We start from the raw sequence: 107737 nt of genomic DNA on the forward strand, positions 1-107737 counted from the left end.
TGCTTAGGGATTTGGAGAAGTCTGCACCCACCGCGTCGGGCTGACCTAGTCCCTTCACACGCGGCCAGCTAAATGAGCGTTCACGGCAATCGCGAACGCAGTAATGCGTTCCGCGAAGCGAGAGAATGACGGGGTGGCGGCGCAGATCCTCGTGTAATCCATCTCTTGCCGGGCTTTAGAATCAAAGATCGAGTACCGGATAGTTTCGGGCTCTTGGCTTCCCCAAACGGTGCCATGGGCGAGGACGTTCCGCCGGGCGTAAAGCACACTGGCCTTGTTCTTGATCCGATTCCACTCCGCGAGAAGGGCCGGTTCTTTTAAAACAAGACGACCAACCATGTGATCCATAATTTCCATTCGCCCACGAAAATTGGTCGACGAATAGAACACGTTGCCGAGAATGAAGTACCCTTCGCCTGTCGGGTTCCCTGTGCCTTTGCCGGAGATTGCGCAGAGAACGAGACGGCAAAAAACATCACAGAAGGCATCCTCAACCCGGCTCCATTGCGTTACGGCGAGGCCGATCGCTTCATAGAACTCGGATGGCGTGTTTGGTTTGCTCATGTGCATCTCCCCCTAGAATCGAAATCGGTGCACGATAGGGCGCGTACTGATCACAGGGAACCCGTGGGCGCGTTCGGTGACTTCGACGCGCATAACATACCCCCGCACCGCGAAACCCCCACGCCGACCGCAATGGCGTGGGGGTTCGCAACACCTGCGGCGTATGAACCCGCCACAGGATAGATTCGGGAACCGCAATCTTTCAATCGGCCGCCCCCTTCATCGCATCGCCTTGGCAGCGGTGCGACGATTCCTTATCTCGATCCTATGCCGCCCCCGCCATCGCCCTCGATGCCTTGGTGCCCAACATTCGGCCCTGCACCTGGTTGGCGTACGTTGACGGATATGTTTGCTGCTGCGTTGGCAATACGCGCGGCGGCCGCGTCACCGAACCTGCCACCTGCTGCGGCGAGAATGCCCGCTGCGACATCACCGAACCCTGTGCCCGCGCCGAGGATCGAGGCCGCTGCCTGTGTGCCCCCTGCGGCAACGCTCGTTTCGAGATTGGTGCCGACGGTGCCAAGGGCCGACTGAATGGTCGATGCGCGTGTGGACCGATCTTCAAGCGACGGGTTGGCGTTGAGGGCGCGCGCTGCCGAAAGCTCGCGGTCGGATTTCTCGACCTTCATTATGCGGCCCATCTCGGCAGTCGCTGCGTTGACCTGCACAGTTTGGGTGTTCAGTTTGAGCGGTTGATTTGCCATTCAACGCTTGCTCCTGCGCGTTTTGGCATGCCGCACCGAACGCTCGCAATTCGGCGTCGTCGGATCGCATTTGAACTGGCGCGGTTCGAGCGTTGCGATTTCGAGCGCAACTTGATCCGGCCCCCTGTGGCACACGTAGCATCGAAGCTCCGCAGGCGGGGGCCGTGTCGCCACGACGTTGGTCATTCCTTCGCCGTGCGACCAGCGCATACTCATGCTGCAATCACCTTGCCATCGGGGCCGCGTACCGTCGCGGGTTGCACCGTGTCGAGCAGGGGCGTTGACGGGTTCGAGCATTTGCGCGGATCACATTGCAGCGTCATGGCATCATCTCCGACCGAAGGTGCCGCGTACCAACCACCGAAACTGGGTGGACGACATGCGGCGCGGATACGGCAGGAACCCGGTGCTCGGGCCGCTGGTCCACAGTTCACTCACGAGGAAGGTTCTTGGGTGGCGGATCATTTCAAATCGCCTTTCGAGAAGGCGCGAAAGAACCTGGCCGCCGTCGTATCGTTCGATTGCACCTCGGGCCTGTCGTGCGAATGCCCGCGACCGACGTATGTCGCGCTGCGTTTCGACAGCGTGCGCTGCACCTTCGCTTCCTCGTCACGTTCGTCCTGCTGTTGACGGTGCAGGATGTCGCGCATGTGCTGGCCCGCTTTGCTCATTGCTTGCCCCCTTGCGCGGGCATGAGGTTCAGCACGATTGAACGTATGGCGCAGTTGTATGCCTCGTCGCCGATATCAACATTCGGGTGCATGAACTTGACGCGCTCGACCATGAGGCGCGCCAAATCATCGGCCGAGTTCTGTATCCAGTTGTCGTAATCTTCGACCGTCGCACGACGGTTGCCGACCATGAAATTGCTGACGGGTTTGAACGGGTTGTCTGCCATGGTCGCTTCCTGTGCCACAGGGGCGTGTTAGGCCGCCTTCGCCTTCTTCACGATTTGCTCGCCGGCGATCACCTTGTCCGCCTGAATGTTCTTGCCGACCCCCGTCACATCGCCGTGCCGAAGCTTCGCGAGGTTCGCGAGCGTCACGTCTTCATCCGTGACCGTCAGCGTCGGGAGCGGGGCGTTGTCCGCGTACCATGGGCCACACGGCAGGGTGCGAGCATCGGGGGCGATGATTGTGCCCATTGGGATCGCCGGGCCGGGGTAGCGTGTGAAGGTCTGCTTCCCTGTGCTTGTTGTCCCCGTGTGAATGGCGGCCCAGGTGTCGAGACGCGCCATATCGCCCGCCGCGATGTCGCGGGTGCCTTCGAGAAAATTGATGGCGACGTTCTCGGGAATCTTCGCGCCCTTGGCGATTGCCGCAGCAGGCCAACCGGACTCGATAAGCGCCTTCCGAAGATCGTGTGACGTGAACATTATTTGCGTCCCTGTTTCTTGTTCGGTTTCATGTTGGTGGCGGGTGCGTCGGCCGTGATCGCGAACCCTGATGCCGTCTGGTCGGGTGCCGATGGGTGGTGATTGGCGATGGTCGGCGCGCCCGTCGTCGCGGTGACGGGTTCTTGATCTGGTAGACCGTTCGCCATCCAGTCGAGTTGCGACCTGTCAAGCTCGTCCGCGTTGGTGCCCCTGTGCATCACGTCGGAGCGTTCCCATTTCGGCATGACGGACATACTTTCGTCCGCTGGGCGAATGGGGTTGCGCATTGGGGGTGCGACGTTGATCTTCATGCGCCTGCCCTCATTTCGGCGAGCAGCAGGTTCAACGCGACCTTGCGCTGCGCGCTGCGTTCGGCGAAGTCGTTCCAGTCCTTGACGGCCTCGACCTCAGCGGGTTTGATCTTCTCGCAGGACGTCACAAGCGCCCCCTGACAGGCGGGCCGCGACACGAGCGAGACCTCCCGCAATACGGCGCGCTTCACGAGCGCATATGCCGACGCGCCAAGGCCGATGATTTCATGCTCGCGAACGGCGAAGCGCACGCTGAACGCTGGTTGGTTCGCGTACTTGTTTTCAGCCTCGCAGGTGATCAGCAGGCCAGCATCGCTCCACGCCAGATCGAGAATGCGGCCTGCGACTTGTTTCTCATCGTGATCGTACAGCAGGGGAACAAGGCCCTTGGTCCAAACCAACGACTTCAGCGCGACGAGATGACTCTCGGTGTCGACCGTTGGCGTTGACGCGAGGCCCTTGATTAGGAACATGTCAGCGGTTCCAGTCGGCGTTCTTGTAGGCGCGCTCGCGGGCATCATCGAAAGCGTAATCCCCCGTCGAACTCGCTGCCTGAGCGGCCGCCAGATCGGCCTTCATCTTCAGACTCTTCTGAATCTGATCGAGCGAACCTGCGAGGGGATCGGGTTGCGGCGGGCCGCCTGCGCCCTCGCGCTTGATGCGTGCCAACTCGATGCGGGCCTGCTCGTCGGTGATCCTCATTTCAGTCTCCGAATGTCTCTGCCGAGTTGCTCAATGCTTCGAGCGAGTTCCTTGAACCGGTCCAAAAAATCCTCGCGGTCCTCATGGGACGGGGAGCGTGACAGGCGCAGGAACTCGTCCGCGTCGTCGTCATTCTCTTCGAAGTTGGATGCGTCTTTGGCGAATAGCTGCGGGCACGACGCGACGAGATCGAGCACGCCTTCCACATTCGCTTTGGTGACAGGGCCGTCTTCAAGCAACGCCCGTCGAAGGTGAGCACGTGCGCCTGATTTGAAGATGAGTTTGGCCATTGTTCGGCATCCGATTGGGAAAGGATGCCGCGCCGCCTGGGCTTGGACTTCGGCGTCGATATTGGACACCACCAGGGTGTGAGCACGACGTTACTGCGCATCATTCACGCGCAGCGTAAAAATGTCAATATAGATTCGCACAGAACCCCTGTTCAACTGTACAGTTTCGCGTTATTCATGACGAATACACGTTGCCACAGGGGCATTCTCGATGTCACCCACCCGAGCCCAGATCGAACGTTGGCGCAAACTAGCGCGTACTGCTGCCGGCATTCCCGAGGAGAAAACGCTAGGCGAGCTTGCTCGTGAACACCTGAAAAAGGCCGTCACACAGCTTGCTGAACTGTCGAATGAATGCCCGCTGCCAGACATACGATTGAAGGCGAGCACGGCCCTTGTCGAACTGGCGCGCCTTGACGCCGACGACGCGTTTCAGGGCGACCCCGAGGCGGTCGAAGCGTTGCTGGAGCAACCTGTCGAGGGGCGCAGGGCGGCGGCCCTTCAACTGTTCGCCAATGGCAGCATCACCAAAAAGGATCTCGACGTTGTGCTCGGCGTCATCAATGGGGATCAGGCGGCACAGATCAATTTGTTGCTGACGCAGAACCAGCGCCTCGAAAAGGCGCTCACCGATCAAGCGGGCAAGATCATCGATGGGCGGGTGTCAGGCCCGAAGCGTGAGCTAACAGGCCTTAGCGTCGCAACCCGCGATGGCGAGGCCGCATGAGGATCGCCGACGTACAAGCTCGGATAGATGCGCAAGAGCGCCGCCTTGAAAAGCAGTTTGTTCCGATGGGTGACGACGAAGGCGCGCCCGACGACTTCAGCGTTGAGCTTCACGACGGCACGCTGCTCGTACCGACCCTTAGCAAGCACTTCATTCGCATGATCGCCATCCCCTGCGGCAAGTTCCTCAAGGCAGGCGTTGAACCTGACACCATCGAGCTACAGCGCGAAGTGCTTGCCACAGGGGAGCGGTACCTTGTCGAGATCGACGGCGAGTCGCTTGAGGTTGGCGCTGTTCGGGTTCGTGAAGACGTTGCCGTTCTGGTCGATGCGCCAGAGGCACCCATTGTGGTTCAGCGTGTGTTCGAGGCGCAGGCGCAATCTATTACGGTGCATGAGGTGCCGTATGCGGCGGGGGCAGAAAATACGGGAGCTGCCCCCGTCGTACCCCATACGCCAGCAGACGTGCTTGAGGCCGAACTTGCGGTGGTCGAGGCACACATGGCGAAGCTGCGCGGCGGGCCTCGCGAGGCAACTGCGCAGTTCAGGGGGCCGCGTTCATGGGCGAACGAGACAAGCAAATCGTGGAGGGGTTTATGAGCGGCATACGTATTGGCGAGGTTCATTCGAACATCCCGCTAGGAATGACAGCATGGGAAGCGCACACCCGCGCCCTTGCGGCCCGTGCCATTCGATTGCAGGTCGAAAAGGAAGCGCGGCAAGCTGAGGTGAGACTCACCGAGGAAGAGTTGCAGCGTCGCTGTGCGATCAAGGCCGCCGACGTTTCGCCCTTCCTCGGCCTCGTGAAAGCGCGCCCGAAGAAGCAGGGCGTGTTAGCGCGACTGATCGCCTTCTGGTGAGGGCCGCCTAAGCGTCAGGTTCAGCAGGCATAATCCCAGCGGCATCCTCTGCCGCGTCATATGGGTCGAACTTCGGTTCAAGTATGAAACCTTGCCCTTTATCAGGTGAGGCCTTAGCGGCCCTCATGGCAAGACGGTACGGTTCCTGTCTTTTATGTCTCGCAAGCAGGTCACGCGCGGCCTCAAGTTCGCGCCTATACGCGTCTGCCAGGTACTCATTCAATTTCTGGTCGCGCAACTCGTCCTGACTTCGCCTGTCGTCAATCGGTTCTAGCTTCTCGACAACATTGATGATCTCCATCCAACCCTTCATACCGAGAACAGACGCGTGTAAGTCGAGACCCTTCTCCTTCACCGCGACGATCATGGAACCGTAGTGTTCCCATGCTTTCAGATACTCGCCCAACATTTCGGCAAACTTCTCAAGCTCCTTGCGCGTCATGATGTGTTTGGTCGACGGTTCCTTCTTCTTGTCGGGTTCTGGCGGTTTGGGGATACCGTCCTTGAGCGCCTGTTGAACTGTTTTGTGCTGCACCTTCTCACTGCGCGCACGCTGAATGATCCTTTGCACCATAGAATCGTTCTTGCCCCGAGCACCGAGCAGGTAGAGCGACGACGGGGTCAGATTCGCAAAGTTTGTGAATTGGAACGCCTCGCAAATGTCCGCCGCCTTTCGGAGGTTGATGATCTGCGAGTGCGAGTCATCCGGCCGCTTCACGACGCACCACGCCATGAACCCTTTTTCGGCCTTGAGCTTGCTCGCTGCGAGGTTCAGTGTCTTGCCTGTTTCGACGGCATTTCTGCTGTCGTTCCCGCCCAAGGCACGAAGTCGTTCCCCTATCGGTTCAAGCTCCTCCCGCACATGGGCAGGTATGTCCTGCTCGACTTTTCTGAGGGCAGCGGCGATGCGGTTGGCCTGCTTAACGTCGTGGTCTGCTGTCATGTGATGCTGATCCCCTCAAGAGGGCGATCATACGAACGGGCATGATATGCCGCAAGGTTGCCACACGGGGCGCGATTAGACAGGCCACCCGCCTTCCGGTTCCCCTGTCGTCAGCATCGTCTCGCTGGGCGTCGTGAAGATGGTTGGTGCGGTGCCCGCCTTCTTCGCCAGGTAGCGCTCGACCTCGGCCCGATCATAGTAGTTGCGGCCCTTGTCAACGATGGGCGTCAACTCGCCTGATTTGATACGCGAGCGCAGTGAGTTGCGATGCCCTAGGCCGAGCATCAGATAAGTCTGCTCCGTCGATAAACGTTCCATGGCGATGCCCTGTTAGGTTGTGCGACATCGTGGGGTCGACGCGGTATTTCCGTCAAGGTGTCGATTGACCGCCTGCAAGCGTCAGTTCGCGTCTTATGAAAAATCTTATGAAATGCGCTGGGGGAGGGTGCACAAATCCGCACAGACCATGACCTCTGCATGTTTTCCATGAACAAGGCGACCGCCAGAATGAGCGGAATGATGCGGTTCAACGAACGCGTCCGAACTGGTCTAAATGTGCCTGCCGGCCAATCCAAACAATGAAAAGGCGGGCAAGCCGATACAAACGGGCGGTTATCACGCCTCAGGCGCGATGTCGCATTAATTTGCTGTCACTTTTGTGCGACCATGGGCGGACAAGAGGCGTCGCTGCGTTTCGCCACATTGAATGAACTTGCGAAAATTGACCGGGTTCACTATGCTGTAGTGAATATAACTACTATATGGACAATGCCATGGAAGAAGCCGTTTCCGCAGCCGACGCCAACCGCAAATTCTCGCTCCTCCTGCGCGGTGTCCGCGAAGGACAGAGCTATGTCGTGACCAGCCATGGGCGCCCCGTGGCGCGGATCGTGCCTGCAGGGCAGCCCGACCCTGCGGCGTCTCGTTCGCGCACAGCGCTGCTGTCGCGCCTCGAACGCCAGCCTGTTGTAGAAGCCGGGCGCTGGAGCCGCGACGAGCTTTACGAGGACGAGCGGTGAAGGTCGCGCTCGATACCAACATCCTTGTTTATGCCGAGGGGATCAACGGAGCCGAGAAGCGCGACATCGTTTTCGGCCTGCTGCACGACATTGCGCAAGAGGCAGCCGTCATTCCAGTCCAAGTGCTCGGCGAATTGTTCACCGTTCTCACACGCAAGGCCGGACGATCACGTGCACAAGCGCGCGACGCCCTGTTGAGCTGGCGCGACGCGTTTCCGGTTGTCGGCACGACGCCGGAGGTGATGACGGTCGCGGCTGATCTTGCGACCGATCACCATTTCGGCATCTGGGATGCGACCATCCTGTCTGTTGCCTCGCAAACCGGTTGCCGGCTGCTGCTGTCGGAAGATCTGCAGGACGGCTTCACCTGGGGCGGCGTAACGGTCGTCAATCCTTTCGGGTCACCGCGCCATGTCTTGCTCGATGCCCTGTTGGGCAAGTCCGCCGAATAGGCCACGACCGGCTTTTCAACCACGCCGCGACGTGTTACCAGCCAGCGCCAATCCTGAAAGGGAAGAAACGAGTCGGCGCTGTCCATTTCGGTCCAGCGCTTTTTTGTATTCTCCCGGCGCTTTTCGTATCCGAGGACTGGCCATGGCAAAAATCATCGAAACGTCCACCGGCGCGCTGGCGCTGACCTTTGACGACGTGCTGTTGCAGCCCGGTCATTCCGAGGTCATGCCCGGTGAGACCGACATCCGCACCCGCATCGCCACCGACATCGACCTCAACGTGCCGATCCTGTCGGCCGCCATGGACACCGTCACCGAGGCGAGGCTTGCCATCGCCATGGCGCAGGCCGGCGGCATCGGCGTCATCCACCGCAATTTCTCGCCGGCCGAACAGGCCGAGCAGGTGCGTCAGGTCAAGAAGTTCGAATCGGGCATGGTCATCAATCCGGTCACCATCGGCCCCGACGCCACCCTGGCCGACGCGCTGGCGCTGATGCGCACCTATTCCATCTCGGGCATTCCGGTGGTCGAGAATGGCGGCACCGGCGGCCAGAAGATCGGCCGCCTCGTCGGCATCCTGACCAACCGCGACGTGCGCTTCGCCTCCGATCCGGGGCAGAAAGTCTACGAATTGATGACCCGTGAGAACCTGATCACGGTCAAGGAGAATGTCGACCAGGACGAGGCCAAGCGGCTGCTGCATCAGCACCGCATCGAAAAGCTCGTCGTCGTGGACAAGTCCGGCAATTGCGTCGGCCTGATCACCGTCAAGGACATCGAGAAGTCGCAGCTCAACCCGCACGCCACCAAGGATGCGCAGGGGCGCCTGCGGGCGGCGGCAGCCACCAGCGTCGGCGATGACGGCTTCGAGCGCGCCGAGCGGTTGATCGATGCCGGTGTCGACCTCCTGGTCATCGACACCGCGCATGGCCATTCGCAGCGCGTGCTCGATGCGGTGACGCGGGCCAAGAAGCTTTCCAATTCCGTCCGCATCCTGGCCGGCAACGTCGCCACCGCCGAAGGCACGCAGGCGCTGATCGACGCCGGCGCCGATGCCGTCAAGGTCGGCATCGGCCCGGGCTCGATCTGCACCACGCGCATCGTCGCCGGCGTCGGCGTGCCGCAGCTTTCGGCGATCATGTCGGCGGTCGAGACGGCGCATAGATCAGGCGTGTCGGTCGTCGCCGACGGCGGCATCAAATATTCGGGTGACCTGGCCAAGGCGCTTGCCGCCGGCGCCGGTGCGGCCATGATCGGTTCGCTGCTGGCCGGCACCGACGAAAGCCCGGGCGAGGTCTATCTGCATCAGGGCCGCTCCTTCAAGGCCTATCGCGGCATGGGCTCTGTCGGCGCCATGGCGCGCGGCTCGGCCGATCGCTACTTCCAGGCCGAGGTTCGCGACACGCTGAAACTGGTCCCGGAAGGCATTGAAGGGCAGGTGCCCTACAAGGGACCTGCGTCTGGCGTGCTGCACCAGCTTGCGGGCGGGCTAAAAGCCGCTATGGGTTATGTCGGTGGCCGCGACCTTGCCGATTTTCGCGAACGCGCCACCTTTGTGCGCATATCCAACGCCGGACTTCGTGAAAGCCACGCCCATGACGTCACGATTACCCGCGAAAGCCCGAACTATCCTGGCGGAGCCTGACCGGCAGCCAGAGCGGTACATGCTCTGGCGCCACCAGGCGACGATCGTGCTGCGGCTGGCGCGCCATGCCGGCGCGCTGTGCTTTGCCGCCGCGGCGGTTTTCATCATCATGACGCTGCTGGAATTCTTCTATTTCCGCCGGCTGAGCGGTGGCCTGCCGTCGCTCGACGTGCGCCTTGGCGGGTTCACGCCCGACGAGGGCATGGCCTGGCTGACGGCACTCGGCCGGCGCGGCAGCGAGATCATCCTGGTCTGGCACTATTTGACTTTCGACCTTCTCTTCCCGGCGCTGCTGTCGCTGACCATGGTCAGCCTGATCCTGGCAACCGGGCGGCGGCTGAAGAGTTTTCGTGCCATGCCGGTGCAGCTTCAGGCACTGTTCGCGCTGGTCATCGTGCTGCCCTACACGTGCGCCGACTACGCCCAGAACATTGCGGTGGCGCGGCTTCTGTCCGATGCGCTGTCGGCCAACCCGGATTCTCTGTCTTTCGCCTCGTCGCTGATCGTCACCAAATTCGCGCTGCTGGCGATCCCCGTCATCGTCATCGCGTTTTTGATCCTTGCCGCCCAGCGGCGTCCACAGGCATGAACGACAGAGCAGGGGCAACGCCATGAGCCAGACCGCGATTTTCTGGCCGATGCTGGCGCAGGTGTTCCTCGTCTATATCGTCTATGTCGTGATGGGCCGGCGCCGCTACGGCGCGGTCAAATCGGGCGAGGCCAAGGTCGGTCAATACAAGGTGCGCACGACCGAGCCCGGGTCGAGCGTCACGGTTGCCAACAATCTCATCAACCAGTTCGAACTGCCGGTGCTGTTCTATGTGCTGTGCCTGGCGCTGCGCGCGACCAATGGCGTCAATTATCTGACCCTGGCCTTGATGTGGATTTTCGTGATTTCCCGCTATGGCCACGCCTGGGTCCACCTCACCAGCAACAATCTGCGGTTTCGCAGCCGCGCCTTCTACGTCGGCGCGATCATTCTCTTGCTGGCATGGATATGGTTCGCGCTGCACCTGCTCGGAGCGGTGTAGGGCAGTTGTTTACCCTCCCCCTTGTGGGGAGGGTCGCTCCGCGCAGCGGAGCGGGGTGGGGGTCTACAAATCGAACACCGCGATCTTGCGCTTGTCGAACTTGATGCCGATTTCGCCGCGCACCAGCTTCAGTGCGGCTTCGCCGAACACGGCGCGTCGCCAGCCCTGCAGGGCCGGCACGTCGGCATCCTCGCCCTCGGCGGCGATGCGGTCGATGTCGTCGCTGGACGCCAGCACTTTCGAGGCGACGCCTTCCTTCTCGGCGACGATCCGCAACAGCACTTTCAACAGCTCGGAGGCGGCATTGGAGCCCTCGGGCGGCTGAAAGCTCTTGGGCAGCTTCGGCATTTCTTCGCGGGGCAAAGCGAGCGCCGTGTTGACCGCGCCGAGCAGCGCCGTTGCCGTCGATGACCGTTCCCAGCCTTTCGGCGTGGTGCGCAGCTTGCCAAGGGCTGCCGCATCGCGCGGCGCCTGCTGGGCGACCTCGTATATGGCGTCGTCCTTGAGCACCCGGCCGCGCGGCACGTCACGCTCGCGCGCCTCGCGTTCGCGCCATGCCGCCACCGTCTGCACGATCGCCAGCTCCTGCGGCTTGCGCAGCCGCATCTTCAGCCGCTTCCAGGCGTCTTCGGGGTGCGGATCGTAGGTCTCGCGCGAAGTCAGCACCTCCATTTCCTCGTTCAGCCAATGGGCGCGGTTTTCCCGCTGCAGTTCGGCGCTGAGGTGCTTGTAGACGTCGATCAGATGGGTGACGTCGGCCAGCGCATAGTCGAGCTGCTTGTCCGACAGCGGCCGGTGGCGCCAGTCGGTGAAACGCGAGGATTTGTCGAGCCGTGCGCCGGTGATGCGCTGCACCAGCTGATCGTAGGAGACGCTGTCGCCGAAGCCGCAGACCATGGCCGCGACCTGGGTGTCGAACACCGGATGCGGCACCAGGTCGCCGAGATGGACGATGATTTCAATGTCCTGGCGCGCGGCATGGAAAACCTTGACCACCGCCTCATTGGCCATCAGCCGGAAGAACGGGGCGAGGTTGATGTCGGGCGCCAGCGGGTCGATCAGCGCGGTCACGCCGGGCGCCGCCATCTGGATCAGGCACAGAATCGGCCAGAATGTCGTTTCGCGGATGAATTCGGTGTCAACGGTGACGAAATCCGACTTTTCAAAAGCGGCGAGAACGGACTCGAGCTCATTTTGGGTGGTGATGACGTGCATCAAATCGCTTTTTAGTAACGGGTAAGGTTCTCTTTCAATTTCAGCCATGGGCGCTTTCGTCAAGCCGCCCTTCGGTCAAGTATCGGCCGATCCGTCGGAATCGCCATTTCTGCGCGCCAGCCGCGCGAAGACGGTCGATGTGCGCAGCAGGGCCGTGAAGCGGCTGCGCTTGCCCGCCGGCACGCTGCCGCGCACCTGCATGCGGTAGAGAATGATGGCGATGAGGGTGGCGTAGACGACTGCGCTGAAGACAAACAGGGCGCCCGGTCCGAAATATTGCATGGCCGTCGAGGCCGCGAAGGGGCCACCGATGGCGCCGAAGGAATAGAACAGCATCAAGGCGGCATTGATCAGCACGAACTCGCCCTTGTCGGCGCGGTCGTTGGAATGCGCCGCCGACAGCGAATAGAGCGGCATGGCGAAGCTGCCGAAGATGAAGACGATGATCAAATTGAGGGTCGGATCGGCGCCGGCGACGAAGACCAGCGCCAGCGCCGCGAACATGGCGCCGCATGTCGTGGCCAGAAGCACCGCGCGCCGATCCCAGCGGTCGGAGAGGTAGCCCAGCGGATACTGGATAAGGGCGCCGCCGAAAATGCCGACGCTGACGAAGGTGACGACATCGGCCACCGACATGCCGATCTGCTCGGCATAGACCGGCGACAGCGTGCGGAACGCGCTGTTGGTGACGCCGACGCAGATGCAGCCGAAGCAGCCGAGCGGCGAAATCCGCCAGACGCGGGCGAGATCGAGCTTGACGTCTTCCGGCGGCGTCGGGTTGGAGCGGTCGCCGAGCGACACCGGAACCAGCGACAGCGTGATCATCATCGACATGATGGCGAAGATGGCAAAGCCGCCGGGGCCGAAGATCGGGATCAGGAACTGCGCGCCGGTTACCGAGCCGATATCGACCATGCGGTAGACGGCGAGCACCCGCGCACGATCCTTGTTTTCGACGCCGGAGTTCAGCCACGCTTCCATGACGGTGAACAGGCCGGCAAAGCAGAAACCGCCGGCAAAGCGCACCGCGCACCACATCACCGGGTCGATCACCAGCACCAGGAGCAGCGTACTGGCAGCGGCGATGGCGGCGAGCGCTGAAAACGTCCGGACATGGCCGACTGCCTTGAGGATGCGGGTGACTGCGAGGCAACCAAGCAGGAAGCCGGCGAAATAGAACGTGCCCATCAGGCCGATGTCGGAGGCCGAAAACCCTTCCTGCGCGCCGCGCAACGCGATCAGCGTGCCCTGCAGCCCGTTGCCGCCAAGCAGGATGCCGGCGGCGATGAGGAGCGGGATCAGCGGGCGGATGGAGGACATACGGAACCGTTGCTTGGGTGGCTCCACAGTTCTGAACCATCGGTGTGGCCAATGCCAGTGGCTTGTCCCGCCGCCAACAGGTGTGTGGCTTCAGGTGCGGCCGTTCAAGCTCCGTCGGCCCTCGCCAAAGCTTCGCTCGCCGGCGCAGGCTTGCCCCGGGCAGCCCTTCGGCCAAGCGAGCCGGCGGTCAGCAGGCTGAGCATGATGAACGGGATGCCGATACCGAAGGCCGAGCGGATGCCCCAATGGTCGGAGACGAAACCGAGCAGCGGCGGGCCGAGCAGGAAGGCGACGAAGGAAATCTGCGACAGCGCCGCGACATTGATCGTCGCGGAGCGGTCCGTCCGCTGGGCTGCCGCCGAGATCGCCAGCGGAAAGAGCACGCTGCTGCCGATGCCAAGTAGCGCAAAGCCCAGCATCGATACGAGCGGGGCAGGCGAGAAGAAGACGAGCAGCACGCCCACCGCCATCGTCGCCAGCAGCACCCGCGCCACGACGCTCGGCGAGTGGCGGTCGACAAAGGAGTCGGCAAAGAAGCGCGTGCTCGCTTGCGAGAATGCAAACAGCGCCACTGTGAAGCCGGCGACGAAAGGGCCCGCATCGAACACGGTGCGCATGTAGATTGCCGACCAGTCGATGCTGGCGCCTTCCATCAGCATCGCCGACAGTGTCACCGCGACGAGGACGAGGATCGGCAGCGTCGGCCGCGCCAGCGTTGGCGCCGTCTCGTCATTGCCGGCGAAGCGGCTCGGCGCCGGTTCGTAACCGCCGAGAAACAGCGCGATTCCTGTCGCCACCATCGGTACGACAATGGCCAGGTGCAGTTGCGGCGATATGCCGAGATGCGCAAGCGCGGCGCCGAACAGGCCAGCGCCGAAAAAGCCAATGCTCCAGAACGAATGCGCCCGGTTCATGATCCGGCGCTTGAGCAGGAATTCGGTTCTGTCGGCCTCGACGTTGAGAATGATCTCGACGCTGCCGATCATCAGGCCGACCGGAAACAGCATCAGGAACAGCGCAAGCGGCCCAGGCGCATGCACGGCAATGGCAAAGACAACCGACAAAAGCGGCACCAGCCCGAGCAGCGCGCGGCGGAAGCCGATGCGCTCCAGGATCGGCGCCGCCAGCGTTAGCGCGGTCAAGGTGCCGATTGGCGTCCCGATCAGGCTTAGCCCGAGCGTGCCGTCCCCGATGCCCATGGCGTGCTTGATGTCGGGCAGCCGCGGGAAGATTTGACCCATGGCGAACGAATAGATCGCAAAGCCGGCGTAGACCCGGTGTTGCGGAGCGAGGCGGAGGCCAAAGGTCATGAAGATGCTTTCAAGGCAAGAGAGTCGACGGTTGTCACTGTTTGACATGCCGACATCTTGCACAAACATGCAAATCGTGCAAGAACGTGCATGGAAAAAAACAGGATCATGCAATGCTGACCGATGAGCGGCATCAAATTATTCGCGATCGCCTGGCCGTCGAGGGAAGGGTGCTGGCCGGCGAGCTGGCAGGCCGCTTCGGCGTTTCGGAAGACACGGTTCGCCGCGACCTCAGGGAGTTGGCCAAGGCCGGGCAGTGCCGCCGCGTCTATGGCGGCGCGGTCGCGGCCGCACCCTTCGCGGCCACGCCGGTCGGCCTGCGCGCCGGCCATGCGGTCGAAGAAAAGACGCGGCTGGCCCGCGCGACCGTGGCACTGCTTTCGCGCGGACAGACCCTGTTCATCGACAGCGGCTCGACCAATGCCGCGATCGCCAGGGCCATCCCGCGCGACATCGATCTGACCGTCGCCACCAATTCGCTCGAAATCGCCTCGGTGCTGTCAGACCACGCCCTGATCGAGCTGATTGTGCTGGGAGGCCGGTTCGACCGCCATCTCGGCGCCTGCGTCGGCGCCGACACGCTTGCCGCCGTCGCGCAGCTTGGCGCGGACTTGTTTGTTCTCGGATCCTGCGGCCTCGATGCGTCGCGCGGCGTCACGGCCTTCGATTCGGCTGAGGCCGAGGTAAAGCGGGCGATGGCCAAGAACAGCGCAGGCATCGTCATCGCTGTAACCAACGACAAACTAGCCACAGCCGCACCCTACCGGGTCGCCAGGCCAGAGGCGATCCGCCACCTCGTGGTCGAAAAGACCGCGCCGGCCGCGATCCTCGCCGACTTCGAACGCCAGGTCGCTGAAATCCACTTCGCTTGAAGTAGCGCCGTGCGCGGGCTGTTCACGCAAGAGGCTGACCGTCACAGGCCGAATCTTCTGGTGGCTCCCGATGCGATTGCTATTCCAGTCAGCACCGCCACGAGCCCGACAAGCAGGTTCGCGCCGACCTGTTCGCCCAGGACGACGACGGCGAAGATCGACGCCGTCACCGGATTGACCGCGACCGAGACGGCAACCAGTGTCGGCGCGGCGCGCCCGAGCGCGAACCCCCACAGGAAGAAAATGAAGGCACCGCAGACGATGGCGAGATATCCGCTCGCGATCCATTGCGGTGCATTGAGCGTCGCAAGCCGCGCCAGGCCGCCGTTCGAGGCGGCAATCACCGACAGGCAGGTGGCCCCCACGCCCATGCCGAACGCCACGAACGGGATCGGCGTGGTGCGCGACAGGAATGGTCGTGACCAGACGCTGTAGAGCGCCATGCAGAACGCCGCCGCGACCATGATGAGGTCGCCGCGCCATGCGCCTGCGGGAGCAGTCGCCAGGCTGGTGCCGAGCGCGACGGCCACCCCCGCCATGGCGATCAGGACGCCGACGATCTTGCGCATGGTAGGCGGCTCGATCCGCAGAACCGCGCCGGCAAGCATGGTGAGCAGCGGCAGTGTCGAAAGCGCCAGCGCACCGCGCGCCGCCGTGGTGTAGACAAGGGCGCCATTGAAGAGCACCGGAAACAGGCCGAAGAACAGCAGGCCCAGGGCGCCGGCGCCAAGCCAGTCGCTCTTCGCAGGCCATTTGTCCCGCCGCCAGAGCGCCACTGCGGCCAGAACCAGAAAGCCGCCGCTGAACCGCACCGCGCCGATGGTAATCGGATCGAGCGTACCGGCGAGATATCGGGTTGCGCCGACAGCGGTGCCGCCAAGAGCGCTAGAAAGAATCGCCGCCAGCACGCCCAGAATTTCCATTCTTGTCCCAACCTGGCCAGTTCGGCGCCAGCGATATCGGGCAGGCGGGTCGAAAGGAATCGAATAAGTGCAATGAGTTTGATAATGCTTGGCTATGAACACCCTGGATCCCGAACTGCTGCGCGCTTTCATCGTCGTTGCCGACCGGCTCTCGTTCACGCGCGCCGCCGAACAGCTCAATCGAACGCAGGCAGCCGTCAGCCTGCAGGTGAAGCGCCTTGAGGAACGCCTCGACGCCGCGCTGTTTCGCCGCTCGACCGCTCGGGTTGAACTAACCGCGGCCGGGGAGGGGTTTTTGACCGATGCCCGCCGTATCCTTGCCCTCAACGAGCAGGCGATAGCACGCGTTTCCAATCAGCGTGTGGCCGGGCACGTTCGCATCGGGGTGATGGAAGACTATGGCACCAAAATCCTGCCAAGCCTGCTTGCCGATATTGCCCAGCGATTTCCGCTCGTGCAGGTCGACATGGAGATCGGTCTCACCGCCTTGCTGCTCAAACGCCTCGGCTCATCTTTCGACGCCGTCATCGCCATGCACCCGGAAGGTACCTCCGAGGGCGATCTGATATGCCGCGAGCGTGCGATCTGGGCGGCCGCCTCCACCCGTGCCGTCGAAGAGCTCGATCCGCTGCCCGTCGCGCTGTCCTATCCCGATTGCCTGTTTCGCGCCTGGGCCATCGAGGCGCTCGACAAAGCCGGCCGTCCCTGGCGGTTGGCCTATGTCAGCCCGAGCCTGGCTGCTACGGAAGCAATCGTCGGGCAGGGCCTCGCGATCACCGTGGTCAAAGGCAGCATGCTGGCGCCGGGCCTGCGCGGTATCAATCCCGGCCGTTATGTGCCGCCATTGCCGGGGGCGGAGATACGCCTTCATCGCGCCGCAACGTCCTCCGCCGGCGCTTCATTGGTCATCAATCATCTTGCGCAGCGCCTCCGCCAATCTGCCCTGGGCTCCTAGCCCGGAACGGTTGAAAGCCGAAAGAGGGCCAAGATCTCAACCAAACCCGGCTTGCCTTGACAAATCCGGCCTCCCATGCGCTTTTCGCGCAAATTTTGGACCGGGCTTTGATGCTCGGGCCACAACTCAGCACCCCGGAATTTTGACATGACAATGCATCGTTACCGCAGCCACACCTGTGCCCAGTTGAGAAAGAGCGATGTCGGCTCTTCGGTTCGCCTGTCGGGCTGGGTGCATCGCGTGCGCGACCACGGCGGCCTGCTGTTCATCGATCTGCGTGACCATTACGGCTTGACCCAGATCGTCGCCGATCCGGATTCGCCCGCCTTCAAGGTCGCCGAGACGCTGCGTGGCGAATGGGTCATCCGCGTCGACGGCGAGGTCAAGGCGCGTCTGCCGGACACCACCAACGCCAACCTGCCGACCGGCGAGATCGAGATCTTTGCCCGCGAGATCGAAGTGCTGTCGGCGGCCAAGGAACTGCCGCTGCCCGTGTTCGGCGAGCCGGACTATCCCGAGGACATCCGCCTGAAGTATCGCTTCCTCGACCTGCGCCGCGAGACGCTGCACAGGAACATCGTGGCGCGCACCAAGATCATCGCCGAGATGCGCAAGCGCATGACCGATGTCGGCTTCACCGAATTCTCGACGCCGATCCTGACGGCCTCGTCGCCGGAAGGCGCGCGCGACTTCCTGGTGCCCTCGCGCATCCATCCCGGCACCTTCTACGCGCTGCCGCAGGCGCCGCAGCAGTACAAGCAGCTGATCATGGTCTCCGGCTTCGACCGCTATTTCCAGATCGCGCCCTGCTTCCGCGACGAAGACCCGCGCGCCGACCGTCTGCCCGGCGAATTCTACCAGCTCGACCTCGAAATGAGCTTCGTCGAGCAGGACGACGTGCTGTCGACCATGGAACCGGTGATGCGGGGCGTCTTCGAGACCTTCGCCAACGGCAAGCCGGTGACGCAGACATTCCAGCGCATCCCTTACGATGTCGCGATGCGCAAATACGGCTCCGACAAGCCGGACCTGCGCAACCCGATCGAGATGCAAGCCGTGTCCGATCATTTCCGCGATTCCGGCTTCAAGGTGTTCGCCAACATCCTGGCCAACGATCCCAAGGCCGAAGTGTGGGGCATTCCCGCCAAGACCGGCGGCAGCCGCGCCTTCTGCGACCGAATGAACTCGTGGGCGCAAGGCGAGGGCCAGCCGGGCCTGGGTTACATCTTCTGGCGTGGCCAACCGTCTCTCGAAGACCTCGGATACGAGCAGTTTGATGACAAGGGGGATGCCGTTGAGAATGCCAAATTTGCTCAGGCGGCCGCGAAAATTGAGCAATGGCGTAAGGATAATCCGTCTGGCTTTGAAGGTGCCGGGCCGCTAGCAAAAAATATTGGGCAAGAGCGAACGGAGGCAATTCGTAAGCAGTTGGGACTCGGAGCGGGTGACGCCGCCTTCTTCGTCGCCGGCGATCCGAAGAAGTTCGTCACCTTCGCCGGTGCCGCGCGTACGCGTGCCGGCGAAGAACTGAACCTTGTCGACCGCGAGCGCTTCGAATTGTGCTGGATCGTCGACTTCCCGTTCTTCGAATGGAGCGAGGAGGAAAAGAAGATCGACTTCGCCCACAACCCGTTCTCGATGCCGCAAGGCGGCATCGACGCGCTCAACGGCGACGACCTGCTCGGCATCAAGGCCTTCCAGTACGACATGGTCTGCAACGGCTTCGAGATCGCCTCTGGCGGTATCCGCAACCATTTGCCCGAGACCATGGTCAAGGCGTTTGAGACGGTCGGGCTGGACCGCGCCACGGTCGAGGAGCGCTTCGGCGGCCTCTATCGCGCCTTCCAGTATGGCGCGCCGCCGCATGGCGGCATGGCGGCCGGTGTCGACCGCGTGGTCATGCTGCTGGTCGGGGCCAAGAACCTGCGCGAGATCACCATGTTCCCGATGAACCAGCAGGCCTACGATTTGTTGATGAACGCGCCTTCGGAAGCCTCGCCGCAGCAGTTGCGTGATCTGTCGCTGCGTGTCGCGGCAGTGAAGAAGGACTGACGGCAGCGTTGCAGCTGCCCTTTCTCCCCGTCTCTATACGGGGAGAAATGTCCGGCAGGACAATGAGGGGCAGCACGCATGCAGGCGATTGGCGAACGGCCTTAGCAGTTGGCGCCTTCTGACAATCGGTTCAGCATCGAACTACAATTTGCAGGCGTTGGCGCCGCCCCTCATCTGCCTGCCAGCACCTTCTCCCCGTATAGTGACGGGGAGAAGGGAGCGAACTTCGATCAGTCTTCGTTGGCCTTGACGTGGACGCCCAGCGTCTTGGTCAGGTCGGCCGGGTTGGACATGGCGCCGGCCATGATCAGCGCGAACGGCACCGCTGCCGGCGGCTCGGCCGAAATCTCGAGGCTCTTCGGATCGTCGAGGTACTTGCTCACCGCGGCCGTCACTTCGGCGGTCAGTTCGGGATTGTTGAGCTGCGCCATGCCGAACGGCACGATCGCCTTGGCCTGGTTGGCGATGTCCTTGCCCGACATGCCCTGCTGCTTGCCGACATACTCAAGCACTTTGCCGGTGAGCGAATCGTCATCGAAGCGGATCGATGCGCTGTTGAAGGAGAGCTGCTGCAACAGGCCGAGCAGGGCCATGCCTTGCGCCGAATTGTCAGCCCCTTCGGGCTGCGCCGCCATCTTCTTCTGCATCTCCTGCAGCGACTTGACGAAGTCGACCGTGTAGCCGCCGAGGCCGAAGGTCATGCCGAGCGTGCCGGCATTCTCGACCGAGATGTCGTATTTCGACAGGTCCATCTTGCCGTCGCTCGGCTGCCAGGTGCCGCCGATTTCGATATTGCCCGAGATGTTCTGGTAGCCGAGGGCCTCGATGGCTTCCTTGGATTTCGCATCGTCGACCAGGGTCAGGTCGGCGTTGAACTTTTCCGTGGTGGCGGAAAACTCCATCGCCTTGCCGTCGGCCGGCGGCGTGATCTGGACAGCAAGCCCATCCACCGAGAAGGCGGTCTTGTCGGCAACCTTGACCGTCAGGTTTTCGAGTTCGGCCGACTTGTAGATCATCATCGAGCCGAGCGGGCCTGTAGCGCCCTCAGCCGGGATGTTGGCGTCGTGGATGACGAAGGGGGTGAGGTTGAGCGTGACGCCGTCCTTGCTGTGCTCGAAGGCCGAAGTCGTGATGGTCGCGACATCGAAGCCGCCATTGGCTTCGGTCACGCCCTCGAGCTTGACGTCGCCGATCGGCAGCGCCTCCTTTTCGGCCGCCGGTTTGACCGACACGCCCTGTAGCACCATGCTGGAATTGTCGCCGGTAACGCCGGTCCAGGTGATATCGACGCCCTGGACGGCAAGTGCGGCCTTCAGTCGGTCGGCAACCGCCGTGTCTTGCGCAAAGGCGGCATTCAGCGGCAGCGTCAGCAAAAAGGTCGAAAAAGCAAGTTTCTTGAGTGTCGAACGTTGGATTGTCATCGCGAGTTCCCTGAGAGAGTCCTGAAAAAGTGTTTTCTCAATTCTACGCCATCACCATTCCGTGACGAACTGGACGGGAAAAAGGCGCTTTCCCGCAGAGTTGTCGAAAATCACGGCGAAAGGCAAATCGGAGCGGGAGCCTTCGCCCGACGCGGTGAATATGTCATGAAGGTCGGGCTCCCCTGCGTACCGTCTCCTGCCTTAGAGAGGGCGTGTAACAGATTGATGTTGGTTGGCAACAGCACTGCTACCGTTGCTGTTGCACAGGGACGGCAAGGGGGAACATGAAGTCCGTCACATCCATTGTCGGACCTTGAGCCGCCCTCGTAAGCCCAAAGGCTGCAAAGTGCGGATTTCCGCAGCCCCGCCTTGCCGCGAATCACCCGCTCGGCTAGTTCAGCCGCATGGGAAAAAGGATTTTGCCGCCTGAAAATGGCGGCGGTGACCACATCGAACCGGTCGATCTGAAGAAGGCGCTGGAAGAGCGCTATCTTGCCTATGCGCTCTCGACCATCATGCACCGGGCGCTGCCTGACGTGCGCGACGGGCTGAAGCCTGTGCATCGCCGCATCATGCATGCGATGCGGCTGCTCAGGCTCAACCCCGACCAGGGCTTTGCCAAATGCGCCCGCATCGTCGGCGACGTGATGGGCAAGTTCCATCCGCATGGCGACCAGTCGATCTACGACGCGCTGGTGCGCCTGGCGCAGGATTTCTCCATGCGCTATCCCCTCGTCGACGGGCAGGGCAATTTCGGCAATATCGACGGCGATAACGCCGCCGCCATGCGCTATACCGAGGCGCGCATGACCGAGGTGGCGAGCGATTTGCTTGCCGGCATCACCGAGGACGCCGTCGATTTCCGGCCAACCTACAATGAGGAGGACGAGGAGCCCGTAGTGCTTCCCGGCGCCTTCCCGAATCTGCTCGCCAACGGTTCCTCCGGCATTGCGGTCGGCATGGCCACGTCCATCCCGCCGCACAATGCCGCCGAGCTTTGCAACGCAGCGCTGCAGTTGATCGAGCAGCCGGACGCGCCGGTGACAAAGCTGATGGAGTTCGTCCAGGGGCCGGATTTTCCGACCGGCGGCATCATCGTCGACAGCCGCGCTTCCATCCTGGAGGCCTATGAGACCGGCCGCGGCGGTTTTCGCGTGCGCGCCAAATGGGGCCAGGAGGATCAGGGCAGGGGCACCTGGAGCATCGTCGTCACCGAAATCCCCTACGGCATCCAGAAGGCCAGGCTGATCGAAAAGATCGCCGAGCTTTTGATCGCGCGCAAATTACCGCTGCTCGAGGATGTCAGAGATGAAAGCGCCGAGGACGTCCGCATCGTGCTCGTACCGAAGAGCCGTTCGGTTGATCCCGGCATTCTGATGGAATCGCTGTTCAAGCTGACCGAGCTCGAAAGCCGATTTCCCCTCAACATGAACGTTTTGTCGCGGGGCAAGGTGCCTAACGTCCTGTCGCTGAAGGGAGTGCTGAAGGAGTGGCTCGACCATCGGCGCGATGTGCTGATCCGCCGCTCGAAGCATCGGCTTGGCGAGATCGAGAAGCGGCTGGAAATCCTTGCCGGCTACCTGATCGCCTATCTCAACATCGACGAGGTCATCAGGATCATCCGCGAGGAGGATGAGCCCAAGCAGGTGATGATGGCCCGTTGGTCGCTCACCGACACCCAGGCCGAAGCCATCCTCAACATGCGGCTGCGGGCCTTGCGCAAGCTGGAAGAGTTCGAGATCCGCAAGGAGTTCGACGGTCTCACCACCGAGAAGAAGCAGATCGAGGCATTGCTCGCATCCGACGCCAAGCAATGGTCGACGATCAAATGGGAAGTCACGCAGGTTCGCGACAAGTTCGGCCCCGAGACCGAACTCGGCAAGCGCCGCACCCAGTTCGCCGACGCGCCGGAGCATGATCTGACCGACATTGCGCACGCCATGATCGAGCGCGAGCCGGTCACCGTGGTGGTCTCGGAAAAGGGCTGGCTGCGGGCGATGAAAGGCCATCTGGCCGACCATTCCACGCTCACCTTCAAGGAAGGCGACAGCCTCAAGCTCGCCTTCCATGCCCAGACCACCGACAAGATCCTGGTCTTCACCACCGGCGGAAAATTCTACACCATCGGCGCCGACCGGCTGCCGGGCGGCCGCGGCCATGGCGAACCGATCCGCATCATCGTCGACATGGACAACGACCAGGACATCGTCACCGCCTTCGTCCACGACCCGAAGCGCAAGCTGCTGCTCGTCTCCTACGATGCCAATGGTTTCGTCGTGCCGGAGGAGGAGGTCGTCGCCAACACCCGAAAGGGCAAGCAGGTGATGAACGTCAAGGCGCCCGACGAGGCCAAGGCCTGCGTCCCCGTGTCAGGCGATCATCTCGCCATTGTCGGCGAGAACCGCAAGATGCTGGTGTTTGCGCTCTCCGAAATTCCGGAGATGGGCCGCGGCAAGGGCGTTCGCCTGCAGAAATACAAGGATGGCGGTCTGCTCGACCTGAAACCCTTCACGCTGGCGAGCGGCCTGTCGTGGCAGGATTCCGCAGACCGCACCTTCGTCAGGTCGCGCGAGGAGCTGGCGGAATGGATCGGCGCGAGAGCGTCGGCCGGTCGCATGGTGCCGAAGGGATTCCCGCGGACGGGGAAATTTGGGTAGGAATCTCCCCCCTCGAGGGGGAGATGTCGCCGAAGGCGACAGAGGGGGTCGGTACGTCCTGACACGACACCCTTTCGCTGGCAGAGAAGGCTGGCGCTTCATGCGCGGCGACCCCCTCTGGCCTGCCGGCCATCTCCCCCTCAAGGGGGGAGATCCCAAGGCATTTGGACTATCGTCACGATTGCGGCACTATAACAGTGCATAAACGCTGTGTAGGCTGGGGAGAATTGACCGTTTGAAGGAAGCGAAGATCCAGAAGCCGGAACGTCAGCAGCGCCTGTTCGGCCTGTCGACACCGCTGCGGGCCGCCGTCATCCCGCCGCTGTCGGCGGCGCGCTGGCTGTTGGTGCTGATCGTCGCCGCCGGCGTTTATTTCTTCCACGGGTTCCTGTTTCCCGTGCTGGCAGCCCTCGTCATTGCTTTTGCCAGCTGGCCGCTCTACCGCCGGCTGCTTGCCGGTGTCGGCGGTAACCGCACCGTCGCCGCGACGCTCGCCATCCTGTTCATCCTCGCCTTCCTGGTGGTGCCGATAGCGCTCGCCGGCACCTACGCCATCAACGAGGTCCGCGAATGGGTGGGCTGGGCGATCGAGACCAACAGGCACGGCGCGGTCACACCGCACTGGATCACCTCGCTGCCTGTCGTCGGCGAGTGGCTGAACGAACAGTGGATCGACAATTTCGGCCATCCCGGCGGCATCGGCGAGCTGATCCAGCTGGTCAGCGGCGCCAATATCGGCAGCATCTATCGCGGCGTGCTGGCTGCCGGCGGCAGCGCCTTCGGCCTGTTGCTGACGCTGCTGTTCATGATGATCGCGCTGTTCTTCGCCTACCGCGACGGCGAACACTTTGCCAGCCAGATCGACCGGCTCGGCGAACGCATCCTGCCGACGCGCTGGGAGCGGATTTCGCGCGTCGTGCCGGCGACCATTTCCTCGACCGTTACCGGAATGACCGTGATCGCCATCGGCGAGGGGCTGGTGCTGGGCATCGCCTACTGGCTGGCCGGGGTGCCCTCGCCGGTGACGCTCGGCGCGCTCACCGGCGTCATGGCGCTGATCCCCGGCGGCGCGCCGCTGTCGTTTACGCTTGTGTCGATCTACCTCGCCGCCAGCGGCTCGCCGATGGCGGGTCTGGCGCTGTTCATCTGGGGCGCGGTGGAGCTGTTCATCGTCGACAAGACCTTGCGCCCGAAGCTGGTCGGCGGACCGATCAAATTGCCCTTCCTGCCCACCTTTTTCGGCCTGATCGGCGGCGTCAAGACGATGGGCTTTCTCGGCCTGTTCATCGGCCCCGTGCTGATGGCGCTGCTGGTGGCGATATGGCGCGAATGGCTGCGCGAGGTGGAACTGGCCGAAGACACCGTTCCCGACGCGGCGGCCGAGCTCGAAGGCGGGCCGCCGCAGATCGAGATTGTCGCCGGCCCGGCGAAGAAAAGTCAGGCTGGGTAAGCGACGGCGAGCGTTGCCCGGCGCTTGCGCCCTTCATGCAACTGCCACAGGGAATGGGCAACCAGCGTGACGATCAGGATCACGCCGCCGATCAAGCTGTTGCGCGACGGCGTCTCGGCAAAGATCATCCATATCCAGACCGGCGCCAGAACCGTTTCCAGGAGATAGAACATCGCCACTTCCGGGCCTGAAATGTATTTCGGCCCGTTGGCTAGGCAGAAGAAGGCGAACGGCATGATGACGGCGCCGTTGAAAACGATCCACCATGGCGCCTCCACCTGAAAACCGGTCTTGGAGACCATGAGCGCCGCCAGCCCGAACGGCAGCAGGACGCCGGTCAGCGCGGTGAATCCCATATCCCTGCCGCTGGCGCGTGAAACGGTGATGGCGCAGGCAATCGCCAAGGCCGAACACAGCGCCATCACATCGCCGAACAGATTTCCCGTGCCGACGGAATCGCCGACGATGATCGCGATGCCGACGATCATCAGCGCCATTGCCGCAAGCGTCAGCGGCTTTGGTCGCTCCTTCAGGAACAGCCACGACAGCAGCGCCGAGAACATGGTGGAGAAGGCCAGGATGAAAACCAGATTGGCGGTCGAGGTGTTGTAGACGGCAGTGATGAAGGCGATTGCGCCGAGCCCGTAGAGGGTGGCGACGACGAGCCCCGACCAGCCGGGTATCAGCTGCGGAGCATTCTTGCTGAACGAGCGCCAGATGGCCCATACGATCAGCCCTGCCACGAAGGTGCAGCCGGTGCGCAGCAAAAGGATCGTCCAGGCTTCGCCATGGGCGAGCCGGATCAGGGGAATGTCGATGGTCAGCGCCAGCCCGCCAAGCGCGGTGAGCAGAAGTCCTTTGGTGTGGGCATTGTGAGAGGACATGCAACGGCTTTCGCAATGATTTGAGCAGATGCCGGTCGGCGCAATCGCCCCGCCAACGGGCGGAAAGACCAGCATCGTCTCGGCTGAAAATGTTTAGATCAGGATTTGGTAAGAAGAAAAATCAGCGCGTGACCGCTTCGTGGTCGTAGCGTTCCCAGCCCTTCGGGCCGAGATGCTCCTGCGGCATGAAGCGCATTTTATAGTTCATCTTGCGCGAGCCGTTGACCCAGTAGCCGAGATAGACATGGGGCAAGCCCATGGCCCGGGCGCGGGCGATATGGTCGAGGATCATGAAGGTGCCGAGCGAACGGTCCTCGAACTCGGGATTGAAGTAGGAATAGACCATCGACAGGCCATCGGCCATCTTGTCGGTCAGCGCCACGGCGATCAGCTCGCCCTGGCCCTTGCCGGTGATGAATGTGTCGGGGCCGCGGCGCCGGTATTCGATCACCTTGGTGTCGACATGGGTATCCTCGACCATCATGGCGTAGTCGAGCACCGTCATGTCGGACATGCCGCCGCGGCGATGGCGAGCGTCGAGATAGCCGCGAAACAGCGAATACTGCTCGGTCGACGGCTGCGCGTCGTGCATGGCGCCGATCAGATCGGAATTGCGCTGGATCACCCGCTTCATGTTGCGGCTGGCGGTGAACTCCTGCGCCAGGATACGCACCGAGACGCAGGCGCGGCAGGTCTCGCAGGCGGGACGGTAAGCGATGTTCTGCGAGCGCCGGAAACCGCCTTGCGTCAACAGATCGTTCATCTCCGGCGCCTTGTCGCCGACCAGATGCGTGAACACCTTGCGTTCGAACTGGCCCTCGAGATACGGGCACGGCGATGGCGCGGTCAGGAAGAACTGCGGCGACTGGGTCGGATGGTGCGTCATCGAACCTTGGGAACACTCCTGCGAATCGCTCTACCTTTGGCTTGGCTGGCGAAAAATTCAACAGGATTGTGAAGGCGGGGTTGAACGGACCCCTTCACATTTGCGCACAAATGCCTGTTGGCGTCGGTTGAACGCCGGTTCAACGGTCGCTGCGGCTGACGACGGTGCCAAGCAGCAGGTCGTGCAGTGTGCGCTTGCGATCGGAAAACAGCGTCACCAGGAGGACGAGCGGCGTCAGGATGACCGTGCTCGCCCAGAACAGCACCGAATGGACAACGGCGGTGAGGCCGTCGATACGGCTGCCGTCGAGACGATCGAGCCGAATGCCCATCATCTTCATGCCTGATGTGGCCTGGTTGCGACCGCCCAGCGTGTTCCAGATGTAGAGAATGGCGACCGCCGGCACGAGGATGGAATACAGCGCCCAGCCAAGACCGAATGTCAAAAGGCCAAGCACGGCCACCAGGATCGCGAACGGAATGGTGAGCAGCGCCACGATGCAATAGTCGATGATGAAGGCCAGGATGCGCCGCGTGCGCACACCGTCATAGGCCCTGACGTCGTCGAGCCTGCTGGTGATGATTTCGCCGTCAAGTACGCGCGCGTTCATGTCATGTCCTCGTAACAGGCGCCACGCTAGGGTGCGCCGCCACTGAAATGGTGAAGACCGCGGGCGGAATCAAGATCGGTTCGTCCATCGGTCCGGCTCGGCAGTGTGACGAGGTTGAGCCGATTGAATTTGGTGGACGGATGGCGTTAGCTTGCTGCGGCGCAACAAGACGCCGAGGGGACGGGGTTACATGGATTACGACATGCTGGTCATCGGCAGCGGCCCTTCCGGGCGCCGCGCCGCGGTGCAATCGGCCAAGCTCGGCAAATCGGTGCTGGTGGTCGACATGGGCCGGCGCCTCGGCGGCGTCTCGGTGCACACCGGCACCATCCCGTCGAAGACGCTGCGCGAGACGGTGCTGAACCTGTCCGGCTGGCGCGAGCGGGGCTTTTACGGCCGCGGCTACCGGGTCAAGCAGGACATCTCCATCGCCGACCTGGTCGAGCGGCTGCACAAGACGCTCGACCACGAGGTCGAGGTGCTGCAGCACCAGTTTATGCGCAACGCCGTCAAAAGCGTGCGCGCCATGGCGAAATTCGTCGGCCGAAACAAGGTCAGCCTGACGGCAGACAATGGCGACTACTCGGAGGTTGGTTTCACCAATGCCCTGATCGCGGTCGGCACCAGGCCGCACCGGCCGCGCGACGTGCCTTTCGACAAGATCCGTGTCTTCGACAGCGATGAGATGCTGGAACTCGACCATCTGCCGCGCACGCTGACGGTGATCGGCGCCGGCGTCATCGGCGTTGAATATGCGACGATCTTTTCGGCGCTCGACGTGCCGGTGACGCTGGTGGAGCCGCGCAACACCATCCTCGATTTCGTCGACCGCGAGATCGTCGACGACTTCATCCACCAGATGCGCGACCGCGGCATGACCATTCGCCTCGGCAGTACGGTCAAGGAAATCGTCTCAAAACCCGACTATGCCGAAGTGACGCTCGCCGATGGCCGCACCATCCGCTCCGAGATCGTGCTTTACGCCGCCGGCCGCAGCGGCAATCTCGGCAGCCTCGGCCTCGACGTGGTCGGCATCGAGGCCGATTCCCGGGGCCGCATCAAGGTCGATCCGCAGACCTTCCAGACCAGTGCGCCCAACATCTATGCCACCGGCGACGTCATCGGTTTCCCCAGCCTTGCCTCGACATCGATGGAGCAGGGCAGGGTGGCCGCCTGCCACGCCTTCGGCGTGCAACTGCCACCGCCGCCGGAAACCTTCCCCTATGGCATCTACGCCGTGCCGGAAATCTCCACCGTTGGTCAGTCGGAGGAGCAGGTGCGCGAGAGCGGCGCTGCTTATGAAGTCGGTCTGGCGCGGTTCCGCGAAACCTCGCGCGGCCACATCATGGGCGTCAACTCCGGCTTTCTGAAGCTGCTGTTCTCGGTCGAAACGCGCCGCCTGCTCGGCGCCCACATCGTCGGCGAAGGCGCCACCGAACTGATCCATATCGGCCAGGCGGTGATCAACCTCGGCGGCACGGTTGATTTCTTCGTCAACAACACCTTCAACTATCCGACGCTGGCCGAAGCCTACAAGATCGCCGGGCTCGATGCCTGGAACCGGATGGGACAGGGCTAGGCGACGAGCATCTGCTCAGCTGTTCCGCCGGGCGCCGATGCGGTCTACCAAGGTCTCCTAGCCTGCCTGGCGTGCGACCAATGCTGGTCCCGCCAACCATTGCCGGACGATGGCGGCATCCGGGTCGCCGATTTCGTGACCTGAAGGCACGATGCGCGCATCGACCTCGGCGCCATGTTTGTTGAGCAGCCTCACCAGTGGCGGCGCAAACGGCCCGTAGGTCTCGTCGGCGGCACCGGCGACAATCAGGACGCGCGTTCCGGTCAGATCGGTTGCCGGCGCATCGTCAAGCACGGGCATCGCTCTCAGCAGCACTGCTTTTCGGACTAGGTCAGAGTTGAGCAGCATCAGGCTGGAAACCAGATTGGCGCCGTTGGAATAGCCGACGAAAGTCGCCCGGGCGAGGTCGAGCCCGTGGCGCTTTGCGGCCTCGCTTGCGAAGGCGGCAAAGTACGATGTTTCGGCACGGATGCTCGCCTGTTCAAAACTGGTCGGCGTGATCCGCTCGAACCAGCGGAAGCCGTCTTCTTGGCGGATGCGGCCACGCACCGCGACCAGCGTGGCGTTGGGGGCGATCTGCCTCGCAATCGGCACCATCGTCGTTTCGTCGACACCCGATCCGTGCAGTAAAAACAGGCTCTCGCCGCCGGCATTCTCCGGCTTGAGGAGGCGGTAGGGAAACGCCAGATCCTGATGCAGAAAGGCGTTCTCGTCGCTATATCGATGCACGCTCATATCTCATTGATTTCACGGAGACATTGGTCCTTTGCCAGCTTCAAAACGGAATATTTTCACGCTCCGCGAAATGTGATTGCAACAGGCTCATTTCAGACCGTTTCTGCGCCGATATGCTCCCTGCGGGAGGAATCGAAGCGGTGTGCGCCGATGGTCGCATCCCGGCATGAACAACGCGAGCACCCTTGCTCTCCTTTGAGGCCTTTTGTCGATGACCCTGCCAGTTCCGCCCGATCGCGCCCCGCGTATCGCCGATCGCGCTCCGCGTATCCCCGATCGCGACACGCGCGTTGACGTGTTCCGTGCGCTCGCACTCCTGACCATCTATATCGACCACGTGCCGGGCACCGTCTTCGAAACGCTGACCTACAAGAATTTCGGATTCTCGGACGCGGCGGAAGCCTTCGTGCTGATTTCCGGCATGTCGGTCGCACTCGCCTATGGCAACAAGTTCCAGCCGGGCGGCCGGCTGCTGGCGATGTTGAAGATGTGGCGCCGGGCCGGCGTGCTTTACAGTGCCCACATCGTCACCACCATGGTTGTGATGGCGTTGTTCTGCGCCGCGGCGGTGTACGGCCGGCGGCCGGAACTGCTCAAGCTGATCAACATCGAGCCGCTGATGAAGAACGCGCCGGAGGTCATGATCGGCATTGTCACGCTCGGCCACCAGCTTGGCTACAACAACATTTTGCCGGTCTATGCGGCGCTGCTGTTGATGGCGCCGCTTTTCCTGCTCTTCGTCAGCTACCGGCCGCTCCCGGCGCTGGTCTTTTCCGGCGCGCTGTGGCTTGCCGCCGGCCTCTGGCAGATCGCGCCGCCGAACTATCCCGAGCCCGGCTTCTGGTTCCTCAACCCGCTGTCCTGGCAATTCCTGTTCAACATCGGCCTTGCCGGCATGCTGCATGTCAGGCGCGGCGGCACGTTCCCGGTGAACCGATGGCTGGTGGGCGCCGCGGCGACCTATGTCGCGGCAGCGGCGGTCTGGGTGCACAGCCCGCTCTGGGGCGAGATAACATGGTTTAACCTGCCCGTGGTGATCGGCGGCTTCGACAAGACGTTCCTGTCGCTGCCGCGGCTCCTGTACATACTGGCGGTGAGCTATCTGATCGTCGCCCTGCCGGCTTTCTCGAACCTGTTCCGTCTCAGCCCGGATCACCCGCTAGCGCTGCTCGGCAAGCGCTCCTTGCCGGTGTTCCTCGCCGGCACGCTGATCGCCATGGCGGCGCAGGTGATGAAGCTGATCAATCCGGGCGGCTTTGCCTATGACGCCTTGCTGATTTCGGCCGGCATCGCCATGCAATTCGCGCTCGCCTTCTATCTTGAGTGGCTGTCCGGCATCGGCTTGGGCAAAAAGCCGGTTCGCAAAGAAGCGCCAGCCGTTCACCAGACCTTCGGCATGCCCGCGATGCCAAGGCTAAGCCGATGATCCCACATCAGCCGCCTAGCTAGCAGGCGAGGGGCCGGACGACCCCCGCACCACAAGATCGACCGGCAGCAATTGCCGGTGCTGCGAGCCGTCATTTTCGAGGATCGCCTTGACGGCCAGCCGGCCCATCTCGGCGATCGGCTGGGCGACAGTGGTTAGTGGCGGCTCGGAGTCGGCGCCTTCCGGCACGCCGTCGAAGCCGACGATTGACACATCGCCCGGCACGGCAATGTTACGCTCGCGCAGCCAGTCGAGCGCATGCAGCGCGATCTTGTCCGACATGGCCAGGATTGCCGTCGGCGTCTGCGGCAGCGCGAAAATATGATCGAGGCCAGCCCGCACGCTCGCCTCGTCATTGAGGGTTTCGTAGATTGGCACTTGCGAGACGTCGATGCCGAAGCGGGAGAGCTCGCCGAAATAGCCACGCAGACGGTCGCGTGTGCCCGAGTAGAGGGATGTCGTCTCGACTTGCTCCTGCGTGACGGGACCAAAGCCAGCGTCGGCAGATTCCAGGGCGAGTACGGCAAAGCTGCGATGGCCGAACTCGGCCAGATGGCGCGCCGCCAGACCCGCGCCGGCGACGTTGTCGACGCCGATCGCAGCGACCGCCTCATTTTCCGAATCGAGATCAAGCGCCACGAAAGGCAGTTTGCGTTCGCGCGCCAGTTCGACCAGCCGCGACCCACCCTCGATGCAGAACACGATGAAGCCGTCGACTAGGGCGCTCTGGATGTTCCAGGCGAGCTGCTCGCTGTTGGCGGCCGAGACCAGCGAAATTCCGGCGCCGGTGGCGTCGCAGGCCTGCGAAATGCTGGCCATCATGACGCGGGCAAAGGGATCGTCGAAGAAATAGGACAATGGTTCTGCCGTTGCCACGCCGATGGCGTTGACCTTGCCGGCGCGCAGCAGCCGGCCCTTGGGATCCGGGCCGGCATAGCCCATCGCTTCCGCCGCCGCCTTGACCCGCTCGCGGACCTCTTCGCGCACGATCTCCGGGCGAGCGAACACGTTGGACGCGGTACCGTGCGAGACCCCGGCCGCCTTGGCGATGTCGGCAAGCCGCACTGGTCTCGTCTTGCCGGAGGTCAATGCCGTCATTTTCGTCTCCTGAACCGGAGCCTGTTTAGCACTTTCGTTGGATCGGTTCAAATTTTCCCTTGATCGGACGGCGGAGAGGGTCTATATTTGAATCGATCCAAGGGATTCATTAAGTACAACTTGGATCGATTCAAGAGGAGGGTGCCATGCATCCCGTGAATTATCTGTTCGAAGACATCTACGGCAATGATTGGGGCATAGTCTCCGACGCCGCCACCCGCAGGCGCCGCGACAAGGTCGGGCCGTGGAGGCGTGACCTGCAATACCTTGTGAAACGCAAGCGCAGCTGATCGGCCAGACATTTTCGTGCCAGCTGATTGGATCGATTCAAGTTCTTGAAGAGGAGAACGAACATGCATCCCGTGAAACATCTGTTCGAAGACATTTATCGCAATTACTGGGGTATCTCGCCTGCCACGGAGCAGCCGCAACGGCGGCGGCCGACCAAGCCTGCCAAGCGCAACCGCGACCTGCTGCCGGAAAACCGGCAGGATTAAGCCTCGTGTGATATCTGATGGGGCAGGGTTCTTGCCTCGTCAGGACCGTTGCCGCACGAGCGCCGAGGCCGCGATTACCAGCCAGCCCGCGATGAGCAAGGTGCCGCCGATCGGCGCCGACATCGGGAACAGCCGCGATCCCACGAAATCCCGTGCCAGCAGATCGCCGCAGAACAGAACAAGCCCGACGAGCAGCACCAGGCTGCCGATCCGCAAGATCCGGTTTGCGCCGGCGAGGCCGACGGCCAAAAACACCGGCGCATGCATGAGCAGGAAGGATGCGGCCGTGCCGACGAACGCGCCGCCGAGATGCGCTGAAGCCGCCGACAGCGCCACGCCCGCCGCGCCGGCAATGCCGCCGGCGAAAACGAGGATGCGCGCGCTGTTTGCTGGTGCTGACTCGGCGATGCTCATTTCTCGGGCTCCGTGATTGACGATAGGCGGCGCGACCTGTCTGTCAGGATTTTTCCGATATCGCCAGCATGTCGCGCGTGCGGCGCGCCTGGGCGAGCCAATTATACGCGGCACCGCCCGCCATCAGCACCGACGTGCCGAGAAACACCGCGCGCATGCCGAAATGGCCGCCGACGAAGCCGCCCAGCAGCGGCCCCGCAACCTGGCCGACATATTGCGCCGAGATTGCCAGGCCCAGCACATTGCCGCCGACCCCATCGGGAACATTGTGGCGGATGACGCTGGTGATGCAGGGCAACAGCCCGCCCAGCACCAGACCCATAAAGAACCGCAGCCCGACCAACTGCCAGCTCTCGGTGACGAAGGCCTGCGGTATCAACAGCAGCGCCGAGACGGCCAGCGATGCGACGATGACGTTCCAGTGGCCGATGCGGTCGGCGAGCTTACCCAGCCGTGACGCCGACAGGATGGCGCCGAGTGCGGCCGCCGACATGACGACACCTGAGACCAGGGTCACCCGGCTTGCGTCCGCGACCAGTTGCTGGACGTAAACGGTGATGATCGGCTCGATCGACATGTTGGCGAAGGTGAACAGCATGCCGGTTGCCAGCATCGCCACGACACGGCGTTTGTCGGGGATCTGCGCCCAACCGCCCTTTGGTTTCTCCTTGGGTTGTGCCTGCATTGGCGGGCGAGGCATCTCCTTGATCAGGAACGTCGTCGCCAGCGCCGCCAGGAAAATGACGCCGCCCGCGATGAGGAAGGTGGCGCGAATACCGATCAATGGCGGCAGCGCGCCGCCAAGCAACGGGCCGACCAGGGAGCCTGCGGTGATGCCGGCCGACAGCACGCCAAGCGCCCAGCCGGAGCGCTCCTTCGGCGTCTGCATGGCGACAAGTATGGTCGAGCCTGAGGAATAACCGCCGGCAAAGCCGATCAGCAGGCGCAAAAGCACCAATTGCCAGACGGTCTGCACCATGCCGGTCAGCGACATGCAGATCGCCATGCCGAAACTGGCGCGCACCAGCATCACCTTGCGGCCGTAGCGGTCGCCGAGCCGCCCCCACAGCGGTGCGACAAGGGCCGCGGCAAGGAAGGTGGCGCCGAAGGCGATGCCGGACCATTGCACGATCGCCGCGTGGCCCACGGCGCCCAGCTGTTCGACATAGAGCGGCAGGAACGGCAGCAACAGCGTCATCGCCACAAGCGTGCTGAACGATCCGGCAAAGCACACGAGCAGGTTGCGCCGCCAATGAATGTTGTAGGTGGAAGCCGCTTCGGCGGCCTGCGCTGCACTGTCCTGCGGCATGTCCTGTCCTGTCCGCTTGCTGCGGATACCATTTTGGGATACCAACTTGGTACCTCATGGACGCAAAGCCCGGCTGCTGTCAATCAGGCGCTCTCAATGTGATCGGCAAGACCAACGGGCAAGGCCGATCGCCAGCAATGGAAGCAACTATGTCGCAGATGCAGATCGTCGAAAAAGCGCTTCGCGAGATGATCCTTGGCCTCGAGATCGGTCCTGGCGAGCGGCTGACGGAGCGCTGGATCGAGAGCCGCTTCGGCGCCTCGCGCACGCCGGTCAGGGCAGCCTTGCTGCGGCTGGAGACGGAAGGGCTGATCTGCCGCGACGGGCGCGGTTGGACCGTGTCGCCGATCAACCTTGCCGAACTGGAACAGATCGCGGTGTACCGCGAAGCCGTCGAGGTCGCGGCGGTCAGGCTGACTTCGGCGCTGGCCGACAGGAGCGCAGCCGATGTCATCGAGGCGATGCTGGACTCCTGCGACACTGCCACGCCGCGCGAGGAATGGCACCGCGTCGGCATGGATTTCCATATCGAACTGGCGCGGCTCTCCGGCAACGAGTTCCTGTTCCGGGCCGTGCGCGATGCCATGACGCGCCTGTCGCGGGCGCGCTGGCTGGAGGTGCGCGACGAGGCGGCCCTTGGCCGCGCCTGGAGCGAGCATCACGCCATTCTGGCAGCGGTGCGGGCCGGCGATGCCGATGCGGCGGCGGCGCGACTTTCCGCCCATATCGCCGGCAGCCGCGCCCGCCTGGTGACGTCGTTGCACAATGACCGGCGCGGCCTGCGCGCCAGGGGTTTTGCCGTCGTCGCCGCTTGATACTGGTCACGAAAACGAAAGAACGCCGTCGCGATCCGCTTTCGGCCTCGCTTCGCGGACGCCGATGGCGTAAGAGGCGGCCATGGAAAACAACCGATTTGAAACACCCGTGACCGTTAAGTCGGGCACGGAGGGAAGCACTCAGCTCTTGCGTACGGTGCGCGAGGCTTCCGATTACCTGCTCAACAGCTGGCCCGGCAAGCGCAGCCCCAAGCACCGCGAAGCGCTGCAGGCCTGCCATGACGCGCTGGCCGGCGACAAGCCGGCGATGATAGCAAGACGCGCCTTCATCGCCGCCGCGCGCGAGGTCAACGTCTTCGTCAGCGACAAGGCCCCGGCCTGATCACATCGGCCTGATCAGACCGGCATTTTGCCAGGATCCGGCCCGTTTCGTGGGCCGGTGATCCTGTCTTGCCTATTTTTCTGTCTCGGTGTCGGTTTTCGAACTTGCCTCGTTCTCAGGCTCGGCGCGCTCCTTGGCCGCGACCTTGGCGGCGAGCTTCTCCGCCTTCTTGGCGGCCTTCTGCCGGTCGCGCTCTTTGCGTTCCTGACCGTAATTCGGTGGTCGAGCCATATCGTTTCCTTTCGCTGTGCCTGATCCTGCCTAGAAGCATTGGCCGGCAAACACAACAGCGCCGCGAGGGCAGATGCCAGCGGTTCTGGACTTGCGTGATGGCGAACACAATGGTTTAGAAAAGGCTGCGGGACAGTTGCTGGAGCCGCCGCCGACCGATTTCGAATCAAACGACCGATGGCCACGCTTCAAAGAAACGCACAGAAGCTGATCTACTATGCGCGCAACGCCATGCGCGACATCGCGCCGCCGGTTCTTTTCCGGCGCCGGCTCGGCCGGCTGCTCGATCAGGCCAGGCTTTCCGACGCATCGGTCCGCCAGCGGCTCAATTACTACAACACGCTGCGGGAGCCTTTTAGCCCCAGCCCCGAGGCCGTGCCGGTCAGCCGGCTGCCGTCGGACCGCAGCATGTACTATTACGATCTGAAGGAGTTCACCCGTTATTTCGACCCAGGTCTGCGCATCGACCTGGAATTCGGCGACGTCATCGAAGTGCCGAAGATGCCGTCGATCGTCAAGGACCGGCCGATAGCCGGCGACAACGGCAACGGCGTCCTATTCAAGCTGAACAAGTTCCGTCATTTCTACATGCCGGCCGACGATGTCGCCTTCGCCGACAAGCATCCGCTCGTCGTTTGGCGCGGCGAACTCAACAATCCGATCCGCACGCTGTTGCTGGACGCAGCCCGCAATCTGCCGTTCTGCGATGTCGGCACGCCGAGGGCGACAGCACCTGCGGAATACCGCAAGCCCTATCTCAGCATCGATCAGCAGCGCCGCTACCGCTACATCATCTCGCTCGAAGGCAATGATGTCGCGACCAATCTGAAATGGATCATGAGCTCGAACTCGCTCTGCCTGATGCCGCCGCCGACTTACGAGACCTGGTTCGCCGAGGGGCAGCTCGAGCCCGATGTCCATTATGTGCCGCTGGCGCCCGACTTCAGCGATCTGGCCGAGCGGGTGCATCATCTCGAGCAGCATCCGGCCGAGGCCCAGCGCATCGTTGCGGCGGCCAACGCCTATTGCCGCAAATTCGCCGACGAGCGGGCCGAGCAGGCGATCTGCCTGCTCGTGCTCTACAAATATTTCGTGCTCAGCGGCCAGATCGAGCCCGATCCGCAGGTCTGGCGGTTTATCGCGGGCTAGCGGCTTCCGGCGCCCTTAAGTCAGATGACGCTGCGGTCCATAACCAGATCGGCCGGGCCGAAGCGGTCCTTCGCCGTAAACTGCTGGTGCCAGTAGGGATAGAGCACCGGCGGCCGGCTGACGGCATCGAGACGCTGGCGTTCATCAAAGGACAGCGTCAGGCTTGCCGCGGCGAGATTTTCTTTCAACTGGGCCTCGTTGCGTGCGCCAATCACCAGCGAACTGACGGCCGGCCGGCCAAGCAGCCAGGCCAGCGCCACCTGGGCCGCCGAGACGCCGCGAGTGGCGCCGATGTCGACCAGCACGTCGACGATCCGCCACAGCCGGCCCTCGTCGCGGATCGGCGGTTCCGACCAGCCGCCGATCTGGCGCGCCGTCGGACTGTCGCGGCGGTATTTGCCCGACAGCAGGCCGCCGGCGAGCGGGCTCCACACCAGCACGCCAAGGCCCTGGTCGACCGAGATCGGCAAGAGCTCATACTCGGCCTCGCGTGCTTCCAGCGTGTAGTGGATCTGCTGGGTGACGAAACGCGGCTGGTGCTGGCTGTCGCTGATGCCGAGCGCCTTCATGACCTGCCAGCCGGAATAGTTGGAGCAGCCGACATAGCGGATCTTGCCCTGGGCAACCAGCGTGTCGAGCGCGGAGATGGTTTCCTCGAGCGGCGTCGCGCCGTCCCATTCGTGCAGGAAATAGATGTCGATGACATCGGTCCTGAGGCGCTTCAGGCTCTTCTCGCATTCGCGGATCAGATGATGGCGCGACAGGCCTTCGTCATTGGGGCCCTTGCCGATCCGCATGCGCGCTTTGGAGGCGATCAGCACGTCGTTCTTGCGCTTGCCGCCGAGCGCCTCGCCGATGATCTCTTCCGACAGACCGTTGGAATAGACATTGGCGGTGTCGATGAGATTGATGCCGGCATCGATGCAAGTGTCGATGATGCGCGAGGCCTCCGCGAGATCGGAATTGCCGACGGCAGCGAACGGCCCGCTGCCGCCGAAGGTCATGGTTCCCAAGGTCAGCGCCGAAACTTTCAAGCCGGAACGGCCAAGCGTGCGGTATTCCATGTCTGATCCTCGTAGTTTTGGTGGGGAGGCGGTTTTAGCAGGAAAGGGCGGGGAAGCCCGAACGGGTCCGCTATTTGTAGGACAATTTGAGCGGCTTGTCGCCATGCCAGGGCGCTGGATCGGCAATGCCTCGCTGCTTTGCAGTGAAGACCGGCTGGCCGGCGGCTTGCAATAAAACCGTCATTGCCGGCCTATATCAAGTCGGCTCAGGGTTTCATGTCAGCCGGCAAGCGGAGCAGTGGAAATGAATGAACTAAAGCAGAATTCTGCGGCCAGGGATTGGCTGGAAGCCGAACTCGCCGACACGCTCGACGAGGACTATGAGCTGGAAATCTCGGAGCCGGCGCTGTCGTTGGAGATCGCCAAGATCTACAAGAACGCGCATCCGCCGTCGATCGATCGCATGCAGTATTTCCGCGACCTGATCGGCTTGCAGTCGGAACTGATCAAGCTGCAGTCCTGGGTTGCCTACCACAAGAAGAAGCTGGTGGTGGTTTTCGAGGGCCGTGATTCCGCCGGCAAGGGCGGCGTCATCAAGCGAATCACCCAGCGCCTCAACCCGCGCATCTGCCGCGTCGTGGCGCTGCCGGCGCCGACCGAGCGCGAAAAGTCACAATGGTATTTCCAGCGCTACGTGCCGCATCTGCCGGCCGGCGGCGAGATCGTGCTGTTCGACCGCTCCTGGTACAACCGCTCCGGCGTCGAGCGGGTGATGGGCTTTGCCGAACCCGATCAGGTCGAAGAGTTCTTCCGCGATGTGCCGGAGTTCGAGCGCATGCTGGTCCGCTCCGGCGTCACGCTGGTCAAATACTGGTTCTCGATCACCGACGAGGAACAGCAGATGCGCTTCATGATGCGCATCCACGATCCGATGAAGCAGTGGAAGCTGTCGCCGATGGACCTGCAGTCGCGCGTGCGCTGGGAGCAGTACACCAAGGCCAAGGAAGAGACGTTTGCCCGCACCAACATCCCAGAGGCACCGTGGTACATCGTCGAAGGCAACGACAAGAAGCGGGCGCGGCTGAACTGCATCGATCACCTGCTCAAGCAACTGCCCTACGAGGAGGTGCCGCACGAAGAGATCACGCTGCCAGAGCGGGTGTTCAATCCGGAGTACGAGCGCCAGGTCCTGCCGCGCGAGCTTTACGTGCCGGAGAAGTATTGAGCACTTTTCCTTCTCCCCGTTTCATGGGGAGAAGGTGCCTGAAGGGCGGATGAGGGCAGCGCCGGCATCGACGAATTCACAGCCGTCGGACGCTGCTAACCTCCAAAAGCAGCGCTGCCCCTCATTGCCTGCCGGGCATTTCTCCCCGCAAAACGGGGAGAAAGAAGCCTGCGCCTTCACTTCGCCACTACACCCGCTTGATCGTCACATGCGTGGCGAGCGCTGTCGCCACCTGCTCGGTGCACTGGTAACCCAGCTTCAGCATATCCAGCCCGGCAAACAGGCTCTCGCCCCTCCCGAGCAACACCGGCGACACCGCCAGATGCAACTCGTCGATGAGCTTCTCTTGTAGATATTGCCGGATGGTGGAAACGCCGCCGCCGACGCGGACATCCTTGCCGCCGGCCGCAGCCTTTGCTTGTTCGAGCGCGGCGTGGATGCCGCCGGTGACGAAGTGGAAAATGGTGCCGCCTTCCATCACAATGGGGTCGCGCTTGTGATGGGTCAGCACGAAGGTCGGCACATGATAAGGCGGGTTGTCACCCCACCAGCCTTTCCAGCTCTCGTCCGGCCATTGGCCGCGGATAGGGCCGAACATGTTGCGGCCGAGGATCCAGGCGCCGACATTGTCGAAGCTGCGGACGGTGAACCGGTCGTCCACATCGGTGCTGCCGCCATTCTTGCCGACCATCTCCTGGAAGGTGCGGGTGCCGGTCATCCATTTGTGCAAATCTTCGCCGCCAACCCCAAGCGGATTTTTGAGGTCCTGGTCAGGACCGGCGCCGAAACCGTCGAACGACAAGGTGAAGGCATTGACGCGAAGTATGGACATGGAGACTCCCTTCAATAACCAGTTGTAATTTGCAATCAGTATTCAAGCTGATTGCATCTTGCAACTAGTATTTTTAGAGGCAAGCCGATCTGTGGAATGCGCAGGGACCTCAAGCCGCCACGCGCTTCGGCATCACCGCAAACGGGCTGAGCCCAAGCCAGATCTGCATCTTGCCGGCGACGTCGAGATCGCCGGTCAGGCTGATCTTGTCGCGTTCCTTGTGAACTGTCGTCAGCCCCATCCAGATCGAGGTCATGGTGCACAGATCGGTCGAGACGTAGAGATCGACGTCGAAGCCCGGATCGTACCAGCAAAGATCGACCTCGCCCTGCTTTTCGACGATCAGCCACCACGATCGTTTTGACGCCGGCAGGTCATGGTACAGGAATTGTATCACGGTGCGCCCGTCCGGCAGCGGACTGGGGTTCAGATTGCGCCGCATGTCCCACATCAGCAGCGACGGATCGAGGTTTTTGAGCGACAGCCTGGCCTCGACCCATTTCTGGCCCCAGAAGCCCATCGCCTCGACAACCGGGCGCAAATCCCGGCCGGCCTCGGTCAGCCGGTATTCGAACACGCCCTTCTCGGTCGCGATCTCGGTCCGCTCGACGATACCTCCCGCTTCGAGATCCCTAAGCCGTTGCGACAGAAGGGTTGGCGACATTTTCGGCACGCCGCGGCGCAGATCGTTGAAGCGGGTCGATCCCGCCACCAGTTCGCGCAACAGCACCATGGTCCAGCGTGTGCACAACAGCTCCGCCGCCATGGAGAGCGGGCAGAATTGCTTGTATCCGGCTTGTGTCATGTGGTGACCTCCAAAAGATGTTGCCGGACCTTATTCAGAAAACCCGAGATCAGCCAGTACAGAAGCTGTACTGGCACCCCCCGGTACAGTTCGGTGACTGGAGCACTCCGGCACCCCCATGCGAGGCAGCGGTCACGTCACCGGGCAGTCCGGTGCCGATCCATGAGGAGTTGGACAATGACCGCTTACGTGATCGCAGACATCAAGGTGAAGGACGACAAATGGGTGCCGGCCTATGCCGCTTCGGTGCACGACCTCGTGCACAAGCATGGCGGCAAGTATCTCGCCCGCAGCGGCAATGTGAAGACGCTAGAAGGCAATCCGCTCGACACCAGCCTGATCGCCATCATGGCGTTTCCATCGGCAATGGCAGCCGAGGCCTTCACCAACGACCCGCAATACGCCCCGTTTGTGGCGGAGCGCCAGAAGGGCAGCGACAGCCGCTTCCAGCTGATCGACGATACCGATCTCGCTGGAACGATCCCTTATTTGCCGAAGGCGTGAGGAAAAGCCGGAACCCGGTGTATCAGGGTTCCGGCTAACCCTTCAGCATTTGCGCCACTTCCGGCGCGAAGTAAGTCAGGATGCCGTCACAGCCGGCGCGCTTGAAGGCGAGCAGCGATTCCAGCATCGCCTTTTCGCCGTCGATCCAGCCATTGGCGGCCGCCGCCTTGATCATCGAATATTCGCCCGAAACCTGGTAGGCGAAGGTCGGCATCTGGAACTCATCCTTCAGCCGTCGGATAATGTCGAGATAGGGCAGGCCAGGCTTGACCATCAGCATGTCGGCGCCCTCGGCGAGGTCCTGCTCGGCCTCGCGTACCGCTTCGTCGGAATTGGCGTGGTCGAGATAATAGGTCTTCTTGTCGCCCTTGAGCAGGCCGGCAGTGCCCACCGCCTCGCGATAGGGGCCATAGAAGGCGGATGCGAATTTCGTCGCATAGGACATGATCGCCACATCCTGAAAACCATTGGCGTCGAGCGCGTCGCGAATGGCGCCGATGCGGCCGTCCATCATGTCGGACGGCGCGATGATGTCGGCGCCGGCCGCCGCCTGGATGACGGCCGCGGCGGTCACCTGTTCCACCGTCTCGTCATTGACGATGATGCCGTCGCGCAAGATGCCGTCATGGCCGTGCGAGGTGAACGGATCGAGCGCGGCATCGGTGATGATGCCGATCTCCGGCACCGCGTCCTTGATGGCGCGGGTGGCGCGGTTGACGATGTTTTCCGGGTCGAGGATGTGCGATCCCGTCAGGTCGCGCAGGCTGAGTTCAACATTGGGGAAGGTGGCGATCGCCGGAATGCCGAGCTTAGCGGCCCGCTCGGCCTCCTTGACGGCGAGGTCCAGCGACAGGCGGAAGACGCCGGGCATGGCGGCGATCGGCTCGCGCGTGTTCTTGCCGTCGATCACGAAGATCGGCCAGATCAGATCGTTCACCGTAAGCCGGTTTTCCTGCACCAGGCGGCGCGACCAGTCGGCCTTGCGCATGCGCCGCAAGCGGCGGCTGCCGGTGATCTCGTCGACGCTGCGCGCACCGGCGGGCTTTGCCGGTGCGAATTTGTTGCTCGTCGCGGGGGTGAATTTGTTCATCGCAAAAACTCCGGGTCGGGGCGGCTTTTACCACGAGGCCTTGCCGCTGACCAATGCGACACGATTGTGCCAGTCGATAACGCGCGGCTTACGGCTTCGGCGGCCACGCCAGCTCGGGGCCGGTTTTGAAGAACGACACATTGTTGGTGAAGATGCTCTTCGGGGCAAGCCGGATCAGGCGCCCGTCCGGATGGCCGATGTCGGCGACATTGTCGATGAACCAGCGGTTCCAGGTCGCCTCCGGGCCGAGATATTTGTGCAGCAGCCGTTTGAAGCGGTTCGGCGCCATCGGCTCGATGGTGGCGGAGCCGCGCAGGCCGAGATGCAGCAGGATGCCGGCCTCATTGTCGAAATGGACGATCTCCACGGCGCAGCGCGGGTCACGTTCGAGGTGTTTGACAGCACTTGCCCCGGTCGAGCCGAGCAGCCAGATCGCAGCGTCCTCCCAGATGAACCATATCGGCGCGTTGCGCGGCGCGCCGTCAGCGGTCACGGTCGCCAGATTGGCCATCAGCGGGCGGCTGAGAACATCATCCGGGTCGAACTTTTTCGGCATCCCCCAGCCATGGCTCGGCGCTGCGGTTTCAAGCGTCATGCGTTGTCCCTGCATCAGAAGAAAGGCTGTTTTGCCCGGCAATTTTGCGCGCATTTCTGCCGGGGGCAAAGCACGGTCGCGTTGCCTTGCGAAAATCCAAACCGCGCCCGCCGGTTGACGCACCCATGCGCCACCTTTAGCACTTCAGTCCCGCAGGCGCGGGGAGGGATTCTCTGACGATGGATTTTGGCGGCGGCGACGAGATCCGCTTCGAACGGTTGGGCAAGGCAGGCGTCGTCACGCTGACGCGGCCGCAGGCGCTCAATGCGCTGACACATCGCATGATCAAGGCGCTGGACAAGGCGCTCGACGCTTTTGAACGCGATACCGGCGTCGATGTCGTCATCGTCAAGGCCGAGGGCAGGGCGTTTTGCGCCGGCGGCGACATCATGCACGTCTACGAGGCCCGCGCCGTGAAGCCGCCGGTCGGGTTCTTCGCCGACGAATACCGGCTCAACGCCCGCATCAACAGTTACAAAAAGCCCTATGTCGCGCTGATCGACGGGATCGTGATGGGCGGCGGCGTCGGCATCTCGTTCCACGGCTCGCAGCGCGTGCTGACCGAGAACGCCCAGTTCGCCATGCCCGAAGTCGGCATCGGTTTCTTCCCCGATGTCGGCGGCAGCCATCTTCTGCCCGACCTTGGCGGCAGCTTCGGCATGTATCTGGCGCTGACCGGCAACCGCATTCGCTATGGCGATGCGCTGTGGTCTGGCCTGGCCACCCACACCATCAAGGCCGCTGACCAGGCTGCCTTTCTTGACCGGCTCTGCGCCAATGGCGATCCGGAATCGGTGCTGCGCGGCTTTTTCGTGCCGGCCAGGCGCGAGACCGGCCAGCCGGTGCTGGAAGCCATTGCCCGGCATTTTTCCCAACCCTCGCTCGCCGAAATCCTCGATAGCCTGGAGCGGGCGGCCGGCGCCGACGAGTTTGCCGCCAAGACGCTGGCCACCATCCGCACCCGCTCGCCCACCAGCCTCAATGTCGCCTGGCGCCAGATCAGCGCCGGGCTGACGCTGTCGATGGAGGCCTGCATGAAGATGGAGTTCCGCATCCTCAACCGCATGCTGGCCGGGCACGACTTCTATGAAGGCATCCGCGCCGTCCTCGTCGACAAGGGTTCGACGCCGCAGTGGCGGCCGGCAAGCCTGGCCGAGGTCGACGCTGCTTCGGTGGACGCCTATTTCGCGCCGCTCGAACGGGAGCTCGAACTGTGAGCGAGGTCACGTCGCGGCGCATCGTGCTGCAGCCCTCGGGCGTCGAGATCATCTTCGCCTGGTTCCAGCGCGTCATTGCGGGCTATTGCCTGCTGTTCGGCATCCTGTACTGGATCCGGCTGATCGGTTTTTATCCCGGCCCGCTGTGGCGCTTCGACCTGATGCCGGTGCACTGGCAGGTTGTGGCGGTGATGCTGGCCGTGTTCTTCCCCTTCGCCGCCGCCGGCCTCTGGATGCTGGCGTCGTGGGGCCCGGTGATCTGGTTCATCTGTGCTGTCACAGAGACCATCATGTATGCCGGCTTCCCCGATCTGTACGGCCACCGGCCGCTGATCGTCTTGTCGCATGCCGCGGTCGCGCTGCTCTACATCGCCTTCCGCGTCGTTATCTGGATGCGCAAGCGCCCTGCGCGCCCCTGAAACGCCGCCCCGCAGCCATTGGCTAAATCTTTAGGTTAATTATCCTTGCTCGGGTGACCGTTCGTTAAGCGTCTTGCGAAACCTATTACCGGTAAGCTCTTGTTAGCCCTAGCGTTTAAGTCGAATTTTATGAGTATTCGATAGTGTCGCAATCAAGGTGAAAAACAAAAAATCACCAGGGCGACAAACGAGAGGCAAAGACAATGATCAATTCGCGTCCGGCGGCGAAGACCGCCAACGTATCCGACGATCGCCGCGAGGCTATCCGTTCGCTTTACATGGAATCGCTTCAGCTGGTGGAGCGTTTGCATCGCCGTCTGCTTGACGTGATCAAGGACGAGTTCGACCGCAACGGCCGTTCCGACATCAATGCCATCCAGGCGCTGCTTCTGTTCAATATCGGCAATTCCGAACTGACCGCCGGCGAGCTGCGCTCGCGTGGCTACTATCTCGGCTCGAACGTCTCCTACAATCTGAAGAAGCTGGTCGATCTCGGCTTCATCAACCACCAGCGCTCGCGCATCGACCGCCGTTCGGTCCGCGTTTCGCTGACGCCGAAGGGCAATGAAGTGGCGGAAGTCGTCGCCGGTCTCTATGAGCGCCATGTCGGCTCGATCGAACAGGTCGGCGGCATCAACAGCGAAGAGTTCAAGCAGATGAACCGCGCGCTGCAGCGCCTCGACCGCTTCTGGAACGACACCATCGCCTACCGGATGTAATCAGCGGGCCATTGAATAGCAGCTGCGCCGGAAGAAGCGCGGCCGGAGGAAAGTCTCAGCCAACAGGCCGGTGCCGAAAAGCACCGGCCTTTTCTTTTCGGGCCGCCGGCGTTCCAAATTCGGCGCAAAGCCACGTTGCCGCCATATTCGCGGTGGAAGCGAGGGGTGTGGGTATGCGGCGGCGAAAGCTGTTCGCGCGCCTGTAAGGTCGCATCGCCGTCCGGTTTTTACGGCCAGGTGACGCAGGTCATGGTTGGCTAATTCTTAACAATGCCAACTTTAAAGTGCGGGCGATATCGCCCAAAATCGAGCACGTAGCCGAACGCTGCAACAGCCAAACGCTACAAGCCAACACGACAAGAATGTCTGGAACGTCCATGAGAACCAGCCGCCGCTTTTTCCTTTCCGGAGCTTCAGCGCTCGCCGTTGCCATGGTTGCCAATGCCGCCAGCGCGCAGGATGTCATCGACGACATCCTGAAGTCTTCGAACCGTGGCAATTGGGACGACCAGTTCGACGCCCGCGCCTCCGAAGGCGGCAAGGTCGCCTCGACGCTGCCGATCTTCAGCCTACAGACGGTCGCCTTCACCGAACAGGCTGTGGCGCAGTATCAGAACATCGTCGCCCAGGGCGGCTGGGGCGAGGTGCCGGCGACAAAGAAGCTGCAGCTTGGCGTCGACGATCCGGACGTGGTGCCGCTGCGCAAGCGGCTGATGGTTTCGGGCGACCTGGCGCAGAGCGCCGGCATTTCGACGTCGTTCGATTCCTATGTCGACGCCGCGGTCAAGCGCTTCCAGGCGCGCCATGGCCTGCCGGCCGACGGCGCCATGGGCAAATACACCTATGCCGCGATGAACGTTTCGGCGCAGATCCGCCTCGGTCAGCTGCAGACCAATCTGGAGCGCCTGCGCGAAAAGGCCGGCACGCTGGGCAGCCGTTATGTGCTGGTCGATATCCCGGCGGCACAGATCGAGGCGGTCGAAAACGATCGCGTCGTGCTGCGCCACACCGCAATCGTCGGCAAGATCGACCGCCAGACCCCGGTGGTCAATTCCAAGATCAACGAGATCATCGTCAATCCTTACTGGAACGCGCCGGTCTCGATCGTGCGCAAGGACATCATTCCGCTGATGCGGAAGAACCCCGACTATCTCAAGGACAGCCACATCCGCCTGTTTGCGCCGGATGGCAGCGAAGTCGATCCGATGACTGTCGACTGGTCGACGGACGATGCCGCAAAATACCGCTTCCGCCAGGATCCGGGCTCCGGCAACGCCATGGCTTCGGTCAAGATCAACTTCCCCAGCCCCGACGGCGTCTACATGCACGACACGCCGCAGCAGAGCCTGTTCGGCAAGATGATGCGCTTCGATTCCTCGGGCTGCGTGCGTGTCCAGAACGTGCGCGACCTCGTCACATGGATCCTGCGCGACACACCCGGCTGGGACCGCCAGCATTTCGAGGCGACCATCAAGACCGGCGAGAACACGCCGGTGCAGGTCGTCAACCCGGTCCCGGTCCACTTCCTCTATGTGTCGGCCTGGTCGACGGGTTCGGGAGTCGTGCAGTTCCGCGACGACGTCTACGCGCTCGATGGCGCCAGCGAACTGCAGATCACCTCTTCGCTTTAAGCGGCTGATCTCAGTCAGGAAAGGCCACCGCAAGTGGCCTTTCCGTTCGAAGTCCCACGAGGCGGGGCTGGTGGCGCCGGCCATGCGCCAGGCTTGCCGCCGCCGAAAACATCGTCGCCGGCTACCGGCGCCCGATCGCCACTTCGGACGAGGCCGACGACGCCCGGGCAGAGGCCCGCGAAGCCGGGCGGCTGGAGCTCGAAATGCGGCCTGCCGGCATCGAGGCCGAGCGCATCGCCGTGCGCGACATGTTAAGCAGCGGCGCGATCAACGACCATACGGCGCGGGCGCTGTTTACCGAGATCACGCTCACCGAAGCCTTGCTGCAGGGGCGGCAGGAGCGAAAATAGCGGTACAGGGCCGCTCTGGCGCAATCCGGCCAGCAAATTTCGCGCTGCAAACGTGGCGAGGCGAAAACAACTGTGTTAATGGCGCGGCAATGCATGTCGCCCGGAACCGTGCAGCGGTTTCGGGGCAACGATATGCATAGATAAATGCCCCGAACCGAAGGATTTCAGGCCATGGCAACTGCAGCGGCAGCGTCGAACAAGTTCGAATCCTTCTTCGAAACCACGCTGGAAGATGCCGATCCGGAGATCTTCGGCTCGATCCGCAACGAGCTTGGCCGCCAGCGTCACGAGATCGAGCTGATCGCCTCGGAAAACATCGTTTCGCGCGCCGTGCTCGAGGCGCAGGGCTCGATCATGACCAACAAATACGCCGAGGGTTATCCGGGCAAGCGCTATTATGGCGGCTGCCAGTTCGTCGACGTCGCCGAGGAACTCGCCATCGAGCGCGCCAAAAAGCTGTTCGGCTGCAACTTCGCCAATGTCCAGCCGAATTCCGGCAGCCAGATGAACCAGGCGGTCTTCCTGGCGCTCTTGCAGCCCGGCGACACCTTCATGGGCCTCGACCTGAATTCCGGCGGCCACCTGACGCACGGCTCGCCCGTCAACATGAGCGGCAAATGGTTCAAGGTCGTTTCCTACGGCGTGCGCAAGGACGACCATCTGCTCGACATGGACGCGATCGAAAAGACCGCGCATGAGACCAAGCCGAAGCTGATCCTGGCCGGCGGCACCGCCTATTCGCGCATCTGGGACTGGAAGCGCTTTCGCGAGATCGCCGATGCGGTCGGCGCCTATCTGATGGTCGACATGGCCCATATCGCCGGCCTGGTTGCCGGCGGCGTGCATCCGTCACCGCTGCCGCACGCCCATGTCGTGACCACGACCACGCACAAATCGTTGCGCGGCCCGCGCGGCGGCATGATCCTGTGCAATGACGAGGACATCGCCAAGAAGATGAACTCGGCGGTTTTCCCCGGCCTGCAGGGCGGGCCGCTGATGCATGTCATCGCCGCCAAGGCGGTCGCCTTCGGCGAGGCGCTGAAGCCGAGCTTCAAACTCTATGCCGAGAGTGTCGCCGCCAACGCGAAGGCGCTGGCGTCGAGCCTCAAGGAAACCGGCCTCGACATCGTCTCCGGCGGCACAGACAACCATCTGATGCTGGTCGATCTCAGGCCCAAGAACGCCACCGGCAAGCGCGCCGAGGCAGCGCTCGGGCGCGCCAACATCACCTGCAACAAGAACGGCATCCCGTTCGATCCGGAAAAGCCTTTCGTCACCTCTGGCGTGCGTCTGGGCACGCCGGCCGGCACCACGCGCGGCTTCGGCCAGGCCGAGTTCCGCGAGATCGGCAAGCTGATCGCCGAAGTGCTGGACGGGCTGAAGGTCGCCAATTCCGACGAAGGCAATGCGGCGGTCGAGGCGGCGGTGAAGGCAAAGGTCGTGGCGCTGACCGATCGTTTCCCGCTCTATCCCTATCTCGGTTGACCACCAGCGGCGCTTCGTCTTTTATCCCGCGCTCTGCGCCGCTTGCTGTCCGGGCGGCGCGGCCTGTTGGAGATCTGACGATGCGCATGTTCCATCCTGCCGTTCTGGCCTTTCTCGGCTCGCTTGCCGCTGTCGCCGTGTCGGGCGCGATCGCCCAGGAGCAGACGCAGCCGGGCACGGATATCCCGGGCACCAACACCTTTCGCAGGTGGACCACCATCATTGATGCGCTCGACACCGGCCAGGATTCGCACAAGACCTGTGCGGCCTCCACGGCCTTTCTCGACGGCAACGGCAATGCCGGCACGCTGACGCTTTCGATCTCGACTGGCGACGCCCTGCCGCCCGATGCCTATCCGGCGATCATGTTCACGATCGCCAACAAGGACCTGCCGACCGGCAAGAAGATCGCCGCGACCTTTGGCGACCCCGGCGTCAAGGTTTCCGCGACCGTCTATTCCAATGATGCCGGCCGCCCGAGCTGGACCGTCGACAACCAGGTCAAGACCAGTCTCGCTTTGCTGCGGGCCATGCGCCAGGTCATCTCGCTCGATGTGACGTTCGGCAAGCAGGCTGTCGCCAGCATCCCGATGGATGGCTTCACCAAGGCCTACCGCAACCTCGGAACGTCCTGCGGCTTCCCGACCAAGGACGTCGCGCCCTGACCTATCTGGCGCGGCTGGCAATTTTCCTCCCGCCTCGCTATCTCTGAGGGCGCGAGCGGCCGTTGCCGAACCTTTGCCGTCCCGGCAAAAACCTCTAAGCCTATCGTTCCGCCAGAATCGCCAACCTGAAGGCTCTCCATGCGCTGTCCCTATTGCCAGTCCGAAGATACGCAGGTGAAGGATTCGCGCCCCGCCGAGGATGGCGCGGCGATCCGCCGGCGGCGCGTCTGTCCCGATTGCGGTGGCCGTTTCACCACCTTCGAGCGCGTCCAGTTGCGCGACCTCGTGGTGGTGAAGAAGTCCGGCAGAAAGGTGCCGTTCGACCGCGACAAGCTCTTGCGTTCGGTGGAGATCGCGGTGCGCAAGCGCAATGTCGATCCCGAGCGCATCGACCGCGCCGTCACCGGCATCGTGCGCCAGCTCGAAAGCTCCGGCGAGACTGAAATCGCCTCGGGCGAGGTCGGCCGGCTCGTCATGGAAGCGCTGAAGTCGCTCGACGACGTCGCCTATGTCCGCTTCGCCTCTGTCTATCGCAATTTCCGCGAGGCCAAGGATTTCCATGATGTGCTGGGTGAGCTCAAAGGTGACGAACTCAAAGGCGACGAGCTGAAGAGCGAAGAGGACGCCGGCTGAGCATGGCAAGCCAAACGTCAGGGAAGGCCGATCAGCAGGCCCTCGATCGCCGCTTCATGGCCGCAGCGCTGAGGCTCTCGCGCAGAAATGCCGGCCGCACGTCGACCAACCCTTCCGTCGGCACCATCATCGTTCGCGACGATGGCGCCGGGCCGACGATCGTCGGCACCGGCGTCACCGCCGTCGGCGGCCGGCCGCATGCCGAGACCGAGGCGTTGGCTGAAGCCGGCGAGTTGGCGCGCGGCGCCACGGCCTATGTCACGCTGGAGCCCTGCGCCCACCATGGCCGCACCCCGCCTTGCGCCAACGCGCTGGTCAATGCCGGAGTGGCGCGGGTCGTCGGCGCCGCCAGCGATCCCGATCCGCGCGTCTCCGGCAAGGGCTATGCCATCCTGCGCGCCGCCGGCATCGAAGTGGTCGAAAAGGTGCTGGTTGAGGAAGCCGCCGAGCAGATGGCCGGCTATTTGATTCGATCCCTGAAAAAGCGTCCGGAAGTGACTCTGAAGCTTGCGCTTTCCAGCGACGGCAAGATCGGCAGGCATGGCGCCGGCCAGGTCGCGATCACCGGCGATGTCGCCCGCCGCGAAGTCTATCTGATGCGCGCCGAAGCCGATGGCATCCTGGTCGGCATCGGCACGGCGCTGGAGGATGATCCGGCGCTCACCGTGCGGCTGCCGGGGCTGGAGAACCGCTCGCCGGCGCGCATCGTGCTCGACCGCCAGATCAGGCTGCCCGAAGCCTCGAAGCTGGTCTCCGGCATCGACCGGGTGCCGCTCTATATCGCCGCGAGTCTGGAGGCCGACCCGCTGCGGCGGTCGGTGCTGGAGCGTGCCGGTGTGCGCTTCATCGGCACCGAAACCCATGAAGGCGGCATTGCCTTGCCGGAACTGCTCGAGGATCTCGGCGCGCTCGGCATGGCCAGCGTTCTGGTCGAAGGCGGCGCCAAGGTGGCCAGCGCCTTCCTCGCCGAGGGATTGGTCGACCGCATCGTGCTGTTCCAGGGACCGGAAGCGATCGGCGAGGGCGGCATTGCATCGCCCATCGACGCCAACCATATCCCGGCAGGCTTCCGCAAATTGCGCGAGATGCGCTTCGGGGAAGATGTCTATGCGGAATGGATAAGGGACCTCTAGGGATCAGCATCGATGTTTACCGGAATTGTCACGGATATCGGCACCGTCGCGGCCGTCAAGCCGCTGAGCGAAGGTGTCGGCCTGCGCATCGACACTGCCTATGATCCCGCGACCATCGCCATTGGCGCCTCGATCTCTTGCGGCGGCGTCTGCCTGACGGTCACGGCTTTGCCCGACGATGGCTCGAACGCCCGCTGGTTCGAGGTCGAAGCCTGGGAAGAGGCACTGAGGTTGACCGCGGCGTCGGGCTGGAAATCAGGCACCAGGGTCAATCTGGAGCGGGCGCTGAAGATCGGCGACGAGCTCGGCGGCCACATCGTCTCCGGCCATGTCGATGGCATGGCCGAAATCGTCGAACGCAAGGACGAGGGCGATGCGGTGCGCTTTACGCTGGAGGCGCCGCGCGAACTGGCGAGATTCATCGCGCCAAAAGGCTCGGTCGCACTTGATGGCACCTCGCTTACCGTCAACAAGGTCGAGGGCACCCGTTTCGACGTGCTTTTGATCCATCATTCGCTGACCGTGACCACTTGGGGCGAGCGCAAGGTCGGCGACAAGGTCAACCTCGAGATCGACACCATGGCCCGCTACGCCGCGCGCCTAGTCGAGGCGGCGAAAGAGGGGCTTTGATGGCCGCAAGACTCACAATCGAACAGAAAAAGCGGCTTACGCGCGAAGCAATGGCCGATGTAGACGGGGGTCGTGTAGTGGATCACGAAGCTGTTCTCGTCTGGGCTGAAAGCCTCTGCAGCGAGTGCCCGCTGCCGACGCCCAGCCCAAAGACGCGCTAGGCCAGGCTTCGCCTCCAGCAATCTTCCGCTTGCGATCAAACCGGCTTCGGCCTAAGTCACCGGCTACCCCCGGAGACATTTATGGCTGGCACATCCCAACACGGCAAAGCGTTCATTCGCCCGAAGAAGAAGGCCCACCTTCTGATCATCGAGGCGCGCTTTCATGACGATCTTGCCGACGCGCTGCTCGACGGCGCGACGAGCGCGCTCGACGAAGCTAGCGCGACCTATGACGTCGTCACCGTTCCCGGTTCGCTGGAAATTCCAGCCGTGATCACTTTTGCGCTCGACGGCATGGGCGAGGGCGGCAAGGACTATGATGGTTTTGTCGCGCTCGGCACCATCATCCGCGGCGACACTTATCATTTCGACATCGTCGCCAATGAATCGAGTCGCGCGCTGATGGATCTCTCGGTCCAGGAAGCGATTGCGATCGGCAACGGCATCCTGACCACCGAGAACGACGCGCAGGCCTGGACGCGCGCCAAGCGCTCGGAGGGTGACAAGGGCGGCTTTGCCGCGCGCGCGGCGCTGACCATGATCGCGCTCAAAGAGAAGCTGGGAGCGCAATCGTGAGCGAACCCGCTTCGCCCGGCCAGCCCGCGATACGCCACGCCAACAAGCGTGGCGCCGCCCGTCTGGCCGCCGTGCAGGCGCTTTACCAGATGGACGTGGCCGGCAGCGGCGTCTTCGAGATCACCGCCGAATACGAGGCGTTCCGGCTCGGCAAGGAAGTCGACGGCGCGCTTTATCGCGAGGCCGACGCGCAGTGGTTCCGCGCCATCCTGGCCGGCGTCGTCGAGAACCAGACGACCATCGATCCGATCATACGCCAGGCGCTGACGGAAGACTGGCCGCTGTCCAGACTCGATTCGACGTTGCGCGCCATCCTGCGCGCTGGCGTCTACGAACTGATGAAGCGCGACGACGTGCCGGTGGCCGTCATCGTTTCGGAATATGTCGACATCGCCAAGGCCTTCTACGAGGAAGACGAGCCGAAGCTGACCAACGCCGTGCTCGACCGTGTGTCGCGCCGGGTGCGGGGCGAGGGGCGCGGCAAGGACGCATTGTGACCGGCACCGTCGCCGGCGCAGCACGGGACGCGCGCCGCACGGCGATCATCCTGGCGACGTCGCAGGCGATTATCGGTTCGGCCGCGCCGATTGCCATTTCCATGGGCGGGCTGGCCGGGCAATATCTGCTTGGCCCCGATAAGTCGCTGGCAACGGCGCCAATCACCGGCTTCAACATCGGCGTGGCGCTCGGCGCGTTGCCGGCCGCGGCCATCATCCGTTGGCTCGGCCAGCGCGGCGGTTTCATGACCGGCACCATCGTCACCGCGCTTGGCGGCGTCATCTCCACGTTGGCTCTGTTCCACGCCAGCTTCTGGCTGTTCGCTTTCGCGCTGCTGGTGATCGGCGTCGGCGGCGCCTTCGTCCAGCAGTTCCGCTTCGCCGCCGCCGATAATGCTCCGCCCGAATTCAAGGCGCGCGCCATTTCCTTCGTGCTGGCCGGCGGCGTCATCACCGCGATTCTCGGGCCGCAGATCGTCATCTTCACCCGCGAATTGCTGGCGCCGGTGATGTTTGCCGGCTCGTTCGTGGCCATTCCGGTTCTGGCGGCGGCCGGCGCCATCATCCTGTCATTCCTGCGCATCCCGGCCAAGGCTCCCGGCCACGCGCAAGTCGCGTCAAGCGACGCCCGGCCGCTGTCCGAGATCGTCACCCGGCCGCGTTTCGTCGCGGCACTGTTTTGCGCCGTCGGCAGCTATGCGCTGATGAGTTTCGTCATGACCGGCGCGCCGCTGGCCATGGTCGGCTGCGGCCTGTCGACGGACGACGCCACGCTCGGCATTTCCTGGCATGTGATGGCGATGTTTGCGCCGAGCTTCTTCACCGGATCGCTGATCCATCGCTTCAGCGCCGAACGCATCGTCGCAACCGGCCTGGTCCTGCTCGTCGGCTGCGCCGCGGTGGCATTGTCCGGCCTGCATTTGTGGCAGTTCTGGACGGCGCTGATCCTGCTTGGCCTCGGCTGGAATTTTGCCTTTATCGGCGCCACCTCCATGGTCGCCGACAGCTACCATCCGTCCGAAAAGAGCAAGGTGCAGGGCTTCCACGACTTCGTCCTGTTCGGCTCCGTCGCCTTCGCCTCGCTAATGTCGGGCGCCATCTACAATGCGTGGGGCTGGGAGATGCTGAACTGGCTGGTTTTCCCGGTCGTCGCCCTCTGCTTCGTCGCCCTTGGCGCGCTCAAACTGACCGGATCACGCAAAGCCCGCGCCTGATCCGGTTCTATCTTTGGCTTGGCACGACCTGTCAGCATGGCGTCGGCCGAAATCGCGGCGACCGCACAAAATTATTGCGTCTGTACCCATTGTTATGAAACCGTGTGCCCCGACGGGGCGTTGGAGCCATGCTCATATGCGGCCACCGCATTTCGGTCCAAAGCAAGGGGTTTTCACAATGTTTTCAGTCAAGATTCTGGCCGGGGCGGCGTTGGCGCTCGGCATCACGGCCGCCTCCGCCAATGCCCAGGTGGTCGTCTCCTCGAAGATCGACACCGAGGGCGGCGTGCTCGGCAACATCATCCAGCTTGTGCTCAACGCCAACAACATCAAGACCACCGACCGCATCCAGCTCGGCGGCACGCCGGTCGTACGCAAGGCGATCACTGCCGGCGAGATCGACATCTATCCCGAGTACACCGGCAATGCCGCTTTCTTCTTCGAGAAGGCCGACGATCCGGTCTGGAAGGATGCCGCCAAGGCCTATGAGACCGCCAAGAAGCTCGACTATGATGCCAACAAGATCGTCTGGCTGTCGCCGTCACCGGCCAACAACACCTGGGCGATCGCGCTGCGCAAGGAGGTTGCCGAGACCAACAAGCTGGCGACCCTGACCGACTTCGGCAAATACGTCGCCGGCGGCGGCACGGTGGTTTTGGCGGCGTCGGCTGAGTTCGTCAATTCGGCGGCAGCCCTGCCGGCGTTCCAGACCACTTACGGCTTCACGCTGAAGCCGGAGCAGTTGATCACGCTTTCGGGCGGCGACACCGCCGCGACAATCGGTGCTGCCGCCAACCAGACCAACGGCGCCAACGCCGCCATGGTCTACGGCACCGACGGCGGCATCGCGCCGTCCGGCCTGGTCGTGCTCGCCGACGACAAGGGCGTGCAGCCGGTCTACCAGCCGGCGCCGATCATCCGCGAAGCGGTGCTGAAAGAGCATCCGGAGATCGAGACGCTGTTGAAGCCGGTGTTCGCCAAGCTCGACCTCGTCACGCTGCAGGAACTCAACGGCCGCGTCCAGGTCGGCGGCGAGCCGGTCAAGGGTGTCGCCGAGGACTTTTTGAAGAAGAACGGGTTTTTGAAGTAGTCAGCGCATAGCTGATCGTGACGCTGGTGCGAGACACCCCTCTCTGGAAGCTGCTGATCTCCTCCCTTGCGGGGGAGATGTCCGGCAGGATAGAGGGGGGTGCTGTCCCGCCGACCTCACAACCGGTAGCAGGTGCGTGCCTCGACAGGGTTGCTTCCGAACAGGCCGACGCTCGAAAGCTGACGATCCTTCACACCCCCCTCTGGCCTGCCGGCCATCTCCCCCGCAAGGGGGGAGATCGGATTTCGCCGATCACCAGCGTAGTCTGCGCAACGTGGAAAATCGCTCCTCATGAGGGGCATCCATGACCCTGCGTTTCGACAAGCTCGGCGTGGTTATCGCGGCGATCGTTGCCTATGCGGCGTTTCTGGCCCCGTTCGCCACCTTCCGCGCCAATCGTATCGTTCCCGGTCAGGCGCGCTCGACCCTGGACGCGCTGCCGGCCACAGTCGGGCCGCTGCTGCTGGCGATCATCGTCGTGGCCGCAATTGTTGCCTTGCTGAAGACCCCGCTTGTCCTGCGCCTGGCCGCAAGCGTCGTGGCGCTCGCCGCCCTTGCCATCCTGATCGGTGTCGCCGGCACCTTCCTGACGCCGGCCGGCAACACCTTCGCCCGCATCTCGCCGGCTTCCGGGTTCTGGCTGTTGATCTTTGCCTTCACATTGTTGCTCGCCGACGTGCTGACCAGGCTCAACCTGTCGCCACCTGCCCGCATCGGCGTGCTCGTCCTCGCGGCGCTGGCCATCGGCTTGTTGCTGATATCGGGGCAGTGGGACAGCCTGTCGATCCTCAAGGAATATGCAAACCGCGCCGATAGTTTCTGGGCCGAAGGCTCCAAGCACATCACACTGGCGCTGGGGTCGCTGGCGGCGGCGGTGATCGTCGGCCTGCCGCTCGGCATCCTGTGCCACCGCGTCGAACGGTTGCGGGCCGGCGTGCTCAATGTGCTCAACATCGTCCAGACCATACCCTCGATCGCGCTGTTCGGCCTGCTGATCGCGCCGCTGGGCTGGGTCGCCGCGCATGTTCCGGGTGCCGCAGCGCTCGGTATCAGAGGCATCGGCACCGCGCCCGCCTTCGTGGCTTTGTTCCTCTATTCGCTGCTGCCGGTGGTGGCCAACACCGTGGTCGGGCTTGCCGGCGTACCCCGCGCGGCCAATGATGCAGCGCGCGGCATGGGCATGACCGATGGCCAGCGCCTGTTCGGCGTCGAGTTTCCGTTGGCCTTTCCGGTGATCCTCACCGGCATCCGCATCGTGCTGGTGCAGAACATCGGCCTGGCCACCATCGCCGCACTCATCGGCGGCGGCGGCTTCGGTGTGTTTGTGTTTCAGGGCGTTGGCCAGACGGCGATGGACCTGGTGCTGCTGGGCGCCGTGCCGACGGTGGCGCTGGCTTTTGCCGCGGCCATCATCCTCGACGCAGTAATCGAAATGACCGCCACCAGGCGCAGGGTTGAAACGGCATGATCGAGATCGAAGGCATTACCAAGCGCTATGACGCGACGACCGTGGTCAACGACGTGTCCATGGTCGTCGAGCCGCGCACGGTTTGCGTCATTGTCGGTACCTCCGGTTCCGGCAAGACGACGCTGCTGCGAATGATCAACCGGCTGGTCGAGCCGACCGCCGGCGTCATCAAGCTCGACGGCAACGACAACCGCACGCTGCCCGGCTACGAGCTGCGCCGCAGCATCGGCTACGCTATCCAGGGCCACGGCCTGTTCCCGCACCACACCGTTGCGCAGAACATCGCCACCGTGCCGGTCCTGCTGGGCTGGGACAAGGACCGCATCAAGGCCCGCGTCGATGAGTTGATGACACTCTACCAGCTCGACCCCGAGGCCTATGGCCCGCGCTACCCGCACGAACTGTCCGGCGGGCAACAGCAGCGTGTCGGCGTCGCCCGCGCGCTCGCCGCCGAGCCCAATGTGCTTCTGATGGACGAACCGTTCGGCGCACTCGACCCGATCATCCGCACCAAGGCGCAGGAGGACCTGCTGGCAATCCAGAAGCGCTTCGGCACCACCATCATCCTCGTTACCCACGACATGGAGGAGGCGGTCCACATGGGCGACAAGATCGCCGTCATGGATGCCGGAAAGCTGGTGCAATACGCCAAGCCGGAAGAGATCCTGGCGCGGCCCGCGAACGCCTTCGTCGAAACCCTGGTCGGCGCCAGCGAAAAGCCGTTCCGGCTCTTGTCGCTCGGCCGCGTGCGCGACGCCGTGGAAAAGGGGACTGCCGAAGGCGAGGCGATCCCAGGCGACGCCAGCCAGCGCGACGCGCTGGCCGAGCTTCTGTGGTCGGGCCGGCCGGCGCTGCCGGTCAAGGGCGAAGACGGCAAGCTGCTCGGCCGCGTCACCGTCGACGGGCTGGTGAAGCGCGCGGCGAGGCCGGCATGAAAGGGGCCGGTCTAAAAGCCTGGCTGCCTTCGCTGCTCAGGCTTGCCCTGGTGGTGCTTCTCATAGCCTTCGTCACCAATCCCGGCTGGTTCGAGCCGCTGTTGAAGCCGCTGACCGAAAACAATGCGCCGGCGATCTACAATCAGGGCAGCCTGCTGACGCTCACGCTGCTGCATCTCAGGACCGTGCTGATCGCCACCGTCGCCGCCACCATCGTTGCGGTCGCACTCGCCACCCTGGTCACCAGGCCGGCGGGCGCCGAGTTCCTGCCGCTGTCGCGCAGCCTGGTCAATATCGGCCAGACCTTTCCGCCGGTGGCGGTGCTGGCGCTGGCGGTACCCGCCGTCGGTTTCGGCGAGAAGCCGACGCTAATTGCGCTGTTCCTCTACGGCCTGCTGCCGATCTTCGAGAACGCGCTGACCGGCCTCACAACGCTGCCGGGCAACATCATGGAGGCCGCGCGCGGCGCCGGCATGACGGGCTGGCAAAGACTGGTCAAGGTCGAATTGCCGCTGAGCGCGCCAATCATTCTGGGCGGAATAAGGCTGTCGGTGGTGATCAGCCTGGCCACGGCGACGATCGGCTCGACGGTTGCCGCCAAGACGCTGGGCGAGGTGATCATCGCCGGCCTGCTGTCCAACAATCTCGCCTTCGTCCTGCAAGGCGGCCTGATCGTCGCTGCCCTTGCGGTGCTGATCTATGACGGCCTGTCGGCGATCGAACGCTACACGGCGCGCAAGATGGGGCAGGAGACTGGCGACTGACCTTCGCTGGACTGCGGGCAAAGCATTGACTGACGCAGCGTCATTCAACCGATCTAATAGCAAGGCATCGGCCACGGGAATGTTCTGGCCTAAACCTTTTGGCTGAAAGCAGGGTAAAAACCGAACAATATCTTGACGTTCCGAGCCCTGTTTCGCATACACCGCTGCGAAGGACGGATTCCGCCTAGGCTTATCCGCTCCCCGCACCAACGGCCCAGGGAGGGGTTCTTTTGGGCCATCAATCGAGGAAAATTCGGCAATGACCATCATTTCTGCCGTCATCGCCTGCGGCTTGCTTTCAATCCTTTACGCCATCTGGGCGACACGATCGGTTCTTGCAGCCGATCAGGGCAACGCACGCATGCAGGAAATCTCCGCCGCCATCCGCGAAGGCGCGCAAGCCTATCTGGCGCGCCAGTACACCACCATCGCCATCGTCGGCGTGGTCGTGCTCGTGCTCGCCTGGTGGCTGCTCTCGATCACCGCCGCAGTCGGCTTCCTGATCGGCGCCGTGCTCTCGGGCGCCGCCGGTTTCATCGGCATGCACGTCTCGGTGCGCGCCAATGTGCGCACCGCGCAGGCGGCGTCCAACAGCCTCGCCGCCGGTCTCGACATCGCCTTCAAGTCGGGCGCCATCACCGGTATGCTGGTGGCTGGCCTGGCGCTGCTCGGCGTGTCGATTTACTACTATATTCTGACCGGCCCGATGGGCCTGCAGCCCAACGACCGCATCGTCATCGATGCGCTGGTTTCGCTCGGCTTCGGCGCATCGCTGATCTCGATCTTCGCCCGTCTGGGCGGCGGCATCTTCACCAAGGGCGCCGACGTCGGCGGCGATCTCGTGGGCAAGGTCGAAGCCGGTATTCCCGAAGACGATCCGCGCAACCCGGCCACCATCGCCGACAATGTCGGCGATAATGTCGGTGATTGTGCCGGCATGGCCGCCGACCTCTTCGAGACCTATGCGGTGACCGTCGTCGCCACCATGGTGCTGGCTGCCATCTTCTTCGGCGGAACCGCCGCTCTGGGTGCGGCGATGCTCTATCCGCTCGCCATCTGCGGCGCCTGTATCCTGACCTCGATCGTCGGCACCTTCTTCGTCAAGCTCGGTTCCAACGGCTCGATCATGGGCGCCCTCTACAAAGGCCTGATCGTCACCGGCCTGCTGTCGATCGTCGGTCTCGGTGTCGCTACCTCGGCAACCGTCGGCTGGGGCGAGGTCGGCACCGTCGCCGGCATGACCATCATCGGCAAGAACCTGTTCATCTGCGGCCTGATCGGTCTCGTTGTGACCGGTCTTATCGTGGTGATCACCGAATACTATACCGGCACCAACAAGCGCCCGGTGAACTCCATCGCCCAGGCCTCGGTGACCGGTCACGGCACCAACGTCATCCAGGGACTTGCGGTGTCGCTCGAATCGACCGCACTGCCGGCAATCGTCATCGTCGGCGGCATCATCTCGACCTACCAGCTCGCCGGCCTGTTCGGCACGGCGATCGCGGTCACCACCATGCTCGGCCTTGCCGGCATGATCGTCGCCCTCGACGCCTTCGGCCCGGTCACCGACAATGCCGGCGGCATTGCCGAAATGGCCGGCCTGCCCAAGGAAGTGCGCCACTCCACCGACGCGCTCGACGCGGTCGGCAACACCACCAAGGCGGTGACCAAGGGCTATGCCATCGGTTCGGCCGGTCTTGGCGCGCTGGTGCTGTTTGCGGCCTATTCGAACGATTTGAAGTTCTTTGCCGCCAATGGCGACAAATATCCATACTTCCAGGGCATGGGCGATGTCTCCTTCGACCTCTCCAATCCCTATGTTGTCGCCGGCCTGATCTTTGGCGGCCTGATCCCGTACCTGTTCGGCGGCATCGCCATGACGTCGGTCGGCCGCGCGGCGGGCGCCATCGTCGAGGAGGTGCGCAAGCAGTTCCGCGAGGACCCGGGCATCATGGCCGGCACCTCCAAGCCGAACTATGCCCGCGCCGTCGACCTTCTGACCAAGGCGGCGATCCGCGAAATGATCATCCCCTCGCTGCTGCCGGTGCTGGCGCCGCTCGTCGTCTATTTCGGCGTGCAGCTGATCTCGGGCTCCAAGGCGTCCGCCTTTGCGGCACTCGGCGCCTCGTTGCTCGGCGTCATCGTCAACGGCCTGTTCGTCGCCATCTCGATGACTTCGGGCGGCGGCGCCTGGGACAATGCCAAGAAGTCGTTCGAGGACGGTTTTGTCGACAAGGACGGCGTCAAGCACCTCAAGGGCTCCGAAGCGCACAAGGCTTCGGTCACCGGCGACACGGTTGGCGATCCCTACAAGGACACCGCCGGCCCGGCGGTCAACCCGGCAATCAAGATCACCAACATCGTGGCGCTTCTGCTGCTGGCCGTGCTCGCGCACGGCTAAGGCAACGCCACTGCTTCAGGAACAAACCCGCGGGAGCGATCCCGCGGGTTTTTGTTTGAGATTTACGCTGGTGGCAGTCAACCCTCATCCGGCTCGGTGCCGGCATCGCCGCGCTTGCTGTAGCGATCGAGCAATTCGCTCACGCCAGGTTCGCGCTCAGGCATCGGCGCCAGGCCACGCAGGCGCCGCAGCTTGGCAAGGAAGGCGCCTCGCTTATACTTGCGGCGGAAGGCGCGGGCGCGGGGATGGATGCCAAGAGCCGCCATCAGCCTGCGCCTGAGATAACTCGATGCCGCCAGGCGAATGGGTTCGCCCGCGCAGCCAAGGATTTTCACGCGCAAGGCGTCCGGCGTCTGCATGGCGTCCAGAAGATCCTTCTGTTCCTGCGCATTGTCGCCGAGATAGGAACCCTTGCGTATGCCGGAATGCAGCTTGATCACCGTGAGGTGCGGCATCGTCGCGATCACCGCGCCCTTTCGCCATGCCCGAAACAGCCAGTCCTGCGAGCTTTCGCAAAAGCACTGGCTGGCGGGTCGCCAAGGTCCGAGCAGGCTGAACGAAGCGCGGCGAAACATGTGTGCTGAGCCAAATCCTTCCGTCGTGACGGGGTCGTAAAAACCATCCTTGCCGATCCCGAAGATCGAATTCACAGGATTGCCGGCCGCCGACGGCGGCTGGATGACGGCACCGCGCGCCAGCACCACGTCGGCGCCCGAGGCGTCGATCCAGCCGGTCATCGCCGCCAAATGGTCGGGAAACCACAGATCGTCGTGGTTGAGCAAGGCGACGAAGCGGCCACGCGCCCTGGCAAAGCCGATATTGTTGGGACCGGACTGTTCGCCGAAATTGACAGGAAGATCGATGTAGACGATGCGGGCATCGTCAAATTCAGCGACAACGGCCGCCGTATCCGGCCTGCAATCGTCGCCGATGACCAAGGCTTCCCAGCCTTGCAACGTCTGGCGCATGACGCTGGTCAATGCCTGCCGCAGTGCTGCCGGCCGGTTGTGCGTCGCGATCACGATCGAGACCAGCGGTTCGCCGCCGGCCTGATTGCGCTGCGCCGATGCTTCCACGCTACACCAGTCTGTAGGGAATGTGGTCGGTGTCTGGCGGCAGGCGCCAATGGTCGGGCTGATCGTAGGCATAGGCCTTGTCGACGAGGTTGAGCAGCACCGCCGTCTCCGCTCCGAGCGAAACAACACCGTGCCATATTCCGGGTGGAATGATGACGACCGCCGGGCGCAACGGGCCGATAATCTTGTGCCAGACGGCGCCGAAGGTCGGCGAGGCCTTGCGTCCGTCAAACAGCGAAATGCGAACGCTGCCGACGCAGCAGAACAGCCGGTCGGTGGTCACCGCGTGTGCATGCCAGCCAGTCACCGCGCCGGCATACAAGGTCCGTTGGAAGACCTGGCCGACCGGCTCCGAATCGAGCTCCCACTCCTCGCGAAAGATCTCGGTCAGATAGCCGGTGGAGGTTGCGACCGGCCTGATCTCCTTGACCCTCACGCCATCGATCGCCACCGGCTCGATGGGTATCCAGTCAGGCGTGACCACCTGGCCGTCAGCCGTTCCGGTCGCCATCCAGCCTGTCGGTTTTGTCCGGGTTTTTTCCGGCACGGATGCTCCTCCCAATTCAGCGTGATGCGCCATTGGCCAGCACGGTCTGATACGAATTTGACCGGTCGCTGGCAAGTACGCGTCAAGGTTTGCTGATAGGCTTCGATCTCACGGCACTTGATGTTTCCGACGCAATCGGAGGGCCGCATTGCCCAAAACATCGTTCCATCCTACCCAAGCCCGGACCTTTCGCCTGCTTTAATACCCCGGCCATTGGCCAGGACATTGCGATCGACGCGGTGTCGGGCTCGCCTCTGCGGCGATTTTGGCCAGGGAAACGACATTCGGGCAGGGAAAAGACATGGACATTTTCTTGATGGCGGCTTCGCTTGCGCTGGCTGGAATTATTGCCGGCATCTACGTCTCGGGTGTAATCCACGATTTTCGCATCGATGATCTTACCGCCGGCCAGTACATGGCCATGCATCAGATGCGCGACCGGACGTTTACCCGGGTGATGCCGTTAGTCAGGCTGACGACGCTGGTGCTGATCGCGGCGATGGCGATGTTTGCGGTCGATGCCGGCCTGCCGCGCATCCTGACCATCGTCGCCGCGGCGCTGGTGGTGATCGACATTGGCTTCACCGTCAGCCGTCAGGTGCCGCTCAACAAACAGGTGCAGAGCTGGACGCCGGTGACCATCCCCGATGATTGGGCGCAGACGCGCGACAGCTGGGCGGCCAACCACAATTTGCGCCTTGTGCTTGGACTGGCCGAATACGCCTGCCTGTTTGCCGCGGTCATCCTGACGCTCAGCCGGTGATTCAGTTTTTGCGGAACGCCGCGGCATGGGTCGGCACTTCTGCCGACCGCCGCCGTTGAAAACAGGAGTATTGCCATGCTGCATCACGCTTCATTCAACGCCCGCGATCCGCAGGCCGTCGCCAGCGTCCTTGCCGAAATGCTTGTCGCCACCGCGGTTCGTGCGCCGTCGCCGCCATTTCCTGAGGGCGCATGGTTCGTCTGCCTCTGCGACGATTTCGGCTCGCTGATCGAAATCCTACCGTGCGGCACGGTTCTGGACCAGCAAGCGCCGCTCGGCATCGGCTTCGACCCGAACATGCGCCTGCGCTCCGGCTCGCATGTGCTGCTCAGCACGCCCAATTCGACCGAAACCATCCAGGGCATTGCCGCCCGCATGGGCTGGCATAGCGGGCTGATTGATGCCCGCCTGTTCAAGGTGCTCAAGGTCTGGGTCGAGGACGAAACCCTGGTCGAATTCCTGACGCCCGAGATCGCACCGCTGTACCGCGCGACATTCGCCTGGGGCGGCATGGCGACACTCGACGCCAAGCTGCGCGAGCTGGAGAGCCAGATGGCGGCAGCGCTTGCCGCCAAGACCGCAAACCAGTCGGGCCGCAAGGATGAGCAAATGGCCGATACGATGTGATGAGAGCTCCTAGACGGCCGCCGAGGTCAACCGTCGCCGGTGTTGTCGCCGGCTTCCGCCTTCAGCCAGTTGATGAACGATCTGGCAGGCTCCCAGGCGGAGATGGACGGGTGGACGACGACGTAGTGGTTCCAGTTCGTCGGTATGTCCGTCGTCAGGAGGCGGACGAGCCTGCCGGTGCGCAAATCGCTCTCGACCAGCGACTTCCTCGCGATGGCGACGCCCAGACCGCTCGCCGCCGCTTCGACCGCCAACAAGGTGCCATTCAGATTCATGCCGTCGCCAACCGTATCCAGCGGCAGATTGTTTCTCTCGAACCAGTGGCGCCAATTGGCTCCACTCTCGTCATTTTCGGCCGTCGTGTCGAGGATGCGGAACAGTCGCAGCACATCGTGCTGGTCTCTGACCGGGCCGTTGGCGGCGAGATAGTCGGGACTGACGACAGGAAAGATCGCATCTGCCATCAGCCATTCGGTCTCGACGGCCGGATAGTGTCCGCCGCCGAAGCGCAATGCGATGTCGACTGTTCGCTGCGAAAGGTCGACGACTGCAAGATCCGCATTGATGTCGATCTCTGTTTCGGGATGCTTTTTGCGAAACCTGTGCAGACGCGGGGCCAGCCAGCGCACGGCATGCGAAGGAATGGCAGTGACCCTCAGCCTCGTGCGCTCGTTGCGCGCGACACTCGCGACCGTGCTCTGGATTTCCAGCAATGCGCGTCGCACGCCCGCGGACAATCGTTCGCCTTCAAGCGTGAGTTCGACGCGGCGGACATGGCGGGTGAACAGAAGCACGCCGAGATCGGCTTCGAGATCGGCGATGCGGTGGCTGAGCGCGCTTGGCGTAACATTCAGCTCATCGCCGGCGCGCTTGAAGCTGCCCAGCCGGGCAATGACCTCGAAAGCACGAATGGATTCCAGTTGTGGAAGCCGTCTTGTCATTTGCCGTTACCCGATCCCGCCCATGGGTTCCTTAGCATGAATGAACAAAGCTCATCCATAGCTTCGTAAATAGTCTTTTGTCCAAGCGCGCAAATCATTGTAGCCATCCACTGCCCCCCGATTGCCGCCGTCGAAAGAGGCCGTTCATGGAACGAGCCTCGACTACGAACGACAGTGAAATGAAGACAATCGCTTGGGAGTACCCCATGACTATTCGACCCCCCGAGTTTGCGCATGCGCGCTTTTCGACCGCCATGTGGCCGCGAGCGGAATGGCGAAACGTCTATTGCGACCTGTTGCGCCGGATGGTGACCGACATGGATTTTAACGTCACGGAGGAAAAGCTCTCCGTCGACGCGACCATCCTGCGGCTGCCGGGCGTCGGCATTGCCGATTCGAGGACCACCGCCTTCCGCACCATCCGTTCCCGCGCCGTGGCCAAGGGGACCGATGATTACATTTTCTTCATGTGTCTGGAGGGCGCTGCCACCTTCTCGCATCTCGGCCGCGAGGCCAGCATCGAGGCCGGCCAGGCAATCCTTCTGTCCTCCTCTGATCCGCATGTGATCGAACGGGCGATGTCGCATCATCTCTTCATCACCATCCCCAAGGCAGCGCTCGGGCCCATGGCTGCGAATGCGGATGCCGCCCTGATGACGCCGATGTCATGCGTGGGCGAAAAGTTCTTGCTGCTGACCAGCTATGTCCGTCTGCTGATGCAGGAGCCGAACCTGGCCGCATCCGAATTGCGCTGGCTTGCCGCCAAGCACATACAGGACCTTGTCGCGGTCGTGGTTGGGGCAACGCAGGACGCCACCGAGGTCGCCGCAGGTCGCGGCATACGCGCCGCGCGGCTGCGCGCCATCAAAGCCGATATCGAAAGCAATCTGGCTTCCGGCGATGTCGGGTCCGACGCGCTGGCCGGGCGCCACCGCGTCAGCGCGCGCTATATCAGAAAGCTGTTCGAGGGTGAGGGTACCTCGCTGTCGCAGTTCGTGCTTGGCCGGCGGCTGGCGCTGGTTTGCAGCAAGCTATCCGACCTGCGCCTGGCACACCGCACCATCGGCGCCATCGCCTTCGACGCCGGCTTCGGCGATCTCTCGACCTTCAACCACGCCTTCCGCCGGCATTTCGGCATGACGCCTTCGGAAGCGCGGCAGAGTGCGGCTGTGCACCGCGCCTCGCTGGAGCCCGGCGGCCGAACAGGCCACGCGCGGCAAAGCGCGACGGGTGTTGCGGCCGCATGACCTCAAAACAAAAGCCCGCAGGATCGCTCCCGCGGGCTTTTGGTCGCCTGAGAAGGTGTCGCTTCGGGGGAAGCAAAAATCTGAGGAAAGCGGTCGCTTCTTAATGCATGTCGCTCAAAAGTGGCTCCGGTTTTGAGACAACGACATGCATAAAACAAAGGCCTAAAGCGCGTCGCCTGGATCCGTTCAAATGCGACGCGCTTTAGGCGCCGCCGCCAGGAATGGGGGGCGCCAGTTTGCTGGCGCCTTTGATGATCTGGCTGAGGAAGTTCTGGTCCTTGCCGCCGGTCGGCGTGGTGCGCGAGATGAAGTCGAAAATCTTGCCGTCCTTCAGACCGTAATTGGCAATCTGGGTGACGCGCCCGTCCTCGCCAAAATACACCGCGAGCACTTTCTGGTCGACCAGGCGCGGCTTGTCGAAAGCGACATATCGCTTGCGCGTCTGCGAAATGTAGTAGAACGCCTCATTGTCGAAGGTGGCTTTCGTCGATGGCGTGCCGAGCGCCAGAAGCACCTGTTCGCGGCTGGAGCCCACCGGCACCGAATCGACCGCCTGCTGGTCGATAACATAGCCCTGCGTCAGCGTCTCGCTAGGGTTAAGGTCGCCGAACATCTTGGACGAATTGCAGCCCGACAGCGCGGAAGCCACCAGCACCAGCGAAACCGCGGCGGTGGCCCCAGGCAGAAAAGTCGACTTGAATTTCAGCGCGCGCAACAACAACTCCATTAGCTGGCCGCAACTTGCGCTGGGCGGCAAAACCGGTAAACCAGCTTGCTTGCCGATGCAACAAGGCCCATTCAAACAATCGGTCCCCAGGAGACCACCCTCAATGTTCCAGCGCCTTTTTGGCCGCGAACGCAACGCCAACCGCGCTATCACCGAGGCGCTTTACGCACAAATCGTGGCGGCGGCGCGGCAGACCGTGTTTTATTCCCACTGGAATGTGCCGGATACGCCGCTCGGCCGTTTCGAGATGCTGTCGCTGCATATGTTCCTGTTTCAGCACCGGCTGCGCGGCGAAGAGGGCGTCGCGCATGAGGTCGCGCAGGTGCTGATCGACGAGTTCTTTCTCGATGTCGAGCATTCGCTGCGGGAACTGGGCGTTGGCGATGTCGGCGTGCCCAAGCGCATGAAGAGGCTGGCCAAAATGTTCTACGGCCGTACCGCCGCCTATGACGACGCGCTGGAACGCAGCGATCGCGACGCGCTTGCCGCCGCCCTGGCGCGCAATGTCAGACCCGATGCCGGCGCCTGGCCGCAAGCCCTGCCGCTGGCGTCCTATGTAATCGATGCCGCCAGGCAGCTTGAAGCACAGCCGTCCGAATCGATCGTTTCCGGTGCCGTGGCGTTTCCCGTCGCGAAAGCGGAGTGAGGAGGGGAGACCAAGATGAAACATGTGGACACGCCTAGCCCGGTCTCATTCGCGGCCAATGTCGGCCGCCTGCCGCACAAAGGTTTGCAGGTGGTGATCGACGCCGACGCCGCGCAGCGCGCAATGCTTGCGCGCGAGCACGAGCTGCTTTCGGTCGAAAACTACCGTGCTGAGCTTTTGGTGGCGCCGTGGAAGCGCAATGGCGTCAAGGTCAGCGGCCGCGTCGAGGCTGATATCACCCAGGCCTGCATCGTCACCCTTGAGCCGGTCGCGGCCCATATCGACGAGGAGGTCGAGGCGCTGTTCTTGCCCGAACAATCCAAACTCGGACGGCAAGGTTTCGAAGGCGGCGGCGAGATCCTGCTCGACGCCGACGGGCCAGACGGCCCGGAAACATTCTCCGGCGACACGATCGACGTCGGCGCGCTCGCCGAACAGTTCTTCGGGCTGGCGATCGATCCCTATCCGCGCAAGGCAGGCGCCTCTCTCGATGCCGCCGGCCCGGACGAGCCCGTCGAGAATGAATTCCAGCAAAAGCTGCGATCCTTGCTTGGAAAATCCTAAAACACGAAGCGATCGGAGAAAAGCCGGTTGTGCGGCAGCCCAAAACCGCTATTTTCGCCGAACCTTCGCGAGCCCCCGAATTTCGCGAGTTTAGTATTTCTTTCGCGGGCCATGTGCCCTGGCCCAAGCTAGTGAGATAAAGACCGCGTGATCAGGATTTCCATCGATGCCATGGGTGGCGATCACGGGCCAAACGTGGTCATCCCGGCACTCATGACGGTCGCCGTCAGGCGTCCCGACATCCGCTTCGTCATATATGGGCGCGAGGAATTGGTGCGCCCCGAACTCGCCAAATTTCCCAAACTGGCCGAGGTCAGCGAGTTCCACCATTGCGAAGTCGCGGTCAGGATGGATGACAAGCCGAGCCAGGCGCTGCGCCACGGCCGCTGGAAGTCGTCGATGTGGAAGGCTGTCGAAGCAGTCAAGAGTGGCAGCGCGCAGGCCTGCATTTCGGCCGGCAATACCGGCGCGCTGATGGCGATGTCGAAGTTCTGCCTGCGCACGATGGCGACCATCGATCGTCCGGCGATCGCGGCGATCTGGCCCACGATGCGCGGCGAGAGCGTGGTGCTGGATGTCGGCGCCACCATCGGCGCCGATGCGCACCAGCTGATCGACTTTGCCATTCTCGGCACCGGCATGGCGCGCTCGGTGTTCGGCATCGACCGGCCGAAAGTCGGCCTGCTCAATGTCGGCGTCGAGGAGATCAAGGGACAGGAAGAGGTCAAGGAAGCCGGGCGCATGCTGCGCGAGGCCAACATGGCCTCGATGAATTATCATGGCTTCGTCGAGGGTGACGACATCGGCAAGGGCACGGTCGACGTGGTCGTCACCGAGGGCTTTGCCGGCAACATCGCGCTCAAGACGGCAGAAGGCACTGTGCGCCAGATCTCAGGCTATCTGCGCGCCGCGATGAACCGCACGCTGATGGCCAGGATCGGCTATGTCTTCGCCAGGGGCGCTTTTGACCGCCTGCGCGAAAAGCTCGATCCGGGCCGCTCCAATGGCGGTGTTTTCCTGGGTCTGAACGGCATCGTGGTAAAGAGCCATGGCGGCGCCGATTCGGACGGTTTCGCGGCGGCCATAGAGCTTGGCTACGACATGGTGCGCAACAATCTGATCGACCGCATCGAGGCCGATCTCGACCTGTTCCATGCGCGCAACCCGCATGCCCAGGCAAGCAGGAAATCCGACGCCACCGTCGACGAAAAGGAATAGGAAAGAGCTTTGATCAGATCAGTCGTGCGCGGCACCGGTGCTGCGCTGCCCCGCCGCATCATGAAGAATGCCGATTTCGAAGGCATGGTCGAGACCTCGGACGAGTGGATCGCCCAGCGCACCGGCATCCGCCAGCGTCATATCTCCGCCGATGACGAGACGACGGCGTCGCTGGGCGAGGCGGCGGCGCGCGCAGCGCTCGACAATGCTGGTCTTACGCCTGCCGACATTGATCTGATCGTGCTGGCGACCTCGACGCCCAACAACACCTTTCCGGCGACCGCCGTCGAGATCCAGAACCGGCTCGGCATGCATCACGGCTTTGCCTTCGACCTGCAGGCGGTGTGCTCGGGCTTCGTCTATGCGGTGACCACCGCCGACCTCTACATCAGAGGCGGCCTCGCCAAGCGCGTGCTGGTGATCGGCGCGGAGACCTTTTCGCGCATCCTCGACTGGAGCGACCGCTCGACCTGCGTGTTGTTCGGCGACGGCGCCGGCGCGCTGGTGCTGGAAGCGGATGAGGGCACCGGCGGCATTGCCGACCGTGGCGTGCTGGCGATGAGCCTGCGCTCCGACGGCGCCCACAAGGACAAGCTTTTCGTCGATGGCGGTCCCTCGACCACCGGCACGGTCGGCCATCTCAGGATGGAAGGCCGCGAGGTGTTCAAGCACGCCGTCGGCATGATCACCGACGTTATCGAGGCGACGTTTTCGCAGGCCGGCATAACCGCCGACGACCTCGACTGGTTCGTGCCGCATCAGGCCAATAAACGCATTATTGACGCTTCGGCCAAGAAGCTCGGGATTGCTGAGCAAAAGGTGGTGGTCACCGTCGATTTGCACGGTAACACCTCGGCTGCTTCCGTGCCGCTGGCGCTTTCGGTGGCTGTCGCCGACGGTCGCATCAAGAAGGGTGATCTCGTGCTCCTGGAAGCGATGGGCGGCGGCTTCACCTGGGGCGCGGTTCTCGTTCGCTGGTAAGTGCCGAACGGTCCGGTTTCGGTCCTTGACCTTGCCGGATCAATTACTTAGGCTCTGCCTTTACCTGTATCGATTTATGTTTTTTGAACTGATGGGACGGTCGCATGGGGGGAAAGACACTTACGCGCGCCGACCTTGCCGAAGCTGTTTACCGTAAGGTCGGCTTGTCACGCACTGAATCGGCAGAACTCGTCGAAGCGGTGCTGGACGAAATCTGTGAAGCCATCGTACGCGGCGAGACGGTGAAGCTGTCGTCCTTCGCCACCTTCCACGTCCGTTCCAAGAACGAACGCATCGGCCGCAATCCCAAGACCGGCGAGGAAGTGCCGATCCTGCCGCGCCGGGTGATGACCTTCAAGTCGTCGAACGTGCTGAAAAGCCGTATCCTGCGCTCGCACCAGAACAGCAAGGCCAAGGGCGGCAAATAGGTTCTGCCGCAGGCTTCGGTTGAAAACGCCGGGCCGTTTTGACGCCGGGCTTGAATATTGTTTCATAAACCGCTGAAATGATACCCGATTCGGCAGACTGGGCCGGATCGCCGTCCAGCGTGAGGATTTCGCCCATGGACAAGAGCCCCGACGCTTTCCGCACCATCAGCGAGGTCGCGGAGGATCTCGATCTGCCGCAGCACGTGCTGCGCTTCTGGGAAACCCGTTTCAACCAGATCAAGCCGATGAAGCGCGGCGGCGGCCGCCGCTACTACCGGCCACAGGATGTCGAACTGATCAAGGGCATCCGCCACATGCTCTACGACCAGGGTTACACGATCAAGGGCGTGCAGAAACTGCTGCGCGAGAACGGCAACCATTTCCTGGTCGCCATCGGCAATGGCGACATGGCTGCCGTCGAAGCGATCTCGCAGCGCAGGCAGGCCGATCAGGTGCCGCTGACGCCAGCCGCCCAGCCGCGCGGCATGGATGACGAGATGCTGGTCGGCCAGCCCAAGGTAAAACCCAGCCGCCGCTTTTTCGGCCTGGGCAAGACCGAGGAGGAAGGTCCGGTCCAGCCCGGCGCATCGAAACTGTCGCGCGACAACCGGGCCTTGCTGCAGGAGGCGCTGTTTGACCTCCTGGAGTGCAAGCGCCTGCTCGACCAGGTGCGCTAACCTTTCCGCTGCCTCGGGCAAGCAGACCGGAACCGGTTCTGCGGCCATGCGTTTGGCCTTCTCTCAAAAAGAAGGAAAACAATCATGGCATCGCTTTCGACCCTCTCCGATCTCGATCTCGAAAAGCAGGTCGCGACCCTTTCCAAAGAGCTCGCCGCCTTGCGCAAAGTCGTGGCCAAACGCGGCGGTGCTTACTACGAGGACGGGCGCGATGCCGCTTCGGACTATTATGGGCAGCTTGCCGACCTTGTCAGCGATGCGCTGCCGGCGATCAGGAAGCAGGGCAGGGCGATCGAAAAGACGGCGCGCGATCGTCCGGCAACAGCCGCTGCTGTTGGGTTGGTCGTGGTCGGCCTTCTCGCCAGCTTGTTGCTCAGCCGGCGCTAAAACAATTCACGAAAACAAAAAGAAAATGGCGGCCGTCCCGCGGACGACCGCCATTTCCCTGATCTGCGGCCGATTACTTGGCGAGCTTGATCTTGGCCTGCGGCGAAACCTGCGCGGTCTGGCTGCACTTGCCATAGACAGTGCCATTCTTGTCCGTGGCGTCGGTATAGGTGCCTTTGCACTCGATCGAGAGCACCAGGCAATGCCCGGAGCCCTTGCAAACCGCGCCGCCGTCGCCCGTGGGATGCGTGCCGTTGGCGAAGGCCGAGGTCGGAACGGAAGCCGAACCGAAGGCCGAGACGATGAGGGCCGCGGCGAGCGTGATGCGCTTGAAGTTGGTCATTTGAGCATTTCCTTCTCTGGTCGAGGATCGCCACCATGGCGTCCTTCTGTGTTGGGATCGCCTTCTCGGCGTCCATGCCGGGTTAGTGCGGCCTCCAAAGCAAAGGTTCATGCGTGGTTCGAATTTTCTTCGCGTTTTTTCGCGACGTCGATTTTTAGCCTTCGCCAACGGACGGCGCCTGGCGGGGCCGTCCGGCATCGATCATGAATTTCGCGTGAAGTACGCTGACGTAGTAGCGCGGCATCCCATGCGAAGGTCGCACGGTGGCGTGCCCAAATGGCCAGCCAAGACCTAGTCCGCCCCCGGCTCTTGTCAGGTGGCGGCAGCAGTCATTGCCGCCACTTGGCACCGCGCTTTCTGCCACTCCCGGCTGCGACTATAACGCCAGTCCAAAGGTACCGGCGGAGGAGACGGGCGTGGTCGCAAATTACATCGACGAGTTCATCATGTTCTGCGCTGGGTTGTGGATGACAGGCGTTGGTTTTGGGCTGCTCCAAAGTCCTATTCAGGCCCAGCAAGGTCAGCAGCCATGGTGGCTGCAGGTCGCGAAGCATTTCAAATGGATGGGGCCGCTTTTGATTTTGATCGCAATAGTGCTCGCGTTCTCGGCGCCGTCCTAGCGGGTTCCGACGGCATTGAGAGACCCGGGGTGTCCTGCAGCTGGCTACCGCTGTGTTGTTGCGCCTGATACGTTCGTTGGGTGCGCTGTGGTTGCTCGCATTCTGACGCATGGGCGCCATCGAATCCTGCCTTCAGCTTTTCCACGTGTCGCCTGGCAAAAACCAACGGGAAGGCGGCCCTGGCGAGGACTCCAGGGCCAGCCTTCCCGTTGGGCAAGTCGGCCGTGTCAGGCCTTCTTGGCCTCCACCTTGTGGTGGTGGTGGTGGTGGTGATGGTGACGGCGGTGATGCTTGTTGTGATGATGATGGTGGTGATGCTTCTTGTGCAGCGATGCTGCGTCGGCGCTGCTGGCGCCGATGAGCGGCAGAGAGACAGCCAGGGCAAAAGCCAGCCCGAGAGCCGACAGGAGGGACTTCTTCATGACTTCGTTTCCTTTTCTGCGCGGGCTGAATTTGACCGTCACCGAGCAAGATCGGTCCCGGTGAACCCCGCAGTCATGACTATCGCCTCCGAACTTTTCGACAGTTTTTCCGGACTGTAGAATTTTGTTTCTGGATTGTGTCTGGCGGCTTCGTCGGCAACTTACATCGGCGGAATGACGCCGTTGGTGCCGACAACGACCCGGCCCGCGGTCAGCTTGCCGTCGCTGCCGCGCTCGGCGTTGACGAACACCACAGCGCCAGGCTTGAGGTCGGCGGGCGTCGCCGGCGCGAAGGTCACCACCGGCGTCGTCTGCGGGATCGCGATCTGCTTTTTCTGGCCATTGTCGTAGGTCAGCGTCACCGTGCGACCTGCAATCTCGGTGACATCGGCGACCGTGCCGTTGGTCATCCGGCTGTTGGGCTCGAGATCCCACGGGCGGTCGCCTTCGCCGGCGCCCTTCAGCGCGGCCGGGAAGATCACCACCTCAAGCGCGCCGCTGCCGCCATCGGCCTTCGAAACAGAGGCAATGCCGAGGAAATCGCCTTGCTTGATATCCCCGGCACCCGCCTTGGCGACGCCGGAAATCTTCCACCCTTCAGCCAGCGCGATGGCGTCGGTAGCGCCTTCGCGGGTCTTCACCGTCAGCGTCGCTCCGGCAAAGGCGGTCACCGTGCCGCGAATGCGCACGGCCTCGGCGGCTTGCGCCGCGACCATGCTCGCGCCAGCGAGGCCTGAAATCGTGGCGAGCACGATGGCTGATGTCTTGAATGTCATGGATCTGATCCTCTTGGGAAAAGCTGGCCCGATGCGGCTGCCAGCAACATCAGGCTAACGCGCGAGCGGCGCAAAACCGCTGAACACTTCGGCGTGCGGCCCTTCAAAAGAACTTGATTGGGAGATCGGGGCGGAGATCCTATATGTGCCCTGGCGCCTGCGGTTTTGACGCCGGTTCACGATGCTGTGACGGTCGGTTTGGGCCTTGGCAAATCGCCGTCAAGCGGGCATTGTCCCGGCTCTCAGGCAACACCCTATCATTTGATCCAAAACTCTTTAGCCCCATGGAGTTGCCAATGCCCCAAACTGCAAAACACGAACCCTTCTCCAGGCTGGCGGCCGATGTTGCGGCCGATGTAGCGCTTGAGCACCCCGGCCTCAAAGCCATCCGGGAGACAAAGGGATACAGTATTGAAGAGCTTTCCCTGACCTGCGGTCTGTCGACCAGCGAGATTGCCGACATAGAGAGCGGCAAGGACACCGATCCGACGAAACTTCGCCGGATCGCCGCAGCATTGCAATTGCCGGAAACGGCCCTGATCGATGCCCCGGCGCCCACGGCGCCTGTGGAAAACCGGTCCGTTTCATAAACAACGGCCAAGCGTCGTTCAACAAGCCCGCCATGGTTTGCCCTGGCGGGCTTGTTGCATTCGCCCAACGGCGAATGTCACTTCTTGCTCGGATCGTCCGCCGGGTTGACGTAGGTGATCGCGAACGGCCCCTCGCCATGAACCTGGACGATCGTAGCGCTTGTCGTCCAGGCGTAATGGTTCATTCCCTGCGGGGCTACGCCGAAGCCGCCGGCGGTCAGTTCGATGCCTTTGGTCTCGTCGAGCTTGTCGCCCATGCCGATATGAAAATTGCCGGAAATCACCGTCACATACTCCGAGGTGGGATGGTTGTGCGCGGCAATTTTGTAGCCGGCCGGCAACTTCAACCGCAGCACGTAGATGCCATCCTTCGAGGGGTCCCCGGCGATGACAGCCATGTCCGCGCCGGCGGGCAGGACAGCAGGAGCAGGGCCCCATTTGATGGCGTCCGCGTTTATCGGCATGTCGTCGGCAAGCAGCGGCGCCGTCCCGATAAGCAGCAGCGCCAGAGCCGAGGCGAGCTTGAGCATGATGATCTCTCCGGTTGGTCGTGGGAGCACAGCATCAGCGCCGGCCCTGATCCATTGCGACCTACCAAGGCAGCAGCCCGAACACATCTCCCGCACGGGGGATGCGCCTTGCGTTGCTGACATGCGGCGCGACCCGCCTGGCCTGGTATCGCTGCAGCCGTCGAGGGGCGGGGAGGTTGCCGCCGACCGAGCGTGAAGCTATCCAGTGTGAACGCTAACCGTTTTCGAATGGGACAATGCCGAGATGAGCCTTGAATCCGTGCGCGCCTTCCTGGCTGCCCATGCGCCCGATGTCGAAGTGCTCGTCACCGAAGCGAGTTCCGCGACGGTGGCGCTGGCGGCTGAGGCGCACGGCGTGGAGCCGGCGCAGATCGCCAAGACCATCTGCCTGCGCGTCGGCGGTGAGACCATGCTGATCGTGGCCGGCGGCATGTCGAGGCTCGACAACCGCAAATTCAAGGACCGTTTCGGCGGCAAGCCGCGCATGCTTGACGCCGATGAGGTTGTCGCGATTACCAGCCATCCCGTCGGCGGCGTCTGCCCATTCGGCCTGCCGGCGCCGCTGCCGGTCTATTGCGACGTCTCGCTGCGCGCCTTCGATGAAGTCGTGCCCGCGGCCGGCGCCACCAACGCCGCGGTGCGGCTGAGCCCTGAGCGCATGGCACAGATTGTCGGCGCCGAATGGGTCGACGTCTGCCAAGGATGAATGTTGGTGATTTGAGAAGCAGGACCTTTGGGGGCAAGTCCTGTCTAAAAATGGTCGGAGTGGCCGGATTCGAACCGACGACCCCTTGACCCCCAGTCAAGTGCGCTACCGGGCTGCGCTACACTCCGGACCGCGCAAAGCCATATATTTTCAAGGGGTATGGTGCAAGCGCTAAAACGGCGCGCCGGGCCTGAAAGTCGCCAGCATGCGGCCTTGTCGCCGCAATGCCAAGGCGATATGGCTCGCGCAGTATCGATACGAAGGATTGCGCGTGGCAAATTCCTGTTTTTTTCTGGCGGCCGACGCCAATTATTTTCCGTATGCATGCTTGGCGGCGCGCAGAATTCTGGATGTTTCGGGAGAGGCAACACCGGGATTCATCCTGCATGTCGGCGCACGCGATGCCGATATGCGTGTTGCTGAACGCCTGCTGACGAACCGTCTTCGCATAGTGGACGTTTCGGGGCTGTTTGCGGAGGCTGGCCATACTTTCCGGCCAAGCAATGTCGGCACTTTTGTTCGGCTTTTCGCCGACCAACTGCCTCAGTTCGCGGACTATGACCGCATCGCCCATGTCGATTGTGATGTTCTGTTCAATCGAGATATCGCCGACCTGGTGGGCCAGACACTTCATGCTCCGTTGTTGGCCGCTCACGACGATTACATGTATTTCCGCCCGGGCTATCGGAACAAACTGTCGATGCAGCCGGGGGCGCCTTATTTCAACGCCGGCATCATCGTCTTCAGCATGCCGCCGGTGCGTCAACAGGGACTTTTGCACCGCGCCAGAGATGTTGCCGTTGCCGGGCAAATGAACGATCAGAACGCGCTGAACATCGTCTTCGAGGGCAAGTGGCAGACGATGCACCCGAACTGGAATTTGATGTCCAACGATACGAAGGAGTTTCGGTTCGCCCAAGCCTATGCGCGGCATTTCGCCGGCGGCAAGCCCTGGGGAAGCCAGGTCGACGTGGAGCCCGAGGCGCTTGCCGTCTGGCGCGATCTGGCAAAGGATACGCCATGGCTTGAGCCCTTCCGGCAGCGTATTCCCTTCGAGCGGGGCGTCATGAGGCGGTTCGCCCGAAGGTTCGACGGTATCATGGGGATGTTGCCGAACAAGGACCGGTATCGGCGGCGCGCACGGTACGACGGCAGCAAGGTGCATAAGATATATGCCGAGCATGCTGACGCCGGGGCGATGGCTGTGCAGTTTCCGGAAGTACTCGGTGGTTTCGCCTGAGACCCGCAACGGAGCTCTCGCGAATGGGTCAGGCAACAGGTTGTAGCATGCCGCAAAAATCGTGTTTCTTTTTCGCCACCGACCAGAGGTATTTCCCGTATGCCAGCCTGGCGGCGCGCCGCGTGCTGAATGTGTCGGACCACCTCGACGGCTTTATTTTGCACACCGGTGTCATCTCCAACGAAGACCGAGCTATCGGAGAGCGTCTGCTCGGTGGGAAGATCCGCATCCTGGATGTCACGAAATTCATGGAAGCGACAAACTTCAACCGCGGAACGCACCCAACCCTTGCGACCTACATCAGGCTGTTTGCCGATCAATTGCCGGAGTTCGAACCATATGACCGCATCGCCTATTCCGACGCCGATGTGCTTTTCAACAGATCGATAGAAGACCTCTGCAACGTCCCGCTCAACGCTCCGCTGCTGGCCGCACACGATGAGCAGACCTATTTCGACGTAAAGTATCGACAGCATTTGCCGATGCAGCCAGGCGCGCCGAAGTTCAATGCCGGCGTGCTGGTGTTCAACATGCCACTGGTCAGGCAGGAGGGGCTTCTGGAGCGTACCCGGCAGTTGGCCTCCGAGCAGGTTTACGGGATGGATCAAGGTGCATTGAACGTGGCTTTCGAGGGCAGGTGGCAGACGATGCACCCGTTCTGGAACGTGATGACCAACTACACCAGCCAGATTTCTTTCAGCCGCTGCTACGCCCGCCACTTCGCCTGGGGCAAGCCCTGGGACCGTCCGCCGATCGGTGTCGAGGTCGGCGCCATGGCGATCTATCGTGATCTGGCGAAAGGCACGCCCTGGGCCGGCCGTTTCAACAGCAACTGGCCGATCAAGAGAGGCATATTGAAAAACCTCGGCCGCAAGTTCGACGCCATCAGCGGGATTTTGCTGAACGACGAGAAGCGCAAGCGACGGGCGCGGTTCGACGCCGAAAAGGTCAGCGCCATCTTTGCCAGCCATGCGGACAATTCGATGTTGGCCGTGCAATACCCCGAACGGGTCGCTGGCATAGCCAGATAGAACTTGACGCTCCGCCGGACGCGGTTCCTCCCGCCAATCTTCCTCGATAAGTCTATTGCCTCGCTGGTTGATGCCCTCCGGCTAGCACGCTCAAGGCCGAGCCGATACTTAGCTCCAATCCAGATTGATGTTGCGGATGCCTTCCTGTGCGATCCGGCCCCGCAGCTTGCCGATCCGGTCGGCCAGGTCTGGCGAGAACCGTTCATGTGTCTCGACCAGGATTTGTCCAATCGAACGGTGAATGCCGGCATCCAGGATGGCTTCGATGCATTCCGCTTCGGCCCCTTCTATGTCCATCTTGATGATGACGATCGGCTCATGGAGACCTTGCAGGAACTGCACCAGGTCAACCACCTCAACTTCAAAGCTTTTCCCGTTCGTATGTTCGTGTGTCTGGATCAGGGACGACGATTCGGTCCTGCGGAGATCACTGACGTCCGGCCTCTGATGGAATGTGGCCGTTCGCGCTGATCCACCAACAGCCTTCGGAATGATCGTCACCCGGTCGTTGTTGCCAAACCTTGTCGTCAAAATCTGGCGAGCAACAGGGTCAGGCTCGAAAGCAATCACCCGCATCCCATAGGCTAGTACATGTCCCGTGACGTCGCCAATATTGGCGCCGAGATCGATGAACAGACTATCGGCGGGAAGCTTTTTCATAAGCTGATGGAAGTCGTATTCGGCCTGCCGCACGCGCCGCGGGGGCCTGTGCCACCGGCGATACGCGTACCAGCGCAGCATGAATTCGAAATAGCTTTCCCTCAGCATAACCACGCCCGTCAGATTAGTGGCGCCCACCAACCCGGAATATTATCCAGCCCGGCAAGCACGCCAACTCAATTGGAATTTTGTCAGTCGCGTTTAGCGACGTTTTCCCACCATCACAACATAAATGCGCCGCCGGCAACCGTGCTCAATTCGACCAGGGGTTGGAGCAAGCAGATCAAAGCCTGCGAGGGCCTGCACAACCCCGGTATTGGCGTGCGCGGCTGTTCCTGTCCTTCAGGATTACTCGGCTACCTCGGTTGCGCCACCGCCCGCAACCCGCGCTGATGCCTGTATTCCAGCGCGATCGCGCCCCAGATCAGGCCGAGCAGCAGGTAGACATGGCGCCAGTGGTCGATGTCGATGAAGGTGCCGAGCCCGATATTGCCGATGAAAGCGACGTAGGCGCAGAGCAGATAGGGCTGCCACGGCCGGTCGCGCAAAAGGATGCGGAAGCCGGCCGCGATCGTCCACAGCGTCAGCGACAGGAACGAGACGAAGCCGAGCCAGCCATAATCCATCAGCGTCTTCAGCCAGATGTCGTGCGTGTCTTCGCCGAAAATGGTGCCGAACACCAGCGGGCCGATGCCGAGCGGATGTTCGAGCGCCATCTCGAAGCCGATCGTGTAGCGGGCAAAGCGGCCAAGGCGCGCCGTGTCGTAGCTCTGTTCGAGCTGGGCGCGGCTGGAAAACATCTCGCCGACGCCGGGCAGCTGCAGGATGACGATCATGGCGACCACCAGCAGGGTGACGGCGGCAATGCTCATGATGATGACGCGCAGCCGGAACTTGCCGCTGTTGCTTTGCAGGAACAGGGCGCCGGTGAGCAGGATGGCCGAGACGGCGAACATGCCCCAGGCGCCGCGCGAGAAGGAGAAGAAAATGCCAGCGGTGATGATCAGCAGCGGCACCGCCAGAAGCGGCATGCGCGCGATCGAGCCGGTCAACAGGAGATAGAGCAGATAGATGCCGGGCAGCACCAGGAATGGTCCGAACACGTTCGGATCCTGGAAGGCGCCCTGGGCGCGGTCGTATCTGGTGAAGATTTCAGCGCCCGGGAAAGCGTGGAAATAGCCGGCAATGCCGAGCAGCGAGGTCACCACCGCGGAGACGACATAGGCGATGAAGATCAGCCGGTAGAGGCCGGGCTGCACCGCCGTCACCGACGAGAAGAACACCGCGGTGAACGCGAGAAACAGCGAGACGGCGAGATAGAGCGGTGTGTTGGCGAGATCGGCCATCTGCGTCATGGCAATCATGCCGCCGATGTTCATCGTGATCAGCAGCACGAGCAGCGGCACGGCGGCGCGCGATATGCGCAGGCCAAACAGCACCCACACCCCGATCAGCCCGAGCATGAAAAGATCGTAGGGCGCCGGTTCGTCGATGACGAAGCCTGACAGGAAGACGCCGAAAAACACCGCGCCCGAGGATATCAGCGCGATCAGCTTGGCATTGACCGCAGCCTTCGGCACATCATGGGAAATCGCGCTCAATAGGCGTTTTCCGTGTTGAGCAGCCGCAGCGGCGTCATGAGCAGGATGCGCAGATCGAACAGCATCGACCAGTTCTCGATGTAATAGAGGTCGTATTCCGTGCGCATGCGGATCTTCTCATTGGTGTCCATCTCGCCGCGCCAGCCATTGATCTGCGCCCAGCCGGTGACGCCGGGCTTGACCTTGTGGCGGGCGAAATAGCCGTCGACCACCTCGTTGTAGAGAAGGTTGTGCGACTGCGCGGCAATCGCATGCGGGCGCGGACCGACCAGTGACAGCGTGCCGAACAGCGAGTTGAAGAACTGCGGCAGCTCGTCGATCGAGCTCTTGCGGATGAAGCGGCCGACGCGGGTGACGCGCGGATCGTTCTTGGTCACCGTCTGCTTGGCGGTCGGGTCGGAGCGGTCGGTATACATGGAGCGGAATTTGTAGACTTCGACGATCTCATTGTTGAAGCCGTGCCGCTTCTGCTTGAACAGCACCGGACCCTTGCTGTCGAGCTTGATGGCGATGGCAGTCGCCAGCATCACCGGTGAAAACAGGATGATGCCGATCAGCGAGAAGACGATGTCGAAGGCGCGCTTGGCGACCGAATCCCAGTCGTTGATCGGCCTGTCGAAGATGTCGAGCATCGGCACCGAGCCGATGTAGGAATACGCGCGCGGGCGAAACTGCAGCGCGTTGGAATGCGCCGAGAGCCGGATGTCGACCGGCAGCACCCACAGCTTCTTCAGCAGCTGCAGCACGCGCGTTTCGGCAGTCAGCGGCAGCGACACGATCAGCATGTCGATGCGCGCGATGCGAGCGAATTCCATCAGCTCCGAAATGGTGCCGAGCTTGGGATAGCCGGCCACGATCGGCGGCGAGCGCTTGTCGCCGCGGTCATCGAAGATGCCGCAGATGCGGATGTCGTTGTCTGGCTGCTTCTCGACCGAGCGGATCAGCATCTCGGCCGCCTTGCCGCCGCCGACGATGACGGCGCGGCGTTCCATGCGGCCGTTGCGCGCCCAGCGCCGGATCAGCTTCGACATCACCAGCCTGAGGCCGAACAGCAGAAGCAGGCCGACGACAAACCAGGTGCCGAACAGCAGACGCGAATAATCCTCCGACATTTTCATGATGAAGGCCGTCAGCGCCATCAGCGCGAAGGTGCCGGCCCAGACCATCAGTACGCGGCCGAGATTGGAGATCGGTCGCATCAAGGCGGAGATCTGGTAGCAATCGCTGACGTCGAGCAGCACCACGGCCACGAATGACGCCGCGGCAATGGTCAGCGGATATTGCCAGGCGAGATAGTTGAAGAAGCCGACAAAGTGGAAGTAGAGCGCGAGCCCCGACAGGAACAGCAAGCCGAATTCGACGATGCGCAATACGCCGCTGACCATGACCGGCGACATCGTATCGCGCCGGTATTGCGAGGCGACCTGGCGGGCAACACTGTTCATGCCGCCGGGCGTGGGGCTCTCGGCAGGACTGTCGAATTTGCGCACCGCATCGGCCGAAAAGCGGCGCGTGGGGTCGGTCTCGTTCATCGGGTTTCCCACAAGCTTCCGCGATGACGATAGCAGAAAGAGAGCTAAAAAAACCTTGAGACAACTTGTGGTTTTGGAGGGTCGTCTATCTGTTGAGCGCGGCGAAATAGGCCTTTTCGATTTCGGCGGCCATCACATCGGCGCCGAATCGCGCCCTGAGGCTGGCCGTATCGGGCATGGCGCGCCGGTAGGCGTCGAGATCGCGCAGCGCTTCACCCATCTTGTCGCCGAGTTGGCGCGGATCGGGACGGATCAGGGCAGGGGATCCCTCCCCGAAGATTTCGGGAATGCCGCCGACGGCCGTGGCGATCATCGGCCTGCCGGCCGCCAGCGTCTCCAGCACGATATAGGGCATGGCTTCCGCGCGCGACGGCACAACCACGAGGTCGGCCAGTGCAAAGGCCTCCCTGGCTGGCATAGGCGGCAAGAAGCGGACCTGTTTTTCGAGGCCCAGCCGTTTCACCTGCGCATGGTAGCGCGGCAGGTCGTCGCCATCGCCGACCATGACCGCGGTCAAGCGGCGCTCAAGCTGGGACCCGGCCAGCACCAGCGCGTCGATGAAAATGTCAGGTCCTTTGAGGTCGCGCATCATGCCGATGTAGAGCAGGTCGGCTGCGTCGGGCTGTGCGACCACCGGTTCGAACTCGGCGGCGCGCAGGCCGTTATAGACCAGCGTGTTCGGGATAGGCGGTTCGCCGACCTTCTTGCGATAGGTGCGCCGCTCATAGTCGGAGACGAACAGCAGGCAGTCGGTGAAGCGCGCCATGAAGCGCTCGAGCGCGAAGAACAGCTTTCCGGTGGTCGTCGTTTCGTCGTAGTGGAGGGAGCCGCCATGCGGCGAATAAAGGCGGGCTACGCGAGACCTTGATACCCGCAACAATGAGCCGAACAGACGGGCATAGGCGCCACCTTTGGCGCCGTGCCCGTGCAACACGTCCGGCCGCAATTCCTTGATGATTCGATAGGTACGCCAAGCGGAGGCGAGGTCGCCCGGTCCGACATGGCGCTGCATCGGCGTGCGATGGATACCGAGCGCCAGGCTGTCCTTCATCTGGTCGAACAGGCGTTCCTCGTATTGGCCGCCGGTGGTCGAATCGCAGACGATGCCGACAGCATGTCCGGCGGCGAGCTGGGCCTCCGTCAGGTCGCGCACATGCCGGAAGATCCCGCCGACGGGTGAGCGAAAGCAGTGGACGATCCTGAGCTGGTCCGCCACGTTGATGTCAGAACAGGCGTTCGCGAACGTAGACCGTGTCGCCCGGCAGCAGCGGATCGGAGGTAACCACCCGGCCTGTCATCACCTTGCCGTTGATGTCGCGGGTGATGTCGACGCTTTCCTGGTTGGCGCGCGGCGAGAAACCGCCAGCAATCGCGATGGCCTTCTGCACGGTGAGGCCCGGCACGTAGGAATACTGGCCGGCGGCACCCACTTCGCCCATGACGAAGATCGGCCGGTAGCGATCGATCTCGACCGACACGTCGGGGTCGCGCAGATAGCCTTGGCGCAGTTTGTCGGCGAGCGCTTTTTCCAGCTGCTGGGCCGTGTGGCCGCGCGCCGGCACCGCGCCGACCAGCGGGAAGGACATGTAGCCGGACTGGTCGACACTGTAGGTGTTGGTCAGACCGTCCTGTTCGAACACCGTGACGCGGACACGGTCGCCGGCGCCGAGCCGATACGGCTGGTCGAGTACCTCGTGGAAGGCCGCCGGCGTCGGCCGGTAGCTGGAGCAACCGGCGAGCATCGACACGGCCAGCAGAGCGCGAAACAGACCAGCAGCGCTTTTCATGATCGGACACACACCTTCGTCGCTATGGCCGCCAGGACACGGCGGCAAACCTTAAGGATCTGGTTTCGTTATCATCCTGTTAGGGTTAATGGCCGGTAAAGGGACGCGGCCGATTTGGCGGCAATCGACAAAAAGCCGTATAGTTTTGCTGGCTTTGTTTACCGGATGTCAGCAAACCCTAACAGCTGCTTGCCGCGATCTTAACGGCTGAGTTACCATAGTTGTTTACGCTACCATCTAGCCTCATGTTCCGGAGCAGGAATGCATGTCCGACCAGTCCGCGGCCGCAGATGTCGATGTCGACCTGAGACAGCTCTTCGCCAGCCTGGCGCGGAACTGGCTGCGCATTCTTGTGATCACGATTCTCGTCACTGGTCTCGCCTTCGCGTTCGCGTGGCTTGCCACGCCGCATTACAAGGCGACGACGCAGCTGAAAATCCAGTTGAGCGAATCGGCCTATACGCGGCCTGCCGGTACCAATGAAGACGACAAACCTGTGCTCGATGCGGAAGGTGTAGCAACTGAGGTTCAGGTCATTTCCTCGTCCGACATTCTCAATAAGGTGGCTGGCAATCTGCACCTGGGCGACAAGCCCGAGTTCAACGATGCGCTCGGCATGTCGCCGGTAGCCCGACTTCTTGTCATTGCCGGACTGAAAAGTGATCCGGCAGAGATTCCGCTCGAAGAGCGCGTGCTGACTAAAATGCGCGACAAGCTAAACGTCTATGGCGTGGAGAAGACGCGTGCCATCGCCGTCGAATTTTCCTCGGAAGACCGCCAGCTTGCCGCCGATATTCCGAATGCCATCGCCAAGGCCTACATGGCCTATCAGGCGGATGCCAAGACCACGTCGAACGCGGCCGCGACCGCCTTCCTCGGGCCGGAGATCGAGGAGCTGCAGAAGCAGGTCAGGGATGCAGAGGCCAAGGTCGCGGCCTTCCGCTCCGCTCAGTCGGACCTGTTGATGGCTGGCAACAATTCGGTGCTGGCGACACAGCAATTGTCCGAACTATCGAGCGAGCTGTCGCGTGTGCGCGCCAGCCGCGCCTCGGCTGAGGCAACGGCCGAAAGGGTGCGCCAGGCCCTGCAGAATGGCGGTTCGCTGGACGCTGTACCCGAAGTGCTGTCTTCCGATCTGATCCAGCGGCTGCGCGAGCGTCAGATCGAGCTCAGAACCAACATCGCCGATCTTTCCACCACTTTGCTCGACAACCATCCGCGCCTGCGGGCGATGAGGTCGCAGCTAGCCGATCTCGACGGTCAGATCCGCAACGAGGCGCAAAAGATCATGCGCGGGTTGCTGACGCAGGCGCAGACCGCCCAGGCGCGCGAAAACCAGCTGATATCGGACGTCAACAAGCTGAAAGCGGCGTCGTCGCGCGCCGGCGAGGAACAAGTCCAGCTGGATGCGCTGCAGCGTGAGGCGAACGTCCGGCGCCAGCAGCTTGAATCCTATATGGCGAGCTTCCGCGAAGTGTCCTCGCGCAAGAATTACCTGCCGGTCGATGCCAGCGTGTTTTCCGAGGCGCGCGTGCCGTCGGAACCCTATTTCCCCAAGCTCGTGCCGATCGTCGGCGCCGCCTTCGTCGGCTCGCTGGTTCTGATGTCGGTCATCACGCTGCTGCAGGAGCTGTTTTCGGGCCGCGCCATGCGTCCGGCCCCAGGGGCGCGCTTCGAGCGTATCGAGCAGGTTGCGATGCCGGCAATGTCGGCGCCGGTAGGCGACCCGGAACCGGCTCCTGAGGTCGTGGAAGTGGACGATCAGCCGACGACCATGGAGTCTGAACTGGCGCCAAAGCCCGAGCCGGCTCCTGCAGTGCAGGAGGACGCAGCGATCGCCGGTTCCGAACCGCAAGCCGAACCTGAACCTGTCCGCTCCAGCCTTGGCGAGATCGATGTCGAGAAGGCGGCGGAGAAGCTGATCGCCAGCGGTGCTGCGCGCGCCATCTTCGTCTCGCCCGAAGGCGATGAGGCCGCGGCCTCGGCAGTGCTGGTAGCGCGCGAAGTCTCCGACGCTGGCCTGCGCGTGCTGCTGCTCGATCTCACGGCGTCAGGTGCCGCCTCGCGGCCGATGCTGGACAGCGGACTTTTCCCCGGCATCACCAATCTGCTGGCTTCGGAAGCGCAGTTCAGCGACGTCATCCACGCCGACCTCTATTCGGACTGCCACGTCGTTCCCGTCGGCACCGCCGATCCGGTGCGCGCCATGCGCGCCGCCGACCGGCTGCCGATCATCATGCAGTCGCTGACCACCGCCTATGATCTGGTCATTGTCGAATGCGGACCGGCCGATGCGCAAGGCATCAGCCGACTGGTCGGCGACAGCACCGAGGTCTTCATGTCCATGCTGCAGGCGGACGATGAGGTGGCGCAGGCCGCCGTCGAGCTGATCGAAAGCGGCTATCCCGACCTCACTCTGGTGACGCCGATCGGCCACGAGACCCCGGGTAACCCCGTGCCGGGACGACGTAGCGCCGCCTGAGACATCGGACAATTCAACTTAGGCGGCGCTACTACAGATTGGCTCGTCCATCGCCCGCCGGCTCCCCAAAAACCAAGCCTGTCAGTCGGCGCCGGGATCTACCCCAACTCCAGGGTCGTCACGCCAAATATTCGGCGCGAGTCGACCTTCGGAGGCAGGCCCTTGTACATGCGCGTGGTGGTGAAGGTCGGCCTGAAACCAATCGCTGCAAGCGCCTTGGTGAAATCGAAATTTTCGGCAGGAACGTCGATATGCAGGTCGCCACCTTCGCATGCGGCAGCCAGACTGCCCATGAGCTGCATCGCCGTCTCGGTGTCGTCGGCAAACAGCGGGCCGATCTTGTAACCCGAACGGCAGGGACGAGCCACGGCGTAGCCTATGGTGCCGAGTGAACTGATCGCGGCGAACCCGCAATGCGGCGGCTGCGCCCAACGGTGCAGGAAGGCTCGTCGAGGCGCGGGGAAACAGCGGGCGTCATAGGCGATGATGTCGGGCACGAGTTGCGTGGTTATCATGCGCACCCCTTCGCTTCGGACGGGCGGGGTCGCGATACGGCCGCTGAAGCGGATGGTTTCGTATGCCGAGTTAAAACCGGTGCGGCGATAATTCGCCAGCTGCGCGGCGACGCCGTCGAGGCCGACCGTTCGGCCGGCCAGCCTGGCCATGCCCGCATTCCAGACTGCTTTGCCATGGCCTTTGCCGCGCATGTCTGGTCGGCAGATGTAGAGACCGATGAAACCGAAGTTGCCGCCATAGGCGACAGCCGAGATGGCGGCGGTCATCTCGTTGTCGACAAAAGCGCCGATGAACCCTTCAGGATCGGTTGGCCGGAACGCGGCGGCATCGTCAAGGCCAGGGTTCCAGCCTTCAGCCGCCGCCCAGTCGATGAGAACGGTCAGTTCCGGCGGAGACAATGCGCGGACGGTAGGCTTCATAGCGTTCACTCCGCGGCGACCACCCCCGGCGAGAAGGATTTCAGCACGCCGCGATAGGGCTTGGCCAGCGGACTGGCATAGGCGCCGCGCTTCGAGGTCGACAGGCCCAATGCGATCAGCGCCTCGGCCTGTTTGAGGGCGGCGCCGACGCCGTCGATGACGGGCAGGTCGAACTCTTGCTGCAACCGGTGTGCCAGGTCGGCCATGCCGGCGCAGCCGAGCACGATGGCCTCGGCGCGGTCTTCCGCTATGGCGCGGGCGATCTCGGCGCGCAGTTTCTCGACAGCGCCGGAAGCAGCGTCTTCAAGCGAGAGTACGGGAATGTCGGCGGCGCGCACGCGGGCACGCCCGGCCATGCCATAGCGCTGCACCAGCCCCTCGACAGGGACACGCGAGCGTTCGGTGGTCGTCACCACTGTGAATCGCTGGGCAATGTAGGAGGCGACACCGAGTGCGGCCTCGCAGATGCCGATGACCGGAATGGAGGCCATGGCGCGTGCCGCATCCAGGCCGGTATCGTCGAAGCAGGCGATGATGGCGGCCTGAGCCCCGGCACGTTCGCCGGCGGCGATCTCCATCAAAAGGCCGGGCACGGCCAATGCCTCGTCATAATAGCCCTCGATCGAGGCCGGGCCCATCGAGGAGGTGACCGCGATCACCTCGGTCCCGGCGCCGGCAACGCCGCGCGCCGCCGCCGCGATCGTCTCGGTCATGCTCGCCGTCGTGTTGGGGTTCACCACCAGTATCTGCACAATCAAACCCTGGCCCGCCTGCGGCCGACATAGAGGATGGCGCCCAGTGTGGCCAGGATCACCAGGAAGGAGAACACGGTGGTCACCGTGCCCAGCGCGTAGAGCACCGGCGTCGTGACATTGGTGGTCATGCCGTAGATCTCGAGCGGCAGCGTGTTGAAGGTGCCCGACGTCATCAGCGTGCGGGCGAACTCGTCATAGGACAGCGTGAAGCCGAACAGGCCGACGCCGATCAGGCTCGGCGCGATCATCGGCAGCACGACATGGGCGAAGGTCTGCCAGGAGTTGGCGCCCAGGTCACGCGCGGCTTCCTCATAGGCGGGCGAGAAGCGGTTGAAGACGGCGAACATGATGAGCACGCCGAAGGGCAAGGTCCAGGTTAGGTGCGCGCCGAAGGCCGATGTGTACCAGGCCGGGCGGAAGCCGACCTGCTGGAAGACGACGCCGATGCCGAGCGAAATGATGATCGAGGGTACGACGAGGCTGGCGACCGCCAGGTAGAACAAAGCGGTGGCGCCGCGAAATTTTTGCCGGAAAGCGAGCCCTGCCAGCAGCGACACGACGACGGTGACGATCATCACCATGAGGCCGAGCACGAGCGAGCGCTTGAAGCTGCCGCCGAAATCGCCGACCGCCTGGCGCTCGAACAGATTGGCGAACCAGTGCAGCGACACGCCATTGAGCGGGAAGGTGAGGCCGCCGGTCTCGCCTTGGAAAGAAAGGATCAGGATCGCCGATAGCGGGCCGTAGAGGAACAGCACGAACAGAGTGAAGAAGGCCGCAAGCACATAGAATTCGAGGGTGCGTTTTTCGTGGCTCACCTCAAAGCTCCTTGCGGATGTCGACGATGCGCAGGATGCCGGCGACCATCAAGAGCACCAACACCAGCAACACCACGGCATTCGCGGCGGCTGCGGGATACTGCAGCAGCGACATCTGGTTCTTCATCATCAGTGCGACCGACGCGCTCTGGCCGCCCGACATCACCTGCACGGTGGAGAAATCGGCCATCACCAGCGTGACGACGAAGATGGTGCCGATCGCCATGCCGGGCTTGGCCAGCGGGATGACGACGTTCCACAAGACCTGCCAGCCGGGCGCGCCGGCATCGCGCGCGGCCTCGACCAGCGAGCGGTCGATGCGCATCAGCGTGTTGAAGATCGGCGTTACCATGAACAGCGTGTAGAGATGCACCATGGCCAGCACCACGGCGAATTCCGAATAGAGCAGCCATTCGATGGGTTTTGGCACCAGCCCCAATTGCACCAGCGTCGAGTTGATCAACCCGTTGCGGCCAAGCACCGGGATCCACGAGATCATGCGGATGATGTTGGAGGTCAGGAACGGCACCGTGCAGACAAGGAACAGCACCATCTGCATGGCGCTGGTGCGGATATGGAAGGCGAGGAAATAGGCGACCCAGAAGCCGATGAACAAGGTCAGCGCCCAGACGATAGCAGCGAATTTGATGGTGTTGAGATAGGTCTTCCAGGTGACCCATGATCCCAGCACGTCGGAATAGTTCGTCGTCAGGAAATCCGGATACATGGCGGCGAAGTCATAATCCCAGAAGGAGACGACGACGATCATGATGATTGGCAAGAGCAGGAACGCACCGAGGATGAGCGCCAGCGGCGCCGATTGGAGGTAGGGCGTGACGGCACTGATGGAGAAGCGCCGGCGTCTCATCGGGCTGGCGGCGGTGATTGCGGGTCGTTCGAGAACCACGGTCATGCGGAACACCTTCGCACCGGGATGAGAAGATTTCCTTGGCTGTGATCCTTCGCGCCCCCCTCTGTCCTACCGGACATCTCCCCCTCAAGGGGGGAGATCGGCAGCTTCTGCCTCGACGCCTCTTTCCATGAAGTTGGAGATTGGCGAAAACCAAAGCGATGTCCAATCTCCCCCCTTGAGGGGGAGATGTCCGGCAGGACAGAGGGGGGCGCGAAGGAATGAGGCATGTCCCGTTGACCCGCTAGCTTACGCCGCGATGAACTCGTTCCAGCGCTTCACCATGTAGCGGTCCTCGTCCATGACCGAGTTCCAGCAGGCGACCTTGCCCATGCGCTCTTCGAACGAGCCGCCGTCGCGCACGGCGCCGGCCTTTTCCATGACGGTGCCGTCCGGCGCCTTGATCTCGCCCTTGGCCGGCTTGCCTTCGATCCAGTAGCCCCATTCGTCGTCGGACATGAACTTCTTGGCCGAGACCATATTGGCGGAATAGTAGCCCTGGCGGTTGAGATAGCCGCCGACCCAGCCCGACGTATACCAGTTGATGTATTCGTAGGCCGCGTCGAGTTCGGCGCCCTTGAGATGGGCGGCAAGGCCAAGGCCGCCGCCCCATGAGCGGTAGCCCTCCTTGAGCGGCTGGAAGCGGCAGGCGATGCCTTTGGAGCGCACGGCGGCGACGGCCGGCGACCACATCGACTGGATGACCACTTCGCCCGATGCCATCAGGTTGACGCTCTCGTCGAACGACTTCCAGAAGGCGCGGAACTGGCCGGCCTGCTTGGCCTTGATGAGGAAGTCGATCGTCTTGTCGATCTCTTCCTTGGTCATGTTGCCCTTGTCGGCATATTTGATGCTGCCTGTGGCCTCCATGATCATGGCCGCATCCATGATACCGATGGACGGGATGTTGAGGATCGCGGTCTTGCCCTTGAAGGCCGGGTCCATGATGTCGGCCCAGGTGGTGATGTCGCGGCCGACGAGGTCGGGCCGGATGCCTAGCGTATCGGCGTTGTAGATCGTCGGCACCATGGTGAACCACTTGGTCGGCGCCTTGGCGAAGGTCTTTGAGTCCTGCGCTTCGACATAGCCGACCGTGTGCGGCGCGGTGCCCTGGGCAATGATGCTGTCGGGGGTCAGCTTGCCGGTTTTGAACAACGGCACCAGCTCGTCGTAGTATTTCAGCTTACTGACATCCATCGGCTGCAGCACGCCGCTCGGGAACACCTTCTTGCAGATCCAGTATTCGATGTCGGCGATGTCATAGCTGTCGGGCTGGGTCACGGCGCGCTGGGCGGCCGCGTCCGAATCGGTCGCCGTCATTTCCAGCGTGATGCCGAGGTCGGCCTTGCACTTGTCGGCGATCGCGTTCAGGTTCGACACGCCGGTGCCGAACTGGCGCAGCGTGATGTTGGACTGCGCCCAGATGGTCGGGAAGCCTGTAATGGCGCCCGAGCCTGCGGCGAGGCCGACGGCGGCCGCACCTGTCTTGAGCAACGAACGGCGCGATATGCCAGTCTTTGTTTTTATAGTGTTTGTCATGCCTATTCCCCTGTTTTGTTTTGCTTCGTTGAACTCATGAATGAAGGCGGCCGAGGACGATGGCGTCCTCGGAATCCCAGGCGAGCGGTACGGCGCCGCCAAGGGCGACGGGTTTGGCGAAGAAGTCGGAATCGTCGATGATGACCGTGAAATCGTCGATGCCGGCACCGGTGACCGACAGCTTCACCGTGGCGCCGCGATACTCGATGTTGGAGACGATGCCGGTGAAGCCGAGGCCGGGAGAGGGTGCTTCGCCGATGCGCACATGGTCGGTGCGGATGGCGATGTCGATCGGCGTGCCCACCTCCTGGCCCGCCTCCCGGCCTTGCCCGCGGGCGGCGAGCGAGGCGCCACCATTGACGTCGAAGACGACCATGCCGTCGCGCGCGCCGGTGACCCGGCCGGAGACGACATTGTGGTCGCCCATGAAGCGCGCGACGAAGGCGGTGGCCGGCCTTTCGAACACATCTCGTGGCGGCGCAGCCTGTTCGATGCGGCCGTCATTCATCACCACGATCAGGTCCGCCAATGCCATGGCCTCCTCCTGACTGTGGGTGACGTGGACAAAGGTGATGCCGAGCGAGGTCTGCAATTTCTTCAGCTCGGCGCGCATGCGTATCTTCAGGAACGGGTCGAGTGCCGACAGCGGCTCGTCGAGCAGCAGCGCCTCGGGATCGGTGATCAGAGCGCGGGCGAGTGCAACACGCTGCTGCTGGCCACCGGAAAGCTGCGCCGGCCGGCGCGTCGCATAGGCCTCCATCTGCATCAGCTTGAGCATGTCGAGCGCCTTGGCACGGCGCTGCTCCTTGTCGACGCCCTTCATCTTCAGGCTGAAGGCGACATTGTCGACAAGGTCGAGATGCGGAAACAGCGCATAGGACTGGAACATCATCGCCGTGCCACGCTTTGCCGGCGGCAAGTCGGTGACGACAATGTTGCCGAGGCGGACATCGCCCGACGAAATGCTTTCGTGGCCGGCGATCATGCGCAGCGTCGAGGTCTTGCCGCAGCCGGAGGGGCCAAGCAGGCAGCAATAGGTGCCTGCCGGTATCTTCAGGCTGATGGCCTCGACGGCAGTCGTCGTTCCGTACACTTTCGAAACGGAGACGATGTCGATCTCGGCGGCTTTGGACATTCAGGCTTCCCCGTTTGGTCGCGTCAACCAATGCATTATGCGTGCCAATCGGCGAGATTCGGCCAAGCGTTTGAATCATCAGCAAAATCGGAATTCGTGCCCACTGCCTAGCCGGTGGGCTATCTTGTGCATTGCACAAATAATGGGCGATTGTGCGCGATCCGCGCAAGAATCGTATGCAATCTTTTTTGGCTTCGTGTCCACTTTGCCTCTCGTGTGCAGGCGACGAGTTGCGCTAGAAGAGGCTGGGAACCATCATCGCCATGAACATTGCCGATCAGATCCATTCCGCCGACAGCGCCAACCAGGATCGCGCCCAGGCGATTCGCGACAATCTGCGGGACGCCATCGTTGACCGTCGGCTGACGCCCGGCACCAAGCTGTCGGAAGGCGAGGTCGGCACGCTGTTCGACGTCTCGCGCACGGTCGCGCGCGCGGCGCTGCAGATGCTGTCCTTCGAGGGGCTGGTGCGTACCGAGCGCAACCGTGGCGCCTTCGTCGCCAACCCTTCGCCCGAGGAAGCGCGCCAGGTGTTCGCATCGCGCCGGCTGATCGAGCCGGGCATCGCCATTGCCGCCTGCGGGCGGGTCACAGCCACCGATATCGCTGCGTTCCGAGCGCAGCTCGACGAGGAAGGGCGCTTCATCGCCGAGCGCGGCCCAACCGCCCGGCGCTCCGAAATCAAGGCGTCGGGCGATTTCCATCTGCTGCTCGCCTCCGTCGCCGGCAATGCCATCCTGCAGCGCTTCATGGAGGAGCTGGTGGCGCGTTCGTCGCTGGTGATCGCCCTTTACGGACGATCCGGCGTGTCGGCCTGCGGACACAGTGAGCACACGGAAATGGTCGGCGCGCTGGAAAGCGGCGATTGCGGGTTGGTGAGCCGGCTGATGCTGCACCATATCGACCACATCGAGGCGGATCTCGACCTGCGGGTCAGGGCCGGCCCTGCGCTCCGCGAAGCGCTGAATTTCTGATGGCTAGTTTTCGTCGTCCGCGGGAGCGGGCGCTGCCTGTCCGACGGCCTTGCGGCGCAGCATCTTGGTCAGCTTCCAGACCGTCGGGTTGTTCTTGATGAAGGTTTTCGCCCGTGCGCCCTGCCGCAGTGCCGACGCCAGGGCGCGTCCCTTCAGCGTCAGGGGCGCCAGCACCTCGAAATGCCTGGTCTCGATATCGCACCAGAGCCGCTTGTAGGGCTCGTCGCCGACCGAGAAATCATAGACATCGAAGCCTGTTTGGCAGGCTTCCTCGATGATGTCGAAGAAAAGGAAATCGCCGGGGCTGGTGTGGCCGAGATCGTCCTCGGCGATGGCGCCGAATTCGCAGATCAGGCGTTTGCCCGAGCGGCTCGAGCCGGTGATTGCGCGCAGCTTGCCGGCCACTTCGAGCCCATGCAGCACAAAGGCCGGTTTCTCCTCGGCCAGCGCGCCGGCGAAGAGGGCACGGAAGAAAGCCCGCACCTCCGGCTCGCCGAAGACATTGGCGATGCCCATCTTGGCGAAGCGGAACTCCTTCATCTCGAAGAAAGCGTCGAGCAGCCGGTTCACGTCTTCCGGTGTCTGCGCCTCGATGCGGCGATGACTGCCGACCGCCTCGAACTTGCGTGTCTGCGAACGGTGCTTCTTGCGCTTGCGCTTGCCGCCCACACGCGACAGCAGCACATCGAAACCACCGTCGAGATTGACGGCGAGCGACAGGTTTGGGCTCGGAAAGTTGGAGAACGCCGCCAGCGGATTGGCAACGCCATCGAGGTCGGGGAGCAGCCTTTCCAAGGCAACGAGATCGATGTCGGGGCGCGCCTTGCCGATCGCCGTCACCAGCCTCCGGATCCCCCCGGCATCGGCCTTTGCCAGCCATGCCGGATCGGCGGCGGCGAAATTGCCGTTGGCATGGCGCCCGCCCATGAAGCGGGCGACGCGGAATGGACCAGTTCGCGTGATTTCCAGTGCCAGTGCAAAGACCGGCCTGTCCTCGATTGTCAGCGTGGCGACGACCGCATCGGGATTGGCCTGCGCCGTCCAGGCATGAACCCAGGCCGCGCTTTGCGCCGGCGCAAACAGCGCCGAACGGCAGAATTCGCCGTAAGAGGCGAGCGCGGCAGCATCTGCGATCGACACCGACAGACTGGTCTGGTCGGCAGCCGGCGCACGCGCAGACGCCTTGCTTGCGGCGAGCCGATTGCCGTCAAATGACGCGGTGGCGTCAACCATACCTCAATCCTTAAGGCGTATTCGTCGCGATCAGGAGTTCGCGTCGGCGCGTTCCGTGCTTGGATCGAGCCTAGGCGCAAAAGGTGAATGAATGATCGACGGTGGTGAGGCAGTTCGGAAACTGGCGCTTAATATCGCCCGCTTTACCGGCCTTGCACCGCTGGCCAAGCCGTTCGTCGGCGGCATTGGCGCAATCCTCATGTTGCATCGGGTCACCGCCACGCCGGAGAAGCCGGACGGCGTCAACCGCCACCTCAACATCGCCCCGCGATTCCTCGACGCTCTCGTCGCCGACATGAAGGCGAGGGGCTATGCCTTCGTCACCCTCGACGAGGCGATCGAGCGCATCAAGGCCGGCGGCAAGGACGGCCAGTTCGCCACCATCACCGCCGACGACGCCTATCGCGACAACATGACCGAAGCGCTGCCAGTGCTGGAAAAGCACGACGCGCCGATCACCATCTATGTCGCGCCGGGTCTGATCGACGGCAGCGCCGATTTATGGTGGGACGTGGTCGAGGATATCGTCAACGCGCGGGAGCGTTTGACGCTGGCGACGCCGAAGGGGCCGGTGACCATCGACTGCTCGACCCACGGCAAGAAACTCCACGCCAATGCGCGTCTGCATGCCTATCTGACGCTCGAGGTGCGCGAGGAGGATCAGCGCGCCGTGCTGCGCGATCTGGCGCACTCGAACGGCATCGACCTCGATGGCTTGCGCCCAAGCACGCTGATGACCTGGGACGACATCCGCGCCGTGGCCGGGCACAGGCTGGTGACGATCGGCGCGCATACGGTCAACCACCGCAATCTGAAGCGGCTCGACGAAGGCGATGCGCGCCATGAGATCGTCGACGTCAGGCGCCAACTGCAGGCGCAGCTCGGCGAAGACCCCCGTCATCTCGCTTACCCCTATGGTTACGCCAGCGCTGTCGGCTGCCGCGAAGTGGGCTTTGCCCGCGACGCCGGCTACGCCTCGGCGGTGACCACTCGCCACGGCGTGCTGCACGCCGAGCACGCCGGCTTCCTGCACGCGCTGCCGCGCATTTCGATCAACGGCCGCTACCAGAGCGTCGCCCATATCCGCACCATGTTGTCGGGCTTAACGACGCCGCTGGCCAATGCCGGCAAAATGGTGGTCACCATCTAACCTGGGGCGGGCTCTTCAGCCTTTCGGCGGCGGCTCCAGGATCAGCCATTTGATGATGCCCATCGCAGGCAGCACCCAGAACAGGCCGCTGAACAGGAAGAACAGGAAGTGCACCAGCGGGCTGGATTGCGACAGCTGCGCGACCGCTATGATCGACGCGACCAGCGCATAGATGATGACCAGCGCCACCAGCAGGAAAGTTCCGATCAGCTTTTTCAGGCGGATGGGCATGAGCGTTCTCGTTGATCGCCTCCGCTTAGGCCCAACCGCGCGCCTGTGCAACCCGGGAGATGCGGCGCGACGGCGTGCCGCGCCGTCCGGTCTTGTCAGCCGGGTTGCGATGGTTCACCAATCCGCCACGTCAACCTGCCGGGACCAACCATGGCCGCCATATCAGCCGCCGCGCCTTACATTGACCGCGATCGCGACTTGAAAAATCGGGCGCTGGTGCGCGGCTGGCTGTATGTCGTGCTTCTGGTGCTGTTTGCGCTGGTGCTGGTCGGCGGCGCCACCAGGCTCACCAATTCCGGCCTGTCGATCACCGAGTGGAAGCCGATCCACGGTGTGATACCGCCGCTCAATGACGCGGAGTGGCAGGAGGAATTCCAGCTTTATCAAAAGATTCCGCAATATGCCGAGCTCAACAAGGGCATGAGCCTGGACGCCTTCAAATCGATCTTCTGGTGGGAATGGGCGCACCGCATCCTGGCGCGCAGTGTCGGCCTGGTCTTCGGCCTGCCGTTGCTGGTCTTGTGGGCGACGCGCCGCATCGAGCGCGGCCTTGGGCCAAAGCTGGTCGGTATTCTGCTGCTTGGTGGCCTGCAAGGCGCCATCGGCTGGTGGATGGTGGCCTCCGGCCTGGTCGACCGCGTCTCCGTCAGCCAGTACCGGCTGGCGACGCATTTGACGCTTGCCGCCCTGATCTTCACTGCCACCATGGTGGTCGCGCGCGGGCTGGCGCCGCATTCGGAGCCTGCCGCCGGCCGGTCGACGCAAAGACTGGCCGGTTTCATCGTGCTGCTGGCGCTGGTCCAGATCTATCTCGGCGGGCTGGTCGCAGGGCTCGACGCCGGCCTGAGCTACAACACCTGGCCGCTGATGGACGGCAAGGTGATCCCGTCAGATTTGCTTCTGCTCGAGCCGGCCTGGCGCAACTTGTTCGAGAACCCGAAGACGGTGCAGTTCGTCCACCGACTGGGCGCCTACACGGTCTTTGCCGTCGGGCTCTGGCATATGATAGCGACGCGCCGGCGGCTGCCGGGCACGACACACGCACGCCGCGCAACGCTGCTGTTTCTGCTGGTGCTGGTGCAGGCCTCGATCGGCATCGGCACGCTGCTGATGCAGGTGCCGCTGCACATGGCGCTGACCCATCAGGCCTTCGCGCTGGTCCTGCTGGGATTTGCCGCCGCCCACTGGCGCGGCAACAAGGGCGCCTATCCACTGCCAACGCGGCCGCCCATGAACGCAGGTACATCGTCTACGGTGTCTTGGCCGTCGCAATAATCTATTTCGCGAACGAACTGCCTCGCTACGTCTAAAGCGCGAGGCTGCGCCGGTCAGAAGCTGAGCCGCACCTTTCGGATCACTCCCGCAACCGACAGCTCGCGGTTCTCGTCGACCGCATTCTCGTCCTCATGATGCCATGCGGCCGACAGGCAGCCATACGCGATGGCATGGTCGAGAATGGCAGCCGGCGTCTGGCCGAGTGTCCTGGCGAAGATCTCAGCCATATGCGCGATGCGCTCGGGATCGAGGCAGAGGTCGTCGCGCCCCAGTGGGTTGTAGAACAGATTGGCGGCGTCGAAGCCGGGATCGCCGAGCACGCCCTTCGGGTCGATCGCCAGCCAGCCGCGCGCACCGTGCAAAATGTTGTCGTGATGCAGGTCGCCATGCAGCGGCTTGACCGCATGCGGGGCATCGAGCAGCCGGTCCGCGATTTCGGCGGCCTCGATATAGAGGCTGTGCTCTCCGGCGTCGCGATCGGCTCCGGCCTTTTTGAACAGGCTGGCAAACCGTGTCCGCAGCGGCTGCAGGTCCGGCGGGGCAGGGTGTCTTGAGGGCGAGAACAGTCTCCCCATCAACTCGGCCGCGATTGCGGTCGCGGCGTTGTCGCCTTCTTTGGCCAGAACGTCGGAAAGCAGGGTGTCGCCGGCATATTCGAGCAGCATGCGGTGGCCGTCCCGGCCAAGCAGCCGCACCGCGCCTTCGCCGCGCCGCCATGCGAGATAGTGCTCGCCGCGCAACTCGTCCTCGACATCGTCGAATGGTTTGAGCGCCTTGACGATGGCCGGCGAGCCGTCCTCACGCCGCACCTTCCAGATGCGGCTCGAAAACGTCTCCGCAATGAGCTCGGGCGCGCTGATCTTCCAGCGCTTTGGAAATGCAGGCGCGTCCATTCAGAGCGTGATGCCGAAAAGTGTTAAGCGGTTTTCGGGCAACATGCTCTCTCCAACTGAATTAAAGGCCGAGCATCAGATCCATGTTCTGAACGGCAGCACCCGAGGCGCCCTTTCCGAGATTGTCATAGACCGCAATCAGCAGCGCCTGCGCCCTGTCGTCATTGGCAAAGACATAGACCTTCATGCGGTTGGTGCCGTTATAGACCTCGGGATTGATCTCGGGCAGGCGCTCCACGTGCTCGTAAGGAGCTACCTCGACCACGCCGCCCTTGATGGCGGCAAAATGGTCGGCGATTGCCGCGTGCAGTTCGGCGCCGGCCGGCACATGGTCGAGCCCGCCGAGCTGCAGCGGCACCACTGTGATCATGCCTTGGGCGAAATTGCCGACCGCCGGCTGCATGATCGGATCGTGCGACAGCTTCGCATAGGTGCGCAGCTCCGGCACATGCTTGTGCTGCAGGGTCAGCCCATAGACCTGGAATTCAGAGGCATCCTCGCCCTTGGCGACATAGTCCTCGATCATCGGCCGGCCGCCGCCCGAATAGCCCGAAATGCCATTGACGGTGATCGGGAAATCCGCCGGCAGCAGGCCGGCGGCGACCAGCGGCCGCAGTGTCGCGATCGGTCCTTGCGGCCAGCAGCCGGGATTGGCGACGCGTTTTGCATTGGCGATGATCTTGGCCTGGCCCTTTTCCATCTCGGCAAAGCCATATTCCCAGCCCTCGGCTACGCGATGCGCCGTGGAGGCGTCGATCACCTTGGTGGTGTCGTTGGCAATCAGCGATACGCTTTCCTTGGCAGCCGCATCCGGCAGGCACAGGATGGCGACATCGGCTGCATTGAGGAACTCGGCGCGCGCCGCCGTTTCCTTGCGGCGCTCGGCCGGGATCGAGATGATCTCGAGGTCGCCGCGCTCGGCCAGCAGCGCCCGGATCTGCAGGCCGGTGGTGCCGTGTTCGCCATCGATGAAGATTTTCGGTTTCATGTGCCCGTCAATTCCCTGCTAATTCAGGCCTATATGCCCTGGCCATGGTTTGCCGCGCCATGGTTGCCGCTGTTCAGCTCTTCCGCCCGCGCTTTTCGCTCGGCCACCAGGCCGAGATAGTGCATGGCCACCATCGAGCCGGCGATCGCCGTTATATCGGCGTGATCATAGGCCGGCGCAACCTCGACGACGTCGGCGCCGACAATATCGACTTGGCCGAGCTGGCGCAGCGTCGACAGGATTTTCGCCGAGGACGGTCCGCCGGCAACCGGCGTGCCGGTGCCGGGCGCAAAGGCCGGGTCGAGGCAGTCGATGTCGAAGGTGAGATAGGTCTTCCTGCCGCCGGTGCGGTCGACGATCGCATAGGCGATGTCGGAAGCCCGCATCTCCTCGATCTCGTGACCGTAAAGGATCTTGATGCCGAACGTATCGGGGGCATGCGTGCGGATGCCGATCTGGATCGAACGATCAGGATCGATGATGCCCTCATTGACGGCGCGCCCGACGAACGAACCGTGGTCGATGCGCTTGCCATCGTCAGGCCAGGTGTCCTGATGCGCGTCGAACTGCACCAGCGCCAGCGGCCCATGGATGGCGGCATGCGCCTTGAGCAGCGGCCAGGTGACGAAATGGTCGCCGCCGAGCGACAACAGGAAGGCACCCGATTTCAGGATCTTCGCCGCCTCGCGCTCGATCGTGCCTGGTGTCTTCTGGTGATTGCCCGAATCGAGCAGGCAATCGCCATAGTCGATGACGGCGAGATGCTCGAACAGGTCGCGCGAGAACGGATATTGCGGGTCGTTGTCGAGGATCGCCGAGGCGCGGCGGATCGCCTGCGGCCCGAAGCGCGCGCCCGGCCGGTTGGTGACGGCGGCATCGAACGGAATGCCCCACACGACGGCGTCCGCGCCCTTTGCATCCTTGGTGTATTTGCGCCGCATGAACGACAGCGCGCCGGCATAGGTCGGCTCGAAGGAAGGCCCCGTCTTGGAGCGGGCGGTGAACGCGTTGTCGATGGTCTGGTTCGCCATTACGGGTCCTTCTTTGTTCATCGGGCTGCCACAACTATAGAACCGGCACGCAAGATGCCAGTCACAGCTTGGCGAAGGACTTGTATAGCCAAGGCGCAAGGCCCGGCGGCTTCCTCTCCGGCGGCTGCGGCGATGAACTGGCGGTGCAGGCCGGCATTTCGGCCGAGATCACGGTTTCTGGGCCGAACGCGGCGTCACCATCATCCAGACCGACGAACCGAAGGCTGCGATTGGCTGGCTGGGGGCCAATGGGTTTCGGGTGCCTTATGTGGATGAGGCGAAGCCGGCCGAGCCGGCAAATACGGCGAGTATCATTGGAGCGGAGGCTGGAACTGCAATCTCCCTCCTTGAGGGGGAGATGGCCGGCAGGCCAGAGGGGGTCGCCTCGCGTGGAGCGCTAACCTCCCTCTGCCGCTGAGAAATGGTCCAGCCCGGTCGAACCGACCCCCTCTGTCGCCTTTGGCGACATCTCCCCCTCGAGGGGGGAGATTGCTGGCGCTTCACGCCGCTTTCGCCACCCCATCCAATTCCCTTAGCACATCGGCCGACAGCTCCAGTTCCGCCGCCGCCAGGTTCTCTCTCAAATGCCCGATCGACGACGTCCCCGGGATCAGCAGGATGTTCGGCGAGCGGCGCAGCAGCCAGGCGAGCGCAACCTGCAAGGGTGTGGCGCCGAGCCGCGCGGCCACATCCGACAAGGTCGACGACTGCAGCGGGCTGAAACCGCCGAGCGGGAAGAACGGCGTGTAGGCGATACCGGCGCGCGCCAGTTCATCGATCAACCCGTCGTCGTCGCGATGCGCCAGATTGTACTGGTTCTGCACGCAGACGATCTCGGCGATCCCACGGCCTTCCTCGACCTGCGCTGGGGTGACGTTGCTCAGGCCGATATGGCGCACCAGACCCTTGCGCTGCAGTTCGGCAAGCGCGGTCAACTGCGGCTCGATCGAGCCCTCGGCGGGACCCATCACCCCGAACATGATGCGCAGATTGACGACATCCAGCACCTCAAGACCGAGATTCCTGAGATTATCGTGCACGGCCTGCTCAAGTTCCTTGGCGGAATAGGCAGGCAGCCATGAGCCGTCGCTGCCGCGCCGCGCCCCGATCTTTGTGACGATGACGAGGTCTTGCGGATAGGGCGCCAGCGCTTCGCGGATCAGCTGGTTGGTGACATGCGGGCCATAATAGTCGCTGGTGTCGATGTGGTTGACCCCGGAGGCCACCGCTTCGCGCAGCACTGCAATGGCCGCGTCATGATTCTTCGGCGGACCGAAAACGTGCGGGCCGGCAAGTTGCATGGCGCCGTAGCCGAGCCGTTTCACGGTGTGGCTGCCGAGGGTGAATGTGCCGGATTTTTGGATGGTGGACATGGTCGGTCTCCTTTGAGGAGGCGAAGATAGACGCTGCTCAACCTCGGGATAATAAGGTACAATCCGTACAGCTTGTGCGGAATGGCGAACAATGATGGACCTTGGCGACCTGAACGCTTTCGTGACGGTGGCGCGTGCCGGCGGCTTTCGCGAAGGGGCTCGCGCCGGCGGCGGCAGCGCGTCGGGCCTGAGCGAAGCGGTGCGCCGCCTGGAGACGCAGCTCGGCGTCAGGCTGTTCAACCGCACGACACGCAGCGTCGTTCCGACCGACGCAGGTCTCAGCCTGCTCGGACGGCTTGGCCCGGCGCTGTCGGAGGTGGAGGCGGCCCTCGACGTGGTCAATGGCTTTCGCGACAGGCCGGCTGGTTCGCTGCGCCTCAACGTCCCGGTCAGCGCCGCGCGGCTGATATTGCCCGACATCGTTCCGGGCTTCCTCGCCGCCTATCCCGGCATTCGGCTGGAGGTCATCGCCGATGAGAACTTCGTCGACGTGCTGGCGGCGGGCTGCGACGCCGGCATCCGCTATGACGAGCGACTGGAGCAGGACATGATCGCGGTGCCGATCGGACCGCGCGTCCAGCGCTTCGCCACTGGCGCCAGCCCCGCCTATCTCGAGCGCCATGGGCGGCCGCAGCACCCGAGCGACCTGCTTGGCCATGCTTGTCTGCGCGGTCGTTTTGCCAGCGGTGCGATGCTGCCGTGGGAATTCGAGCGCGACGGCGAGGTGGTGCGTGTCGACACGACGGGGCCGTTGATCGTGCGGATCGGCGGGGCGAGCGATCTTGCCGTCCATGCGGCCATTGCCGGCAGCGGCATCGTCGCTCTCTTCGAGGGCTGGCTTCGCCCTCACTTCGAAAGCGGCGCCCTGGAGCCCGTGCTCGAACCGTGGTGGCAGAGTTTTCCCGGACCATTTCTGTACTATCCCGGACGGCGTCTGGTTCCAGCGCCGCTACGGGCGTTTATCGATTACATCAAGGCCGGCAAGTTCTGAGACTTGAACCGAGGCCGGCGCCATCACCCCACCCGGCGCTTCGCGCCGACCTCCCCATCGAGGGGAGGTAGGGTGCCGCGTTTTTATGGTCGAACTGGTTTGCTAGCCGCTGGACCATCGTGGATTGTCCGGGCGGCAAAACTGCCGCGACCTCCTACCTCCCCTCGATGGGGAGGTCGGCGCGAAGCGCCGGGTGGGGGGACTGCCGAGACCCAAAAGAAAAGGCCGCCCGGAGGCGGCCTTTCGATGTCTGGAACGTCGCAGCGCTTAGCGCTTCGAGAACTGGAAGGAACGACGGGCCTTCGCCTTGCCGTACTTCTTGCGCTCGACGACGCGGCTGTCGCGGGTCAGGAAGCCGCCCTTCTTGAGCACGGCGCGCAGTGCCGGCTCATAGTAGGTCAGCGCCTTGGAGATGCCGTGACGAACGGCACCGGCCTGGCCGGACAGGCCGCCGCCGATGACGGTGGCGACGATGTCGTACTGGCCGGCGCGGTTGGAAGCGATGATCGGCTGGTTGAGGATCATCTGCAGGACCGGACGCGCGAAATAGGTCGCGAATTCCTTGTCGTTGACGACGATCTTGCCCGAACCCGGCTTCACCCAGACGCGGGCGATGGCGTTCTTGCGCTTGCCGGTGGCATAGGCGCGGCCCGACTTGTCGAGCTTCTGGACATGGACGGGTGCTGCCGGCTGGGTGTTGGTGTTGCCGGTGGCGGCGCCCAATTCTGCGAGCGAGGAAAGCTCAGCCATCTTATGCAACCTTCTTGTTCTTGGCGTTCAGCGCGCCGACGTCGAGGGTGACGGGCTGCTGGGCGACATGCGGATGTTCCGTGCCTGCATAGACGCGGAGGTTCTTCATCTGACGACGGCCGAGCGGCCCGCGCGGGATCATGCGTTCGACGGCCTTCTCGACGACACGCTCGGGGAAACGGCCCTCGAGCAGCTGGCGCGCGGTGCGCTCCTTGATGCCGCCGGGGTGACCGGTGTGCCAGTAATAGACCTTGTCGGTGAACTTCTTGCCGGTGAACACCACCTTGTCGGCATTGATGACGATGACGTTATCGCCGTCGTCGACATGCGGGGTGAAGGTGGGCTTGTGCTTGCCGCGAAGATGATTGGCGATGACAGTGGCGAGACGGCCGACGACGAGACCCTCGGCGTCGATCAGCACCCACTTCTTCACCACATCCGCAGGCTTCTGCGAAAAGGTTGCCATGGATTTCTGCTTTCGATTTGGACCTGCCCCAAACGATGGAGAAGGCGTTTCTTGTTGCTTGGATTGATGACAAGGCACTTGCCCGCCGCCAATAACAAAACGGCGGCCTTTGCGGGCCGCTGCTTCGTGACGGCTTATAGGCGAGGGGAGTGGGCGCGTCAAGGCGCGGGAAAAGCACGTCTGCTCGTAAAGTGTAATAAAAACAAAGGTTTGATCAAAAGGTATTATTTTACCACATCGGCGGCGCGCTTCGGCGGGATCGAATAGGTGCCGGTCGCATGCGCTACCGTGTGTCCCTTCGGTCCGGCGACGATGTCGATATCGAACACCATCAGGCTCTTGCCCAGCTTCAGGATGCGGCAATGGCCGTCGATCGGCCCGGCTTCGGCCTTGCGGACAAAATTGATGTTGAGGTTGACGGTAACCGAAAGCGCATCCGGCCCGGCATGGCTGAGCACGCAGACATAGCCGCCAATGTCGGCCAGCGTGAACAGCGAGGGCCCGGACACCGTGCCGCCGGGACGCAAATGCCGTTCGCTGGCGTTGAGCCGCACCGTGCAGCCGCCGGGAAACACATCGAGCGCCTCATACGACGTGAACTCGTCGTTGAGCTGGGGGTAGACGCTGGCCATCAGCGCATTGACTTCAGCCGCCGTCAGCACCGGCTTGAGATTGTCCTGGGCGGGCATGTCGGTCTCTCGTTCTATGCCGGGCCTGTATGAACGCAATGATGCGCTTCTGGCAACACCTCTGGCGCAAGCGATGGGTGTTGATGAAACTCGATCCGATATTAGATAGTCTGGCGGCGCCCGGCGGAATCGCGGAGACCCTTGTCATGGCCGAAATCCTTTCGATCAAACCTGTTGCCATAGACGGGCCGGTCATCGCCGGGCTGGACAAGGGCGTGCTGCGCCTGACGCTCGCCAATCCGCCCGCCAATGCCTTGTCGCTTTCCGTCATGGCGGCATTGAGCGCCGAGCTCGACCGTGCCAAGGCCAACAAATCGGTCCGCGTCATCGTCTTGGCGGCCGCCGGGAAAGTCTTCTGCGCCGGTCACGATCTCAAGGAAATGACCGCGCGCCGCGCCGACGCCGACAAGGGCAACGGGTTTTTCGAGCAGACATTTTCGGCTTGCGCGGCGTTGATGCAGCAGATCGTGCGCCATCCGCTCCCGATCATCGCCGAAGTCGATGGCCTAGCCACCGCTGCGGGGCTGCAACTGGTTTGCAGTTGCGACCTCGCCATTGCCTCGCATGAAGCGACCTTCTGCACGCCGGGCGTCAATATCGGCCTGTTTTGTTCGACGCCGATGGTGGCGCTGTCACGCAACGTGTCTCACAAGCACGCCATGGAAATGCTGCTCACCGGCGAGACCATCGATGCCGCAACCGCCAAGGAATTCGGCCTGGTCAACCGCGTCGTGCCGCGCGAATACCTGAATCAGATCGTCACCAAATACGCGCAAACCATTGCCTCCAAATCATCTCTGGTGGTCAAGACCGGCAAGGAAGCCTTTTACGCGCAGGCCGAGATGGGGTTGGCGGACGCGTATGCCTATACCGGCCGCGTCATGGTCGAGAACATGCTGGCCCGCGACGCCGAGGAAGGCATCGGCGCCTTCATCGGCAAGCGCAAACCGGAATGGACGGACGAATAGGTTTTCGATCCATGGAACCGCGCATCTCCATCATCACCATCGCCACCGACGATCTCGAGCGCGCCGTGCGCTTTTACGAAGGCATGGGCTTGAAGCGCCACGCCGGCATCACCGATGGCGTCGCCTTCTTCCAGATGGGCGGCGCCATTCTCGGCCTGTTCCCGAGGCCAAGCGCCGAGGAGGATTCAGGCATTGCCTTCGCCGCAGCACCGTCGGCGGTCTACCTCGCCTACAACACCCGCTCCGATGCCGAAGTCGACGACGTGCTGGCGGCCGCCGAGAAGGCCGGCGGCAGGATCGTCAAGCCGGCAGGCCGCGCCTTCTGGGGCAGCTGGTATGGATATTTCGCCGATGCCGACGGCCATGTCTGGGAAGTCGCACACAATCCGGCCTTCCCGATCGCGGATGACGGCACCATCTCGCTGCCGGACTGAGCGTCCGCATGGGCTATCGCAAGCAACTGACCCGGCTTAAGGCGCCTTATCTCAAACGCATCCTGATTGACCCCGAGCGCGTGGAAGATTGGGAGAAGTATCCCTGGAACCTGCCTCTGTTCCGCGGCCGCGAATTCGAGCTCGAATTCACCACGCCGATCACCATCATTGTCGGCGAAAACGGCACCGGCAAATCGACGCTGCTGGAAGCGATCGGCGCGCTGGCCGGTTACGACGAAGCCGGCGGCGGCAAGGGCTACATGCCCGTCGACCACTCCGGCGCCATCGACGAGAGTGGTGCAGCGCTTGCCGACACGTTGCGCGGCCACTGGCTGCCGAAGGTCACAGCGGGTTGGTTCTTCCGCGCCGAATCTTTTTACTCGGTTGCCCGCTATCTCGATCAGGCGGCGCTGGAATCTGGCGGGGCGCCGCCGGATTTCCTGTCCTGGTCGCATGGTGAAGGGTTCATCCGCTTCTTCGAGGAGCGCTGCCGCCGGCAAGGTATCTACATCCTCGACGAGCCCGAAAGCGCGCTGTCGCCATCGCGGCAGATCGAGCTGCTGAAGATGCTGCGGCGCATGGACCGGTCCGGCACGGCTCAAGTGATCATGGCGACGCACTCGCCGCTGCTGATGGCCTGTCCGGGCGCGCGGCTGTTCCGCATCAGCCGCTTCGGCCTCGACCCCACAGATTTCACCGATACCGATCATTTTCGCATGATGCGCGACTTCTGCACGGACCCGCAGTCCTTTATGGAGGAAGCACTGAGGGAGACCGACGAGTGAATCACGATAGCTACGACAATGCCTACATCGGCGGCATCCTCAATTCTGTGAAGACCATCGCCATGGTCGGCGCGTCGGCCAACGATGTCAGGCCGAGCTTTTTCGTGCTGAAATACCTGCTGGCCAAGGGCTTTTCGGTGTTTCCGATCAATCCGGGGCAGGCCGGCAAGGAAATCCTCGGCCGCATGACCTATGCCAGCCTTGCCGATCTGCCTGAACCGGTCGACATGGTCGACATCTTTCGCGCCTCCGCAGCGGTGCCCGGCATTGTCGATGAGGTGCTGAAGCTCGACCCCTTGCCGAAAGTCGTCTGGATGCAGCTTGGCGTGCGCGATGACGAGGCGGCCGCGCGTGCCGAGGCGGCCGGTATCAAGGTGGTGATGAACCGCTGCCCGAAGATCGAATATGGCAAGCTGTCGGGCGAGATCGGCTGGACCGGCGTCAACTCCGGTGTGCTTTCGTCGAAGAAGCCGCTGATGCGGTCGGGATTCCAGAGTTTCGGTGTGCGCCAGAAGTAAGGCAGTGAATGGTGAATGGTGAATAGAAGGATTTTCCTGGAAGCCGGGTAAAGCCGCATATGAGCGGCTTGCAATCAAGGTGGGACTGGCCGACTTTGCGACCACCATTCATCGCTCACCATTGACCATTTCATCATTCACACGTTTACCGCTCAGGGAGGTTTTCGATGACCCGCACGCCCGGTTTCAACACGCTCGCCGTCCATGCCGGCGCCAAGCCCGACCCGGCGACGGGCGCACGCGCCACGCCGATCTACCAGACGACCTCCTTTGTGTTCGACGATGCCGACCATGCCGCCTCGCTGTTCGGGCTGAAGGCCTTCGGCAACATCTACACCCGCATCATGAACCCGACCCAGGCGGTGCTGGAAGAGCGGATCGCGGCGCTCGAAGGCGGCACGGCTGCACTTGCCGTTGCTTCCGGCCATGCCGCACAGGTGATCGTGTTCCACAATCTCATGCGGCCTGGCGATAATTTCGTCGCCGCCACAAGGCTTTACGGTGGTTCGATCAATCAGTTCGGCCATGCCTTCAAGAATTTCGGCTGGGAGGTGCGTTGGGCCGACACCAACGACGTCTCCACCTTCGAAAGCCAGATAGACGACAAGACCAAGGCGATCTTCATCGAGAGCCTGGCCAATCCCGGCGGCACCTTCGTCGACATAGAGAAAATCGGCGACATCGCCCGCAAGCACGGCTTGCCGCTCATCGTCGACAACACGCTGGCCTCGCCCTATCTGGTGCGGCCGATCGAGCATGGCGCCGACATCGTCGTCCATTCGCTGACCAAGTTCATCGGCGGCCACGGCAATTCGATCGGCGGCGCCATCGTCGATGGCGGCACGTTCGACTGGTCGAAATCCGGCAAATATCCGATGCTGTCGGAGCCGCGCCCCGAATATGGCGGCCTTGTCCTGCACGAAACCTTCGG

124 protein-coding genes, 1 tRNA gene and 1 pseudogene (2 of these 126 cut by a window edge) are annotated in these 107737 nt (G+C 62.9%); 68 read left to right on the forward strand and 58 right to left on the reverse strand.

The window, feature by feature from the left end:
* Positions 1 to 44: the end of a hypothetical protein gene (locus NKJ78_RS01380; RefSeq protein ID WP_352562315.1), read on the forward strand. It extends 553 nt beyond the left edge of the window; the window shows 44 of its 597 coding nt (coding positions 554–597); its start codon lies beyond the left edge, outside the window; the stop codon is at positions 42 to 44.
* A gap of 10 nt (positions 45 to 54) precedes the next feature.
* Here the strand turns inward: NKJ78_RS01380 and NKJ78_RS01385 are convergent, their stop codons facing one another.
* The 9 genes from NKJ78_RS01385 to NKJ78_RS01425 form a co-directional block, all read right to left on the reverse strand.
* Positions 55 to 564: a hypothetical protein gene (locus NKJ78_RS01385; RefSeq protein WP_352562316.1), complete on the reverse strand. Its 510-nt coding sequence runs from the start codon at positions 562 to 564 to the stop codon at positions 55 to 57.
* Positions 565 to 818: 254 nt separating this feature from the next.
* On the reverse strand, positions 819 to 1268 hold the full coding sequence (locus tag NKJ78_RS01390) for a hypothetical protein (RefSeq protein ID WP_352562317.1): 450 nt from the start codon (positions 1266 to 1268) through the stop codon (positions 819 to 821).
* Positions 1269 to 1729: 461 nt separating this feature from the next.
* On the reverse strand, positions 1730 to 1939 hold the full coding sequence (locus tag NKJ78_RS01395; RefSeq protein WP_352562318.1) for a hypothetical protein: 210 nt from the start codon (positions 1937 to 1939) through the stop codon (positions 1730 to 1732).
* Positions 1936 to 2166, reverse strand: coding sequence for a hypothetical protein (locus tag NKJ78_RS01400; protein ID WP_352562319.1), 231 nt, complete (start codon positions 2164 to 2166; stop codon positions 1936 to 1938). Before NKJ78_RS01400 ends, NKJ78_RS01395 begins: the two co-directional genes overlap by 4 nt.
* A 27-nt stretch (positions 2167 to 2193) precedes the next feature.
* Positions 2194 to 2643 (reverse strand): hypothetical protein, encoded by a 450-nt coding sequence (locus NKJ78_RS01405; RefSeq protein WP_352562320.1) that lies wholly within the window; start codon positions 2641 to 2643, stop codon positions 2194 to 2196.
* On the reverse strand, positions 2643 to 2954 hold the full coding sequence (locus tag NKJ78_RS01410; protein ID WP_352562321.1) for a hypothetical protein: 312 nt from the start codon (positions 2952 to 2954) through the stop codon (positions 2643 to 2645). The genes NKJ78_RS01405 and NKJ78_RS01410 overlap by 1 nt, the downstream gene beginning before the upstream one ends.
* Positions 2951 to 3427, reverse strand: coding sequence for an HK97 family phage prohead protease (locus NKJ78_RS01415; protein WP_352562322.1), 477 nt, complete (start codon positions 3425 to 3427; stop codon positions 2951 to 2953). Before NKJ78_RS01415 ends, NKJ78_RS01410 begins: the two co-directional genes overlap by 4 nt.
* Position 3428: 1 nt before the next feature.
* Entirely contained in the window at positions 3429 to 3656 is a 228-nt protein-coding gene (locus NKJ78_RS01420; RefSeq protein ID WP_352562323.1) for a hypothetical protein, read from the reverse strand.
* The gene (locus NKJ78_RS01425; RefSeq protein ID WP_352562324.1) at positions 3653 to 3946 is read right to left on the reverse strand and encodes a hypothetical protein; all 294 of its coding nucleotides are present in this window, start codon (positions 3944 to 3946) and stop codon (positions 3653 to 3655) included. Before NKJ78_RS01425 ends, NKJ78_RS01420 begins: the two co-directional genes overlap by 4 nt.
* A 211-nt stretch (positions 3947 to 4157) precedes the next feature.
* Between NKJ78_RS01425 and NKJ78_RS01430 the strand changes: the two genes are divergently transcribed.
* From NKJ78_RS01430 to NKJ78_RS01440, 3 genes are read left to right on the forward strand one after another with little or no spacing between them, the layout of a single operon-like run.
* Positions 4158 to 4673 (forward strand): hypothetical protein, encoded by a 516-nt coding sequence (locus tag NKJ78_RS01430; protein ID WP_352562325.1) that lies wholly within the window; start codon positions 4158 to 4160, stop codon positions 4671 to 4673.
* On the forward strand, positions 4670 to 5272 hold the full coding sequence (locus tag NKJ78_RS01435; RefSeq protein WP_352562326.1) for a hypothetical protein: 603 nt from the start codon (positions 4670 to 4672) through the stop codon (positions 5270 to 5272). Before NKJ78_RS01430 ends, NKJ78_RS01435 begins: the two co-directional genes overlap by 4 nt.
* Complete coding sequence (locus tag NKJ78_RS01440) at positions 5269 to 5532, forward strand: hypothetical protein (RefSeq protein WP_352562327.1); 264 nt, start codon at positions 5269 to 5271, stop codon at positions 5530 to 5532. Before NKJ78_RS01435 ends, NKJ78_RS01440 begins: the two co-directional genes overlap by 4 nt.
* A gap of 7 nt (positions 5533 to 5539) precedes the next feature.
* Here the strand turns inward: NKJ78_RS01440 and NKJ78_RS01445 are convergent, their stop codons facing one another.
* Both NKJ78_RS01445 and NKJ78_RS01450 read right to left on the reverse strand, forming a co-directional pair.
* Entirely contained in the window at positions 5540 to 6475 is a 936-nt protein-coding gene (locus NKJ78_RS01445; protein WP_352562328.1) for a hypothetical protein, read from the reverse strand.
* A gap of 75 nt (positions 6476 to 6550) precedes the next feature.
* Entirely contained in the window at positions 6551 to 6793 is a 243-nt protein-coding gene (locus NKJ78_RS01450) for a helix-turn-helix domain-containing protein (protein ID WP_352562329.1), read from the reverse strand.
* 455 nt (positions 6794 to 7248) lie between these two features.
* Here NKJ78_RS01450 and NKJ78_RS01455 point away from each other — a divergent pair, with 455 nt between their 5' ends.
* The 5 genes from NKJ78_RS01455 (at position 7249) to NKJ78_RS01475 (ending at position 10622) form a co-directional block, all read left to right on the forward strand.
* On the forward strand, positions 7249 to 7494 hold the full coding sequence (locus tag NKJ78_RS01455; RefSeq protein WP_023673036.1) for a type II toxin-antitoxin system Phd/YefM family antitoxin: 246 nt from the start codon (positions 7249 to 7251) through the stop codon (positions 7492 to 7494).
* On the forward strand, positions 7491 to 7946 hold the full coding sequence (locus NKJ78_RS01460; protein ID WP_023682430.1) for a PIN domain-containing protein: 456 nt from the start codon (positions 7491 to 7493) through the stop codon (positions 7944 to 7946). The genes NKJ78_RS01455 and NKJ78_RS01460 overlap by 4 nt, the downstream gene beginning before the upstream one ends.
* Before the next feature lie 142 nt (positions 7947 to 8088).
* Positions 8089 to 9591: an IMP dehydrogenase gene (guaB, locus tag NKJ78_RS01465; RefSeq protein ID WP_023682429.1), complete on the forward strand. Its 1503-nt coding sequence runs from the start codon at positions 8089 to 8091 to the stop codon at positions 9589 to 9591.
* A gap of 19 nt (positions 9592 to 9610) precedes the next feature.
* Positions 9611 to 10180, forward strand: a complete 570-nt coding sequence (locus NKJ78_RS01470; RefSeq protein ID WP_023673033.1) for a hypothetical protein — start codon at positions 9611 to 9613, stop codon at positions 10178 to 10180.
* A 22-nt stretch (positions 10181 to 10202) separates the two neighbouring features.
* On the forward strand, positions 10203 to 10622 hold the full coding sequence (locus NKJ78_RS01475) for an MAPEG family protein (RefSeq protein ID WP_352460101.1): 420 nt from the start codon (positions 10203 to 10205) through the stop codon (positions 10620 to 10622).
* 63 nt (positions 10623 to 10685) lie between these two features.
* Here NKJ78_RS01475 and rnd read toward each other — a convergent pair whose 3' ends face one another.
* The 3 genes from rnd to NKJ78_RS01490 form a co-directional block, all read right to left on the reverse strand.
* Positions 10686 to 11837 carry a ribonuclease D gene (gene rnd / locus NKJ78_RS01480; RefSeq protein WP_352562373.1) on the reverse strand — a complete coding sequence of 384 codons (1152 nt, stop codon included), beginning with the start codon at positions 11835 to 11837 and terminating at the stop codon, positions 10686 to 10688.
* Positions 11838 to 11912: 75 nt separating this feature from the next.
* On the reverse strand, positions 11913 to 13157 hold the full coding sequence (locus NKJ78_RS01485) for an MFS transporter (RefSeq protein WP_023682425.1): 1245 nt from the start codon (positions 13155 to 13157) through the stop codon (positions 11913 to 11915).
* A gap of 104 nt (positions 13158 to 13261) precedes the next feature.
* Positions 13262 to 14467, reverse strand: a complete 1206-nt coding sequence (locus NKJ78_RS01490) for an MFS transporter (RefSeq protein WP_352460102.1) — start codon at positions 14465 to 14467, stop codon at positions 13262 to 13264.
* A 113-nt stretch (positions 14468 to 14580) separates the two neighbouring features.
* On the opposite strand from NKJ78_RS01490, the gene NKJ78_RS01495 reads away from it, so the two are divergent.
* Positions 14581 to 15339 carry a DeoR/GlpR family DNA-binding transcription regulator gene (locus NKJ78_RS01495; protein ID WP_352460103.1) on the forward strand — a complete coding sequence of 253 codons (759 nt, stop codon included), beginning with the start codon at positions 14581 to 14583 and terminating at the stop codon, positions 15337 to 15339.
* A 41-nt stretch (positions 15340 to 15380) separates the two neighbouring features.
* Here the strand turns inward: NKJ78_RS01495 and NKJ78_RS01500 are convergent, their stop codons facing one another.
* Positions 15381 to 16262 (reverse strand): DMT family transporter, encoded by an 882-nt coding sequence (locus NKJ78_RS01500; RefSeq protein ID WP_352460104.1) that lies wholly within the window; start codon positions 16260 to 16262, stop codon positions 15381 to 15383.
* A gap of 94 nt (positions 16263 to 16356) precedes the next feature.
* Here NKJ78_RS01500 and NKJ78_RS01505 point away from each other — a divergent pair, with 94 nt between their 5' ends.
* Positions 16357 to 17217 (forward strand): LysR family transcriptional regulator, encoded by an 861-nt coding sequence (locus NKJ78_RS01505; RefSeq protein WP_352460142.1) that lies wholly within the window; start codon positions 16357 to 16359, stop codon positions 17215 to 17217.
* Between the two features lie 153 nt (positions 17218 to 17370).
* Positions 17371 to 19269, forward strand: a complete 1899-nt coding sequence (gene aspS, locus NKJ78_RS01510; RefSeq protein ID WP_023694913.1) for an aspartate--tRNA ligase — start codon at positions 17371 to 17373, stop codon at positions 19267 to 19269.
* A gap of 230 nt (positions 19270 to 19499) precedes the next feature.
* Here aspS and NKJ78_RS01515 read toward each other — a convergent pair whose 3' ends face one another.
* Positions 19500 to 20690 carry an aq_1923 C-terminal domain gene (locus NKJ78_RS01515; protein WP_023697470.1) on the reverse strand — a complete coding sequence of 397 codons (1191 nt, stop codon included), beginning with the start codon at positions 20688 to 20690 and terminating at the stop codon, positions 19500 to 19502.
* Positions 20691 to 21094: 404 nt separating this feature from the next.
* Between NKJ78_RS01515 and parC the strand changes: the two genes are divergently transcribed.
* Complete coding sequence (gene parC, locus NKJ78_RS01520) at positions 21095 to 23347, forward strand: DNA topoisomerase IV subunit A (RefSeq protein WP_023694915.1); 2253 nt, start codon at positions 21095 to 21097, stop codon at positions 23345 to 23347.
* A gap of 235 nt (positions 23348 to 23582) precedes the next feature.
* The gene (locus NKJ78_RS01525; protein ID WP_023727506.1) at positions 23583 to 24797 is read left to right on the forward strand and encodes an AI-2E family transporter; all 1215 of its coding nucleotides are present in this window, start codon (positions 23583 to 23585) and stop codon (positions 24795 to 24797) included.
* Here NKJ78_RS01525 and NKJ78_RS01530 read toward each other — a convergent pair.
* From NKJ78_RS01530 to NKJ78_RS01540, 3 genes are all read right to left on the reverse strand, one after another.
* The gene (locus NKJ78_RS01530; RefSeq protein ID WP_352460105.1) at positions 24785 to 25681 is read right to left on the reverse strand and encodes a DMT family transporter; all 897 of its coding nucleotides are present in this window, start codon (positions 25679 to 25681) and stop codon (positions 24785 to 24787) included. The genes NKJ78_RS01525 and NKJ78_RS01530 overlap by 13 nt on opposite strands.
* A 121-nt stretch (positions 25682 to 25802) precedes the next feature.
* Entirely contained in the window at positions 25803 to 26567 is a 765-nt protein-coding gene (locus NKJ78_RS01535) for an arginyltransferase (RefSeq protein WP_023682417.1), read from the reverse strand.
* Between the two features lie 139 nt (positions 26568 to 26706).
* On the reverse strand, positions 26707 to 27177 hold the full coding sequence (locus NKJ78_RS01540) for an RDD family protein (RefSeq protein ID WP_023673020.1): 471 nt from the start codon (positions 27175 to 27177) through the stop codon (positions 26707 to 26709).
* 190 nt (positions 27178 to 27367) lie between these two features.
* Between NKJ78_RS01540 and sthA the strand changes: the two genes are divergently transcribed.
* Positions 27368 to 28756, forward strand: coding sequence for a Si-specific NAD(P)(+) transhydrogenase (sthA, locus tag NKJ78_RS01545; protein ID WP_352460106.1), 1389 nt, complete (start codon positions 27368 to 27370; stop codon positions 28754 to 28756).
* Between the two features lie 57 nt (positions 28757 to 28813).
* Here sthA and NKJ78_RS01550 read toward each other — a convergent pair whose 3' ends face one another.
* Positions 28814 to 29485: an alpha/beta hydrolase gene (locus NKJ78_RS01550; RefSeq protein WP_352460107.1), complete on the reverse strand. Its 672-nt coding sequence runs from the start codon at positions 29483 to 29485 to the stop codon at positions 28814 to 28816.
* Positions 29486 to 29702: 217 nt separating this feature from the next.
* Here NKJ78_RS01550 and NKJ78_RS01555 point away from each other — a divergent pair, with 217 nt between their 5' ends.
* Positions 29703 to 30917 carry an OpgC family protein gene (locus NKJ78_RS01555; protein ID WP_352460108.1) on the forward strand — a complete coding sequence of 405 codons (1215 nt, stop codon included), beginning with the start codon at positions 29703 to 29705 and terminating at the stop codon, positions 30915 to 30917.
* A 15-nt stretch (positions 30918 to 30932) separates the two neighbouring features.
* Here NKJ78_RS01555 and NKJ78_RS01560 read toward each other — a convergent pair whose 3' ends face one another.
* On the reverse strand, positions 30933 to 32015 hold the full coding sequence (locus tag NKJ78_RS01560; RefSeq protein ID WP_023682412.1) for a LacI family DNA-binding transcriptional regulator: 1083 nt from the start codon (positions 32013 to 32015) through the stop codon (positions 30933 to 30935).
* A gap of 146 nt (positions 32016 to 32161) precedes the next feature.
* Here NKJ78_RS01560 and NKJ78_RS01565 point away from each other — a divergent pair, with 146 nt between their 5' ends.
* The gene (locus NKJ78_RS01565; protein WP_023673015.1) at positions 32162 to 32305 is read left to right on the forward strand and encodes a hypothetical protein; all 144 of its coding nucleotides are present in this window, start codon (positions 32162 to 32164) and stop codon (positions 32303 to 32305) included.
* Between the two features lie 63 nt (positions 32306 to 32368).
* Positions 32369 to 32512, forward strand: a complete 144-nt coding sequence (locus NKJ78_RS01570; RefSeq protein ID WP_023689522.1) for a hypothetical protein — start codon at positions 32369 to 32371, stop codon at positions 32510 to 32512.
* 39 nt (positions 32513 to 32551) lie between these two features.
* Here the strand turns inward: NKJ78_RS01570 and NKJ78_RS01575 are convergent, their stop codons facing one another.
* The gene (locus tag NKJ78_RS01575) at positions 32552 to 32926 is read right to left on the reverse strand and encodes a DUF423 domain-containing protein (protein WP_023673013.1); all 375 of its coding nucleotides are present in this window, start codon (positions 32924 to 32926) and stop codon (positions 32552 to 32554) included.
* Between the two features lie 43 nt (positions 32927 to 32969).
* Positions 32970 to 34235, reverse strand: a complete 1266-nt coding sequence (locus tag NKJ78_RS01580) for a multidrug efflux MFS transporter (protein WP_352460109.1) — start codon at positions 34233 to 34235, stop codon at positions 32970 to 32972.
* A gap of 149 nt (positions 34236 to 34384) precedes the next feature.
* Here NKJ78_RS01580 and NKJ78_RS01585 point away from each other — a divergent pair, with 149 nt between their 5' ends.
* Both NKJ78_RS01585 and NKJ78_RS01590 read left to right on the forward strand, forming a co-directional pair.
* Positions 34385 to 35050 (forward strand): GntR family transcriptional regulator, encoded by a 666-nt coding sequence (locus tag NKJ78_RS01585; protein WP_023727510.1) that lies wholly within the window; start codon positions 34385 to 34387, stop codon positions 35048 to 35050.
* Positions 35051 to 35159: 109 nt separating this feature from the next.
* Positions 35160 to 35393 carry a DUF982 domain-containing protein gene (locus NKJ78_RS01590; protein WP_245259900.1) on the forward strand — a complete coding sequence of 78 codons (234 nt, stop codon included), beginning with the start codon at positions 35160 to 35162 and terminating at the stop codon, positions 35391 to 35393.
* Positions 35394 to 35465: 72 nt separating this feature from the next.
* Here NKJ78_RS01590 and NKJ78_RS01595 read toward each other — a convergent pair whose 3' ends face one another.
* The gene (locus NKJ78_RS01595; RefSeq protein WP_023673009.1) at positions 35466 to 35624 is read right to left on the reverse strand and encodes a hypothetical protein; all 159 of its coding nucleotides are present in this window, start codon (positions 35622 to 35624) and stop codon (positions 35466 to 35468) included.
* Between the two features lie 177 nt (positions 35625 to 35801).
* Between NKJ78_RS01595 and NKJ78_RS01600 the strand changes: the two genes are divergently transcribed.
* Positions 35802 to 36773 (forward strand): glycosyl transferase family 90, encoded by a 972-nt coding sequence (locus NKJ78_RS01600; protein WP_023742858.1) that lies wholly within the window; start codon positions 35802 to 35804, stop codon positions 36771 to 36773.
* A gap of 20 nt (positions 36774 to 36793) precedes the next feature.
* On the opposite strand, the gene NKJ78_RS01605 is transcribed toward NKJ78_RS01600, so the two are convergent.
* On the reverse strand, positions 36794 to 37837 hold the full coding sequence (locus NKJ78_RS01605; RefSeq protein WP_352562330.1) for an aldo/keto reductase: 1044 nt from the start codon (positions 37835 to 37837) through the stop codon (positions 36794 to 36796).
* Between the two features lie 244 nt (positions 37838 to 38081).
* On the opposite strand from NKJ78_RS01605, the gene ppk2 reads away from it, so the two are divergent.
* Positions 38082 to 39002 (forward strand): polyphosphate kinase 2, encoded by a 921-nt coding sequence (ppk2, locus tag NKJ78_RS01610; RefSeq protein WP_352460110.1) that lies wholly within the window; start codon positions 38082 to 38084, stop codon positions 39000 to 39002.
* A gap of 187 nt (positions 39003 to 39189) precedes the next feature.
* Here the strand turns inward: ppk2 and NKJ78_RS01615 are convergent, their stop codons facing one another.
* Together NKJ78_RS01615 and NKJ78_RS01620 are read right to left on the reverse strand one after the other, a co-directional pair.
* Positions 39190 to 39834, reverse strand: coding sequence for a dihydrofolate reductase family protein (locus NKJ78_RS01615; RefSeq protein WP_352460111.1), 645 nt, complete (start codon positions 39832 to 39834; stop codon positions 39190 to 39192).
* A 109-nt stretch (positions 39835 to 39943) separates the two neighbouring features.
* Positions 39944 to 40639 carry a winged helix-turn-helix transcriptional regulator gene (locus NKJ78_RS01620; RefSeq protein WP_023697455.1) on the reverse strand — a complete coding sequence of 232 codons (696 nt, stop codon included), beginning with the start codon at positions 40637 to 40639 and terminating at the stop codon, positions 39944 to 39946.
* 177 nt (positions 40640 to 40816) lie between these two features.
* Here NKJ78_RS01620 and NKJ78_RS01625 point away from each other — a divergent pair, with 177 nt between their 5' ends.
* On the forward strand, positions 40817 to 41143 hold the full coding sequence (locus tag NKJ78_RS01625) for a DUF1330 domain-containing protein (RefSeq protein WP_352460112.1): 327 nt from the start codon (positions 40817 to 40819) through the stop codon (positions 41141 to 41143).
* A gap of 34 nt (positions 41144 to 41177) precedes the next feature.
* On the opposite strand, the gene hemB is transcribed toward NKJ78_RS01625, so the two are convergent.
* Complete coding sequence (gene hemB / locus NKJ78_RS01630) at positions 41178 to 42233, reverse strand: porphobilinogen synthase (protein ID WP_352460113.1); 1056 nt, start codon at positions 42231 to 42233, stop codon at positions 41178 to 41180.
* A gap of 88 nt (positions 42234 to 42321) precedes the next feature.
* Positions 42322 to 42828 (reverse strand): pyridoxamine 5'-phosphate oxidase family protein, encoded by a 507-nt coding sequence (locus NKJ78_RS01635; protein WP_352460114.1) that lies wholly within the window; start codon positions 42826 to 42828, stop codon positions 42322 to 42324.
* A gap of 179 nt (positions 42829 to 43007) precedes the next feature.
* Here NKJ78_RS01635 and NKJ78_RS01640 point away from each other — a divergent pair, with 179 nt between their 5' ends.
* The 19 genes from NKJ78_RS01640 to NKJ78_RS01725 all read left to right on the forward strand — a co-directional run bounded on the left by NKJ78_RS01640 (position 43008) and on the right by NKJ78_RS01725 (position 60816).
* Positions 43008 to 44045 (forward strand): enoyl-CoA hydratase/isomerase family protein, encoded by a 1038-nt coding sequence (locus tag NKJ78_RS01640; protein WP_352460115.1) that lies wholly within the window; start codon positions 43008 to 43010, stop codon positions 44043 to 44045.
* The gene (locus tag NKJ78_RS01645) at positions 44042 to 44464 is read left to right on the forward strand and encodes a DUF6163 family protein (RefSeq protein ID WP_023705073.1); all 423 of its coding nucleotides are present in this window, start codon (positions 44042 to 44044) and stop codon (positions 44462 to 44464) included. The genes NKJ78_RS01640 and NKJ78_RS01645 overlap by 4 nt, the downstream gene beginning before the upstream one ends.
* A 203-nt stretch (positions 44465 to 44667) precedes the next feature.
* Entirely contained in the window at positions 44668 to 45183 is a 516-nt protein-coding gene (gene ldtR, locus NKJ78_RS01650) for a transcriptional regulator LdtR (RefSeq protein WP_023672997.1), read from the forward strand.
* Positions 45184 to 45560: 377 nt separating this feature from the next.
* On the forward strand, positions 45561 to 46814 hold the full coding sequence (locus NKJ78_RS01655; protein WP_023693255.1) for a L,D-transpeptidase family protein: 1254 nt from the start codon (positions 45561 to 45563) through the stop codon (positions 46812 to 46814).
* A gap of 203 nt (positions 46815 to 47017) precedes the next feature.
* A complete protein-coding gene (locus NKJ78_RS01660; RefSeq protein ID WP_023705070.1) occupies positions 47018 to 47164 on the forward strand; it encodes a hypothetical protein in 147 nt (48 codons plus the stop codon).
* 171 nt (positions 47165 to 47335) lie between these two features.
* A complete protein-coding gene (gene glyA, locus NKJ78_RS01665; RefSeq protein ID WP_023669349.1) occupies positions 47336 to 48649 on the forward strand; it encodes a serine hydroxymethyltransferase in 1314 nt (437 codons plus the stop codon).
* Positions 48650 to 48729: 80 nt separating this feature from the next.
* The gene (locus tag NKJ78_RS01670; protein ID WP_023819340.1) at positions 48730 to 49314 is read left to right on the forward strand and encodes a hypothetical protein; all 585 of its coding nucleotides are present in this window, start codon (positions 48730 to 48732) and stop codon (positions 49312 to 49314) included.
* A gap of 138 nt (positions 49315 to 49452) precedes the next feature.
* Positions 49453 to 49947, forward strand: a complete 495-nt coding sequence (nrdR, locus tag NKJ78_RS01675; protein ID WP_023669351.1) for a transcriptional regulator NrdR — start codon at positions 49453 to 49455, stop codon at positions 49945 to 49947.
* Positions 49948 to 49949: 2 nt separating this feature from the next.
* Positions 49950 to 51080: a bifunctional diaminohydroxyphosphoribosylaminopyrimidine deaminase/5-amino-6-(5-phosphoribosylamino)uracil reductase RibD gene (ribD, locus tag NKJ78_RS01680; protein WP_352460116.1), complete on the forward strand. Its 1131-nt coding sequence runs from the start codon at positions 49950 to 49952 to the stop codon at positions 51078 to 51080.
* 12 nt (positions 51081 to 51092) lie between these two features.
* The gene (locus tag NKJ78_RS01685) at positions 51093 to 51710 is read left to right on the forward strand and encodes a riboflavin synthase (protein ID WP_023739308.1); all 618 of its coding nucleotides are present in this window, start codon (positions 51093 to 51095) and stop codon (positions 51708 to 51710) included.
* 50 nt (positions 51711 to 51760) lie between these two features.
* The gene (locus NKJ78_RS30775; protein WP_488492023.1) at positions 51761 to 51871 is read left to right on the forward strand and encodes a hypothetical protein; all 111 of its coding nucleotides are present in this window, start codon (positions 51761 to 51763) and stop codon (positions 51869 to 51871) included.
* Positions 51872 to 51952: 81 nt separating this feature from the next.
* Positions 51953 to 52447 carry a 6,7-dimethyl-8-ribityllumazine synthase gene (ribH, locus tag NKJ78_RS01690; protein WP_023682391.1) on the forward strand — a complete coding sequence of 165 codons (495 nt, stop codon included), beginning with the start codon at positions 51953 to 51955 and terminating at the stop codon, positions 52445 to 52447.
* Positions 52444 to 52944 carry a transcription antitermination factor NusB gene (gene nusB, locus NKJ78_RS01695; protein WP_023682390.1) on the forward strand — a complete coding sequence of 167 codons (501 nt, stop codon included), beginning with the start codon at positions 52444 to 52446 and terminating at the stop codon, positions 52942 to 52944. The genes ribH and nusB overlap by 4 nt, the downstream gene beginning before the upstream one ends.
* Complete coding sequence (locus tag NKJ78_RS01700; protein WP_023739310.1) at positions 52941 to 54158, forward strand: MFS transporter; 1218 nt, start codon at positions 52941 to 52943, stop codon at positions 54156 to 54158. Before nusB ends, NKJ78_RS01700 begins: the two co-directional genes overlap by 4 nt.
* Before the next feature lie 178 nt (positions 54159 to 54336).
* A complete protein-coding gene (osmF, locus tag NKJ78_RS01705) occupies positions 54337 to 55248 on the forward strand; it encodes a glycine betaine ABC transporter substrate-binding protein OsmF (RefSeq protein ID WP_023689505.1) in 912 nt (303 codons plus the stop codon).
* Between the two features lie 304 nt (positions 55249 to 55552).
* Positions 55553 to 56716 carry an ABC transporter permease gene (locus tag NKJ78_RS01710; RefSeq protein WP_023739311.1) on the forward strand — a complete coding sequence of 388 codons (1164 nt, stop codon included), beginning with the start codon at positions 55553 to 55555 and terminating at the stop codon, positions 56714 to 56716.
* The gene (locus NKJ78_RS01715) at positions 56713 to 57651 is read left to right on the forward strand and encodes an ABC transporter ATP-binding protein (protein ID WP_023739312.1); all 939 of its coding nucleotides are present in this window, start codon (positions 56713 to 56715) and stop codon (positions 57649 to 57651) included. Before NKJ78_RS01710 ends, NKJ78_RS01715 begins: the two co-directional genes overlap by 4 nt.
* The gene (locus NKJ78_RS01720) at positions 57648 to 58415 is read left to right on the forward strand and encodes an ABC transporter permease (protein ID WP_023739313.1); all 768 of its coding nucleotides are present in this window, start codon (positions 57648 to 57650) and stop codon (positions 58413 to 58415) included. Before NKJ78_RS01715 ends, NKJ78_RS01720 begins: the two co-directional genes overlap by 4 nt.
* Before the next feature lie 259 nt (positions 58416 to 58674).
* Positions 58675 to 60816 (forward strand): sodium-translocating pyrophosphatase, encoded by a 2142-nt coding sequence (locus NKJ78_RS01725; protein ID WP_352460117.1) that lies wholly within the window; start codon positions 58675 to 58677, stop codon positions 60814 to 60816.
* Between the two features lie 77 nt (positions 60817 to 60893).
* On the opposite strand, the gene NKJ78_RS01730 is transcribed toward NKJ78_RS01725, so the two are convergent.
* Positions 60894 to 61892 (reverse strand): glycosyltransferase family 2 protein, encoded by a 999-nt coding sequence (locus NKJ78_RS01730; RefSeq protein ID WP_023739314.1) that lies wholly within the window; start codon positions 61890 to 61892, stop codon positions 60894 to 60896.
* 1 nt (position 61893) lies between these two features.
* Entirely contained in the window at positions 61894 to 62439 is a 546-nt protein-coding gene (locus tag NKJ78_RS01735; RefSeq protein ID WP_245259899.1) for a dTDP-4-dehydrorhamnose 3,5-epimerase family protein, read from the reverse strand.
* Between the two features lie 301 nt (positions 62440 to 62740).
* Between NKJ78_RS01735 and NKJ78_RS01740 the strand changes: the two genes are divergently transcribed.
* Together NKJ78_RS01740 and NKJ78_RS01745 are read left to right on the forward strand one after the other, a co-directional pair.
* Entirely contained in the window at positions 62741 to 63202 is a 462-nt protein-coding gene (locus NKJ78_RS01740; protein WP_023739315.1) for an anthrone oxygenase family protein, read from the forward strand.
* A 75-nt stretch (positions 63203 to 63277) separates the two neighbouring features.
* Complete coding sequence (locus NKJ78_RS01745) at positions 63278 to 63829, forward strand: hypothetical protein (RefSeq protein WP_023739316.1); 552 nt, start codon at positions 63278 to 63280, stop codon at positions 63827 to 63829.
* A 26-nt stretch (positions 63830 to 63855) separates the two neighbouring features.
* On the opposite strand, the gene NKJ78_RS01750 is transcribed toward NKJ78_RS01745, so the two are convergent.
* Positions 63856 to 64770, reverse strand: a complete 915-nt coding sequence (locus tag NKJ78_RS01750) for a LysR substrate-binding domain-containing protein (protein WP_023734146.1) — start codon at positions 64768 to 64770, stop codon at positions 63856 to 63858.
* Between the two features lie 206 nt (positions 64771 to 64976).
* Between NKJ78_RS01750 and NKJ78_RS01755 the strand changes: the two genes are divergently transcribed.
* Complete coding sequence (locus NKJ78_RS01755; protein WP_198018641.1) at positions 64977 to 66017, forward strand: helix-turn-helix domain-containing protein; 1041 nt, start codon at positions 64977 to 64979, stop codon at positions 66015 to 66017.
* Positions 66018 to 66219: 202 nt separating this feature from the next.
* Here NKJ78_RS01755 and NKJ78_RS01760 read toward each other — a convergent pair whose 3' ends face one another.
* Entirely contained in the window at positions 66220 to 66732 is a 513-nt protein-coding gene (locus tag NKJ78_RS01760; RefSeq protein ID WP_023669368.1) for an outer membrane protein assembly factor BamE, read from the reverse strand.
* 115 nt (positions 66733 to 66847) lie between these two features.
* Here NKJ78_RS01760 and NKJ78_RS01765 point away from each other — a divergent pair, with 115 nt between their 5' ends.
* The 7 genes from NKJ78_RS01765 to NKJ78_RS01795 all read left to right on the forward strand — a co-directional run bounded on the left by NKJ78_RS01765 (position 66848) and on the right by NKJ78_RS01795 (position 71645).
* Entirely contained in the window at positions 66848 to 67390 is a 543-nt protein-coding gene (locus tag NKJ78_RS01765; protein WP_023669369.1) for a ubiquinol-cytochrome C chaperone family protein, read from the forward strand.
* Positions 67391 to 67405: 15 nt separating this feature from the next.
* The gene (locus tag NKJ78_RS01770) at positions 67406 to 67954 is read left to right on the forward strand and encodes a YceD family protein (RefSeq protein WP_023669370.1); all 549 of its coding nucleotides are present in this window, start codon (positions 67406 to 67408) and stop codon (positions 67952 to 67954) included.
* Positions 67955 to 68101: 147 nt separating this feature from the next.
* The gene (plsX, locus tag NKJ78_RS01775; RefSeq protein ID WP_023689496.1) at positions 68102 to 69172 is read left to right on the forward strand and encodes a phosphate acyltransferase PlsX; all 1071 of its coding nucleotides are present in this window, start codon (positions 68102 to 68104) and stop codon (positions 69170 to 69172) included.
* A gap of 9 nt (positions 69173 to 69181) precedes the next feature.
* On the forward strand, positions 69182 to 70153 hold the full coding sequence (locus tag NKJ78_RS01780) for a beta-ketoacyl-ACP synthase III (RefSeq protein WP_023669373.1): 972 nt from the start codon (positions 69182 to 69184) through the stop codon (positions 70151 to 70153).
* A gap of 104 nt (positions 70154 to 70257) precedes the next feature.
* Positions 70258 to 70581, forward strand: coding sequence for an integration host factor subunit alpha (locus NKJ78_RS01785; RefSeq protein ID WP_006201891.1), 324 nt, complete (start codon positions 70258 to 70260; stop codon positions 70579 to 70581).
* Positions 70582 to 70715: 134 nt separating this feature from the next.
* Positions 70716 to 71258: a MerR family transcriptional regulator gene (locus NKJ78_RS01790; RefSeq protein WP_023669374.1), complete on the forward strand. Its 543-nt coding sequence runs from the start codon at positions 70716 to 70718 to the stop codon at positions 71256 to 71258.
* 84 nt (positions 71259 to 71342) lie between these two features.
* The gene (locus NKJ78_RS01795) at positions 71343 to 71645 is read left to right on the forward strand and encodes a hypothetical protein (protein ID WP_023705060.1); all 303 of its coding nucleotides are present in this window, start codon (positions 71343 to 71345) and stop codon (positions 71643 to 71645) included.
* Between the two features lie 73 nt (positions 71646 to 71718).
* Here NKJ78_RS01795 and NKJ78_RS01800 read toward each other — a convergent pair whose 3' ends face one another.
* Positions 71719 to 71988, reverse strand: coding sequence for a hypothetical protein (locus NKJ78_RS01800; protein WP_023669376.1), 270 nt, complete (start codon positions 71986 to 71988; stop codon positions 71719 to 71721).
* Positions 71989 to 72404: 416 nt separating this feature from the next.
* On the opposite strand from NKJ78_RS01800, the gene NKJ78_RS01805 reads away from it, so the two are divergent.
* Positions 72405 to 72608: a hypothetical protein gene (locus NKJ78_RS01805; RefSeq protein ID WP_023739318.1), complete on the forward strand. Its 204-nt coding sequence runs from the start codon at positions 72405 to 72407 to the stop codon at positions 72606 to 72608.
* Positions 72609 to 72835: 227 nt separating this feature from the next.
* On the opposite strand, the gene NKJ78_RS01810 is transcribed toward NKJ78_RS01805, so the two are convergent.
* Both NKJ78_RS01810 and NKJ78_RS01815 read right to left on the reverse strand, forming a co-directional pair.
* Positions 72836 to 73030 carry a hypothetical protein gene (locus tag NKJ78_RS01810; protein WP_023739319.1) on the reverse strand — a complete coding sequence of 65 codons (195 nt, stop codon included), beginning with the start codon at positions 73028 to 73030 and terminating at the stop codon, positions 72836 to 72838.
* Between the two features lie 161 nt (positions 73031 to 73191).
* Complete coding sequence (locus tag NKJ78_RS01815) at positions 73192 to 73806, reverse strand: hypothetical protein (protein WP_023739320.1); 615 nt, start codon at positions 73804 to 73806, stop codon at positions 73192 to 73194.
* Positions 73807 to 73949: 143 nt separating this feature from the next.
* Between NKJ78_RS01815 and NKJ78_RS01820 the strand changes: the two genes are divergently transcribed.
* Positions 73950 to 74396 carry a helix-turn-helix domain-containing protein gene (locus NKJ78_RS01820; protein WP_245262868.1) on the forward strand — a complete coding sequence of 149 codons (447 nt, stop codon included), beginning with the start codon at positions 73950 to 73952 and terminating at the stop codon, positions 74394 to 74396.
* 77 nt (positions 74397 to 74473) lie between these two features.
* Here the strand turns inward: NKJ78_RS01820 and NKJ78_RS01825 are convergent, their stop codons facing one another.
* The gene (locus NKJ78_RS01825) at positions 74474 to 74926 is read right to left on the reverse strand and encodes a cupin domain-containing protein (protein ID WP_023739321.1); all 453 of its coding nucleotides are present in this window, start codon (positions 74924 to 74926) and stop codon (positions 74474 to 74476) included.
* Positions 74927 to 75170: 244 nt separating this feature from the next.
* On the opposite strand from NKJ78_RS01825, the gene NKJ78_RS01830 reads away from it, so the two are divergent.
* Positions 75171 to 75632: a YbaK/EbsC family protein gene (locus NKJ78_RS01830; RefSeq protein ID WP_023739322.1), complete on the forward strand. Its 462-nt coding sequence runs from the start codon at positions 75171 to 75173 to the stop codon at positions 75630 to 75632.
* A gap of 51 nt (positions 75633 to 75683) precedes the next feature.
* Here the strand turns inward: NKJ78_RS01830 and NKJ78_RS01835 are convergent.
* Positions 75684 to 75760 (reverse strand) — tRNA-Pro (locus tag NKJ78_RS01835).
* 143 nt (positions 75761 to 75903) lie between these two features.
* Here NKJ78_RS01835 and NKJ78_RS01840 point away from each other — a divergent pair.
* Complete coding sequence (locus NKJ78_RS01840; protein ID WP_352562331.1) at positions 75904 to 76872, forward strand: glycosyltransferase family 8 protein; 969 nt, start codon at positions 75904 to 75906, stop codon at positions 76870 to 76872.
* Positions 76873 to 76919: 47 nt separating this feature from the next.
* Positions 76920 to 77903, forward strand: coding sequence for a glycosyltransferase family 8 protein (locus NKJ78_RS01845; RefSeq protein ID WP_352460120.1), 984 nt, complete (start codon positions 76920 to 76922; stop codon positions 77901 to 77903).
* 108 nt (positions 77904 to 78011) lie between these two features.
* Here NKJ78_RS01845 and NKJ78_RS01850 read toward each other — a convergent pair whose 3' ends face one another.
* The 5 genes from NKJ78_RS01850 to NKJ78_RS01870 all read right to left on the reverse strand — a co-directional run bounded on the left by NKJ78_RS01850 (position 78012) and on the right by NKJ78_RS01870 (position 83483).
* Entirely contained in the window at positions 78012 to 78701 is a 690-nt protein-coding gene (locus NKJ78_RS01850) for an FkbM family methyltransferase (RefSeq protein WP_245260452.1), read from the reverse strand.
* Positions 78702 to 78919: 218 nt separating this feature from the next.
* Entirely contained in the window at positions 78920 to 80164 is a 1245-nt protein-coding gene (locus NKJ78_RS01855) for an O-antigen ligase family protein (protein WP_352460121.1), read from the reverse strand.
* Complete coding sequence (locus tag NKJ78_RS01860) at positions 80161 to 81696, reverse strand: undecaprenyl-phosphate glucose phosphotransferase (RefSeq protein ID WP_023689486.1); 1536 nt, start codon at positions 81694 to 81696, stop codon at positions 80161 to 80163. Before NKJ78_RS01860 ends, NKJ78_RS01855 begins: the two co-directional genes overlap by 4 nt.
* Before the next feature lie 85 nt (positions 81697 to 81781).
* Positions 81782 to 82912, reverse strand: a complete 1131-nt coding sequence (locus NKJ78_RS01865; protein ID WP_352460123.1) for a glycosyltransferase — start codon at positions 82910 to 82912, stop codon at positions 81782 to 81784.
* Positions 82913 to 82919: 7 nt separating this feature from the next.
* A complete protein-coding gene (locus NKJ78_RS01870; RefSeq protein WP_023669390.1) occupies positions 82920 to 83483 on the reverse strand; it encodes a polysaccharide biosynthesis/export family protein in 564 nt (187 codons plus the stop codon).
* 265 nt (positions 83484 to 83748) lie between these two features.
* Between NKJ78_RS01870 and NKJ78_RS01875 the strand changes: the two genes are divergently transcribed.
* Positions 83749 to 85965: a GumC family protein gene (locus NKJ78_RS01875; protein WP_352460124.1), complete on the forward strand. Its 2217-nt coding sequence runs from the start codon at positions 83749 to 83751 to the stop codon at positions 85963 to 85965.
* Between the two features lie 98 nt (positions 85966 to 86063).
* On the opposite strand, the gene NKJ78_RS01880 is transcribed toward NKJ78_RS01875, so the two are convergent.
* The 6 genes from NKJ78_RS01880 to NKJ78_RS01905 form a co-directional block, all read right to left on the reverse strand.
* Complete coding sequence (locus tag NKJ78_RS01880) at positions 86064 to 86900, reverse strand: GNAT family N-acetyltransferase (protein ID WP_352460126.1); 837 nt, start codon at positions 86898 to 86900, stop codon at positions 86064 to 86066.
* A 5-nt stretch (positions 86901 to 86905) separates the two neighbouring features.
* Positions 86906 to 87652, reverse strand: a complete 747-nt coding sequence (locus NKJ78_RS01885) for an aspartate/glutamate racemase family protein (protein ID WP_352460143.1) — start codon at positions 87650 to 87652, stop codon at positions 86906 to 86908.
* Between the two features lie 2 nt (positions 87653 to 87654).
* Entirely contained in the window at positions 87655 to 88473 is an 819-nt protein-coding gene (locus NKJ78_RS01890; protein ID WP_352460127.1) for an ABC transporter permease, read from the reverse strand.
* Between the two features lies 1 nt (position 88474).
* Positions 88475 to 89386 carry an ABC transporter permease gene (locus NKJ78_RS01895; protein WP_352460128.1) on the reverse strand — a complete coding sequence of 304 codons (912 nt, stop codon included), beginning with the start codon at positions 89384 to 89386 and terminating at the stop codon, positions 88475 to 88477.
* A gap of 246 nt (positions 89387 to 89632) precedes the next feature.
* Positions 89633 to 90922: an ABC transporter substrate-binding protein gene (locus NKJ78_RS01900; protein WP_352460129.1), complete on the reverse strand. Its 1290-nt coding sequence runs from the start codon at positions 90920 to 90922 to the stop codon at positions 89633 to 89635.
* A gap of 34 nt (positions 90923 to 90956) precedes the next feature.
* Positions 90957 to 92057 carry an ABC transporter ATP-binding protein gene (locus tag NKJ78_RS01905; protein ID WP_352460130.1) on the reverse strand — a complete coding sequence of 367 codons (1101 nt, stop codon included), beginning with the start codon at positions 92055 to 92057 and terminating at the stop codon, positions 90957 to 90959.
* A gap of 263 nt (positions 92058 to 92320) precedes the next feature.
* Between NKJ78_RS01905 and NKJ78_RS01910 the strand changes: the two genes are divergently transcribed.
* Positions 92321 to 93031 carry a GntR family transcriptional regulator gene (locus tag NKJ78_RS01910; protein ID WP_023669398.1) on the forward strand — a complete coding sequence of 237 codons (711 nt, stop codon included), beginning with the start codon at positions 92321 to 92323 and terminating at the stop codon, positions 93029 to 93031.
* Positions 93032 to 93034: 3 nt separating this feature from the next.
* Here NKJ78_RS01910 and NKJ78_RS01915 read toward each other — a convergent pair whose 3' ends face one another.
* Positions 93035 to 94264, reverse strand: coding sequence for a GNAT family N-acetyltransferase (locus tag NKJ78_RS01915; protein ID WP_352460131.1), 1230 nt, complete (start codon positions 94262 to 94264; stop codon positions 93035 to 93037).
* 91 nt (positions 94265 to 94355) lie between these two features.
* Here NKJ78_RS01915 and NKJ78_RS01920 point away from each other — a divergent pair, with 91 nt between their 5' ends.
* Complete coding sequence (locus NKJ78_RS01920; protein ID WP_023730876.1) at positions 94356 to 95414, forward strand: polysaccharide deacetylase family protein; 1059 nt, start codon at positions 94356 to 94358, stop codon at positions 95412 to 95414.
* A gap of 15 nt (positions 95415 to 95429) precedes the next feature.
* Here the strand turns inward: NKJ78_RS01920 and NKJ78_RS01925 are convergent, their stop codons facing one another.
* Positions 95430 to 95645 (reverse strand): DUF2842 domain-containing protein, encoded by a 216-nt coding sequence (locus NKJ78_RS01925; protein ID WP_023669401.1) that lies wholly within the window; start codon positions 95643 to 95645, stop codon positions 95430 to 95432.
* A gap of 150 nt (positions 95646 to 95795) precedes the next feature.
* On the opposite strand from NKJ78_RS01925, the gene NKJ78_RS01930 reads away from it, so the two are divergent.
* Positions 95796 to 96920, forward strand: coding sequence for a COX15/CtaA family protein (locus NKJ78_RS01930; RefSeq protein WP_352460133.1), 1125 nt, complete (start codon positions 95796 to 95798; stop codon positions 96918 to 96920).
* A 53-nt stretch (positions 96921 to 96973) separates the two neighbouring features.
* Here NKJ78_RS01930 and NKJ78_RS01935 read toward each other — a convergent pair whose 3' ends face one another.
* The 3 genes from NKJ78_RS01935 to speB form a co-directional block, all read right to left on the reverse strand.
* A complete protein-coding gene (locus NKJ78_RS01935) occupies positions 96974 to 97813 on the reverse strand; it encodes an aminoglycoside phosphotransferase family protein (protein WP_023669403.1) in 840 nt (279 codons plus the stop codon).
* A 61-nt stretch (positions 97814 to 97874) separates the two neighbouring features.
* Entirely contained in the window at positions 97875 to 98801 is a 927-nt protein-coding gene (gene argC / locus NKJ78_RS01940; RefSeq protein ID WP_023669404.1) for an N-acetyl-gamma-glutamyl-phosphate reductase, read from the reverse strand.
* A gap of 29 nt (positions 98802 to 98830) precedes the next feature.
* On the reverse strand, positions 98831 to 99832 hold the full coding sequence (speB, locus tag NKJ78_RS01945) for an agmatinase (protein ID WP_023669405.1): 1002 nt from the start codon (positions 99830 to 99832) through the stop codon (positions 98831 to 98833).
* A gap of 98 nt (positions 99833 to 99930) precedes the next feature.
* On the opposite strand from speB, the pseudogene NKJ78_RS01950 reads away from it, so the two are divergent.
* Positions 99931 to 100145 (forward strand): annotated as a pseudogene (locus NKJ78_RS01950) (glycerophosphodiester phosphodiesterase family protein); the annotation flags it as partial.
* 187 nt (positions 100146 to 100332) lie between these two features.
* On the opposite strand, the gene NKJ78_RS01955 reads toward NKJ78_RS01950, so the two are convergent.
* On the reverse strand, positions 100333 to 101205 hold the full coding sequence (locus NKJ78_RS01955) for an aldo/keto reductase family oxidoreductase (protein WP_023689475.1): 873 nt from the start codon (positions 101203 to 101205) through the stop codon (positions 100333 to 100335).
* A 91-nt stretch (positions 101206 to 101296) separates the two neighbouring features.
* Between NKJ78_RS01955 and NKJ78_RS01960 the strand changes: the two genes are divergently transcribed.
* Complete coding sequence (locus tag NKJ78_RS01960; RefSeq protein WP_023693291.1) at positions 101297 to 102196, forward strand: LysR family transcriptional regulator; 900 nt, start codon at positions 101297 to 101299, stop codon at positions 102194 to 102196.
* A 267-nt stretch (positions 102197 to 102463) separates the two neighbouring features.
* Here the strand turns inward: NKJ78_RS01960 and rpsI are convergent, their stop codons facing one another.
* The 3 genes from rpsI to NKJ78_RS01975 form a co-directional block, all read right to left on the reverse strand.
* Positions 102464 to 102946 carry a 30S ribosomal protein S9 gene (gene rpsI, locus NKJ78_RS01965; RefSeq protein ID WP_023669408.1) on the reverse strand — a complete coding sequence of 161 codons (483 nt, stop codon included), beginning with the start codon at positions 102944 to 102946 and terminating at the stop codon, positions 102464 to 102466.
* 1 nt (position 102947) lies between these two features.
* Positions 102948 to 103412, reverse strand: a complete 465-nt coding sequence (gene rplM / locus NKJ78_RS01970; protein ID WP_023669409.1) for a 50S ribosomal protein L13 — start codon at positions 103410 to 103412, stop codon at positions 102948 to 102950.
* A 224-nt stretch (positions 103413 to 103636) separates the two neighbouring features.
* Positions 103637 to 104101: a PaaI family thioesterase gene (locus tag NKJ78_RS01975; RefSeq protein WP_023693292.1), complete on the reverse strand. Its 465-nt coding sequence runs from the start codon at positions 104099 to 104101 to the stop codon at positions 103637 to 103639.
* Positions 104102 to 104247: 146 nt separating this feature from the next.
* Between NKJ78_RS01975 and NKJ78_RS01980 the strand changes: the two genes are divergently transcribed.
* The 5 genes from NKJ78_RS01980 to NKJ78_RS02000 all read left to right on the forward strand — a co-directional run.
* Positions 104248 to 105069, forward strand: a complete 822-nt coding sequence (locus NKJ78_RS01980) for an enoyl-CoA hydratase (RefSeq protein WP_352460134.1) — start codon at positions 104248 to 104250, stop codon at positions 105067 to 105069.
* Positions 105070 to 105080: 11 nt separating this feature from the next.
* Positions 105081 to 105503, forward strand: coding sequence for a VOC family protein (locus tag NKJ78_RS01985; protein ID WP_352460135.1), 423 nt, complete (start codon positions 105081 to 105083; stop codon positions 105501 to 105503).
* Between the two features lie 8 nt (positions 105504 to 105511).
* The gene (locus tag NKJ78_RS01990) at positions 105512 to 106288 is read left to right on the forward strand and encodes an AAA family ATPase (RefSeq protein WP_352460136.1); all 777 of its coding nucleotides are present in this window, start codon (positions 105512 to 105514) and stop codon (positions 106286 to 106288) included.
* Positions 106285 to 106806 (forward strand): CoA-binding protein, encoded by a 522-nt coding sequence (locus NKJ78_RS01995; RefSeq protein ID WP_023669414.1) that lies wholly within the window; start codon positions 106285 to 106287, stop codon positions 106804 to 106806. Before NKJ78_RS01990 ends, NKJ78_RS01995 begins: the two co-directional genes overlap by 4 nt.
* Before the next feature lie 167 nt (positions 106807 to 106973).
* On the forward strand, positions 106974 to 107737 hold the 5' portion of the coding sequence (locus tag NKJ78_RS02000; protein WP_023693295.1) for an O-acetylhomoserine aminocarboxypropyltransferase. The gene runs 517 nt beyond the window's last position; only the first 764 of its 1281 coding nucleotides appear in the window; the start codon lies at positions 106974 to 106976; the stop codon falls past the right edge of the window.

The organism is Mesorhizobium sp. M0037, from assembly GCF_040323635.1.
In the GTDB taxonomy this organism is placed as follows: Bacteria; Pseudomonadota; Alphaproteobacteria; order Rhizobiales; family Rhizobiaceae; genus Mesorhizobium.

Excerpts from the sequence above, each read along its gene's own strand:
- NKJ78_RS01385 (WP_352562316.1), bottom strand. The coding sequence starts at position 564 with ATGAGCAAACCAAACACGCCATCCGAGTTCTATGAAGCGATCGGCCTC.
- NKJ78_RS01390 (WP_352562317.1), bottom strand. The coding sequence starts at position 1,268 with ATGGCAAATCAACCGCTCAAACTGAACACCCAAACTGTGCAGGTCAAC.
- NKJ78_RS01395 (WP_352562318.1), bottom strand. The coding sequence starts at position 1,939 with ATGAGCAAAGCGGGCCAGCACATGCGCGACATCCTGCACCGTCAACAG.
- NKJ78_RS01400 (WP_352562319.1), bottom strand. The coding sequence starts at position 2,166 with ATGGCAGACAACCCGTTCAAACCCGTCAGCAATTTCATGGTCGGCAAC.
- NKJ78_RS01405 (WP_352562320.1), bottom strand. The coding sequence starts at position 2,643 with ATGTTCACGTCACACGATCTTCGGAAGGCGCTTATCGAGTCCGGTTGG.
- NKJ78_RS01410 (WP_352562321.1), bottom strand. The coding sequence starts at position 2,954 with ATGAAGATCAACGTCGCACCCCCAATGCGCAACCCCATTCGCCCAGCG.
- NKJ78_RS01415 (WP_352562322.1), bottom strand. The coding sequence starts at position 3,427 with ATGTTCCTAATCAAGGGCCTCGCGTCAACGCCAACGGTCGACACCGAG.
- NKJ78_RS01420 (WP_352562323.1), bottom strand. The coding sequence starts at position 3,656 with ATGAGGATCACCGACGAGCAGGCCCGCATCGAGTTGGCACGCATCAAG.
- NKJ78_RS01425 (WP_352562324.1), bottom strand. The coding sequence starts at position 3,946 with ATGGCCAAACTCATCTTCAAATCAGGCGCACGTGCTCACCTTCGACGG.
- NKJ78_RS01430 (WP_352562325.1), top strand. The coding sequence starts at position 4,158 with ATGTCACCCACCCGAGCCCAGATCGAACGTTGGCGCAAACTAGCGCGT.
- NKJ78_RS01435 (WP_352562326.1), top strand. The coding sequence starts at position 4,670 with ATGAGGATCGCCGACGTACAAGCTCGGATAGATGCGCAAGAGCGCCGC.
- NKJ78_RS01440 (WP_352562327.1), top strand. The coding sequence starts at position 5,269 with ATGAGCGGCATACGTATTGGCGAGGTTCATTCGAACATCCCGCTAGGA.
- NKJ78_RS01445 (WP_352562328.1), bottom strand. The coding sequence starts at position 6,475 with ATGACAGCAGACCACGACGTTAAGCAGGCCAACCGCATCGCCGCTGCC.
- NKJ78_RS01450 (WP_352562329.1), bottom strand. The coding sequence starts at position 6,793 with ATGGAACGTTTATCGACGGAGCAGACTTATCTGATGCTCGGCCTAGGG.
- NKJ78_RS01455 (WP_023673036.1), top strand. The coding sequence starts at position 7,249 with ATGGAAGAAGCCGTTTCCGCAGCCGACGCCAACCGCAAATTCTCGCTC.
- guaB (WP_023682429.1), top strand. The coding sequence starts at position 8,089 with ATGGCAAAAATCATCGAAACGTCCACCGGCGCGCTGGCGCTGACCTTT.
- NKJ78_RS01470 (WP_023673033.1), top strand. The coding sequence starts at position 9,611 with ATGCTCTGGCGCCACCAGGCGACGATCGTGCTGCGGCTGGCGCGCCAT.
- NKJ78_RS01475 (WP_352460101.1), top strand. The coding sequence starts at position 10,203 with ATGAGCCAGACCGCGATTTTCTGGCCGATGCTGGCGCAGGTGTTCCTC.
- rnd (WP_352562373.1), bottom strand. The coding sequence starts at position 11,837 with ATGCACGTCATCACCACCCAAAATGAGCTCGAGTCCGTTCTCGCCGCT.
- NKJ78_RS01485 (WP_023682425.1), bottom strand. The coding sequence starts at position 13,157 with ATGTCCTCCATCCGCCCGCTGATCCCGCTCCTCATCGCCGCCGGCATC.
- NKJ78_RS01490 (WP_352460102.1), bottom strand. The coding sequence starts at position 14,467 with ATGACCTTTGGCCTCCGCCTCGCTCCGCAACACCGGGTCTACGCCGGC.
- NKJ78_RS01495 (WP_352460103.1), top strand. The coding sequence starts at position 14,581 with ATGCTGACCGATGAGCGGCATCAAATTATTCGCGATCGCCTGGCCGTC.
- NKJ78_RS01500 (WP_352460104.1), bottom strand. The coding sequence starts at position 16,262 with ATGGAAATTCTGGGCGTGCTGGCGGCGATTCTTTCTAGCGCTCTTGGC.
- NKJ78_RS01505 (WP_352460142.1), top strand. The coding sequence starts at position 16,357 with ATGAACACCCTGGATCCCGAACTGCTGCGCGCTTTCATCGTCGTTGCC.
- aspS (WP_023694913.1), top strand. The coding sequence starts at position 17,371 with ATGCATCGTTACCGCAGCCACACCTGTGCCCAGTTGAGAAAGAGCGAT.
- NKJ78_RS01515 (WP_023697470.1), bottom strand. The coding sequence starts at position 20,690 with ATGACAATCCAACGTTCGACACTCAAGAAACTTGCTTTTTCGACCTTT.
- parC (WP_023694915.1), top strand. The coding sequence starts at position 21,095 with ATGGGAAAAAGGATTTTGCCGCCTGAAAATGGCGGCGGTGACCACATC.
- NKJ78_RS01530 (WP_352460105.1), bottom strand. The coding sequence starts at position 25,681 with ATGTCCTCTCACAATGCCCACACCAAAGGACTTCTGCTCACCGCGCTT.
- NKJ78_RS01535 (WP_023682417.1), bottom strand. The coding sequence starts at position 26,567 with ATGACGCACCATCCGACCCAGTCGCCGCAGTTCTTCCTGACCGCGCCA.
- NKJ78_RS01540 (WP_023673020.1), bottom strand. The coding sequence starts at position 27,177 with ATGAACGCGCGCGTACTTGACGGCGAAATCATCACCAGCAGGCTCGAC.
- sthA (WP_352460106.1), top strand. The coding sequence starts at position 27,368 with ATGGATTACGACATGCTGGTCATCGGCAGCGGCCCTTCCGGGCGCCGC.
- NKJ78_RS01555 (WP_352460108.1), top strand. The coding sequence starts at position 29,703 with ATGACCCTGCCAGTTCCGCCCGATCGCGCCCCGCGTATCGCCGATCGC.
- NKJ78_RS01560 (WP_023682412.1), bottom strand. The coding sequence starts at position 32,015 with ATGACGGCATTGACCTCCGGCAAGACGAGACCAGTGCGGCTTGCCGAC.
- NKJ78_RS01565 (WP_023673015.1), top strand. The coding sequence starts at position 32,162 with ATGCATCCCGTGAATTATCTGTTCGAAGACATCTACGGCAATGATTGG.
- NKJ78_RS01570 (WP_023689522.1), top strand. The coding sequence starts at position 32,369 with ATGCATCCCGTGAAACATCTGTTCGAAGACATTTATCGCAATTACTGG.
- NKJ78_RS01575 (WP_023673013.1), bottom strand. The coding sequence starts at position 32,926 with ATGAGCATCGCCGAGTCAGCACCAGCAAACAGCGCGCGCATCCTCGTT.
- NKJ78_RS01580 (WP_352460109.1), bottom strand. The coding sequence starts at position 34,235 with ATGCCGCAGGACAGTGCAGCGCAGGCCGCCGAAGCGGCTTCCACCTAC.
- NKJ78_RS01585 (WP_023727510.1), top strand. The coding sequence starts at position 34,385 with ATGTCGCAGATGCAGATCGTCGAAAAAGCGCTTCGCGAGATGATCCTT.
- NKJ78_RS01595 (WP_023673009.1), bottom strand. The coding sequence starts at position 35,624 with ATGGCTCGACCACCGAATTACGGTCAGGAACGCAAAGAGCGCGACCGG.
- NKJ78_RS01600 (WP_023742858.1), top strand. The coding sequence starts at position 35,802 with ATGGCCACGCTTCAAAGAAACGCACAGAAGCTGATCTACTATGCGCGC.
- NKJ78_RS01605 (WP_352562330.1), bottom strand. The coding sequence starts at position 37,837 with ATGGAATACCGCACGCTTGGCCGTTCCGGCTTGAAAGTTTCGGCGCTG.
- ppk2 (WP_352460110.1), top strand. The coding sequence starts at position 38,082 with ATGAATGAACTAAAGCAGAATTCTGCGGCCAGGGATTGGCTGGAAGCC.
- NKJ78_RS01615 (WP_352460111.1), bottom strand. The coding sequence starts at position 39,834 with ATGTCCATACTTCGCGTCAATGCCTTCACCTTGTCGTTCGACGGTTTC.
- NKJ78_RS01620 (WP_023697455.1), bottom strand. The coding sequence starts at position 40,639 with ATGACACAAGCCGGATACAAGCAATTCTGCCCGCTCTCCATGGCGGCG.
- NKJ78_RS01625 (WP_352460112.1), top strand. The coding sequence starts at position 40,817 with ATGACCGCTTACGTGATCGCAGACATCAAGGTGAAGGACGACAAATGG.
- hemB (WP_352460113.1), bottom strand. The coding sequence starts at position 42,233 with ATGAACAAATTCACCCCCGCGACGAGCAACAAATTCGCACCGGCAAAG.
- NKJ78_RS01635 (WP_352460114.1), bottom strand. The coding sequence starts at position 42,828 with ATGACGCTTGAAACCGCAGCGCCGAGCCATGGCTGGGGGATGCCGAAA.
- NKJ78_RS01640 (WP_352460115.1), top strand. The coding sequence starts at position 43,008 with ATGGATTTTGGCGGCGGCGACGAGATCCGCTTCGAACGGTTGGGCAAG.
- ldtR (WP_023672997.1), top strand. The coding sequence starts at position 44,668 with ATGATCAATTCGCGTCCGGCGGCGAAGACCGCCAACGTATCCGACGAT.
- NKJ78_RS01655 (WP_023693255.1), top strand. The coding sequence starts at position 45,561 with ATGAGAACCAGCCGCCGCTTTTTCCTTTCCGGAGCTTCAGCGCTCGCC.
- NKJ78_RS01660 (WP_023705070.1), top strand. The coding sequence starts at position 47,018 with ATGCGGCCTGCCGGCATCGAGGCCGAGCGCATCGCCGTGCGCGACATG.
- glyA (WP_023669349.1), top strand. The coding sequence starts at position 47,336 with ATGGCAACTGCAGCGGCAGCGTCGAACAAGTTCGAATCCTTCTTCGAA.
- NKJ78_RS01670 (WP_023819340.1), top strand. The coding sequence starts at position 48,730 with ATGCGCATGTTCCATCCTGCCGTTCTGGCCTTTCTCGGCTCGCTTGCC.
- nrdR (WP_023669351.1), top strand. The coding sequence starts at position 49,453 with ATGCGCTGTCCCTATTGCCAGTCCGAAGATACGCAGGTGAAGGATTCG.
- ribD (WP_352460116.1), top strand. The coding sequence starts at position 49,950 with ATGGCAAGCCAAACGTCAGGGAAGGCCGATCAGCAGGCCCTCGATCGC.
- NKJ78_RS01685 (WP_023739308.1), top strand. The coding sequence starts at position 51,093 with ATGTTTACCGGAATTGTCACGGATATCGGCACCGTCGCGGCCGTCAAG.
- NKJ78_RS30775 (WP_488492023.1), top strand. The coding sequence starts at position 51,761 with ATGGCCGATGTAGACGGGGGTCGTGTAGTGGATCACGAAGCTGTTCTC.
- ribH (WP_023682391.1), top strand. The coding sequence starts at position 51,953 with ATGGCTGGCACATCCCAACACGGCAAAGCGTTCATTCGCCCGAAGAAG.
- osmF (WP_023689505.1), top strand. The coding sequence starts at position 54,337 with ATGTTTTCAGTCAAGATTCTGGCCGGGGCGGCGTTGGCGCTCGGCATC.
- NKJ78_RS01710 (WP_023739311.1), top strand. The coding sequence starts at position 55,553 with ATGACCCTGCGTTTCGACAAGCTCGGCGTGGTTATCGCGGCGATCGTT.
- NKJ78_RS01715 (WP_023739312.1), top strand. The coding sequence starts at position 56,713 with ATGATCGAGATCGAAGGCATTACCAAGCGCTATGACGCGACGACCGTG.
- NKJ78_RS01720 (WP_023739313.1), top strand. The coding sequence starts at position 57,648 with ATGAAAGGGGCCGGTCTAAAAGCCTGGCTGCCTTCGCTGCTCAGGCTT.
- NKJ78_RS01725 (WP_352460117.1), top strand. The coding sequence starts at position 58,675 with ATGACCATCATTTCTGCCGTCATCGCCTGCGGCTTGCTTTCAATCCTT.
- NKJ78_RS01740 (WP_023739315.1), top strand. The coding sequence starts at position 62,741 with ATGGACATTTTCTTGATGGCGGCTTCGCTTGCGCTGGCTGGAATTATT.
- NKJ78_RS01745 (WP_023739316.1), top strand. The coding sequence starts at position 63,278 with ATGCTGCATCACGCTTCATTCAACGCCCGCGATCCGCAGGCCGTCGCC.
- NKJ78_RS01750 (WP_023734146.1), bottom strand. The coding sequence starts at position 64,770 with ATGACAAGACGGCTTCCACAACTGGAATCCATTCGTGCTTTCGAGGTC.
- NKJ78_RS01755 (WP_198018641.1), top strand. The coding sequence starts at position 64,977 with ATGACTATTCGACCCCCCGAGTTTGCGCATGCGCGCTTTTCGACCGCC.
- NKJ78_RS01765 (WP_023669369.1), top strand. The coding sequence starts at position 66,848 with ATGTTCCAGCGCCTTTTTGGCCGCGAACGCAACGCCAACCGCGCTATC.
- NKJ78_RS01770 (WP_023669370.1), top strand. The coding sequence starts at position 67,406 with ATGAAACATGTGGACACGCCTAGCCCGGTCTCATTCGCGGCCAATGTC.
- NKJ78_RS01785 (WP_006201891.1), top strand. The coding sequence starts at position 70,258 with ATGGGGGGAAAGACACTTACGCGCGCCGACCTTGCCGAAGCTGTTTAC.
- NKJ78_RS01790 (WP_023669374.1), top strand. The coding sequence starts at position 70,716 with ATGGACAAGAGCCCCGACGCTTTCCGCACCATCAGCGAGGTCGCGGAG.
- NKJ78_RS01795 (WP_023705060.1), top strand. The coding sequence starts at position 71,343 with ATGGCATCGCTTTCGACCCTCTCCGATCTCGATCTCGAAAAGCAGGTC.
- NKJ78_RS01800 (WP_023669376.1), bottom strand. The coding sequence starts at position 71,988 with ATGACCAACTTCAAGCGCATCACGCTCGCCGCGGCCCTCATCGTCTCG.
- NKJ78_RS01810 (WP_023739319.1), bottom strand. The coding sequence starts at position 73,030 with ATGAAGAAGTCCCTCCTGTCGGCTCTCGGGCTGGCTTTTGCCCTGGCT.
- NKJ78_RS01815 (WP_023739320.1), bottom strand. The coding sequence starts at position 73,806 with ATGACATTCAAGACATCAGCCATCGTGCTCGCCACGATTTCAGGCCTC.
- NKJ78_RS01820 (WP_245262868.1), top strand. The coding sequence starts at position 73,950 with ATGTGCCCTGGCGCCTGCGGTTTTGACGCCGGTTCACGATGCTGTGAC.
- NKJ78_RS01825 (WP_023739321.1), bottom strand. The coding sequence starts at position 74,926 with ATGCTCAAGCTCGCCTCGGCTCTGGCGCTGCTGCTTATCGGGACGGCG.
- NKJ78_RS01830 (WP_023739322.1), top strand. The coding sequence starts at position 75,171 with ATGAGCCTTGAATCCGTGCGCGCCTTCCTGGCTGCCCATGCGCCCGAT.
- NKJ78_RS01845 (WP_352460120.1), top strand. The coding sequence starts at position 76,920 with ATGCCGCAAAAATCGTGTTTCTTTTTCGCCACCGACCAGAGGTATTTC.
- NKJ78_RS01860 (WP_023689486.1), bottom strand. The coding sequence starts at position 81,696 with ATGAACGAGACCGACCCCACGCGCCGCTTTTCGGCCGATGCGGTGCGC.
- NKJ78_RS01870 (WP_023669390.1), bottom strand. The coding sequence starts at position 83,483 with ATGAAAAGCGCTGCTGGTCTGTTTCGCGCTCTGCTGGCCGTGTCGATG.
- NKJ78_RS01875 (WP_352460124.1), top strand. The coding sequence starts at position 83,749 with ATGTCCGACCAGTCCGCGGCCGCAGATGTCGATGTCGACCTGAGACAG.
- NKJ78_RS01880 (WP_352460126.1), bottom strand. The coding sequence starts at position 86,900 with ATGAAGCCTACCGTCCGCGCATTGTCTCCGCCGGAACTGACCGTTCTC.
- NKJ78_RS01895 (WP_352460128.1), bottom strand. The coding sequence starts at position 89,386 with ATGACCGTGGTTCTCGAACGACCCGCAATCACCGCCGCCAGCCCGATG.
- NKJ78_RS01900 (WP_352460129.1), bottom strand. The coding sequence starts at position 90,922 with ATGACAAACACTATAAAAACAAAGACTGGCATATCGCGCCGTTCGTTG.
- NKJ78_RS01905 (WP_352460130.1), bottom strand. The coding sequence starts at position 92,057 with ATGTCCAAAGCCGCCGAGATCGACATCGTCTCCGTTTCGAAAGTGTAC.
- NKJ78_RS01910 (WP_023669398.1), top strand. The coding sequence starts at position 92,321 with ATGAACATTGCCGATCAGATCCATTCCGCCGACAGCGCCAACCAGGAT.
- NKJ78_RS01915 (WP_352460131.1), bottom strand. The coding sequence starts at position 94,264 with ATGGTTGACGCCACCGCGTCATTTGACGGCAATCGGCTCGCCGCAAGC.
- NKJ78_RS01920 (WP_023730876.1), top strand. The coding sequence starts at position 94,356 with ATGATCGACGGTGGTGAGGCAGTTCGGAAACTGGCGCTTAATATCGCC.
- NKJ78_RS01925 (WP_023669401.1), bottom strand. The coding sequence starts at position 95,645 with ATGCCCATCCGCCTGAAAAAGCTGATCGGAACTTTCCTGCTGGTGGCG.
- NKJ78_RS01930 (WP_352460133.1), top strand. The coding sequence starts at position 95,796 with ATGGCCGCCATATCAGCCGCCGCGCCTTACATTGACCGCGATCGCGAC.
- NKJ78_RS01935 (WP_023669403.1), bottom strand. The coding sequence starts at position 97,813 with ATGGACGCGCCTGCATTTCCAAAGCGCTGGAAGATCAGCGCGCCCGAG.
- argC (WP_023669404.1), bottom strand. The coding sequence starts at position 98,801 with ATGAAACCGAAAATCTTCATCGATGGCGAACACGGCACCACCGGCCTG.
- speB (WP_023669405.1), bottom strand. The coding sequence starts at position 99,832 with ATGGCGAACCAGACCATCGACAACGCGTTCACCGCCCGCTCCAAGACG.
- NKJ78_RS01955 (WP_023689475.1), bottom strand. The coding sequence starts at position 101,205 with ATGTCCACCATCCAAAAATCCGGCACATTCACCCTCGGCAGCCACACC.
- NKJ78_RS01960 (WP_023693291.1), top strand. The coding sequence starts at position 101,297 with ATGATGGACCTTGGCGACCTGAACGCTTTCGTGACGGTGGCGCGTGCC.
- rpsI (WP_023669408.1), bottom strand. The coding sequence starts at position 102,946 with ATGGCTGAGCTTTCCTCGCTCGCAGAATTGGGCGCCGCCACCGGCAAC.
- rplM (WP_023669409.1), bottom strand. The coding sequence starts at position 103,412 with ATGGCAACCTTTTCGCAGAAGCCTGCGGATGTGGTGAAGAAGTGGGTG.
- NKJ78_RS01975 (WP_023693292.1), bottom strand. The coding sequence starts at position 104,101 with ATGCCCGCCCAGGACAATCTCAAGCCGGTGCTGACGGCGGCTGAAGTC.
- NKJ78_RS01980 (WP_352460134.1), top strand. The coding sequence starts at position 104,248 with ATGGCCGAAATCCTTTCGATCAAACCTGTTGCCATAGACGGGCCGGTC.
- NKJ78_RS01985 (WP_352460135.1), top strand. The coding sequence starts at position 105,081 with ATGGAACCGCGCATCTCCATCATCACCATCGCCACCGACGATCTCGAG.
- NKJ78_RS01990 (WP_352460136.1), top strand. The coding sequence starts at position 105,512 with ATGGGCTATCGCAAGCAACTGACCCGGCTTAAGGCGCCTTATCTCAAA.